Below are 110,678 nucleotides of genomic sequence, written 5' to 3'. Positions count from 1 at the left end.
TGGCGGGGACTTCGCGGACGTCCAGGCCGGTGCGGGGCGCCTCGATGATGTAGCCAGGGCGGCTGGCCAAGACGACGTGGCCCATGTGGGGGAAGCCGAGCGCGCCGGGCCGCGGACCGGAGATGGGCCGCGAGTTCGGGAACTGGGTGTAGGTGGTGCGGGTGATCTCTTTCCCGGCGCCGTGCCGCCACGCCCCCTGCGTGAGCCCTGAGCAGTCCAGGCCGCGGCCCCAGCTCGTGCCGCCCCACACATACGGGACGCCGAGCTGGGTGCGGGCTGCGGCGACGACCGGGCCGCCGCCCCCGGCGAGCTTCTTCCACGCCTCCGCCAGCGCCGCCGCCTGGTCATAGGTCGCGCGGTGCTCGCGCCAAACCACGACGTGCTGGTCGCGCGCCCACCGGGACCGCTGCGCGCCTGCCGCGCGGTTGCCGGTGACGCCGATCTGCACGGCGCCGCCGGTCGCATACCCGGCCAGCTCACCGCGCAGCGCCGCCGCACGCAGCCGCTGCACGGCGTCGTGGCCGCCCGCGCGGCGCACCTCGGCGGTGGTCCACACGTGCTCATCCGGGGTCAGCATCGCCGGGACGCTGTCGCGTTCGGGCGCGGCGCCGGCGAGCCAGGGGACGGGGCCGCCGCGGTTCAGCCCGGCGGTGGTGGAGCGGCGGAACGTGCCGCGCGCGCTGACGTTGACGCTGACGCGAGGGTTGGAGTTCCCGATCTCCTTGAGCGCCTTGAGCGTCGTGACCTTGAACGACTGCATGCCGCCTGCGGCGTTGCGGGTCGCAGCCGGGAGCTTGTTGTATTCGCGCCACAGGTTTTCGGCGCGGCCCCGCGCGACACCCATCGCGGCGGCGGCGTTGAGGAACTCGGTGCGGCTGGTGCGGGTGCGTGCGCTGGCGTTGCCGGTGGCGCGGGCCAGCGCGTCGACCTGCGCGCGGGCGAAGGAGTTCCGCCCGGCCAGGGAGTACAGGACCGGCAGGGCGTCGCGGACACGGGCGTTGTACGCCTGCTGGGAAGTGGCGCCCTGCCCGGTGCGGATCTGCATCTGCCGGGCGGCCTCCGCCGAGGTGCGGACACGGCTGATGTAGCCGCCGAGGGACGCGGTGCCGGTGTTCTGCGCGGTGGTGAGCCGCTGGTACTGCGTCCACAACGCGATCGCCTGCGTGCGGGAACCGAGCATCGCGGTGGCCTGCCGCACGAACGCGTCGCGGTTCGTCCGCGTCTGCGCGGTGGACGTCCCGAGGATGATCGCGAGGCGCTCAACGGCATCCCGCGCATCGCGGTTCCGGCCGGCCATCGCCATCAAGATCGGGATGTACTGGGAAGCGGCGGCGTTGGCCTGCGCCATGTTTCCCGTCTTCGCTGCCATGGCGTCGCGGAGCTGCTGCACGGTCGTGATCTGCTGCGTAAACGCCGAGCGCAGCGCGTTGCTGGACTCGGTGTTCCCCGACATGTCGCCCTTGGCTTTGCCGAGTTCACCCGCGAGGTCGCGGAACCCGCGCCGGAGTTGGGTGGTGGCGTTGAACGCGTTGAGCGCGGGCGTGAGGTAGCTGTCGGCGGCGGTGGCGAGCGCCGTCATCCGGTCCTTCATGGACAGCGCGGAGTTCGAAGCGTCGTCGAGGGCGAGCGAGACGGCGCGGGTTGGGTCCTTCGCGGCCTCGACGTTGATCCGGTAGTTGCCGATCTTCGCGGCTGCTTGGGCCGTCAGCTTCCCGTTCTTGTCCAGCGCGTTCGTGAGATCCACCCCGGCAGCGGTCGCCAAGCTGAGGGCCTGCTGCTGTGTGACCCCGTACTTGCGGGCGAGGAGGTCGGCGCCGGTCTCGACGGTCTTGATGATCTCCCGCTGATCTTTCAAGGCCGATTCGGTCTCGCGGTACTCCTTGCGCAGCACGCCGATCGCGCGCGAGTGCTCGGTCGTCGAGAACTGGCTGTCGCGGACGGCCTGCGACATGTTGTTCTGCGTGTGGATCAGCCGCGCCATCGCGCCACGCGCATTGGCGTCGAGCTGCGCCGCGAACTTGCGGTGACCTTCCAGGTTGTTGCCCGTCGCGCGGGCCTCGATCCGCATGGCGCCGATCAGTTTCTCGGTGCTGCTGGACGCCTGGGACGCGCGGACCGCCCAGAACGCGAGCCCGACACCGGCCGCGACGAACAGCGCGGGCCCGGCCTTTGTTGCCAGGTTCAAGGCGCGCGTCGACCGCGACATCCCAGCCGCCGCGCCGGCGCCTTGCCCCATGCGGCCGACCATCGTCCCGACGCCGGCGGCGGCAGAGGTCAGCGGGCGCCGCAGCATCAGCGTCAGCAGCCCGAGCTGTGCGAATGCGGGGTTCACTTGGGCGAGCGCGTTCACGGCTGCGAGTCCGCCGTTGACGATGCCGAGCATCGACATCCCGACGGGCTCGATGTCCTGCACCAGCCGGAGCGCCAAGCTGCCGGTGGTGGTCGCGGCCGTGCCCAGCTCGTCGAGCGCAGCGGGTGCCGCGCGCCCCGACCAGTCGAGGAACGAACTCACCTCCGGGCCGGATGCCCACGTCCCGATTCGATCCACGAACCGGCCGACGTCATCGCCGGTCTCGTCAACGAGCTTGCCGACCTTGGGCAGTAGTACCCCACCGACCGCGAGCACCGAGTTGAACGCCGACATGGCCTGCGGCTCGTAGCTGCGCGCGAGGGCCTTGTACTCGTCGCCGAGGTTGTTCACGCCGAGCGCGACGACCTGCTGCTGCCGCGACAACCCCGACCATTCGGCCGCGAGATCTTGACTGGCCGTGATCACCTTGCCGATGGACGGGGCCGCGACCAACCCGAACGCTCCGACGGCGACACCGGCCGACGCGATCGCGGCGCCCGCTGCTCCGCCAGCCGAAGCGATCTCCATCATCCCGGCGGCGGCGCGTTCGGACGATTCGGCGGCTTCCTCGTTGGCGTCGGCCTGCCGCTCGGTCTCGTCGGCGGCGTCGCGCTGCGCGTCTCCGGCTCGGCGGGCTGCGCGCTCGACTTCGCCACCCGAGTGGCGGGCGGTGTCGCCCTGCTCGTTGTAGGCGCGGTTGCTTCGCTCGACCTCCTGGCGCATCTGCTGCTGGGCACGCGTTGCGCGGGGTCCGAGCCGTTCAGCTTCCTCGGCGAGGCGGCGGGTCTCAGCCTGCGCGCGTCGGGTGTTGCGGATGTACTCGTCGACGTCCAGGCGAAGGCGCGCGGTGACGGTCCTGTCAGCCATCGCAGACCGCCAGTCGGGCCAGTGCTGCGCTCAGGTCGCGCAGCACTGCGTCGGCGTTCTCGGCGGCGTCCGCGACCGCGTGGGCCGCCGCTCGGATCTCCGCCGTGTTCGCGCCGAGGTCGAGGTGTTCGCCGTCGCTCTGCCGGATCGTCTGAGCCAGCCGCGGAAGTTGAGCCCGGAATCCCTCGGTTGCCTCGCGCAGCATCTCAGCGTTCACCGCGACGGTTGAGATTTCACCCACGCTCACGCGTGCCACCTCCTCCGCGCTTGGGTTCGGTGTTCGTCTCGGCGTCGGCCGGGTCGCGTTGCCAGTCGACCCGCGCCGCCGCCGGCGGGAACCCGAGCCGGTGCATGAGGTCGTCGGCTGCTGCGGCGCGTGCGGGGACGGATCGCAGGCTGCGGCGCGTGGGCGGGCGGCCCGTCATGCTGCCCGCCTCGCGGCGCCGTGCAGCTCGACGCTGGTCCGGTCGATCAGCCACGAACGGCCGACCGTGCGGCCGGTGAGCCGCCCCTCGGAGAGGAGCTGACGCACCCGCCGGGTTGTGAGTCGCAGCATGTCCGCGGCCTCCTTCACGGTGATCTCTGAGGAGGAGGCTGCCGGGCCTTCCGCTGGGACCGCTTCCGCGCTTCCGTCGACGGAAGCGCGCCACGCCAGCCACTCCGCTTCGGCTTGCTCGATCGACGCCCACAACTGCCGCACCTCGGCGAGGTAGGCGGGATGGAACCGCATCGACCGCTCAAGGCTCCGCAGATACTCGGTGCCGTGGGAGCGCAGCAGCGCGCTCAAGAACACCGCCGAGAAGCCCTGTACCGGCGCGACCATAACCGGGCGGCGCGGGGGCGGGGGCGTCTGCTCCATGGCCTCTCAGCGCCGTGCGTGCCGCGCGTAGGCGGCGCCGATCAGGTCACGGGCCGTGCGGCCGGTGCGCAGGTCGTTGCGCCAGCGGGTGGCGCGGAACTGGGGGAATCGGCCGGTCGCGACGGCCCATGCGACGAGGTCTTCGCCGGTGCGGCGGGGGCGGTCCATGTTGAGAGGTCCTTCCTGTGGCTGGAGTCAGGGCAGGTCAAGCCGCCGGGCCTGTGCCGTTCTCGATCGTCGAGAACTCGCGGACCATGACGATGCGACCGGCCGCGAGCTGCTGCTCGGTGAGCGCGAGTTCGGGCGAGGACATGACGCGCTCGAACGCGGCGATGAACACCTGCGCCTGCCGTTCGTGGATGGTGGCAACGCGGTCCTCGATGTTGAGGCGGGCGATGTCGGCGAGGACCTTCCCGGCCCGGTCGAGCGCGCGTTCGTAGGTGCTGATCAGTGCGCGGTTCTGCTCGCCGTCCTCGTCTCCGGTCCACTGCTCGGCGCGCAGCGCGGCGACGCGGTCGGCGAGGAAGCTCTTGAACCCTCGCATCTCACCGGCGAGCTTGAGCAGTTCGGCGAACGGGTCTTCGACGGGCTCGGCGGTGGGGGAGTACTGGGCGGCCATGGCGTGGATCTCCTGTTCGGCGTGGCGCTGCTTGGCTTTGCGGGCGACCTGGGGGGCCTTGCCGCCGTGGAGCGAACAGACCAGGGCGCCGGGGGCGGGGGTGCGTCCGCAGCGGTTCCCCGCGCGGTTGCGGGCGGTGCAGCGACGGTGGCCGGAGCCGGCGTTCATGGGGTCACCTCGGCGTCAGCTCGTTCATGGGGTCGGGATCGTTCCTCGGCGACGAGGCGTCCACCGTTCGGTGGTGCGTCGGCGCGGATGTCGGTCATCGGGGGCGTTCTGCTGTGCTGTATGCGTGCGAGCTTGCGGGCGTGGCGGGCACGAAGTCCGGCGGCGCGGTGGGCGTTCTTGGCGGCGCGGTCGGCGCGCTGCTGCTCCCCTCGTTCGCGAGCGGCTTGGACACGCTGGGCGACGCGGGCGGCGAGGGTGTCGGCCAGCTCGGCGGCGGCTTGGTCGTCGATCATGAGGCTGCCTCTTCGCCTGCCGGGCCGCCGGGACGTCCGGCGGCGGCCCACTCGCCGGGGCCGTAGACGCCGGGAATGCCGGACTGCGGGAGGGGTGCGGCGTTCGCGGCGCGGCAGTCGGTGCACCAGGCGTTGCCGCCGGGGCCGTAGCGGTGGGTGGGCTGTCCGCACTTGGCGCACGGGCCGGTGCTGGCCGGAGAGAGAAGGTGCGTTTTACCGTCACCAGCGTCACCAGCGTCACCGCTTCCGCGTTTTCCCAGGTCGGGGCGCATCTCGGTGGGTGACGCTGGCGGGGCGTCAGCGTCACCCGGGCCGTCCGTCCCGGGGAGGGGTGACGCTACGGCGATGGGGCTAGCGTCACCCCTGTTTGCGCTGGTCACGCCGCCTGCCGGGGGGTGCTGGTGACGCTGGTGACGCTGAATCGCACCTTCTCTCTCGGGACTACCTCCGTCGCTGCTCTCGCGGTTCGCGGCGATCCGCTCGGGCGTGGCGGCCAGGGAGTAGAAGCGGCCCCTCTTGGTGCGCGACTCGGCGAACGCGATGCCGATCGCGCGCAGGGCGGGAGCGAGCCGCTTGAGCTGTCCGCCGGCGCGGGTGGGGTCGCGCGGCCACTTCTTGGGCAGCCGGTCGGGCGCGTCCACCTGGTCGAGGAGCTGCTGAGCGGAGACCGTGATCCCGCTGTCTCCGGCGGCGTCGACGAGCTTGACGACGGCTTGGGCGAACGGCTCGCCTTCCAGGACGTCGGCGACGGCGTTGCGTGCTCCGGCGGTGTAGGCGTCGAGGGTGCTCCAGCCCTTGACCTTGTCGACGGCGGCGAGGATGCGGGCGAAGTCGGCCATACGGGGCCGCTCGGTCAGGTGGACGTCGGGCAGGGCGCGCAGGACGTCGGCCAGGAGGTCGAACAGGGACGCCAGGATCGCGGCGTGCGCGTCGGCGTAGGCGCGGTCAAGTTCGGCTTCCTCGCGCCGCTTGTGGTCGGGGATCAGGCTCAGCTCGATGGTGAGGAGCCGCTCGGCGAGGTCGCCAGCAAGCGCTCCGGCGTCGATTGTGGTGAGGGCCAGGACGCGCCGGAACTCCAGCACGACGACGTCGTCGTCGGTGTACAGGGCGCGGTCGACGATGCCGTCCCCGGTGACCGCACGGCACAGTGCATCGCTCAGCCAGTCGGGGATGTAGGACACGTTGTCGATGCACAACCCCCAGCTGTTGAACGCCTGCGTGGCCCAGGACTTCACGTCGCGGGGAGCGGTGCGCTTGGGGGCGCCGGACGGGTCGATGATCCCGATGACCGCCTGCGCGGCCTTGGACTTGCCGGTGCCCTGCTCGCCCCGGAACGTCAGGATCGGATGCGGCAGGTCGGGGATGAACGCGGCGACGAGCCATCCGACCAGGAGCCGGAACGCGTCCTGGTCCATGTTGAGCAGGGCGGCGAGGCGGGCGAGGCCGTCACCATCGCGGACCGGTGAGGGCAGCGCCTTCATCGCGCCGGACCGGCGGAACAGCACCGGCGACCGTGGCTCACGCGACCACCCGTCCGGGCCGACGATGACGCACCGCCCGTCCGGCGTGCCGAGGTCGATCACGATCTGCTTGCCGTGCCGCGCGGTGCGCAGGTGCGGCACCCGTGGTTCAGACGACTGCGCGATGCCCTCCAGCACCGTCATGGCGTCCGTGAGTGCCGCTTGGGACGGCACTCCGCCGCCCTGCTCGTCGCCGAACAGCTTGGCCAGCAGAGACCGAAGTCCTGCCTTGCCGCGCAGGGGCAGAGCCAGGTTCGCCCCGTCCCGCCGCACGGCGTAGGGGCGGCCGTCGTCGGACATGAAGATGTCGAACCGCCCGCGGGCCAGCTTCACCAGGATCGCCGACTGAGACGGGCCACGGCCCTTGCCGTCCTCGCTGCCACTGCCGCCCTGGGCGGCCGGGTCAGCCTCGACCGTCAGGGGCGGAGAGTGCGCGGGACGGGACTCGGGGTCGGCGGACTGCTGGTCGAGGTCGACCGGCACCAGCTCGTCGAGCGCGTGCCCGGCGGCCAGGTGGTCGGACACGTCGGCCTTGTCGCGCTCGATCGCCGCCTGCACGGTGCGCACGCTGCGGGCGACGGGCGCCAGGACGTCGCGGATGCGGCGGGCGTGCTTGCGGCCGGCCTCGTCGCGGTCGGCCACGATCACCACCTCGGCGCCCTTGAACCACTCGGCGAACGAGGTGGGCCACGGGTTGCCGGTGCCGCCGCTGTTGCAGGTGGCGGCCTCACCGAGCGCGGCGAGCCGGTCGGCGTCCTTCTCGCCCTCCACCACGAACACCGTGCGCCCGGCGTCGACCGCGGCGAGCACTTCGGGCAGGCGGTACACCAGGCGCCGCACCCCCTTGATGCCCTTGCTCCCGTCCGGCCGGTACTGCACGAACGACTTGGCCTTGCCGTCCCTGCCCGGCTCGATGCGCTTCACCAGGTACTCAGGCGAGCCGTCCTCGTTGCGATAGACGTACTCGGCGACGACCCGGGGACGGCTGCGCGGGACGTCGCGGGGCGCGCAGACGTCGGCCCACGTGAGGTCGACGGCGGCGAGGATGTCGGCGGGTTCGCACTGTGCGGAACGGCAGCGCAGGACGAATGGCTGTTCCCGTCCGGGGTCGATGCTGAGCGACGGGTCGTGGTCGTCGTGCGCAGGGCACAGCGCCACGTGCCCGGCACCGACGCGTCGCACCCGCTCCAGCCGGGACAGCAGCACGTCCATGGGCTCCTGGGTCACTTGACGCCCCCCGGGTAGACGCGGGCGACGACGACGTACACGCGGCGACCACATCCCGTCCGCCGGACGCCCCGCACGGCCTCACGCGACCGCGCACGCCCGAAGTGTCCGTTCCCGCAGTGCGGACAGCGCAGGGCGTACCACCACTGCGTGCGGCGGCCAGCAGGTGCGTAAAGGCTTGCATGTGCGACGGGCGAACGGTCTTGCTCGGGTAGCTCACCCTCGTCCGTGCGGTGGTGGGGTGCCTGCGGGGAGGTCATTCCCACCACCCCCGGCGGCGGAGCGCCCGTTCGACGTCGTCCGGCACGATCGGCCAGAGCCCGGCGGCGAGAAGGTGCGCGCGCGCCTCACGCCACGCGAGAAGTTCACGCGGCCGGTGGTCGTCGAGGCGAATCAGCGGGGTCGCGGAACCGCTTTGGTACTGCGATTCCGTGTCGATGACCAGCGGAGACACGGTGTGATGGTGCCGTGATGGCACATTCGCCAGCGGGGTGTCAGGCGCGCAGCGGCGGCGTGCGGACCGGCGTTCAGCCTTCGGTGGCGCGGAGCCATCCGGTACGCTCGTGTGCATGTGAACCTTCCTGGGCGGGAGGGTTGGTATTGGTGGCGGCGGCCGGGCTTGCGGAGGGTCCGGCCGCGCTGTGTCCGGAGGGATAGAGCAGCGTCACGAGATCGTGCGTCGGGATCTTGATCTTGCGACCGAGGCGGAGGACGCGGGTGAGGTCCCAGGTGCCGCGGCGAATCTGCTCGTAGACCGTCCAGGGGTCCACGTCGAGGACGTCGGCTGTCGTGGGGACGTCGGTGACCGGTCCCAGATCTTCAAGGGCGGCGCGCGTCCACTGCGCGGTCATGATCGGTCCGCGTCCTTCATCCAGGCATCGACCTCCGCCTTGCGGTAGCGGACGAGCCGGGGGCCAACGCGATGTGCTCGGGGCCCAATGCCGAGCCTTGACCAGCGGCGAAGGGTCGCAACCGAAACCCGCGCACACTGGGCGAACTCGGGTCGGGTGATCCACTCTCCCGCGATCTGTGTCTGTTGAGCAACGGTTCCCCGTTCTCCTTGATGCATGAGCACAACCGTACAGGAGTGCTCGACAGGAGTCACGCCGGTCGGTACTTTGCTTGTGTGACACAACCCGACTGGCCTGCTCTAGTGGCCAAGACGATCAGTGATCAGGTCCGGCACTTGCGCGCACAGCGGGGACTGAGCGCGCGCGAACTGTCTGAGCGTTGCTCTGAGCTGGGAATGTCGATCCATCGGAACGTCATCGCGAACCTTGAAAGCGGCCGACGCCCCTCCGTCACCGTGGCCGAAGTGCTCGTACTCGCGGAGGCGCTGAAGGTCCCGCCGATCCGCCTCGTTTATCCAGTCGGTTTAGCCGCCACAGTCGAGGCGCTGCCGCAGTGCACGGCCGATACATGGCGCGCGGTCAGGTGGTTCACCGGTGAGGTACCCCTGCGGGAATCCGACCGAGTTGACTTCGAGTGGGAGAGCGGAGCGGAACCCGTCGAGAAGTTCCGCTTCCACGAGCGCATGGTTGACGCCTGGCGAACTGACCGTCAGAGAGTCGAGAACCTCGTGCGCACCTACGGTCCCCCGGCGGGTGGGGAATCTGCCGATAGCGGCTGGCAGGCCCGGGATCTGGAATACCTGCGTCTCGCCGAGCAGGCCGTGAACGCTGATGAGGCTGCGCTTCGGGACGTCCGAGAGCAGATGCGAAGCGTGGGGCTGACCCCTCCCGCACTTCCCGACGCTCTCATCCACCTTGATGATCCGGCTCGCTGACGACCAACCGAGGAAGCGACATGAAGCCGTATAAGGCGTGTTCGTGCCGGGACGAGTTCGGGAAGCTGCTCGGGAAGCACTGCCCCGACCTCACCAAGCGGCGCCACGGGAAGTGGTACGCCCGGTACGAGGCGCCCAAGACCGCGGACGGGAAGCGCCGGCAGCCGCGCATCGGGCCGTTCGACACCGAGAAGGAGTGCAAGGCCGAGCTGGGGAAGGTCGTCGGACAGGCCGGGAAGACGGGCCGCGAGTACGACCGGAAGATCACGTTCGGGCAGTACCTGGAGAAGCGGCACGCGTGGCGCGTGTCCGCGGCCGAGACCGGCGAAGGGCTCAAGCCGTCCACGCTGCGCACCGACCGCGAGATCATCGACCTGTACCTGAAGCCCGGCCTCGGGCACCTCAAGCTCGTCGGCCAGCTCGGGCAGGACCAGATCCGCGACCTGTACGCGGCCATGCGGCAGCTCAACCGGCCCGCCGAGCGCCAGCGGCCCACCGAGATGCTGCGGCGCCTGGCCGAGGCGCGCGCCTCGCTGGAGGGCGCCCGGTACTCCAATCGGCCGATCTCCGAAGCCCGGATCAAGCGCGCGCACATCGTCCTGAACGCCGCCCTGAACGACGCGGTGAAGGTGTCGAAGATCCTCGACGAGAACCCCGCCGACGGCGTGTTCCGCAGCAAGGGCGGCGCCGGGCACAAGGGCCGCGCCAAGCCGCTGCTGTGGACCGACGAGCGCGTCGAGGCGTGGGAGAAGACCGGGAAGATCCCCGCGAAGGTGATGGTCTGGACGAACGAGCAGTACGGCGCGTTCCTCGACTTCGCCGAGCACGACCGTCTGTACCCGGTGTGGCACTTCGCCGGGCACTGGGGGATGCGGCGCGGTGAGCTGGTCGGGCTGGACAAGCAGGACGTCGGCCTGAAGCGGCGGGAGCTGCACGTCCGCGATGACGTGAAGACCGAGGACTCCGACCGGCTGATCAAGTTCGAAGACGCGACCGCCGACATCGGGCGCCGCTGGGTCACCCGGCAGACCGAGGAGCGTCTTGCCTGGGGCGAGGGGTGGACGGACTCGGGCCGGTTCTTCACGCGCGAGGACGGGACGCCGCTGCGCCCCGAAGCGGTCTCGCAGCACTTCGCGCGCCTCGTCCGCCGGTACAACGCGATCCGCCAGCATCACGCGAAGGGCTGGACGGTCGAGATGATCGTCAAGCGGACGCGGGTCACCGAGTACGAGGTGAGGATGGCGCTGGCCGGGCCGCCGCTCCCGCCCGTCCGGCTGCACGACCTGCGGCACGGGTCGGCGACGATGCTGCTCGCGGCCGGCGTCCCGATGAAGGTCGTGTCGGAGATCTTGGGGCACGCGTCGGAGTCGTTCACCTCGGACGTGTACGCCGTCGTCGCGACGGCGCTGGCCGAGGACGCCGCCACGCGCATCGCGGCGTTCGTGCCGCGCCGGAACCGCGCGTAGGCCGCTTGTGCCATCACGGTGCCATCCGGGGTCGGTTTCCACCCCCGAGAACGCGAACGCCCCCGGATGATCCGGGGGCGTTTCTGCTGCTCAGAGTGTGTTTCGGTGGTGTGCGCCCCCGGCAGGATTCGAACCTGCGGCACCCGCTTTAGGAGAGCGGTGCTCTATCCCCTGAGCTACGGAGGCTGGTGTCTTGGTGAGCCTAGCGGACGGGTGGCTCCAGGGTAGGGGAGAGGGGTGGGTGGTTGGCTCGGGGTTTTCGGTGGGATGGCGGGGGTGGTTGGGGGTCTGTACGCTTTTTGGCGTGGCTGGGCGGCATCGGGAGCGGGGAGAGGCGGCGGCGGGCGTGGGCGCCCGGGGGTCGCTGGTGTGGCGTGCGCTCCTGGTGGTCGGGGGTGTGGTCGCCGGTGTCGGTGTCGTTGTCGGGTTGTTCGTCGGGCTTCGTGGGGGCGAGGCAGACGATGGGCGGCAGCGGTCTGAGGCTTCGGTCGCGCAGGCTCGGCGGGCGCCCGAGGTGCATCCCACGGTCGGGGAGGCCGTACCGCCGAAGAAGGTGACGTCGCCTCCCGTCGCGCGGCCGCGGCGGGTCGTGCCGCCGCCCGTCTCGTCGGTTCCAGCGGAGAGGCCACGACGGAAGCCTGCGCCGCAGCCTTCGCGCCCGCGTCTCGACCGGTGCCCGCCCGGGTGGGAGGACCATCCGGTGCTGCGGCGCTGGTGCGGGCGAGACGGACGTCGCGGACATTGATAAAGACGTTGATAAAACGGTGCGCGCCGTGGTGTAGCGTTCCTGGCGCTGTTCTGCTTTGGCCCCAGGAGGAAAGACCCCGTGCCAACCCCCCGGGCGGCGGTACTGACCGTCGCTTTCCTGGTGCTGGCCTCCCTCGGCGCTCCGGCCGGGTCGGCCGCGCAACGTGATGACCCGCTCGACGCGCTGCGCCGTCAGGCCGTGCAGGCCCGGGACGAGCTGGAGAAGGCCACGCGCACGATGGAGAAGCGCCGCAAGACGCTCGCCGAGTCCGAGGAGAAGCTGCGCACCACGCTGAAGGATCTCGGCGCCGCTGAAGCGGACCTGAACCGTATCCGGGGGCCGCTCGCGCGGCTCGCCAATGCGGCCTACCAGCAGCAGGACGCTGCGGGTTCCATGACGGTCTTCGGCCGGGGCGATCCCACGCTGGCGCTGCGGTCGGGCGCGGACGTCGGCCACATCGCGCGCACGCAGCAGCGGCTCGTCGAGCAGGCCGACCGGTTCCAGAAGCGGCGTGAGACGCTCGCGTCGACCGCGCAGACGCTTCAGTCGCGCAACGCCGTCGACAAGACCCGCGTGCAGCAGGACATCGACGGGCTCAAGGCGAAGTCGGCTTCGCTCACCCGCGAGCTGACGGCGATGCTCGACAAGATGAACGCCGGCCGCGACCGGCGGCTCGAACTCGCCTGCGACAAGGATCTCGCCGGGGACGCCCGGCGGTTCCCCAACGGGCTGATCCCGCAGCGGTTCCTGTGCGCGCTCCCGCAGCGGGGCGAGCAGCTCCGCGCGGACGCCGCCCTCGCCTTCTACAAGCTCAACGCCGCGTACAAGCGGCGCTTCGGGCGGGACATGTGCGTCACCGACTCCTACCGGAGTCTCGCGGCGCAGCACCGCGTCTACGCGCAGCGGCCCGGGTTCGCGGCCGTCCCCGGCACGAGCAACCACGGCAAGGGACAGGCCGTCGATCTGTGCGGCGGGGTGCAGAACGCGGGGTCGGTGCAGTTCCGCTGGGTCGAGGCGAACGCGCGCCGCTACGGCTGGTTTCATCCCGCGTGGGCGTACAGCAACCCGTTCGAGCCGTGGCACTGGGAGTTCGGCGAGGAAGAGCGCTGACCGGACGACGTGGCGGCGGGCCGAGCCGGAACGTGGTGGCGTCGGCTGCACGCCCGCCGGGCGCGCGTGGACCCGGGCGGCCGCGCGGAGCGTCAGACGCCGGGTGCCTTCGTCTCGGGCAGCGGGCTGGTGCAGTAGCGGCAGCGCCGGGCGCGCAGCGGGACCTCGCTCAGGCACTCGGGGCATTCCTGGTCGGTCGGGTCGCGGCGGTCGAGACGCTCCAGCAGCTTGGCGGTCGGCAGGACGACGAGGAAGTAGACGATCGCCGCGGTGATGAGGAAGCTCAGCGCCGAGGTGATGAAGTTGCCGTACGGGAACGTCGTCCCGTTGATGGTGAAGGCCAGGTCGGTGTAGTCGGGCTTGCCGCCGAACAAGGCGATGAGCGGCGTGATGAAGGACCCCGAGAAGTCCTTGACGAGCGAGGCGAACGCGGTGCCGATGACCACGGCCACCGCGAGGTCCACGAGGTTGCCGCGGATGACGAAACTCTTGAAGCCGCCCATGGCGAGGGTCTCCAACGTGCGTAGGGGGAACTGCCGCACGCTTTTTACCCGGGCCGGGCCCGTTCATGAGCGATCTTGCCGGATTCAGGCGGGCGCGATCTCTGACGTGCAGTACTTGCAGCGTGCCGCCTTGAGCGGGATGTCGCTGAGGCACTGCGGGCACTCGCGCTCGGTGGCCTCGTCGTGCCGGGCGAGCCGTTCGACGAGCTTGCCCATCGGCAGCACGACGAGGAAGTACACGACCGCCGCGATGATCAGGAACGAGATCAGCGCGGTGAGGAACACGCCGTAGGGGAACCGCGTCCCGCTCACGGTGAACGCGAGCTCGCTGAAGTCGGGCTGACCACCGACGAGCGCGATGAGCGGCCCCACGAACGAGTTCACGAACGACGTGACCAACGCGCCGAACGCAGCCCCGATGACCACCGCCACCGCGAGTTCGACCATGTTCCCCCGCATGAGGAACTTCTTGAACCCGCCCAAACCCCTCGCCCCCGATCACGCAACGTGCCCTTATCGCTACGCGAACACTACCCGTCTTGATCATCTCGACCCCCGATCTCTGTTGCCTGCACGTCGCGGATGACCTAGGGCTTTGTCCAATGGACCTCTGTTCGGCTGCGCGGCGTACAGGGCGCGCATCGCCGCGTTCCCACCGGTGAGCGGCCGCCACCCGGGCCGCCCCCCTCCTCTGCCTTGCGATCCTGGCGGCGGCGACCTTGGCTGCGAGCGCGCCGGACGGGCGGCTGACCTCGACCTCCTCCGGGTTCTGCGGTCGCGCGGACAGATCCCTCCGGGCACGCCTAGCCGGTGTCGTTGATGGTGATGGAGAGGTGCGGGCCCGCCGCGGCGATGGTGGTGGCCTGGGCGCGGTCGGTGGCGATGACGATCAGCGCGCCCTGCGGTGATGTCGTGTCGGGCTCGGGGCGCGGGACGGCTATGACCGGGACGCTCGTCACGACGAGCCGAGCCCGGGAAGGAACGCCGGGTAAGGCGCGCGGCAGGTCTGCTCTCGTGTCCGGAGGCGGCCCCAGGTCGGAGTCGTCCGCGGTCGGTGCGGTGGGAACGGCGAGGATGTCCACGCGGTCGCCGGGGCGGACGAGGCGCGCCGCGTCCGCGTCGGTGATGCGGACGGGGGCCGCTACCGTGCCGTCCGGCAGGCCGCGGAGCAGGTTGCCGTCCACGACGCGGGCGTCGGTCAGTGGTTCGCCTCGGCGCACCGGCCCCGCCAAGGTGCGTCCGGTGGCGTCGTCGAGCGTGCCGGCCGGGACGACGGACGTCGGCAGGGTGCGGCGCTGGACGTCGGACCGCGTGAGCGCCGTGCCGGAGGGCAGGTCGCGCGCGGCGGTCAGGACCTCGCGGGTCGGCGGGCCGGACGGGCGCAGCGCGAGCAGCGCCGAACCGGCGCCGATCGCCGCGCAGGCCGTCGCGAGCAACCGCCGGTGCCGCGCGACCCGTAAGGCGAGTCCACGGGAGATCACGGCAGCTCCAGCGGGAGCTTGATGCCGTCGAGGACGTCCGGGCACGGGCAGGGCCGCGCCTCGGGTAGGGCTCCGACGATCTCGCCGACGAGCGAGCGCAGCTGGCCGATGTTCTCCCCGAACACCCGCAGCACCTCCTGCATGGTGACGCCCTCGCCCGTCTCGATGCCCGCGTCGAGATCGGTGACCAGGCACAGAGGCGTGTAGCAGAGCGCCAGCTCGCGGGCCAGGACGGCCTCGGGATGGCCCGTCATGCCGACGAGCGACCAGCCCTGCCCGGCGAACCAGCGGGACTCGGCGCGGGTGGAGAACCGCGGCCCCTCGATGACGACGAGGGTGCCGCCGTCGACCGTGGGCCAGGACGCGCCGGACGCCGCCCGCACTGCCGCGCGTCTCCCCTCGGGGCAGTACGGATCGGAGAAGGAGACGTGGACGGCGGCGCCGGAGTCGTAGTACGTCTGGGCGCGCCCGGACGTACGGTCGACGAGCTGGTCGGGCACGATCAGCGTGCCCGGCCCGTACTCGGCGCGCAGCGAACCCACCGCGCTCGGTGCGAGCACCTGCCGGACGCCCAGCGACCGGAGCGCCCACAGGTTCGCGCGGTAGGGGATGGCGTGCGGCGGGAACCGGTGGTCGCGCCCGTGCCGGGGCACGAACGCGACCCGCCGCCCGTGCAGGGTGCCGACGGCGAGCGGATCGCTCGGCGGCCCGTAGGGAGTGTCGAGGCGGATCTCTTCGACGTCGTCGAGGAAGGAGTAGAAGCCGGAGCCGCCGATGACGCCGATCTCGGCGGCGGGCTGGTGACGCTGCGTCGTTGCCATGCGGCGACATTAACCAGGTGCGGAGCACCCCCGCAGCGATCACCCGAGCCCTGTGGATAACTTTCTCGGGGATGTTCGACGGCGCGGCGGCCGGGGTGCCCGCAACCTCTCTGGGGACCCCCTTGATTCAAGTCTTCCGCACCTGACGCGGCCGCCGCAGCCGAGCGCCCCGCCTGTGGACAACGTCCGGCGGGGAACGCCTTCAGCCGACCGGATCGAGGACTTGCGACCGCCGCTGAACCGGCTCCGAGGGCGCCTTCCCGGGCCGCCAGATCCGGTCTCCGAGGTCATGGGCCAGCGCCGGGAGCAGCAGTGTCCGCACGACGAGCGTGTCCAGCAGGACGCCGAACGCGACCGCGAACCCGATCGCCGCGAACGGCACCAGCGGCAGCGTCGCCAGCGCGGCGAACGTGGCCGCCAGCACGAGCCCGGCGGACGTGATCACCCCGCCGGTCATCGACAGCCCCCGCAGAATCCCGGTCCGGGTACCGTGCGACGCGGCCTCCTCACGCACCCGGTGCATGAGGAAGATGTTGTAGTCGACGCCGAGCGACACCAGGAAGATGAACGTCATCAGCGGGAACGCGTCGTCGGTCCCCGCGAAGCCGAAGACGTGGTCGAAGACGAGCGCCGAGACGCCCAGCGTCGCAGCGTACGACAACACCACGGTGGCGATCATGAGCAGCGGCGCGACGAGCGAGCGGAGCAGCAGCAGGATCAGCAGCACGAGCGCCAGCGCCATCGGCATGATGACCCGGTTGTCGCGGGCGGTCGCGGTGGCCATGTCGAGGTCGACGGCCCGCTGGCCGCCGACCTTCGCACCGAGATCGCCCACCGACGCGCGCAACCGCTCGATCGTGCGTCCGGCCGCGTCGTCGTCGCCCGGCCCGTGGAGCGTCACCTCGTACCGGACGAGTCCGCCGCGGCCCTGCTCGGGCGGGCTCACGGCCTGCACACCCGGCGTCCGTCCGGCGGCGCCGGCGATCTGCGCGGACTGCGCGGCCGGACCGATGATCACAGCGGGGTTGCCCTGGGCAGCGGGGAAATGCCGGTCGGCGATCTCGGCGCCGACGACCGAGTCGGGTCGCCCGGTGAACTGCCGCATCTCGGGCAGCGTGCCGGGGTCGAGCGAGGCGATGCCGGGGGTCAGCGCGACCAGGACGAGCGCGGACCCGCCCCACAGCAGCCGCGCCCGGCGGCCGGTCAGCCGCGCGAGGCGCGCCCAGACACCGCGCTGGGGACGCTGCTCGTAGGCCGGGTCGTACCGGGGGACGAGCGGCCAGAAGACCCACCGGCCGAGGATGAGCAGCAGCGCGGGCAGCAGCGTGCCCATGGCGGCGAGCGCGGTGAGGACCCCGGCGGCGGCGACGGGCCCGAGCCCGGCGGTGGAGTTCACCTCGGCGGCGAGCAGGCACAGCAGACCCGCCGCGACGGTCCCGGCGGAGGCGAGGAGAGCCGGTCCGGCGCGCCGCACGGCGGCGGCCATCGCGTCGTGCCGGTCGGGGTGCCGCCGCAGTTCCTCGCGGTAGCGGGCGACGAGCAGCAGCGCGTAGTCGGTGGCGACGCCGAAGACCAGCACGGTCAGGATGCCCGCGCTCTGCTCGTTGACGGTGACGTCCGCATGGCGGGCGAGCAGGTAGACCATGGCCTGCGAGAGACCCAGGGCGATGAGGGCGGAGAGGACGGGCACGAACCACAGCACCGGACTGCGGTAGATCAGAAGTAGCAGGACGATCACGACGAGACCGGCCGCCATCAGCAGGAACCCGTCGATTCCCTCCAGCGCGGCGTCGAAGTCGGCCTCGCCGCCGGCCGGGCCGGTGATGTGCGCCGTCAGGCCGGGCGGTCCCCGCTCGGCGATCTTGCGCGCCTCCTCGACCGACGCGGTCACGTGGTCGTCGTGGATCGGCACGACGAGCCGGAGCGCGGCGCCGTCGGGCGCGGCCTCGGGGCCGATCGGCGTGGCGGCGCCGGGCAGTGCGGCGAACGCGGCGGCGTCGGCGCGGACCTTGGCGTGGTCGGCGGGGGACAGGCCGCCCTCGCGGGCGTAGACGACGATCGCCGGGGCGGTGTCGTCCGTGCGGAAGGAGTCCTGTAGCTCGATGACGCGCGTGGACTCGGCGCCGCCGGGCAGCCAGGCGGCGGCGCCATCCTCCTTGACGTCGCCGAGCCGTCCGGCGAGCGGCCCGAGGACGACGACGAGCACGATCCACAGGGCGAGGACGACCCACTTGCCACGCCGGCCGAAGACGGCGTTGAGGAGGGACGAACGTGTCGGGGTGTTCATGCCCGACATCGTCGGCCGCACCCGGGCGAACGCGCGTCGAGCGGACGGGCCGGTTCGGGGCTCACCCGAGAGGGTGAGGCGCGCGTCCCGTCTTCAGACCGCAGACGGGGTGCGGGCCCGGCACCCGGGCCCGCGCGCCCGTGTCAGGCCACCTTCTCCGACGAAGACGAAGAGGACGACGACGTCGAAGACGACGAACTGTCACTCGACGTGGACTTCGTGCCGGACGACTCGGACGACGAGCCCGAGTCGGACTTGGCCGTGTCCGTCGAGGACGCCGTGGACGACGCGCCCGTCGTGGACGCGGTCTTCGACCCCGAGCCGCGGCTGTCGGTGCGGTAGAAGCCCGACCCCTTGAAGATGATCCCCGCGGCGGAGAACACCTTGCGGAGCTTGCCCTCGCAGGCCGGGCACTCGGTCAGCGCGTCGTCGCTGAACTTCTGCACGACCTCGAGAGGCTCGCCGCACTCGGTGCAAACGTACTGATACGTCGGCACGGTTCCTCCTCGCTGACACAGCCCGGCACCGGGCTGGCACTCAGTTGAAACGACTGCTAATGGTACCGATGTTGGGAACGGGATTCGTCCCGCCCCTGTTCCCGTCCGTCACGTGCCCTGCTCGCCGAACCATCCGGCGAGCTTGCCGCGACGGCTGACGGCCCGCAGCCGCCGCTCGGTGACGTCCCGCACCTCGGCGGTGGCGACGACGAGCAGCGTGTCGCCCGCCCGCAGCGCCGTCGTGGGGCCGGGGACGAAGCTCGACCCGTCCCGGACGACGAGGGTGATCGACGCGCCCTTCGGCAGCCGCAGCTCGAAGATCTCCACGCCGTTGAGCCGGGAGTCGGGCGGGATCGAGACTTCGAGCAGCTCGGCGTGCAGTTGTTCGAGCGGGGCGGCCTCGACGCCGAGTTCGCGGGTCGTCTCGTCGCTCTTCAACCGGCAGAGCCGGGCGGCCAGCGGCAGCGTCGGGCCTTGGAGAAGCGTGAAGATGACGACGATCGTGAAGACGATCGCGAACAGCCGGTCCGCGCCCTCGACCTCGTTCACCATCGGGATCGTGGCCAGGATGATCGGCACGGCGCCGCGCAGCCCGGCCCAGGAGGCGAACAGCTTCTCGCCCCAGCTCAGGCCGAAGCCGAGCGTAGACAGATAGACCGACACCGGACGCGCCACCAGCAGCAGGACGAAGCCGATGACCAGGGCGGGCACGATCTGGGCGGGCAGCTCGTCCGGCGAGGCGAGCAGGCCGAGCATGACGAACAGCCCGATCTGGGCGAGCCAGCCGATGCCCTCGGCGAAGCCGCGCGTCGCGGGGCGGTGCGGCAGCCGCGAGTTGCCGAGGACGACGGCGGAGACGTAGACGGCGAGGAATCCGCTGGCGTGCAGCTCGGCGGCGGCGCCGTACGCCCCGACCGCCAGCGACAGCACGGCGATCGGGTAGAGGCCGGACGCGGGCAATGCGATCCGGCGCAGCCCGGCCGCGCCCAGCCAGCCGACGAGGACGCCGATGACGGCACCGGCGACCAGCTCGTACAGCATGATGCCGAACAGCTCGGGGATGTTCGGCGCCGTCGCGTGGCTGGTGCTGAGCGTGAGGACGATGATGACGACCGGCGCGTCGTTGAACCCCGACTCGGCCTCCAGCAGGCCGCTGAGCCGGGACGGCAGCGGAAGCCGCCGCAGGACGGAGAAGACCGCCGCCGCGTCGGTCGGGGCGAGGACGGCGGCGAGCAGGAACGCGAGTTGCCAGTCCATGTCGAGCAGCCACATCGCCGCGCCGGCGACGAGGCCGATGCTGATGAGGGTGCCGAGGGTGGACACCGAGATCGCCGCGGGCACCGATGGGCGCACATGCCGCCAATCGGTCGTGACGCCGCCTTCGGCGAGGATCAGGACGAGGGCCGCGAGCCCCAGGATCTCGGCGAGCTCCACGTTGTCGAAGTCGATGCCGAAGCCCGACTCGCCGATGAGCAGCCCGATCGCCATGTAGGCGAGGAGGCTGGGCAGTCCCACCCCGTGGGAGAGCCGGACGGCGACGATGGCGCAGAGTACGAGTGTGGACCCGAGGAGTAGCCAGGCTTCGAGATGCACGTCCCTCCCGGGGGGCTTCGAGGGCGAAGATCGTTTAGGAATCCTACTGATTCATGTGCAGATCGCATACATCCGCTGATCCCATCGAGTGTCGCGCCCTGATCATCGCCGTCTGATCTGCGGGTCCACGCCGTTCACGACGTTCGTCACCGGACGTCCCGAGATCGCCGCCTCGATGTTCTCCCGCATCATCGTGACCATGTTGAGCTGCGATTGACCGGTTCCGCCCGCCGCGTGCGGTGAGAGCAGGACGTGTTCGTGCGACCGGAGCGGATGGGCGGCGTCGAGCGGCTCGGTCTCGAAGACGTCCAGCGCCGCGCCCGCCAGGCGTCCGGACTCCAGCGCGGCCAGGACGTCGGCGTCCGGGGCGATGCCGCCGCGTGCGACGTTCACCAGCAGCGCTCCCTGCGGCAGCAGGGCGAGGCGGCGGGCGTCGATGAGGCCGCGGGTCTCGTCGGTGAGCGGGATCGCGAGGACCAGGAGGTCCGAGCCGGCCAGCAGGTCGTCCAGGTCGCGGTAGGTCGCGGCGGCGTCCGGACGACGGCGGCGCGACCAGTACGACACCGGAGCGCCGAGCGCCGCGAACAGCCGGGCCGCCTCCGCGCCGATCGCGCCGTGTCCGACGATGCCGACGCGTTGCAGGTGCAGTTCCCGGGTGCCGAGGGCCAGCAGGTCGAGCTGGGGCCAGCCGCCCGCGCGGACGGCGCGGTCGCTCCAGGCCAGGTGGCGGCAGAGCGCGAAGGCCGCGCCGACGGCCCATTCGGCGACGGCGCGGGCGTTCGACCCGGCCGTGTTGGCCGCCGGGACGTCGCGGGCGGCCAGCGCGTCCAGGTCGATCGCGTCGGTGCCGACGCCGGGTGTCTGGACGAACGCGAGCCTTGGCGCCGCGGCGACCGCGTCGGCGTCCAGGGCCAGATCGCCGGTGAAGTCGCTGATGACCAGTTCGGCGTCGGCGAGGGCGGCGTGCAGGCCCGCGCGATCACGGGTGCCGGGAAGGACGAGATCGAGCGCGTCGGCGTAGGGCGCGAGCAGGCCGCGGATGAGGTCTTCACCGAGCGGGGGCAGGGCGAGAATCCGCCAGGGTTCGGTCATCGTTCTTCCTTTCCTCGGGCCGCGCCAGAGCCCCATCCTGGCCGCCGACGCGGCCGCGCCGACGGGCGGGGGCGGTCTCCGCAGGGTGCTCCGGCGACGCACCGGCCGGGTGGGCGTGAGACCCGGGCCGCGAAAATGTCAGACCCCCTCCACATGATGAGAACCCTCAGTCACCGGTTCGATGCGGAGGGTCGTCATGGGAGGCGTAGCAGGCCGCCGGTGGGCGTCGCGACTGCTCGCACGCGTTCGTCGTGCGGTTCGGCGGGCAGCGAGTCCACCAGCTCGTCGTCGTACACCACGGCGATGGTCAGGATGGCCGGGCCGACGCGCGCGAGGGCCCGGTCGTACGATCCTCCGCCGCGTCCGAGCCGTGTTCCCGAGCGGTCCACGGCGACGGCCGGAGCCAGCACCACGTCCGCGCTCGCGATCGCTGCCGGTCCGCGCGGCGGCTCGGTGGGCTCCCACGTGCCGCGCGCGCCCGGGGCGAGCGAATCCGGGCCCTCGTACGACGCCCAGTCCAGGTCGCCGTCGGGCAGCAGCCGGGGCAGCAGGACGTACGTGCCGCGCTTCCACAACGCGAACAGCAGGCCGCGCGTCTCCGGCTCGGTGCCCACCGAGGCGTAGGCGGCGACCGTCCCGGCCATCTCCAGCTCGGGCACCACCAGCAGCGTGTCACGCAGGGACCTCGCCGCCGCATGGCGCTCGGCGGGCTCCATTGTCGCGCGTGCGGAAATATGCGTCCTCCGGACGTGACGTTTTGCATCGATGTCGCGCACGTGGTTGTCCTCGCGGGTGACTAGGGTCTCTCTATGGCCGACACTGCACCTGTACTCAAGGCCGTCGTTCCGGCGGCGGGGCTCGGTACCCGATTCCTTCCCGCCACTAAGGCGACGCCCAAGGAGATGCTGCCGATCGTCGACAAACCGGCGATCCAGTATGTCGTCGAAGAGGCGGTCGACGCGGGTCTCACCGACGTTCTGATGATCACGGGGCGTAACAAGCGTTCCATCGAGGATCATTTCGACCGCGCCTACGAGCTGGAGGAGGCACTCGAAGCCAAGGGCGACGACGACCGGCTGGCCTCCGTGCGCGAGTCGGCCGACCTGGCGATCATGCACTACGTCCGCCAGGGCGAGCCGAAGGGCCTCGGCCACGCGGTGTTCTGCGCGCGGCAGCACGTGGGGAACGAGCCGTTCGCCATCCTGCTCGGTGACGACATGATCGACGCCCGCGACCCGTTGCTCCGCCGCATGATCGAGGTGCGGCAGCGGCACGGCGGCAGCGTCGTCGCGCTGATGGAGGTGGAGCCCGACCAGGTGTCGGCCTACGGCAGCGCCGCCATCGAGGCCACCGACGAGGACGACGTCGTCCGCATCACCGACCTCGTGGAGAAGCCGCCGGAGGGCGAGGCGCCGAGCAACTGGATCATCATCGGCCGCTACGTGTGCGACCCCGAGGTGTTCAACGTCCTGGAGAACACCCCGCCCGGCCGCGGCGGCGAGATCCAGCTGACCGACGCGCTCCGCACGCTCGCCGACATGCCCTCCGAAAAGGGCGGCGGCGTCTACGGCGTCAAGTTCCGGGGCCGCCGCTACGACACCGGCAACAAGCTGGAGTACCTGCGCACCGTCGTGCAGTTCGCGTCCGAGCGCGACGACCTCGCCGAGGACTTCCTCGCCTGGCTCCACGACTTCGTCCGCGACCACCCGGTCCCCAGCGCCCGGCCCTGACGCGGCCGCGCACGCCACTCGCCGCACGCCCCGGCACCGGGAAGCGCACACGACCCGGCGCCGGGCGCCGACCTCGGCGGGGAATCGGGGGTGCGCGGCGTGGGCCGTTCCGAGGGAGAGGCCGGGCGGGGAGACTGGGGGATCGTGGGGATGAGAACGGTCGAGGAGCATCTGGCGGGGATACTGGCGAGCGTGCCGGTGCTCGCGCCGCTGGATCTGGCGTTGCTGGAGGCCGAGGGGGCGGTGCTCGCCGAGGCGGTCGCGGCGCCGGTGCCGTTGCCGCCGTTCGACAACTCCGCGATGGACGGGTACGCCGTCGTCGCGGCGGACGTCGCCGGGGCCAGCGAGCGCGACCCCGTCGTCCTGCCCGTCGTGGGCGACATCTCGGCGGGCGACGAGGGCGTGTCCGCGCTGCGTCCCGGCCTCACCGCGCGGATCATGACGGGCGCGCCGATGCCCGCGGGTTCCGACGCCGTCATCCCCGTCGAGTGGACCGATGGCGGCACCGCCACCGTCCGCGTCGACCGTCCGGCGCCGCCCGGCCACTACATCCGCCGGGCCGGTGAGGACGTCGTCGCCGGGCAGACGGTCGCCGAACCCGGCACCCGGCTCGGCGCCGCCCAGATCGGGATGCTCGCCGCCGTCGGCCGCTCCCGTGTGTCGGTGCGGCCGAAGCCGCGCGTCGTCGTCCTGTCCACGGGCAGCGAACTGCGCGAACCGGGCACTCCGCTGGCCCCCGGCCAGATCTGGGACTCCAACAGCTTCATGCTGACCGCCGCCGTCATCGAGGCGGGCGGCGTCGGCTACCGGCAGGCCACGGTCGGTGACGACCCCCGCACCGTCCGGGAGACCCTCGAAGACCAGCTCATGCGCGCGGACGCGATCATCACGTCCGGCGGTGTGTCGATGGGCGCCCGCGATGTCGTGAAAGAGGTGCTGACCGGCGTCGGCACCGTCGAGTTCCACAAGGTCGGGATGCGTCCGGGCAAACCACAGGGCTTCGGACTCCTGGAGGACACGCCGATCTTCACATTGCCGGGCAACCCGGTCAGCGCGTACGTGTCCTTCCAGGTCTTCGTGCGCCCCGCGCTGCGCGCCATGCAGGGCCTGCCGCCCGAACCGCCGCAAACGGTCAGTGCTGTACTCGGCGCGGACGTCCGTTCACCCGCGGGCATCCGCCACTACCTGCGGGGACGCCTGGCGCTCCATCGCGGCCGCTACACCGTCACCCCCGCCGAAGGACAGGGCTCCCACCAGCTCGGCTCGCTGTCGGGCGCGAACGCGCTCATCGTGGTCGAGGAGGAGGCCGAGGCCCTGCCCGCCGGTACCCACGTCGAGGTCATGAGGTTGCCGACATGAGCGCCATGGGTTCGGAATTCACCGGATTCAGCCATCTGGACGACAAGGGCGCCGCCCGCATGGTGGACGTCTCCGCCAAGAGCGTCACCGCCCGCACCGCCACCGCCACCGGCTTCGTCGCGCTGTCCGACAGATGCGTGGCGGCGCTGCGCGCGGGCGACGTGCCCAAGGGCGACGCGCTGTCCGTCGCGCGGATCGCGGGGATCATGGGCGCCAAGCGCACCCCCGACCTCGTGCCGCTGTGTCATCCGATCGCGCTGCACGGCGTCACCGTCGACCTCACCGTGCAGGACGGCGGTGTCGCGATCACGGCGACGACGCGGACGGCCGACCGCACCGGCGTCGAGATGGAGGCGCTCACGTCCGTGACCGTCGCCGCGCTGGCCCTCATCGACATGGTGAAGGCGATCGACCCTGCCGCGACCCTGCGGGACGTGCGCGTCGAAGAGAAGACCGGAGGCAAGACCGGGACGTGGCGCCGGTGATCCGGGCGATGGCCGTCACGGTGTCCAACCGGGCGGCGGCGGGCGTCTATGCCGACAAGTCCGGTCCGCTGCTCGTGGACCTCCTGGAGGATCTCGGCTGTCAGGTGGACGGGCCGGTCGTCATTCCGGACGGTGAGCCGGTCGCGGGGGTGCTCGCGGACGCGGTGACGTCCGGGTACGACGTCGTCGTGACGTCCGGCGGCACAGGGCTGACGCCCACCGACGAGACGCCCGAGATGACGCGCCGCGTCCTCGACCGGGAGATCCCCGGCCTGGCCGAGGCCATCCGGCAGGAGGGACGCGACGCCGTCCCCGCCGCGATGCTGTCGCGGGGCCTCGCGGGCGTGGCGGGCCGGACCCTCGTCGTCAATCTGCCCGGTTCCACCGGGGGAGTACGTGATGGGATGGCCGTGTTGGGGAAGGTGCTGCATCACGCCATCGACCAGATCGGCGGGGGTGATCATCCCCGCCCCGACGCGTCCGGCTGAGGAGCCTCATGACCGACTCCGTCGCGATCCTGCGCACCTACGACGAGGCATGGAACCGCCTGCGCGGCCGCCTTGACGGTCTGGAAGACCACGAATTCTTCTGGGAGCCGGTGCCGGACGGATGGTCCCTGCGGCCGGGCCCCGGCGGAACCTGGACGATCGACGGCGAGGGCGGCGGCGGGCCCACGCCCGACCCGGTCCCGTTCACCACGATCGCCTGGCGTCTGGCCCACGTCGGCCTCACCCTGGTCGACTTCCGCGAGCGCTACTTCGCCGACCGGGTGATCGACCTGGACGACGTGACGCTGCCCGGCTCGGCGCAGGCGTCGATCACGTTCGTCACCGAGGCGTACAGCCAGTGGCGCGACGACATCGACGCGCTGCCCCCGGAGGCGTGGACGAGCACGATCGGCGAGCACTTCGGCCCGTACCAGGACGACAGCACCACCGACCTCGTCCTGCACGTCCTCGACGAGTTCGTGCACCACTCGGCCGAAGTCGGTGTTCTACGCGACCTGTACCTGTACCGCCACGCATTCAAGGCCGACTGACCCGGGCGGAGACCGGCTCGGCGTCCTCTCTCTCCCTGCGTGCCGTTCGCGACGTTCCAGCGTTGTGCACCGGCGGACTTCCGGCGTTGCGTACAGGCGGATCGAGTTATCCACAGGTCACGGCGACGGCCACGCGGAACCCCCTCAACGCGGGAGAATTAATCAAGGGGGTCCCCAGACGGGTTGCAGACCCCCTGGTCGAGCTGCCCTAAGACCCCACCGAATAGAGTTATCCACAGGCTACGGAGCGTGTTTGCCTTGGTGCTCGCGGGGGCGGACGCTCGTGTCATGCAGACAACGTCAGCGAGTGAAGAAGTCCTCCAGCAGGGGAGCCAGCACCGTCGGATCGACCGAGTGCGGCTGGCCCTCCAGCGTGTGCCGCTCCGCGTGTGGAAGGCGTTGCGCGATCGCCGCCGCCGCGGCGTCGATGTAGGCCCCGCCGCCGGTCACGATGAGCGCGGGCACCGCGACGTCCGTCAGTCCGGCAGGCGGCCGCCCGTCGCCCAGCATGGCCGCGTCGTAGGCCAGGGTGTGCGCGATCGCGGTGAGTTCCGGCCACGTCGGCACGCTGCGGGCCGCCGCGATGTCCTCCTCGGTCGACTCCGCCTCGCGCAGGAACGCGACGAAGGCGTCGTCCCGGCGCCCTTCGGCCAGCAGTGCGTCCAGTCGGTCCGCGTATGCGCGGTACCGCTCCGGCGCGCCGTCCGTCATGTCGTAGGGCACCTCGTAGACGGCCAGCCGCTCCATCGGCACCCCGGCCACGGCTGCCGCCAGCACAAGCGCCCCACCCGAGGAAATGCCGTACACGCACGCCGACCCTCCGGCATGCGCGATGAGCGCGGCGAGATCCTCGAACTCCCGCTCCACGGAGTAGGGGAGCGTGTCACCGCTGCCGCCCCGCCCACGCCGGTCGTAGTTGTAGACGGTGAACTGGGCGGCCAGCTCGGCCGCGAGCGGTTCGTTGTCGGTGTGGTCGGCGGCCGTCCCGCCCACGAGGACGACGGCCGGCCCCACCCCGCCCTGCCGGAAGGCGATCTCGGTCCCGTCCGCGGAGGTCACGCGCTCCATGGCCACTCCTGCCGTCAGCGATGCCGGTCCTCATCAGGTGCTCCCTCGCAGAGTGACACGCGGGAGCACCTCGGCGCCAAGCCTGCGGATATTGGCCAGCGTCGCCTCCTCCGAGCCCGCACCCTCCACCAGAAAGATCAGATTGCGCACACCCGTGGCGGCGACGGTCGCCTCGATCCGGACGGCACACTCGGCGGTGCTTCCCACTGGGTGCATCGAGCACAACTCACGGACGTAATCCAGCGCGTCACGCGGCGAACGAGCCCGACCGTCCACCGGGACGTATCCCTCCAACGCGGGCCCGAGCCACTGCGGCATCTCCCGCGCCAGCAGTTCCTCCGCCGCCTCACGCGACGCCCCGACCTGCGCCAGATGCACCGACACATGCCCCCGCGCACCCTCCAGCCCCCGACCCACCCGCCCACGATCAGGACCGGGGTCGTAGGCAGAGCCAGGGGCGCCGGAGCCGTGAGCCGGGCCGTATCCGTGCGGATCGGCCGACGTGCCGTGTTCGTTGAGGACGGCGTCGTGCCGCCGGATCGCGGCGGCCTTTTCGGCGTCACCGACGTGCATGCCCAGAAGCATCGGCAATCCGCGCGACGCGGCCAACGTCTCCGTCGCGGGAGAGGTGCACGCGACCGCGACCGGCGGTGGCTGCGCGGCACGCGGCACCACGGGCACCTCACGGAAGGAGAAGTGGTCGCCCGACCAGCCGAGCCGGTCGGCGCGCAACCAGGCCAGCAGCAGGTCCAGCGATTCACCGAACCCTTCCTCGTAGCGGCGCAGCCCCGTCCCGAGAACCTCCAGTTCCCGCCACGGGCCGCCCCGCCCGACGCCGAGCCGCAACCGCCCGTCCGACGCCAGCGCCAGCAGCGCCGCCTGCTCCGCCAACGCCACCGGATGCGTCGCCGACAGCACGCTCACCGCCGTCCCGACCGCAATCCGCCGTGTACGCCCGAGCAGATGCCCGGCCAGCGTGATCGCGGACGGCACGACGCCGTAGCTCATGAAGTGATGCTCGGCCAGCCAGACCTCGTCGAACCCGACCTCCTCGGCGAGCAGCGCCGCACGCACCGTGCGCCGGACGGCGGCGGCGTCGTCCTCGCCGGGGAACCGAGCCGACAGCAAGAAGACTCCAAAGCGCACGAACGCGTTCTACCCCACCCACCGCTGCTGCGGGGAGGGGCTCTGGGAGACTGCGGGTATGAGCAGCGTTTCGTTCAGCAAGGTCGGAGTGGTCGGGCTCGGCACGATGGGCGCCGGGATCGCGGAGGTTCTGGCGCGTGGAGAGCTGCCCGTCGTCGGGATCGAGATCGACGCGGCGGCGCTGGAGCGCGGCCGCGGGCACCTGGAGAAGTCGACGGGACGGGCGGTGAAGCGCGGCCGGCTCACCGAGGACGCGCAGCGCGAGATCCTCGGCCGCGTCACCCTGTCGACCGACTTCGGCGACCTCGCCGACTGCGACCTGGTGATCGAGGCCGTGCCGGAGCGGCTGGACCTCAAGCGCCGCGTGTTCGCAGAACTGGACCGTGTCTGCCGTCCCGACGCGGTGCTGGCCACCAACACGTCGTCCCTGTCGGTCACGGAGATCGCCGTCGCGACCGAACGCCCGACGAAGATCGTTGGCGTGCACTTCTTCAACCCGGCCCCGGTGATGAAGCTCGTCGAGGTCATCGGCACGGTGCTCACCGAGGACGGCGCGGTCGGCCGCGTCGCCGGGCTGGTCGAGGCGCTGGGCAAGATCCCGGTGACCGTCGGGGACCGGGCCGGTTTCGTCGCCAACCGGCTGCTGTTCGGCTATCTCGGGCAGGCGGTGACGATGCTGGAGTCGGGCCACGCCACCCGCGACGACATCGACACCGCGATGACCAAGGGCGGCGGGCTGCCGATGGGCCCGTTCACCCTCATGGACCTGATCGGCCTCGACACCTGCCTCGGCGTGCTCGACGCGATCTACGAGGAGTCCCGCGACCGCCGCCACGCCCCCTCGCCGCTGCTGCGCGAACTGGTCACCGCCGGACTGCTCGGCCGCAAGACCGGCCGCGGCTTCTACGACTACGCCGGTGCCGAGGCGGCGATCCCGCACCAGGCCGGTCCGGTGCCGTCCGTCGCCGTCGTGGGTGACGGCCCGCTGCCGGCACTCGTCACCGACGCGGCGGGCGACGAGCCCGGCGCCGCCGACCTCGTCGTCGTCACGGGCGACGCCGCCGTCCCGGGCGGGCTGAAGCCCGGCACGATCATCGCGATCACCGGCCCCGTGCTGGAACGCGCGGTCGCCTCGGACCGCGCCGCCGACGTCGTCGGCCTGCGCTTCGCCGAGCTGGACGCCCCGCTCGCGGAGATCACCACGACGGCCGTCACCGCCGACGCCACCGCCGCCCGCGCCGCCGAACTCCTCGCGGGCCTCGGCCTGACGCCGGTGCGCTGCCGCGACCGCGCGGGCGCGATCGTCGACGCCCTCCGCTTCCCCTACCTGAACGACGCGGCCGCGATGCTCGGCGCCGCCTACGCCGACGCCGACGCCATCGACGCCGCCATGAAGTACGGCTGCGGCTACCCCACCGGCCCCATCGCCGACCTCGACCGCCTCGGCCTCTCCCGAGCCGTGACGACCCTCCGCGCCCTCCACACCGAAACCCGCGACCCTTCCCTGGCCCCCACCCCCCTCCTAGAGGAATACGCCACCGCGAACCGCCCCCTACGCTGACAAACCCAACGCCGCCGGACCCGGCCCCGGCCCCGGCCTTGGCCCCGCCCCGTGCCCGTGCACTGGCCCCGCCCCGCCCCGCCCCGTGCCCTGGCCCTGGCCCGTGTCCTGGCCCGTGTCCTGGCCCTGGCCCGTGTCCTGGCCCTGGCCCGTGTCCTGGCCCTGGCCCGTGTCCTGGCCCTGGCCCGTGGCCGGGCCCTGGCCCCGGCCCCGGTCCGTGGCCGGGCCCTGGCCCCGGCCCCGGTCCGTGATCCGGCCCCGGCCCGTGTCTTGGCCCCGGCCCGTGTCTTGGCCTCGGCCCGTGTCTTGGCCCCGGCCCGTGTGCTGGCCCCGGACTCGGGGACGAGTCTGGGGCCAGGGTGCCGCTTCGGATCGCTTCTCGGCTGTGGCCTGGGCTCGGATCGTGGGCCCCTGCTTCGTGCCCGGTACTTGCCTGATCCCAGTTCAGTCCCAGTCCTTGGCACAAGCACTCGGCTTCGGGTCTCCGGTCCAGTTTTTTTCCTGGGCGTAGGCGCCTGGGACTAGATCCTCGTATCCCGGCTCCCGACTGGCCCCAGATGTCGGACCGGCCCCTGGCTTCGGCTCGGCCTCGGTGTCGGACCGGTTCCGGTATTGCCCTCGCCCTCTGCCTCGGTTCCGGCGTCTGCCTTAGATCTGGCGCCCGCTCGTGCTGGGCTTTGGCCTCGCCGTCACCGCTTCCGGTCCTCGGTCCATGGGTTCCGGTGTTGTTGGTCGGGGGTCGTGGTTGGTGGGTTTTGGAGGGTGTTGGTTTCCGTAGGCTTGGGTTATGAGTCCTCGGAAGAACCGTCGTCATGTGGCCGACCGTCCCGCGCCGGGGGCGGCTTGGGTGCGGGAGACGGAGGAGGGGCCGGACGGTGAGTGGGTCGTCGCGGCCGTTCCGGGGGTCAAGGCCGTAAAGGCGTATCGGTGTCCTGGATGCGACCAGGAAATTCGGCCCGGGGTGCCGCACGTTGTCGCGTGGCGTGCCGATGAACGGCAGGGGGCTGAGGATCGCCGCCATTGGCACCGTCCTTGCTGGGCCGCGCGGGGGCGTAGGGCGCCGCGCCGCCGCTGATCTGGAGCGGGGCATCCGGCGCCATTGTGGCTTGTGCGCGCCGGTCGTCTTCGTGCTGGGCAGGGTGGCGTGTGACGTGGGGGTCTCACCGTTCGCATTTGCGCTGAGTCTGTGGTGGTTCTGTGGGGATCGCTTGCTTTGGGGGTGCGGGGGGTTGGGGCTGGGCGGGAGACTGAGGTGAGGTTGAGGGGAGGACGTTATGGGTGAGATTCGTGCTGCTTCGGTGTTGCCTGCGCGTAGGGAGGAGATCGTCCTGCACACGGGGGACGGGCTGGAGCTGGTCGGGGAGCTGGCGTTGCCCGTCGAGCGGGAGCCCGTCGCGACGCTGGTGTGCCTGCATCCGCTGCCGACGGCCGAGGGCATGATGGACAGTCACGTGCTGCGCAAGGCGTCGTACCGGCTGCCCGCGCTCGCCGACGTCGCCGTGCTGCGGTTCAACACGCGGGGCACCGCGTCCGCGCGCGGGACGAGTCAGGGCGAGTTCGGCGAGGGCGAGACCGAGCGGCTGGACGTCGCCGCCGCGCTGGAGTACGCCGAGTTCCACGATCTGCCGCATCCGTGGCTGTTGGGCTGGTCGTTCGGCACGGAACTGGCCCTCAAATGGGGCCGCGACCCCCTCACCGAGGGGATCGTCCTGCTGTCGCCGCCGCTGCACCGCGCCACCGACGCCGACCTCGACGCGTGGGGCGAGGACGGCCGACCCGTCGTCGCGCTCGTCCCCGAGCACGACGACTACCTGCGTCCGGCCGAGGCGCGCGAGCGGTTCAAGCGGATTCCGCAGGCCGAGGTGATCGGTGTCGAGGGCGCGAAACACCTGTGGGTGGGCGAACCGTACGTCCGCATCGTGCTGGACGAGATCGTCAAGCGCGTCGCACCGGCCGCGCATCCGCTCCCCACGGCGTGGGACGGTCCGGCCGGAGAACCGGCTCCGCAAGATCGGACAAACGGGGCTTAAACCCTCCCGGCCGATCGCGGCCAGCCGTTCGCCGAACGCGGGGACGCGGGGTGACGATTGGCGGGCCGCCCCCCGAACGGCGGGGGGCCGAGCGGAGAACGGGAAGGATGATCCCCGCGCCATGACAGCGCAGTTGTTCGCCCGGGATGTCGGAACCGGCCCACCCCTGCTCCTGCTGCACGCGTTCCCGCTGTCGTCGGCCATGTGGCTGGCGCAGCGGGAGGGCCTGGCGGCGAGGTTCCGCGTCGTCACGCCCGACTTGCGCGGGTTCGGCGGTAGCCGGCTCGGCGACGACGAACCGTCCGTCGACCTCATGGCGGACGACGTCGCCCTCCTGCTGCGCCGCCTCGGCATCGCCCGCGCGGTGATCGGCGGCGTCTCGATGGGGGGATATGTCGCGATGGCGCTGTGCCGTCGTCACCCGGACGTCGTGAAGGGGCTGCTGCTCGCCGCGACGCGCGCGACCGCCGACACCGACGCGGTGCGCGACGTCCGGCTCCGGCATGCCGAGACGTTGGAGCGGGACGAGAACGTGGCCGTCCTGGTGGACGAGGTGCTGCCGGGACTCGTCGGCTCGACGACGATGCGCCAGCGCGCCCTCGTCTACGGTCGCGTCCGCGGTCTCGTCCAGGCGACCCCGCCGGCGGCGGCGGCCTGGGCGCAGCGCGCGATGGCCGTCCGATCCGACGCGTTCGCGACCCTGCGCGACGTGAAGGTGCCCGCCCTGATCCTGCACGGCGACGAGGACGCCCTCGCGACCGAGGACGAGGCCCGCGCCATCGCCGACGCCCTCCCGAACGCCGAACTCCAGACCATCCCGCGCTCGGGCCACCTCACCCCGGTCGAACAGCCCGACCTCTTCAACCAGACCGTCGCCGAGTTCACCGCCGCCCTGGGCCCTTAGCCGCCGAATCGTCCGGACCGTCCCACGCTCCGGTCACTTCGTCCCGGTCGAACAGCGCGACCATTTCAACCAGGCCGTTGTCGAGTTCACCGCCGCCCTGGTCCCTGGACGCCGGATCGGCCGCGCGCGACGCTCATCGACGTCGTCGTCTCGGTCTCGGGCTGCCTACGTCGGCCTGTTCGCGCCCGACGTCCGTCGGTGTCGTGGTCTCGGTCTCGGGTCGCCTGCGTTGGCTTGTTCGGGCCCGAGGGTCCATCGTCGTTGTGAGCTCGGTCCACGGGCCGCCTGCGTTGGCCTGTTCGCTTTCGAGGTCCATCGTCGTCGTGGTCTCGGTTCGCTGGCCGCCTGCGTTGGCCTGTTCGGGCCCGGCTCCCATGGACGTCGTGGTCGCGGCCCACCGGCCGCCTGCGTTGGTTCGTCTGCTCGCATGTGCGGTCACCGGGTGCGCGCTCGCAGGTTCGTGTCGTCGTGCGGGTGTCGGTCACATGGTTTCTTGGCGGGGGAGGACGACCTCTCGGATGATCAGGGCGATGGCCGCGGCCGTGGGGATGGCCAGGAGGGCGCCGACGACGCCCAGGAGGGTGCCGCCCACCAGGGCCGCGACGATGGTCACGGCCGGGGCCACGTCCACCGTGCGCTTCATGACGCGGGGGTAGAGGAGGTAGTTCTCGACCTGCTGGTAGACGACGTAGAAGATGATGGCCGCGATGCCCTCGTAGAGGGAGCCGGACAGGAAGACGACGAGGCAGACGAGGGCCGCGCCGATCGTCGCGCCGACGAGCGGGATCAGGGCCGTGACGGCGACGATGAGGGACAGCGCCAGGGCGTAGGGGACGTCGAGGATCGTCAGGAAGACGTACGACGCGACGCCCGCGATGAACGCGATCGTGGACTGGCCCGCGACGTAGCCGCCGATGCGCTCCAGGATCTCGTCGCCGAGCAGCGCGACGCGGGCGCGGCGGGAGCGCGGCGCGAGCTGGTAGGCGAACGTCTTGATCTGCGGCAGCGAGCTGAGGAAGTACAGCGTGAGGATGAGGACGGTCAGCGTCTGGAACGTCCCGCTGAGGGCCTGTTTGGTGACGTCCAGCGCCGTGCTGGCGACACGTTCCTGGACCTTGGGGTCGCTCCACATCTTCTGCGCCTGGTCCAGGAGCTGGTAGCGCCGGTCCCAGTCGGCGATGCGCTGGTTGCTCTGAAGTTGTGACAGGTAGTTCGGGATGTTCTCGGTGAGCTGGGTGGCCTGCTCGACGAGCGGCGGGATCAGCGACGCGACGAACCCGGCGAAGAACAGGAGCAGCGCGAAGAACACGACCGCGACGGCCCATCCCCGCGACAGCCCGACCCGGCGCAACCGTTCGACGGCCGGGTTGAGGCCGATCGCCAGGAACAGCGCGACGACGAGCATGACGATGACGGACTTGGCGCTCGTCGCGGCCCGCACCAGCAGCCAGGCGGTGATGACGCCGAGCGCCGCCGTGAACCCGAAGACGAACGGGTGCGCGCGGCCGAGCGGGTTCCCGGGCCGCCCGAACGGGAACATCGGGTTGACGCCCGCCTCCAGCCGACGCTGTTCGAGGTCGTGCGCGGGGTCGGGCGCGTCCGGGTCGGGCATGGCGCGGGGCGGCGCCGCGACCGTTCCGGACATCCGCGCCGGGACGCCGCCCGCCGCCGCGCCGGGGACGTCACCGGGCGGCACGCCGCCGCCCGCACCGCCGCCGCCGTCCTCGTCGCGGGTGAGCGCGCCGCTGGGCGCGCCGACCTCCTGCGCCGGTGTCGTCGGCTCCCAGGACGACTGCCGCGCGGCCCGCGTCTCGCGCGCCCGCCGCGCCGCCGACCGGACGCCGCCCGCCGCGCGCCGCGCCGTCTTCCCGGCCGCCGCACCCGCCCGCGCGAACACCCCCGGAGACGCGGAGTCCCCCGGCGGCTCGCCGGCCGGGGAGGATTCGGACGTCTCCCCGGAGGGGTCGCCGGTCCCGGCCGCCTCGGCGCCGGACGGACGGTCGTCGTCCCCCGCGGGCGCGGGAGAGGGAACCTTGGGCGCGTCGCCGGACGCGGATGCGGACGTGTCGTCGTCGTCGCGACGGGGGGTCTCGTCGGGCACGCGTACTCCTCAGATGCTGCCGACCCGGGGGGCCGAGGCGGGGGACCCGTGTCTACCCGGGTGAGATGACGAAAAGCCTAGAGGCGTTCCCGCCTCCAGGCTTTTCGTCGGTGGTACCGGCGGAGACCGGCGGCACGGAGCCGCCGTCCTTCACCGTGGTGCGGTGGAACGTCCCCGCGAGGGGGGTCGCGTCACTCCTGCCACCAGTCCTCGTCGTCCTCGTCGGCGGGCTTGGCCTGCGGCTTGGGCGCGGGCTTGGGGGCCGGCTTGGGGGCGGACGCGGCGGCGGGGGCGGGGGCGGGCTTGGCCTCGGCGGCCGGGATCTCGGCCCGGGGGGCGGGCGGGGCGGCCAGTTCCTCGCCACCGCCGCCGCCCATGGCCGGCGCGACGCCGCCGATGAGCTGCCGGAGCTGGTTGAGGTGGGAGGTGATGCTGTCGCGCTGGCGGGTCAGCTCGTCGACCTGGCGCTGCGCGGCGGTGCGGACGCGGTCGGCCTCGGCCTTGGTCTCGGCGAGGAGCTGCTCGGCCTGCGACTTGGCCTCGGCGATGACGTTGTCGGAGTTCTTGCGCGCGTTGGCCATGAGCTGCTTGGCGTGCGAGTCGGCCTCGCGGCGGGTCTGCTCGGCCTGCTGGGTGGCCTTGGCGGCCCGCTGCTCGGCGGACGCGGCGCGCTGCTCGGCCTCGGCGACGAGCTTCTGCGTGGCGGCCTGGGCGTTGGCGTGCCGCTCGGCGTCCTGCCGGTCGGCCTCTTCGCGGCGGGCGGCGAGCTGGATCTCGAACTCGGCCTCGGCCTGGGCGCGCTGGGCCTCGCTCTCCTCCAGGATGCGCTGGGCCTGCGCGCGCATCTCGTCGGCCTGCCGCTTGGCCGTGGTGAGGATCTCGTCGCGCTCGCGCTTGGTGGACGCGCGGAGCTGCGCGACCTCGCGCTCGGTGGTGGTCCGCAGCTTGGCGATCTCGCGCTCGGCGGCGGCGCGCTTCTCGGCGACCTCGTGGTCGGCGGTGGCGCGGAGCTTGGCGACCTCGCGCTCGGTCGTGGAGGTCAGCTCGTCGGCCTCGCGGCGGGCGGAGGTGCGCACCTCCTCGGCCTCGCGTTCGGCGGCGCCGCGCATGTCGTCGCCCTCGCGCTGCGCGGTGGCGCGCAGTTCGCTGGCGTCGCTCTCGGCGGTGGCGCGCTGCTCGGCGGCGTCGACCTTGGCGGCGGCCTTGATCTCGTTGGCCTCGCTGCGGGCGGCCTGGACGAGTTCGGTGGCCTGTTCCTCGGCGAGCCGCAGGAGCTGCTCGATGCGGGCGCCGAGGCCGGAGTAGGTCGGGCGTTCCTGCTCCTGGAGCTGGCGGTGCGCGTCCGACAGCTCGCGCTGGAGGGTCCCGGTCTGCTCGCGCGCGGTCCGGACCTCGCGGTCGAGTTGCTTGATGTGGTCGTCGACCTGGTGCCGGTCGTAGCCGCGGAGCACCACGTCGAACTCGCGTGGAGACGGGTCTTCGAAGATGTTGCTGAGCTGGGCGTCGATGTCGGACTGCATTGGCTCAATCCTGAGGTGACGGGGCTGCGGGTGGTTCCGGGGACCGGGTGAACGCCTGGCTGGACGGCTCTTGGCCCCAGACCTCTCCTCCGGCGAAAGCAGCGTACTCCGAGCGCTGCCGTGTTGGGGGCTCAACTGGACGCGCTGCGTGGTTTGTCCCTTTTCGTTACCACGTGGGGAGCGGTCCATGCCTCTCGCCGGTCCGCGATCCCCGTCGACCAAAAGCACCAGAGGCACCGGAACGGTCACAGAGCGGTGCTGTGACGGCACATGATCATGTTTGTGATATCGAACACATCACGATCTGCCGCCGTCCGGTTTCGGCGGCGGCTTACGGCTTCTGCACCAGTTCGGTCAGCACGCCGTGCGCGTCCTTCGGGTGCAGGAAGGTGATCCGCGAACCCATCGACCCCCGGCGCGGGGCGTCGTACAGGACCCGGACGCCCTTGGCGGCGATGCCGTCCGCCTCGTCCTGGACGTCCCCGTCGGTGCCGAACGCGATGTGGTGCACGCCCTCGCCGTTCTTGGCGAGCCACTTGGCGACGGGGGAGTCGTCGCGGATCGGCTCCAGGAGCTGGATGTAGCTGGCGGCGCCGTCCCCCGTCTCGTTGATCTTCAGCATGGCCTCGCGGACGCCCTGCTCCTCGTTCACCTCCACGTGCGCGTCGGTGAAGCCGTAGGTGTCGCGGTAGAAGGCGACGGTGGCGTCGAGGTCGTGGCAGGCGATGCCGATGTGGTCGATGCGGGTGAGCACGGGTGCCTCCAGGTAGATCGGGACGAAGCGGACGAAAGGCCGGTGGGCGGGGTCGGACGACCTCGTGGGTATGGTGGCAAACGTCGCCGCCGAACCCTTGTGGAGGCCCCCTCATGTCTGCGAACTCCGTGATCGTCGCGGGAGCGCGTACCCCCATCGGGCGCCTGCTCGGCTCCCTCAAGGACTTCACCGCCGCCGATCTCGGCGGGCACGCGATCAAGGCCGCGCTGGAGCGCGCCGGGATCACCGGCGAGCAGGTGCAGTACGTCATCCTGGGCCAGGTCCTCCAGGCGGGCGCGGGCCAGATCCCGTCCCGGCAGGCGGCGGTCAAGGCGGGCATCCCGATGACGGTCCCGTCGATCACCGTCAACAAGGTGTGCCTGTCCGGCCTGGACGCCATCGCCCTGGCCGACCAGCTCATCCGCGCCGGAGAGTTCGACATCGTCGTGGCGGGCGGCATGGAGTCGATGACGCAGGCGCCGCACGTGCTGCCCAAGTCGCGCGGCGGCTACAAGTACGGCTCGATCGAGGTCCTGGACCACATGGCCCACGACGCGCTCACCGACGCGTTCGACGGCCTGTCCATGGGCGAGTCGACCGAGGGTCACAACGCCCGCCTCGGCATCACCCGCGAGGAACAGGACGCGTTCTCCGCCCGGTCGCACCAGCGCGCCGCCGAGGCCGCCAAGAACGGCCTGTTCGACGCGGAGATCGCGCCGGTGGAGATCCCGCAGCGGCGCGGCGAGCCCGTCGTGTTCGCCGCCGACGAGGGCGTCCGCCCCGACACCACGGCCGAGTCGCTGGGCCGCCTGCGTCCCTCGTTCCGCAAGGACGGCACGATCACCGCCGGTTCGGCGTCGCAGATCTCCGACGGGGCCGCCGCCGTCGTCGTCATGTCCAAGGCCAAGGCGCAGGAGCTGGGACTGAGCTGGATCGCCGAGATCGGCGCGCACGGCAACGTCGCGGGGCCGGACAACTCGCTGCACTCGCAGCCCAGCAACGCGATCCGGCAGGCGCTCGGCAAGGAGGGCCTGACCGTCGACGACCTCGACCTGGTGGAGATCAACGAGGCGTTCGCGGCGGTCGGCATCCAGTCCGTGCGCGACCTCGGCATCGACGAGGACAAGGTCAACGTCAACGGCGGGGCGATCGCCCTCGGCCACCCGGTCGGCATGTCCGGCGCCCGCATCGTGCTGCACCTGGTGCACGAGCTGGCCCGGCGCGGCGGCGGCGTCGGCGCCGCCGGCCTGTGCGGCGGAGGCGGGCAGGGCGACGCGCTCATCCTGCGGGTGCCCGCCTCCTGACGCGTTCTCGGCGGGGGTCCTACTGGCCCCCGCCGATCTCCACCTTGACCGTGGTGAAGCCGAGGGCCTTGAGGAAGTTCTCCAGCATCAGCTTGGTGTTCTGGTCGGCGCGGGCCTGGAGGCCGCTCTCCTTGGCGGCGTCCTGGATCTTCTGCGCGGCCAGGACGTGGAGCTGCTGCTGGTTGCCGGGGTTGGCGGCGAACGCGTCGCCGATGCGGTTGGTCAGGCCGCGCGAGGTCGAGACCGGGTAGCTGCCCTTGGGATCGAGGTTGGCCCGGTCGAGCTGGGCGTGCGGGAGCCGCACGGTGACGGTGGTGCGTTCCTCGTTGATGGTGATCGCGCCGTCGGCGATCTTGGAGAAGTCGACGTAGGCGTCGACGGTGCCCTTGCCGACGAACAGCGTCCGGGTGCCGCGGATCGCGTCCGGCAGGTACTTGCTGTCCTTCTCCAGGTCGACGATCACCTGGAAGTTGCCGCTCGCGGCGTCGTAGCGGGACAGGTCGCGGATGGACTCCAGCAGCGCGGGGCCGCTGCGGTCCTTGGTCTCCTCGGCGAACGGATTGAGCCAGCGCGGCAGCGAGTCCAGCGTCTGCTGGGCGACGAGCAGCGCGGCGACGGTCGCGACGACGAGCAGCAGCGCGGTGAGCGCGCCTCGGCGCCGGGCCGCCGGGGGCGGATTCTGACGGGCGGACTCGTGGGGGGAGTCGTCGTGCGTGTCCGACGTTGCCATGTACCGGTGCATTCCCGATGAGAACGCGTCCTCACCTGTCGGCGGGAACGGGTCTGCGGATGGGTGTGACGGGCGGCACAGCCGGGGCGGAAACCGCGCCGGGCGTCCGGTACGTTCTCCGGTCGTGAACATCGTGCGCATCCTGCGGTACGTCTCCATCGCCGAGGCGACCTCCTTCCTGCTCCTGCTGCTCGTGGCGATGCCGCTGAAGTACTGGGCGGAGTTCCCGATCGCCGTGTCGCTGACGGGAGCCGCGCACGGCGGCCTGTTCATCGCCTACGTCGGCCTCGTCGTGATCGCGCGCGGCGAGCTGGGCTGGACGTGGGGCCGCACGCTGCTCGCCCTCGTCGCCGCCGTCCTGCCGGTCGCTCCGTACCTCGTCGAGCGCCGCTGGATCAAGCCGGTCGAGGAGGCCCGCGCGAGCCGGGAGGTGCCCGCGGGCGCCTGACCCGGCCGGGAACGGCGTGAGCACGGCGGGCCCGGGGGGACTCGCCGTGCTCACGCGGCGTCGTGCGGGGTGTGGCGGAAGGTGCGGGCGCCGAGCGCGCACCGCTCGTAGGACGTGTAGTGCCCGCGCAGCCAGGCGCGGCGCGTCTCCTCGGGCCAGGCGCCGAAGCGGCGGGCGGTGGCGGGGTCGTCCAGGGCGGGCGCGGCCGTGCCGAGCAGCCAGGAGTCGACCAGGGCCCGGTACTGCGCCGTCCGCGCCGACGGGCAAGGGTAGTGGCTGACGAGCCCCGCGATGATCTGGCGGGCCGCGCGTTCGCCGTGCCCCGGCGACAGGTCGTCGTCCAGGTGGACGACGGCGACGCCCGCCCGCACCCCCGCCGGACGGCGCACCGGGCCCTGCTCGACGCGGGTGAACGCGGCGGGCGTGCCGGTGAGCCGCGCGGCCAGCGGCGTCGCGGACGCGGTCACCGCCGGGAGCGCCGCCCGCAGCGCGGGATGCACGCACACGGTCAGCGGCCAGTCGCGGCAGATGAGCGCCGCCGGAGCGGGCTGGACGGGCCGCGCCCCCGCCAGCCCCACCGCGGCGGCGGCCGACGCGGCGAGGGCCAGCGCCAGCGGCGCGACGAGCGCCCGCCGCCGGTCGAGCCAGGCGGTGTAGCCGAGGACGAGCGCCGCCGTCAGCCCCAGCGACCACAGCGTCTGCGCGGCGAGGACGGCCGGGCGCAGCGTGCTGAACAGGTCGACGCGGTCGTAGGCGGCGGGCGGCAGCAGGCTCCACAGGCCCGTCCCGGCCGGGCGCAGCAGCGCCCACGGCAGCGCGACCGCCGCCACGGCGAGCGGGGTGGGCGCGCGGGGGACGACGCGTCCGGTCAGGTATCCGGCGACGACGTGCAGCACGAGCGCCGCCGCCCCCGGCAGCAGCCCGAGGGGCGCCGGGGCGCCCGCGTCCTGGCGGGACAGCGTCTCGGCGGCGAGGGCCAGCGCGACGAGCGCGTAGGCGGTGAGCGCGGCGACGGCGAGCAGCAGCAGGTCGAGCAGCGCCGCCGTGGCGGGGGAGCGGGCGGTGAGGTCGTGCAGGAAGTCGAGGCGGCGTTCCCGCACCCCGGCCCAGGCGGCGAGCCCGGCCGCGAGCGGCGCCATGACGCGGGTGGCGTCGAGCAGCGCGACGACCGAGTTGTCCCAGTAGCCGACGCCGGGCACCAGCGACGGCCACCCGGCCAGGCAGCCGGTGACGGCCAGCAGCGGCACCGCGATGATCAGCGCGGCGCGCCGGGCGTCCTGCCGGAGCGCCCGGCCGAGTTCAGACACCGGTTCCCGCGAAGCGCGCGGCGCGCGCGAACGGCCCGGCCAGGGAGCGGCGCAGCGAGCGGCGCGGCGGCAGGGGGGAGCCGAAGGGCGGGGTGGCCGCGCCGGGCGCGTCCGACAGGCGGCCCCGCGTGAGCGTGAACACGCGGTCGCACCAGACGTCGAGCGCGGCCGGGGCGGTGCCGGTGACGAGCACGACCGGGGCGAGCGAGCGGATCAGCGGGACGAGGTCGGCGGCGGCGGTGTCGTCGCCGGGACGTCCGGCGGCGAGCCGGGACAGCGGCTCGTCGAGCAGGACGATGTCGGGTTCGTGCACGCAGGTGGCGGCGAGCCCGGCGCGCAGCCGCACCTCGGGCGGGAGGTGGGCGAGCTGGGTGCCCGCGGCGTCGGTGAGGTCGGCGCGGTGCAGCGCGGCGCGGGCCGCGCCCGACCGCATTCCCTTGTAGTAGGCGGCGTACGCGACGAATTCACCGGCGGTCATCTGCGGCGCCCAGGCGAAGCGGGCGGGCAGATAGCCGATGCGCGCGCGAATGGCGCGCAGCCCGGCGGAATTCCCGGTATCGTGCCCGAGAATTTCCAGCGCGCCCGTCGTCGGCCGGCGCAGGGTCGCGAACGTGGCCAGCAGCGTGGTCTTGCCCGTGCCGGGCTGACCGGCCAGGCCGGCGACGCCGCCGGTGACGCCGAGGTCGGACGGACGCAGCAGCCACCGGCCACCGCGGCGGACTCCCAGCCCCGTGGCCACGATCGCGGAACGATCCGCGATCATGAAAGTCAATTCTCCTGAAATGTCTATTGCCCGGTGGCGGCTGCGCACCGCCCTCCGGGCCTCGGTCCTGCGACTATAGCCATTCATGGTGCTGGCTGTCAGCTCACTTGGGTCCGCATTCGGTGGTCTGTTGAATTTCGTATTTCGCCGGAATTGCACGCCATTGCGACCCTGTGCGTCCGCGCGGCCGGGACCACCGCGTTCGGCTCGCAGCGGACGGCGGCACCGACGGCGCCGGTCATGGGGCAGGATGGACCCATGCCTTCTCGGGACTTTTCGTTGCACGGGGCCGTGGATCTCGGGGCGCGGCAGGCCGCCGCCAAGAAGCAGCAGGAGCGGCGCGCCCAGGCCGCGAACGCCCCGGCCGGCGCCGCTCCGCCCGCCGGCGCCGTCGCCGCCGTCGTGGACGTCACCGACCAGACCTTCAACGCCGAGGTCGTCGAACGCTCGCAGACCGTGCCCGTCCTGGTCGACTTCTGGGCCGAGTGGTGCGGGCCGTGCAAGCAGCTCGGGCCGATCCTGGAGAAGCTGGCCGCCGAGGCCGCCGGGTCCTGGGTCCTGGCCAAGGTCGACATCGACGCCAACCCCCAGCTCGCCCAGTACATGCAGCAGATGGGCGTGCGCGGCATCCCGTTCGTCGCGGCCGTCGTCGGCGGGCAGCTCCTGCCGTTCCTCAACGGCGCCGCCCCCGAGCCGCAGGTCCGCCAGGCGATCGACCAGCTCTTCGACGCGCTGCGCAAGGAGGGGCTGCTGCCCGACGGCCCGCCGCCCGGCCCCGGCGCCGACCCGGCCGCCGGGCCCGCGCAGCCGCCCGTCGACCCGCTGCTGCTGGAGGCCGAGGACGCCCTGCAGAACGGCGACCTCGACCTGGCCGCCGAGAAGTTCCAGGCGCTGCTGGCCGCGAACCCGCGCGACGAGGACGCCGCCGGGGGCCTCGCGCTGGTCGAGCTGAGCCGCCGCGTGCGCCACCTGGACGCGAACCAGGCCGTCGCCGCCGCCGAGGCGGCCCCGGCCGACGCCGCCAAGCAGACGGCCGCCGCCGACGTCGAGATGGTCACCGGCCAGGTCGACGCCGCGTTCGCCCGGCTGATCGCCGCCGTCCGCCGCACCGCCGGGGACGACCGCGAGGCCGTCCGCAAGCACCTGCTCGACCTGTTCGCGATCCTGCCCCCCGACGACCCGCGCGTCGGCAAGGCCCGCCGCGCGCTCCAGTCGGCCCTGTTCTGACCGCGCCGCCGCTCCCGGCCTGATCGGGCCACCGCGCGGGCCGGGGCGGCGTATGCTCGACGGCGCCGACGGCGTCCGCGTGGCCTGCGCGGACGCCGCGCCCGCGGGCGCAGGCGTCCGTCCGGGGACCAGCTTAGGGAGCAGTGTCGTGGCCAGCGTGCCCAGCGTTTCGTACTCCATCACCGTCCGGCTGGAGGTGCCCGCCGGGGGCAAGGCCGTCAGCCAGATCACGCACGTGGTCGAGAACGCGGGCGGCATCGTCACCGCGCTCGACGTCAACACGGCGGGCCACGAGACGCTGCGGATCGACGTCACGATCGCCACCCGCGACACCGACCACGCCGAGGCCATCGCCGCCGCGCTGGAGAAGCTGTCCAGCATCCGCATCCACAAGGTCAGCGACCGCACGTTCCTCATGCACCTCGGCGGCAAGATCGAGATGCAGTCGAAGGTGCCGCTGCGCACCCGCGACGAGCTGTCCATGGCGTACACGCCGGGCGTCGCGCGGGTCTCGCTGGCCATCGCCCGCAACCCCGAGGACGTCCGCCGCCTGACGATCAAACGCAACAGCGTCGCGGTCGTCACCGACGGCTCGGCCGTGCTCGGCCTCGGCAACATCGGGCCGGAGGCGGCGCTGCCGGTGATGGAGGGCAAGGCGGCGCTGTTCAAGCGGTTCGCGGGCATCGACGCCTGGCCGATCTGCCTCGACACCCAGGACACCGACGAGATCGTCCGCACCGTGCAGATCCTCGCCCCGGCGTTCGGCGGCATCAACCTGGAGGACATCTCCGCGCCGCGCTGCTTCGAGGTGGAGCGGCGGCTGCGCGAGCTGCTGGACATCCCGGTCTTCCACGACGACCAGCACGGCACCGCGATCTGCGTGCTCGCGGCGCTGACGAACGCGCTGCGCGTCGTCGGCAAGGACATCGCGGACGTGCGGATCACGATGGCGGGCGCGGGCGCGGCCGGGACCGCGATCCTGCGGCTGCTGCTGCACGCGGGCGCCCGCGACGTCATCGTGTGCGACTTCAAGGGCGCCGTGCACCTGGGCCGCGACGACCTGGACGACTCGCTGCGCTGGATCGCGGAGAACACCAACGCCGACGGCTACGCGGGCGACCTGCGCGGCGCGGTCAAGGGCGCGGACGTGTTCGTCGGCGTCTCGGCCCCCGGCATCCTGTCCGCTTCGGACGTCGCGACGATGAACGACGACGCGATCGTGTTCGCGCTCGCCAACCCCGAGCCGGAGATCTCCCCGGACGAGGCGCGCGAGCACGCCGCCGTGGTCGCGACGGGCCGCAGCGACTACCCGAACCAGATCAACAACGTGCTGGCGTTCCCGGGCGTGTTCCGGGGCCTGCTGGACGCGCAGGCGGGCGAGGTCGAGCAGGAGATGCTGCTGGCCGCCGCGACGGCGCTGGCCGAGGTCGTCACCGACGACGAACTCGGCCCGAACTACATCATTCCGAGCGTCTTCCACCCGGACGTGAGCAACCGCGTCGCGGGCGCCGTCCGGGAGGCCGCCGGAGGCCGCCCGCGCACGGAGGCGTAGCGGCTCAGGCGGAGTCGCGGCGGAAGATCTGCTCGCGGCGGCGCGGCCACAGCCCGCCGTACCAGAGGATGATCGCGCCGGTCACGACGATGCCGCCGCCGGTCGCGGCCCGCGCCCACAGCACGGCCGACTCCGGGCCGGTCTCGGGGAGTTCGCCGGGGGGCGTGGGCGCGGCGCCCGTCTTGCAGTTGGCCGTCAGCGTCCGCGCGCGGACCGGGCTGTTCTCCCACGTGACCCGGACGACGGTGCGCCGGTCCTCGCGGAGCTTGACGGTCGTCGTGCGGGACGCGCCGCCGGTGAGGGTGCCGGGCACGGACGCCGAGTCGTCGTCGCGCTCGATGCCGTAGTTCTGCGTCTGCGACCCGGTGTTGCGGACCGTCACCTCGACCTCGCGGGCGGGGCAGTCCACGTTGCCGATCGTGGCCTCCAGCGGCACGACGGTGCGGGTCCGGGTGGGGCTGGGCGTCGGCGGGACGGACGTCCGGGTGGGCGTCACGGTCGGCGTCGGCGTGGGCGCCGTGCGGGTCGGCGTCGGGGTGGGCGTCGTCGGGGTGGGGCGCGGCGACGCGGTGGCCGTCCCGGTGGGGGAGTCCTCGGGGGTGGGCGTCGTCTGGTTCCCGGCCGGGGCCGCCTCGCGGGAGTCGGTCGCCCAGCTCACCAGCGGTGGAACGGCGATCAGTGCCCCGATGACGAAGAAGACGGCGGCGATGATCACCCTGGGCAACTGCATCTCGCGTCCTCCCCGGCCCTCGCGCCAAGCGCGCGCCAGCAGATCGTCAAACGCTCTCCATGTTCATCCTCAGTGTGCCGATATCCCCACGCAAGGGGGAAGCTAACGGCGCAACCCGCACGGGAACGTGCCCGGGGACTCCCCGGACGGCGCATCATGGGGGACATGGACGACGGCATCAGGGTGGGCCTTCTGCTGGTGGCGACCCCGCAGCTCGACGACCCCAACTTCCGGCGGACGGTCGTCCTGGTCGTGGAGCACGACCGGGAGGGCGGCACGCTCGGGGTTGTCCTCAACCGGCCGACCGAGGTCCCGGTCGACCGCATCCTGGAACCCTGGGCCGAACTGGTGACGGGCCCGCCGCTGGTCTTCCAGGGCGGGCCGGTCGCACTGGACAGCGCGCTCGCCCTCGCCCGGCTCCCCGGCGACGACGAACCGCTCGGCTGGCGCGGCCTGGAGGCCGCCGAGGTGGCCCGCGTCGGCCTGGTCGACCTGGACGCGCCGCCGTCGCTGCTCGCCGGCGACCTGCTCCAGCTCCGCGTCTTCGCGGGGTACGCGGGCTGGTCGGCGGGCCAGTTGCGCACCGAGGTCGAGGAGGGCGCGTGGTACCTCGTCCCGGCCGAGCCCGGTGACGTGTTCGCCGCCGACCCCGAGCGCCTCTGGCCGGAGGTGCTGCGCCGGCAGGGCGGCGACCTGGCGTTCGTCTCGACCTTCCCGGACGACCCGACCCTCAACTGAACCTCGAATAAGGTGACTGACGTGAGTACGAAGATCCTTCCCGAGAGCGACACCCGGCCGGACCTCTCCCACGGTGACGGCGACCACGAGCGGTTCGCCCACTACGTGAAGAAGCAGAAGATCACCGAGAGCGCGGTGTCCGGCTCCCCGGTGATCGCGCTGTGCGGCAAGGTCTGGGTGCCCAACCGCGACCCCAAGAAGTTCCCCGTGTGCCCGGAGTGCAAGGAGATCTACGAGTCCATGCAGTCCGGCGGCGACGGCGGCGGCGACAAGTAACCCGCCGCCGAACGGCGATGCGTCCGGTGTTCCCGGGCCCGAGCAGGAATGATCGGGTCCGGGAACACGGCTCTTTTCGCATCGGGGGATGGGCATGGCGCGAGGTCTCGTCGTTTCAGCGTGCGCGTTGGCGGTCACGTTCTGTGCGGTCCCGGCCGCGTCGGGTGTGCAGCCGCGCACCGAGCCCGACCCGTGCGCCCCGGCGGCGGCCCGCGTCGCCGGCGGCCCCGCGTCCGCCCTGTTCGACCGGCTCGGCCGCGACCGCAGCGACCTGGAGCCGGACGAGGTCGTCCGGCTGCTGGACGACCTGCGCGCCGCCCTGCGCGACCGGTACGGCACCGACGACGAGACCCGCCTGGACGGCAGGCTGCGCCGTGCGGCGCCGATCACCGTGCCGGTGCGCTTCCACGTCCTGCACAGCGGGGCGGACGGGCGGCTGACGCGCGCCGAGGTCGACCGGCAGATCGCGACGCTCACCACCGCCTACCGCAGCACCGACGTCACGTTCCGCCTCGATTCGGTCGACTACACCGACAACGACGCCTGGTACCGCGACCCCGAACGCTACGAGCGGACGCTGAAGCGGCGCCTGCGCCAGGGCGGCGCCGAGACGCTGAACCTGTACACGGCGGCGGTCGGCGCGGACGTCCTCGGGTTCTCCTCGTTCCCGCAGCAGTACCGCCAGGACCCGGTGCTGGACGGCGTCGTCGTCGACCACCGCAGCCTCCCCGGCGGCGCCTACCAGAACTTCGACCTCGGCTACACCGCCGTGCACGAGACCGGGCACTGGCTCGGCCTGTTCCACACGTTCGAGAACGGCTGCACCGCGCCGGGCGACGGCATCGACGACACCCCGTACGAGGCGGGCCCCGCGCAGGGCTGCCCGGAGGGCCGCGACACGTGCCCGCAGCCGGGCGCCGACCCCGTCCACAACTTCATGGACTACAGCCACGACGCCTGCATGCGCGAGTTCACGGCCGGTCAGGGACTGCGCGTCCGCGCCGCGTGGGCGGCCTATCGCGCCCCGGCCGCCGAGGGGAGGCGCACCACACTTGCGGCGGTCGCCGCGCATTCTGTCGTCCCCAGTCGGTAGCCTTCGATGACCGTGAGCACTTTCGCCGCACCCGACATGCCCCCCGCGTTCCCCGAACGGGCCGCCTGGGGGACGGCGTCGTCCCTGCGCGCCTGGCAGCAGCAGGCCCTGGAGCGCTACTTCGGCCCGGACGGCACCGCCCCGGGCCCGCGCGACTTCCTGGCCGTCGCCACGCCAGGCGCGGGCAAGACGACGTTCGCGCTGCGGCTGGCCCGCGAACTGCTCGACCGCCGCCTCATCGCGGCGATCACGGTGGTGTGCCCCACCGAGCACCTCAAGCGGCAGTGGGCGGAGTCGGCGGGCCGCGTCGGCATCAAGATCGACCCCGAGTACCAGAACGGGCAGGGCAAGGTCGGCAAGGAGTTCCACGGCATCGCGGTCACCTACGCGACGGTCGCGGCCCGCCCGGCGCTGCACCGCAACCGCACCGAGAGCCAGAACACGCTCGTCATCTTCGACGAGGTGCACCACGCGGGCGACGGCCTGTCGTGGGGCGACGCCGTCCGCGAGGCGTTCGAGCCCGCCAAGCGGCGGCTGGCGCTGTCGGGCACGCCGTTCCGCACCGACATCAACCCGATCCCGTTCGTGGAGTACGAGGAGGGCGGCGACGGCATCCGCCGCAGCCGCGCCGACTACACCTACGGGTACGGGCCCGCCCTGGCCGACGGCGTCGTCCGCCCGGTGATCTTCCTTGCGTACGCGGGCGAGATGCGCTGGCGCACCCGCGCGGGCGACGAGATCACCGCGACCCTGGGCGAACCCCTCACCCAGGACCAGACCTCCCAGGCGTGGCGGGCCGCGCTCGACCCCAAGGGCGACTGGATCAAGCAGGTCCTGGCCGCCGCCGACCGCCGCCTCACCGAGCTGCGCCGCGCCATCCCGGACGCGGGCGGCCTCGTCATCGCCACCGACCACGAGACGGCCCGCGCCTACGCCAAGATGCTGCGCGAGGTGTGCGGGCAGGGCGCGACGATCGTCCTGTCCGACGATCCGGGCGCGTCCAAGAAGATCAAGCAGTTCGCCGACACCGACGACCGCTGGATGGTCGCGGTCCGGATGGTGTCCGAGGGCGTCGACATCCCGCGTCTGGCGGTCGGGGTGTACGCGACGTCCACGAGCACGCCGCTGTTCTTCGCGCAGGCGGTCGGGCGTTTCGTCCGGGCCCGGCGGCGGGGCGAGACGGCGTCGGTGTTCCTGCCGTCGGTGCCGACGCTGATGGGGCACGCGGCCGAGATGGAGACCGAGCGCGACCACGTCCTCGACCGGCCCGTCCGCGAGGACGGCCTCGACGACGACCTGCTCGCGGAGGCCAACCGCGAGCGCAACACCCCCGACGACCTCGGGGAGGAGTTCGCGTTCGAGACCGTCGAGGCGTCGGCCACGTTCGACCGCGTCCTGTACGACGGCGGCGAGTTCGGCATGCAGGCGGCGCCCGGCTCGGCCGAGGAGGAGGAGTTCCTCGGCATTCCGGGCCTGCTGGAGCCCGACCAGGTCAGCCAGTTGCTGCGCAAGCGCCAGGCCGACCAGATCGCGGGGGAGCGGAAGCGCAAGACGGGCGACCCCCGCGAGGACCGCACCGCCGCCGAAGACCTGCACGCCCTGCGCAAGGAGCTGAACGGCCTCGTCGGCGCCTGGAGCCACCGCACCGGCCAGCCGCACGGCGTCATCCACAACGAACTGCGCCGCACCTGCGGCGGCCCGCCGCTGGCCCAGGCCAGCGGCGAGGAGGTCCGCAAGCGCATCACCAAGATCCGCGACTGGGCGAACAAGCGCCGGTCCTAGAAGAATCCGCGTGCGTAGGGGTCGTCGGAGGCGGCCAGCGTGGCGAGGTCGCCGGTGGCGACGATCCGTCCGGCGCGCATGAGGACGGCGCGGTCTGCGGCCTTGGTCGCGGTGAGCATCGGCACGTCGTGGGTGATGACCAGGACGGCGGCGCCCGCGTCGGCGTAGCGGCGCAGCGTGACCCAGACGCCGTAGGCGGCCGCGGCGTCCAGTGAGGCGGTCGGCTCGTCCGCGACGAGGACGCGGGGCTCGGGCAGCAGCGCTGCGGCGAGCGCGGCGCGCTGGATCTGGCCGCCCGAGTGCTGGGCCGGGAGCAGTTCGGCCGATTCGTCCGGGTATCCGGCGGCGGCGCAGGCGCGGGCGACGCTCCAGCGGCCGTACCGCTCCTCCAGCGCGCGGAGCTGCGCGCCCACGGTGTCCTCGGTGTGGAAGGCCGTGACGCCCGCCTGCGGCAGCAGCCCGACGGTGCCGCGCCGCAGCCGCCGCCACTGGCGCTCGCCGCGCACCGGCTCGCCGTCGATGCGCACCTCGCCGGTGCTGCGGGCGGTGTCGGGGAGGACGCCGGCGAGCGCGGCGGCGGCGATGGACTTGCCGCAGCCGGACTCACCGAGCAGCACGGTGATCTTCCCGTCCGGCACGGCGAGATCGACGGCGTCGAGCACCGTCTCCTTCCACCGGCCGGTGTCGATGTGGACGGTGAGTTCGCGCAGTTCGGCGGGCATCGGGCCGTTCAGTCCTCGCCCAGGTAGTCCATGACGCGTTCGACGATGGCGTCCGGGGGGTCGGTGACCGGGACGTACAGGGCGTTCTCGTCGTCGGCGGGGGGTTCCAGGTCGCGGAACTGGCTGGCGATCAGGTCGGCGCGGAAGAAGTGGCCGCTGCGCTCGACCAGGCGGCGGGTGATGGTGGCGCGGTCGCCGTCGAGGTAGACGATGAGGACGCGCGGGTCCTCGGCGTGCAGGGCCTCGCGGTACTTGCGCTTGAGGGCCGAGCAGGCGACGACGGCGGGGCGGCCGTCGTCCAGCCGGTCACCGATGAACGCCGCCAGGGACCGCAGCCACGGCTCGCGGTCCGCCTCGGTGAGCGGCTTGCCCTCGCGCATCTTCGCGACGTTGGCGGGGGTGTGGTAGTCGTCGCCCTCGGTGTACTCGTAGCCGAGGGCACCGGCCAGGAGCTTGCCGATCGTCGACTTGCCGCTGCCCGCGACGCCCATCACGAGGACGATGTGCGGCTTCTGCTCGCTCTCCACGTCAGCCGCGCACGACCGGGGCGCCGGTGAGTTCCACGCCCTCGCCCGCCAGTTCTGCGAGCGCGCGGTCGGTCGTCTCCCGGGCGACGCCCGCCGTCAGGTCGAGCAGGACGCGGGTGCCGAGGCCCGTGCGGACGGCGTCCACGGCGGTCGCGCGGACGCAGTGGTCGGTGGCGATGCCGACGAGGTCGACGTCGGTGACGCCGCGCTCGAACAGCCAGGTGGCCAGCGGCGTGCCCGCGTCGTCGGCGCCCTCGAAGCCGCTGTAGGCGGCGGTGTCGTGGCCCTTGCTGAACACGGCCTCGACGCGGCCGAGCCCGAGCGCCGGGTGGAACTCGGCGCCGGGGGTGCCGATCACGCAGTGCGGCGGCCAGGAGTCGCGGAAGTCGGGCGCGTCGGAGAAGTGGGCGCCGGGGTCGTGGTGGTAGTCGCGGGTGGCGACGATGTGGTCGTACTCGGCGGCGTGCTCGTCCGCGTAGCGCGTCACGGCGGCGGCGACGTCCGCGCCGCCGCCCACGGCCAGCGACCCGCCCTCGCAGAAGTCGTTCTGCACGTCGATGATGATCAACGCCTTGCCCATGTCCGCTCCTCTGCCCGCCTTATCCCTATATAACCTGCCACCCTCGCACGGTATGCGTCACCGCCGGGGCCCGGCGTCGATGATCTCGGTCGGCAGGGCCGGTTCGCCCCGGGAGAGCTGCGTCGCGGTGGCGGGAAGCTCGGCGAGGGCGGCGCGGTGACGGTCGCGGGCGGCGGTGAGGGGTTCCCGGCCGACGATCTCGCCGCCGCGCACCAGCGGGACCTGGAGCAGGCGGTCGCGGCGGCCCGGGTCGGGCGTGCCCGTGGTGACGACCTCGGCGGACGCGATGCCGCGCGCGTCCACGCGGCGGAACGCCGACTTGCGCCCGCCCCGGCTCGGCTTGCCCGTCGAGCGCTTGGCGACCGGGCGCAGCGCCGTGTCCGGGTCGTCGCCGTCGGCGCGGGCGACCAGCTTGTAGACCAGCGACGCCGTCGGCGCGCCCGAGCCCGTCACCACCGACGTGCCGACGCCGTAGCCGTCCACCGGCGCGGCGGCCAGCGCGGCGATGCCGTACTCGTCCAGGTCGCCGGTGACCGTGACGCGGGTGCCGTGCGCGCCGAGCGCGTCGAGCTGCGCACGGACGCGCCGCGCGACCTCGCCCAGATCGCCGCTGTCGATCCGCACCGCGCCCAGGCCCGGCCCGGCCAGCTCCACCGCCGTGCGGACCGCGCGCTCCACGTCGTAGGTGTCCACGAGCAGCGTCGTCGCCGCGCCCAGCGAGTCGAGCTGCGCCTGGAACGCGTGCCGCTCGCTGTCGTGCAGCAGCGTGAACGCGTGCGCGGACGTGCCCGCCGTCGGCACCCCGTAGCGGCGGCCCGCCTCCAGGTTCGACGTCGTCGTGAACCCCGCGATGTGCGCCGCCCGCGCCGCCGCCACCGCCGCGCCCTCGTGCGTCCGCCGCGACCCCATCTCGATCAGCGGCCGGTCCCCGGCGGCGTACGCCATCCGCGACGCCGCCGACGCGATCGCGCAGTCGTGGTTGAGGATCGACAGCACCAGCGTCTCCAGCACGACGGCCTCCGCGAACGGGCCCTCCACCGTCAGGATCGGCGACTCGGGGAAGTAGCAGTCGCCCTCGGCGTAGCCGGTGATCTCGCCGGAGAAGCGGTATCCGGCCAGCCACTCGGCCGTCGGCCCGTCCACGATGCCGGCGTCGGTGAGGTAGCCCAGCTCGGCGGTGCCGAACGTGAACGTCTCCAGCGCGTCCAGGACGCGGCCCACCCCGGCGACCACGCCGTACCGGCGCCCGGCGGGCAGGCTGCGCGCGAACACCTCGAACACCGACCGCCGATGCGCGGTCCCCGAGCGCAGCGCGGCCTGCACCATGGTCAGCTCGTACCGGTCGGTCAGCAGGGCGGTGCTGTCGTTCATGGTCACCGTGGCAGCCTACGACCCGGCGGTCCGCGCGTCCGGAGGCGGCCCGGCGCGTAGCATCGGGTACAGGCCAGCGGGTACACGCCCGGCTCCGGCGAGCGAGAAGGGAACACCCGGCGAGGCGATGAGCAACGCACCTGCACCGGTCGAACTCGACCGTCCCGACGCCGCCCAGGAGCAGGACCCGGACCGGCCCTGGCTGGCGATCGTCTGGAACGACCCGATCAACCTCATGTCGTACGTGACGTACGTGTTCCAGACGGTGTTCGGGTACTCCAAGTCCAAGTCCGAGAAACTGATGCTCGACGTCCACCACAAGGGCCGCGCCGTCGTCGCCAGCGGCGCCCGCGAGGAGATGGAGCGCGACGTCGAGATCCTGCACTCCTACGGCCTGTGGGCGACCGTCAAGCGCGACGACTGAAAGGGCAGGTGAACGCGTGACCCGCATCCGCAAGTCCCGCCAGGGCGTCGTGGTCGAACTCGACGACCAGGAGGCCGCCGCCGTCCGCGCCCTCATGGAACAGCTCCTCGGCCTGCTGGGCGACCCGCCCGCCCCCGACGACGAGCTGGCCGCGCTCGGCATCAGCGACTCGGCCGAGACCCCGGACGACCCGGTGCTGGCCCGTCTCTTCCCGGACGCCTACCAGGGCGACGGCGAGGCGGCCGACGAGTTCCGCCGCTACACCGAGATGGGCCTGCGCGACGGCAAACGCGAAGCCGCCCGCACGGTGCTGTCCGCCCTGGACGACCACACCGACGCCCGAGGCCACGTCCGCACCGTCCTGGACGAAAAACAGTCCCGGGCCTGGCTCACCAGCCTCAACGACCTCCGCCTGACCCTGGGCACCCGCCTGAACATCACCGAAGACCGTCCCCTCCCCCCACCGGGCGACCCACTACTCCCGCTCTACGCGGCCTACGACTGGCTAACAATGCTCCAAGACGACCTGGTCAACGCCGTCCACTAGCCACCCCGGCGCCCGCGAGCGCCCCCGGTCAACCGCCGCACGCCCGCCGGTGGCCGCACCAGCACCCGGGCGACCTCGAACGTTCAGCCAGGCCGCTGTTGCGACCCCCCGTAGGCGCGATTGGGAGCTGCTCTGCGTGGTCCCACACGCGCTCCTGCTGTGCGGTTGCGACCCCTCGTAGGGGCGATGGGGACGCCGGGCCGCCATCGTGGCGCACCTGCTGCGTCACGGGTTGCGACCCCTCGTAGGGGCGATGGGGACACCTCAGCCGCCGCGACCCCCGCCAGATCTCCATGTTGCGACCCCTCGTAGGGGCGATGGGGCACCCGAACCGGCCGCCGACGCGCGGCACGTGCTCGTGTTGCGACCCCTCGTAGGGGCGATGGGGACACCTCAGCCGCCGCGACCCCCGCCAGATCTCCATGTTGCGACCCCTCGTAGGGGCGATGGGGCTGCCATGTCTGCTCTGATGACGAATTTCGTCACGTGTTGCGACCCCTCGTAGGGGCGATGGGGCCCCACGGTAAAGCTGCAGCTCATCCGCTCATGCAGGTCCAGATTCTTCGCGAGGATTTCAGCGGGCCTCCGGTCGTGTTGCAGAGCCCGGCGTGTCGCTGAAATCCAGGCTTGGATCAGTGCTCAGGTTACGCCGGTGGGGTCCGTTCCGCAGTGTCCTCGCGTGAGGAGTTGGGGTGACGCCGAGCGGGAGGCTCTGGGGAACGGCGCCCGGCCGAACACCGGGCGAGCGCGGCACCGTGTGCTTCTCTGCCCGGTGGGGTGATCGGATGGGTGAGATCGGACTCCGGCGGGAGGTCAACTCCGGGGCGGGTGGTCCAGCCAGAGGCGGGTTTCGTGCTCGGTGATGAGGAGGCCGAAGCGGTCGAGGCCGGGTGAGCCGGTGTCGGTCCACTGCGTGAAGGCGGATTCGACCTCGTCCCAGAGGCGGCGGTCGCCGTACTGGGTGACGGTGTGGAGGCCGGACGGGCCGGAGGTGACCGACGCCCAGGAGCCGTTCGGGTCGCCGGTCTCGGCCAGGTGGTAGGTGAGGTGGCCGTCCTCGCTCATCGTGCGCGTCGTGAACAGGCGGGGAACGTGCAGGTGGAGGGCGAGTTCGGCGCCGTCGTCGGCCTCGGCGATCACGCGGGGGTCCAGGCGGGTCGTGGTCACGTCGGCGTCGTCGCGGTGGTGGGCGAACCAGACGGATTCCGGACGCTGCGCACGCAACAGCATGTATCCGGCGGTGCCGTGGAACGTACCGAGTCCGTAGCCGCCGGTGGTCGTGGTCATCCGGACGCGGAACCCGCCGATGCCCTCGGGCATCCACGGCAGGACCGCGCGTCCGCCGGGCTTGAGCTGCCGCACCCAGGCGTACGGGATGTCGCGTACGCCGACTGTGACGTGCACGGCGTCGTAGGGCGCGCGCGGCGGCCAGCCCTCGGCGCCGTCGCCGACGACGAGTTCCGGGGCGTAGCCCGCCGCCGCGACGTTCTCGGCGGCCTGGACGGACAGCCCGGCATCGACCTCGATGCTCACGACGTTCTCGGAGCCCACCCGGTCGGAGAGCAGCGAGGCGGTCCATCCGGTTCCGGTGCCGATGTCGAGAACGCGTTCGCCCGCGACCGGCGCGAGCAGTTCAAGGAAGGGAAAGACGATGCCGGGCGCCGAGTTCGAGGACGACGCCGACCCGTCCGGCGAGGCCGGGTCGGACGCGCCGTCGTCACGCTGTGTGATGATCGAGGTGTCCGCGTAGACCGCCGACCACCAGCCCTCCGGGTCGGCGCCGCGGTCGATGGCGCGCGGCGGCGGTCCCTCACCCCACCGGCACGGCTGCGCGTAGCCACGCGCCGGCACGAAGAGGTGCCGGGGAACGGCGTGCAGAGACCGTCGCCATTCGGGGTCGGTGAGATCCCCCGCCCGCTGGAGTGCGTCGGCCAATCGGTCGATACGCTCGGTCGTCTTCACAGTCCTCCTTCGAGTAGTCCGGCGAAGGCCGCCGTGATCGGCGCTCCCGTCGCTTCCTCCAGCCAGGCCCACTGCCCGTTCGGGTTGCACTCGAAGAAGACCGCCGCGCCGTCTTCGGTGACGCCGAAGTCGAAGCAGCCGAAGGCAAGGCCGAAATGCCGCAGATAGCGCACGGTGAATTCGGCCAGTCCGTCCGTCGGCTCGCACCAGGTGTGCGTGAGCCGGCCGTACGCTCGGCGCCAGTCGAGTTGCGGTGGATCTGCCGTGATCCGTACGCAGAACACCTGGTCGCCCACCACGGTGACGCGGAGGTCGGCGGACTTGTGGACGAGCCGTTGGAACAGATGCGCGGTTCCCGCGATGGATTCGTTGATCTCGTGCGCCTCGACCGGTTGGGTCCAGATCGTTCGTGGCCCGTCCGGGCTGATCTGCCGGACGAAGGCGAGCGGCTTGTAGATGATCTGATCGTGTTCCTCGGCGAAGGCCTGCGCCGCTTCGGGGTCGTTGGTGACGAGCGACGGTGGAATGCAAAATCCCAGTTCGGCCGCCAGGGCCAATTGCCGGACTTTCACAGCGGCGGCACGATTGGCGTCAGGATGGTTGACGTACAGGCAGCCCGGCAGATTGGCCAGGACGCCGCTCAGTCCTTCACGTGCCTCACGGGCGGCGAACTCCGCCGTCGGCGGCGCTAGGCCGGGCATGGGGGTGTGCCGGGTCGGCCGCCGCCGGTAGACCGCCCTGACGGCCGACAGATCGAGCCGCCGCGTCGTGGTCGCCAGGGCACCCGCCCACCCCCGCTGTTCTATGCGGGCTGTGAAGGAGACGTCGGCGGGAAAATCCGCGCCGGGGTCCATCCGGACCACCGGCACGCCACGCCGCGCGAGTTCCAGCGTCACGCCGTCGGCCGTCACGTCGTCCAGCTCGCTGAGCACGAGTACCGGTCGCTCGTCGCGCGCCACGCTAGTCCTCGTCGCCGCTCTGGTCGTTGTCGGTGTCGTACTGCTTGTGGTCTCGCCCGTCGCCCTTGCTCGCCGAGGTCTTGGTCTCGCCGCTCGTCCCGCTCTTGCGGTGTCCGGCGGTGATGACGGAGCCGTCGGCGAGCACGGCACGGCCGGTCTGGGTCGCCGGGTCGAGTTCCATGACGTACGCGGGAATCGCGCTGACCGTCGGGAAGGGCGCGAGCCGCGACAGGCCCCAGGGAACAAGCGTGCTCATGGCGTCTCCTTTCGCGGGTCGATCATCCGAATTGTGACGGTATGCGGGATGATTGGTCGCTGCCGTCGCGGAACAGCGTCACTTGACCGACCCCCTTGACGCCAGTGGATTCACAGAAATTCACACCCGGTGACCTCGAAGGTTGACGTCACTTCCTTCCATCCACGATTGTCGGCTTCGACATGCCCGGTACCGAGTAAGGAGCGTCAATGGCCGACAGTCGACCCCCGGTGAGCCCGTCCAACGACGACAGCGGACGAGCAGGTTCTCCGCCGTTCCACGCGGAGAACATCGACTTCGTCGGGATCGACGACAACTCGCCGCGCAGCCGTTGTCCTGCGGTCATGGCCGTCCCGGAGACGGGAGACCTGCTCCAGGTCGGCCGTAAGGTGACCGACCCGGGCACGCTCGCGCTGATCGCGGGACACACGCACATCGCGGACGATGAGGTGGCGATCTGGACGCCAGCGAACCTCAAGCCGAGCCTCCTGGACGCTCTCCAGGGCACGTACGAGGAAGGACGCGAAGGCCCAGGTGAGCCGTCGTTCGCGGATCTCCTGAACAGCACCACGCGGTCGGTCGTGCACTTGGAGGCGCGGGACACCTACGACCCGAACGACCCCGCCTTCGTGAAGTGGCAGAACGACGGCGACACGTCCTTTGACTGGGACGGCTGGATCGAGCTGGTCGGCGGTGCGGTCAAGCGCGGTGTGCGGTTCCGGCGGCTGCGGATCGTGTCGGAGCCGGTGAGCGACTACATCCGGTGGGAGCACGCCATCAGTTACGGCAATGTCGCCGCTGGGGAAGAGCTGCGGTGGCTGCCGCGTCACCTGGCCTTCGACCTGCCGCATCCGGTCGCGGACTACTTCATGTACGACCAGCGCCTCGTCGCGTACAACTTCACGGCCGGAGACGGTGTGGACACCGGCCGCATGAAGTACGTGGCGGATCCCCGGCAGATCGTGCCCGTCGTGGGGATGTTCGAGATGCTCTGGGAGCGCGGCATCCCGCACGCCGACTACACGCCGGTCTAGGTCTCGTCCAGGCGGGTGAGCGCCGCGTGGAGCATGTCGGTTGCGGCGGAGCCGACTTCCGCTAGCGCCCACAGGCGCTTCCAGGTCGCGGTGTAGAGGGCTACTTCTTCCGGACGGGTTACAGAGAGGTAGCCCGATACGAGTTCAACCGTCACCAGATGGTGGTCGGTGATGTCGAACGCCTCTTCGGGATGCACGGTGCGGCGATCGGCGGCGGCGGGAATGATGCCCACGAGCACATTCGGCCGCCGCCGTATCGCGAGCAGGTGGTGCAGTTGCTCAATGTGTAACGCCCGGGAGTAGGGGCGGTACCAGAGCAGGGTTTCCTCCAGCAGGTAGAACCAGCGGGCGTCGGGTCGGCCCAGGAGGCGCTGGCGGTCCATGCGTTCGGCGACCGCCGCCGCCACTTCGGCTTCGGGATCGTCGGTGACGACCGCTTGCTCCACGAGTACACCGGTCAGCGCAGCGCGGGTGTACGCCTCCGTCTGCAACATGCCGGGAATGACCTTCGGCTGATACGACCGTTCCATCGTCAGCTCCTCATAGAGCTGACGGACGGACTTCTGTGCTGCTTCCAGGCCACCTCGGTTCAGGTCTTCGTAGGGAATCCACATGCCTGCTACGGCTGCTTGTTCGGCTATGAGGCGGGTTCTCTGGGATTCGGGGGCGGCGCAGATCGTGCACCAGGTCTCGATGTGCTGGGCGCTGATGGGGCGTTGGCCCTTTTCGATCATTGAGACGAGGGAGGGGACTTCCAGCCGGCCGCTTCGGCGAAGTCGCGGCCGGACAGCCCGCGAGCTTCACGGAGGGCTCGTAGCTTGGCTCCCAAAAGTTCGCGGGCGGCCTGTGCGGAGGACGACGGTGACGAGGGCATGGCTCAGCCCATCATGCTCGGGCGGGCGGTGAGAGAGTCGGCGGCCGTCCGGGTTCATCGAGTCGCGGGCGCCCATCGTGTCGCCAGCGATTCCGCGGTCACTGGACGCCTACGCATTCGGTGACGAAGGCCAAACACTTCTCCAGGTGGGTGCGTGCCTGGCCCGGGTCGCCGCCCGCCACGAAGATCATGGCGATGAACGACGACGGCGAGCCGCGACCCCTCGTAGGGGCGATGGGGACGCGGGCCTCCTGGCCGGATCGCGCCACCGTCTGCACATGTTGCGACCCCTCGTAGGGGCGATGGGGACCCTACGCCGCGGTGAGGCGTGCGGGCTCGGGTGGGAGTTGCGACCCCTCGTAGGGGCGATGGGGACCCGGTCGAGGTCCGCGAGACGCCGCGCTGGGTCCGCGTTGCGACCCCTCGTAGGGGCGATGGGGACTCCAGGCGCTGGCCTCGGCCAGGAACCTCAGCTCGGCGTTGCGACCCCTCGTCGGGGCGATGGGGACCCGTCCCCGTGACGGCGAGCGGACGGGGCGGGCTCGGTTGCGGCCCCTCGTAGGGGCTATGGGGACCCCGGGTGCCGCAGCACCCACGTCACCACCGCGACGTTGCGACCCCTCGTAGGGGCTATGGGGACACCAGGGTAAAGCCGCAGCTCATCCGCCCTTGTAGGCCCAGATTTCTGGTGAGGTTTTCAGCGGGTCTCCGGTTGTGTTGTGGAACCCGGCGTGTCGCTGAAATCTCGGGCTTCGGTCAGTGCTCAGAGTACGCCGGTTGGGTTGGGTTTTGTAGCGGCCACGGGTGACGGGGTCGGGGTGACGGTGGGTGGGAGTCCTAGCGGGGAAACCCCGGCTGGCGTTGGCGACCGTGTCTGGTGAGCGCATTGCGTTCCGTGGTGACGACGAGTGCGGCCGGGCGTCGGCTGGCTGGACGAGGTCTTGGGTCTCGCGGTGGGTTTGTAGTCGGGCATCCAGGTGTTCGTGGGTGGGGTGGTGGCGCGGTGTTCGGGTTAGGGGAGGTCTAAGGCGCCTGTCTTGACGGTGGCTAGAAGGTTGGCGAAGGACGGGCGGGTGAAGGTGAGGTGGCCGGCGTCCGGGTTCTTTGAGTCGCGGGTTCCGAGCGTGGTGCCGGTGAGGTTGGCGACTTCGACGCAGTCGCTCTGGTTGCCGCTGCTGCCGCTGTGGGTGGACTTGCGCCAGGTTGGCATGGGTCTCCTTTCGGGGGCGAGGTGGTGGTACCCGGGGGTGGGAATGCGGAACCCCCGCTCGCTTTGGGCGGCGGGGGTTCTTTGGGTGGTGGTCAGGGCAGGTCGAGGGTGCCTGTCTTGACCGACGTGATGAGGTGGGCGAAGGTCGAGCGGGTGAGGGTGAGGTGACCGGCGTCCGGGTTCTTCGAGTCGCGGGTTCCCAGCGTGGTGCCGGTGAGGTTGGCGACTTCGACGCAGGTGCTCTCATTGCCGCTGGTGCCGCTGCGGCTGGACTTGCGCCAAACGGGAGTCATCGAAAACCCTCCAGGACTTGCTCGATCAAGGTGGCCGACGCGCTGACGGGAAGCGCGATGTCGCCGATGCGGTCGAACTTCCGCCGGAAGGAGCCTACCTCAGCCGCGTCTTCTACCAGGCGACCTTCCTCGCTCGCCTCGATGTAGGCCGATTCCCGTGAAGAGACGGTGATGAGCTGGAAGGAGCCGTCGCGGCCGACGTGCGCGCCCTCAGCCGTGGGAATGACGCGGATCGACACGTGTGGGAGCTTTCCCACCTCAAGCAGGCGAGCCATCTGGCCGCGCATGACACTCGGCCCGCCGACCGGCTGTCGAAGGACGCCTTCGTCCAGCAGGATCCAGAGATGCGGCGGATCGGGATCTGTCAACCGCTTCTGACGCCGCATCCGGTCGGCCACGCGCTTGTCGATGTCATCGGCGTGCGCGGAGATCACCTGCGCACGAACGTACTCCTCCGTCTGAAGCAGCCCGGGAATCGTCAGCGACTCCCAGATGCGGATTTCCGTCGCTTCGGCCTCCAAGCCGAGGTAGGCGGCGAACCAGGCGCGGTCATGGCCTTCGCGTGCGAAACGGGCAAGGCTCACAAAGAGCCCATCCGTGTTCCACCAGTCGTCGATCTTCTTGGCGTACTTCTCCTGGAGGTTGATGATGCCGTGCTCAATGCGCGAAACAGTTGATCTATCGATCTCCAGATAGTCCGCCAGCGCAGTGGCTGAGATGTTGCGCTCGGACCGGTGTCTGACCACTTGGATGGCGACGAGCTGCCACAACGATGCAGCGGGGATCGGTGGGTTGTTGTGGTCGATGCGCATCGTCCCGATGATCCTTTCATGCTGTTGTGTTGCGAACGTAGCGAACATAACCCGTCACGCTCCAGAGTGGAAGTGTAAATCCGAAACGAGTTCCGATGAATTCTGGACCCGGGCTGCGTGCCGTGGATTCGGAAACGGACAGGTCGGGAGGAGGTAGGGCGGTGGCAACAATCGTCAACGCGTCCGATCTCGAAAGTGGAGTCGAGAGGGCGCAACTTCGGTGCACGGCCTTTCGTGAGCGGCCGTCGGCGGGGGAGCGGTGATGGTGGGGGCGGCTCCGGGGGCGGCCGGTGGGGTGGCCGCGCTCGTGGTCGTGAGCGACTTCGCCTCGGTGCGGCGGGCGCGGGAGTTCGTCGGTGCCTGGTGCGTGCTGCACGAGTGCGGGGAGCTGGCACATCTGGCGATGCTCGCGGTCAGTGAGCTCGTCACCAACGCCGTCAAGCACGCGGCCGGCGTCCGGGTGACGGTGCGGGTGTACCTCGCCGACGCCGGGCTGGTCGTGGAGGTGTGGGACGACGGGGCCGAAGGGCCCGTCGTCCGGACCCTGGACGACCTCGCGGCCGAGGACGGCCGGGGCCTGGCGATGCTCGCGGAACTGTGCGACGGCGTCGGATGGGACGCCGTGAGCGGCGGCGGCAAGGCGGTGTGGGCCCTCGTCGGGGCACCGCAGTGGAACACGAGCGGAAAGGTGCGGACATGACCACGGAGGAAACGATGAAGACCAGCGAAGTGGCCCGCCTGTTCGGCGTCACCCCCTACACCGTCATCCGGTGGACGAGGCGGGGCCTGCTCAGTCCCGGGCAGACGCCGGGCGGGCAGCTCCGGTTCGACCGCGCGAAGGTCCTGGAGCTGTGGCGGCGTTGTCAGGACGACGAGACGTGAAAACAGCGCGGTGTTAGCGTGATTCGAGGCCCAGGGAGGGTGGCGGATCATGGCGGCTGCGCGGCGGGGCGACCGGCCGGTCGGTGCGGTGCGGCTGGGCGAGCATCTGTGCCTGGGGTTCGGGAGTGAGGAAGAGCGGCGGGCCGTCGTCGGACGGTTCGTGGCCGACGGGCTGGACGCCGGGCACAAGGTCGTCTACCTCGCGCAGGACGACGAGCCCGGGGCCGTGCTCGACGCGCTCGGCGGCGACGCGCTGCGGCGGGCCGAGGAGAACGGGCAGTTCGTCGTGCGGCCGATCGTCCGGGCGTACGTCGCGACCGACCGGTTCGACCCGGCGGAGACCGCCGCGCTGCTCGGCACCGAGGTCGATCTGGCGACGCTCCAGGGCTACGGCGGCGTCCGGCTCACCGGCGACACCGCGTTCTCGCTGCTGGGCTGGCCCAACGAGCAGGACGGGCCGGGCGGCGTGTGCCGGACGGCGTTCGCCGCGCCCGGGGAGCGCGCCGTCGTCCTGTGCCCCTATGACCGGCGCTGGTTCACCGACGAGCAGATGACGATCCTGCGCGCCGGGCACGACGCGGCCGTCCGCGCCGACGACCTCTACGCCGACCGGGTGCTGCGCATCTCCCCGACGTTCACCCCGCCGGGCCTCGCGCTCACCGGCGCCGTGGACGAGAGCACGCTCCCGGCCGTCCTGGACGCGCTGGCCCGGTACGCGGGCCGCCCCGGGCACTTCTGCCTGGACCTGTCCGGCCTGGAGTTCTGCGATCTGGACGGCCTGCGCGCCCTGCTCGGCGCGGGCGAGGCGGGCACCCGCCCGGACCGGCAGGTCGTGCTGCGGGGCCTGCCCGAACCGCTGCGGGCGATGGCGCGGCTCGCCGGATGGGACACGATCGGCACGGCGCTGAGGGAGGAACCGGCACGATGATGTCGGAACGCACCACCACCGACCTGCGCACCCTGCACCACTCCGCGCTGCTGTACGCGACGCCCGGCGAGTTCGCGGACGTCGCCGGGCAGTACGTGGAGCGGGCCCGCGGCGCCGGGGAGGTCCCGGTCGTCATCGCGGGCGGCGAGGCGACGGAGGCCCTGTTCGACCGGCTCGGCACGGCGGGCACCGAGGGCGTCGAGTTCATCGACGCCGCCGCGTGGTTCACCGGGCCGATCGAGGCGCTGGGCGCGTTCCACGAGCACGCCCGCAACGACTGGTGGCCGCGCGGCCCGGTGCGGCTGCTGGCCGAGCCGGTGTGGACGGGTCGCGCCGACCGCGACGTCCGCGAGTGGCTGCGCCACGAGGCCGTCCTCAACGTGGTGCTGGCGGGCACGCCGACCCGGCTGCTGTGCGCGTACGCGACGAGCACGCTGCCGACCACGCTGCTGCGCGACGCGGCGCGCACCCATCCGCTGCTCACCGACGCCGGCGGCACCCGCGACAGCCCCGGCTACGTCGAGCCCGCCCGGTTCTCCGCCGAGTGCGACGCCGAACCGCTCGTCCCGCCGCCGCTGACGGCCGCCCGGAAGGTGTTCGCGTCCGGTTCGCTGCCCATGCTGCGGGAGTTCCTGGCGTATCAGGCCCTCCGGCACGGGTTGCGTGACTCCTACGGGTTCGTGCTGGCCGTCAATGAGGTCGCGACGCACGTCATCCGCGAGGGCGGCGGGCACGGTGCCGTGTGGCTGTGGCGCGAGGGCGCCGAGTTGGTCTGCGACGTCACCGATCCCAACGCGTCCCCGCGCGACCCGTTCCTCGGCTACTTCCCGCCGCACGCCCACCGGCACGCCGAGAGCCGGATGTGGGCGGTGCGGCGGCTGTGCACGCTCGTGGAGATCCGCGCCACGCGCCCCGGCACCCGGACGAGGCTGCGCGTCCGCGTCCCGTGACCGGGCGGTACCCTGCCGACCATGCTGACGATCGAACGAGCCATGGTCGACCGGATCGTCGCGCACGCGCGCGCCGACCACCCCGACGAGGCGTGCGGCGTCATCGCCGGGGCGCTCGGCTCGGACCGGCCCACCCGGTTCATCCCGATGGTCAACGCCGAGCGGTCCCCGACGTTCTACCGGTTCGACTCGCACGAACAGCTCAAGGTGTGGCGCGAGATGGACGACCGCGACGAGGAGCCCGTCGTCATCTACCACTCGCACACGGCCACCGAGGCGTACCCGTCGCGCACCGACATCTCCTACGCCGCCGAGCCGAACGCGCACTACGTGCTGGTGTCCACCCGCGACGACGACAGTACCGAGTTCCGGTCGTACCGCATCCTGGACGGCGAGGTGACCGAGGAAGAGGTCACGGTCGTCGAGTCCTACGTCTAGGCCGCCGCCCGGACCGGCATCGGTAAACTGACCGCCATGGAGACGAGCGAGGGACCGGTCGCGCGACGACGCGCGCCCGTCCGCCTCGCCCCCGTGCAGAGCTTCCTGTTCGCGCACACGCGCCTCGACGTCGTCTACGACTGTCGCCGCCAGCGCTGAATCACCCGGAATTCCCCCGTAGCCCGTCCCGTTGTGCCTGGGGACGGGCTGCCCGTACGACACCAAGGAGAGCTTCGCGATGGCGATCGAGGTCCGTATCCCGACGATCCTGCGCAACCTCACGGGCGGCGACAAGGCCGTCGAAGGCAAGGGCGGGACGCTCGACGAGCTGTTCGGCGACCTGGACACCCGCCACCCCGGTCTGCGCGACCGGCTGGTGGACGACAAGGGGCTGCGCAAGTTCGTCAACGTGTACCTGAACGACGAGGACGTCCGGTTCCTCGGCGGCCTGGAGACGAGCGTCGCCGACGGGGACAGCGTGACGATCCTGCCCGCCGTCGCCGGCGGCTGAGTTCGGCGCCCGTGCCATGCGCTTCGACTCACTGCTGGACTCCCTCGGCCGCACCCCGCTCGTCGGCCTGCCCCGGCTCTCGCCGAGCGCCGACGTGCGGCTGTGGGCCAAGCTGGAGGACCGCAACCCGACCGGTTCGGTGAAGGACCGCCCCGCCTTCTACATGATCTCCAAGGCGGAGAAGGAGGGGCTGCTGACGCCCGGCTGCACCATCCTGGAGCCGACGTCCGGCAACACCGGCATCTCGCTGGCGATGGTCGCCAAGCTGCGCGGCTACCGGATGATCTGCGTGATGCCGGAGAACACGTCGGCGGAGCGGCGGCAGCTCCTGGAGATGTGGGGCGCGGAGATCGTCTCCTCACCGGCGGCGGGCGGCTCGAACGAGGCCGTGCGCGTCGCGAAGGGGCTGGCGGCGCAGAACCCGGACTGGGTGATGCTCTACCAGTACGGCAACGAGGCCAACGCGCTCGCCCACTACGAGACGACCGGCCCCGAGCTGCTGGACGATCTGCCCACGCTGACGCATTTCGTGGCGGGTCTCGGCACCACCGGCACCCTGATGGGCGTCGGCCGGTACCTGCGCGAGCAGCGCCCGGACGTGAAGATCGTCGCGGCGGAGCCCCGCTACGGCGAGCTGGTCTACGGGCTGCGCAACATCGATGAGGGGTTCATCCCGGAGCTGTACGACGACTCGGTCCTGACGACCCGCTTCTCGGTGGGCTCCAAGGACGCGCTGCGCCGCACCCGCGAGCTGCTGGAGCAGGAGGGCATCTTCGCGGGCATCTCCACCGGCGGCGCGCTGCACGCGGCGCTCGGCATGGCGGCCAAGGCCGTCAAGGCGGGAGAGCGGGCCGATATCGCGTTCGTCGTGGCCGACGGCGGCTGGAAGTACCTGTCCACGGGCGCCTACGGCGGCACCCTGGAGGAGGCCGAGGCCGCGCTGGAGGGCCAGCTCTGGGCGTGACGCGATCGACGGGTCCGCGGCGTGCCCGCACGTCGCGGACCCGGCTACAGTCTTACCCGAACTGGATTCTAGAACGGGGTACGGGATGAGTAGGTTCGGGGACGCCACCACCGTCAAGCGCGTGGACGACGGCCGGTACGAGATCGACCTCGACGGCGCCTTCGGCATGGCCGAGGCCGTCAACGGCGGCTACCTCATGGCCGTCCTCGGCCGCGCCGCCGTGGACGTCTCGCCGCACGCGCACCCCCTGTCCACCGCGACGACGTTCCTGCGCACGGCCCGTCCCGGCCGCGCCGAGATCGTCGTCGACCAGCGCCGCGCGGGCCGCACCACCGCGACCGCGCTCGTCACGCTGCGCCAGGACGACAAGGTCCTCACCGAGGCGCTGATCACCACCGCGACGCTCGACGGCGCCGCCGTCCCCGGCTACCTCGGCGACCGGCCCGTCCCCGGCCTCCCGCCGATCGAGAAGTGCCTGGACTTCTCGCAGGGCACGCCGGAGGCGCAGGAGGGCTTCGCGTCCTGCGTCGACATGCACTTCGACCCGGCCACGATGGGCTGGCTGAGCGGCGAGCCGTCCGGCCGCCCCGAACTGCGCGCCTGGTTCCGGCTCCGCGACGAGCACGCCCCCGACCCGTTCGTCCTCGCGCTCGCCGTGGACGCCCTGCCGCCCGTCGCGCTCAACGCGGGCGCGCGCGGCTGGTCCCCGACCGTCGAGCTGACCTGGACGCTGCGCGCCCTGCCCGCCCCCGGGTGGCTCGCCGTCTACGGCACCGGCCGCATGGTCTCCGACGGCTGGTTCGACGAGGAGGTCGAGGTCTGGGACGAGACCGGCCGCCTGGTGGCCCAGAGCCGCCAGATCGCTCGCCTCGGACGCGGCTGAAAGGTCAAAGCGACGCCGTTTTCCCGCATGTGACCGTGTGATGTCGGACGCATGACGCCCGTGAAACGGCCCGCGTCGCTTAGGCTCGTGCACCATGTCAGAAGCGCCGATCGGGATTTTCGACAGCGGGTTCGGCGGGCTCACGGTGGCCCGCGCCATCCTCGACCAGCTGCCGAACGAGCCGATCCTGTACCTCGGTGACTCGGCGCGCCAGCCTTACGGCCCGCGCCCGATCGCGCAGGTCCGGGCGTTCGCGCTGGAGATGCTCGACCAGCTCGTGGACGAGGGCGTGAAGATGCTCGTCATCGCGTGCAACAGCGCCAGCTCGGCGATGCTGCGCGACGCCCGCGAGCGGTACGCGATCCCGGTCGTCGAGGTGATCAACCCGGCGGTGCGGCGCGCCGCGCGGGCCACGTCCAACGGGCGGGTCGGGCTGATCGCCACCCGCGCGTCGGTCACGAGCCGCGCCTACGACGACGCGTTCGCGGCGGCACCGCACATCGAGCTGACGAGCGCGGCGTGCCCGCGCTTCGTCGAGTTCGTGGAGAAGGGCGTCACGGCCGGGGACGATCTCCTCGCCGCCGCCCGCTCCTATCTGCGGCCGATTCTGGACGCGGACTGCGACACCCTGATCCTCGGCTGCACGCACTACCCCTTGCTCACCGGCGTCATCTCGTATGTGGCCGGGGACGGGGTCACACTGGTCTCAAGTGCCGACGAGACCGCCAAGGACGTGTACCGGGTGCTCCAGGACCGGGGACTCGCGCGGAGTGAGACCGCGCCCGCTCCGGGGCACCGCTTTCGTACGACCGGTGACCCCGCCGTGTTCGCCTCGCTCGGCCGCAGGTTCCTCGGCCCCGAGATCGACGCGGTGGAGACCACCACCAGCAAGGCTCTGACGACCTGATTCGCCGGGGGACGGCAAGAGGAGGAGTGAGCGTGCGGGTCACTGTGATCGGCTGCGCCGGCAGCTTCCCGGGGCCGGACAGCCCCGCGTCGAGTTACCTGGTCCAGGCGGAGGGCTTCAACCTCCTCCTGGACATCGGCAACGGCGCGATCGGTTCGCTCCAGCGGTTCCACCCCCTGTACGACATCGACGCCATCTGCATCTCGCATCTGCACGCCGACCACTGCCTGGACCTGTGCGGGTACTGGGTGGCGCGCACGTACCGTCCGGGCGGCCCGGCGCCGGTCATCCCGGTGTACGGCCCCGACGACACGGCGCGGCGGATGGCCAAGGCGTACGACCTGCCGGAGGAGCCGGGCATGACCGGCACGTTCGACTTCCGGCCGCTGGAGCGGGGCCCGATGACCGTCGGCCCGTTCCAGATCACGACGGCGCTGATGCCCCACCCCATCGAGGCGTTCGCGTTCCGCATCGAGCACGGCGGCAAGGTCCTCGCCTACTCCGGCGACACCGGCGTCTCCGACGCGCTCGTCGAGCACGCCCGCGACGCCGACCTGTTCCTGTGCGAGGCGTCGTTCCTGGAGGGCGACAACCCGCCCGCCCTCCACCTCACCGCCCGCGAGGCCGCCGACCACGCGGCCCGCGCGCGGGCGCGGCGGCTCGTCCTCACCCACCTGGTGCCGTGGAACGACGCGGACGCCTCGCTGGCCGAGGCCAAGGGCGGCACCTACGACGGGCCGATCGAGCTGGCGCACGTGGGGGCCGTCTACGAGCTGTAGCCCACTAGGGTTGGGCCATGGCACGTCCTGATGATCGCGCGTTCGACCAGCTCCGTCCCGTCACCGTCCAGCGGGGGTGGCTCGACCACGCCGAGGGGTCGGTGCTCATCGAGTTCGGCGGGACGCGCGTGCTGTGCGCGGCGTCGGTGCAGGCGTCGGTGCCGCGCTGGCGGCGCGACAGCGGGCTCGGCTGGGTGACCGCCGAGTACGCGATGCTGCCGCGCGCCACCAACACCCGCAACGACCGCGAGTCCGTCCGGGGCAAGATCGGCGGGCGGACGCACGAGATCTCCCGGCTCATCGGGCGGTCGCTGCGCGCCTGCATCGACCCCAAGAAGCTCGGGGAGAACACGATCCAGCTCGACTGCGACGTCCTCCAGGCCGACGGCGGCACCCGCACCGCCGCGATCACCGGCGCCTACATCGCCCTCGCCGACGCCGTCACCTGGATGCGCGGCAAGGGCCTGGTCAGGAAGGACCCGTTCACCGGCACGGTGTCGGCCGTCAGCGTCGGCGTCGTCGAGGGCGAGCCCCGGCTCGACCTGTGCTACGTCGAGGACGCCGCCGCCGAGACCGACATGAACGTCGTCTGCACCGGCGACGGACGGTTCGTCGAGGTCCAGGGCACCGCCGAGGGCGCCCCGTTCGACCGCGCCGAGCTGGACGCCCTGCTCGACCTGGCCGCCGCCGGCTGCGCCGAGCTGACCCGGCTCCAGCAGGAGGCGCTGGCCCGGTGAACGCCGTCGTCCTCGCCACCCGCAACCAGGGCAAGATCGCTGAGTTGTACCGCATCCTCGGCGGCATCGACGTCGTCGGCCTCGACGCCCACCCGGACGCGCCCGACGTCCCCGAGACCGAGCTGACGTTCGAGGGCAACGCGCTGCTCAAGGCCCGCGCCATCGCCGCGCACACCGGGCTGCCCGCCGTCGCGGACGACTCCGGCCTGTGCGTCGACGCCCTCAACGGCATGCCCGGCGTGCTGTCGGCCCGCTGGTCGGGCCGGTTCGGCACCGCCACCGGCGACCGCGACCGCGCCAACGTCGACCTGCTGCTCGACCAGATCGCCGACGTCGCAGACCCGCACCGCGCCGCCCACTTCGTGTGCGCCGCCGTCCTGGTCGTGCCCGGCGGCCCCGAGCACGTGGTCGAGGGCCGCATGCACGGCCGCGTCATCGACGCGCCGCGCGGCGACGGCGGCTTCGGCTACGACCCGGTGTTCGTCCCCGACGAGCACACCCGCACCGCCGCCGAACTCGCCCCGCAGGAGAAGGACGCGATCAGCCACCGGGGCCGCGCGTTCCGCGCGCTGGCCGCCATCATCCCCAGCGCTCTGGCCGCCCAGCCGGACTGAACGCCGCGCCGAGCCGCAGGCCCGGCAGCATGTTCCAGCCCACGGTCATGATGACCTCCTGGAGCTGCGCGGGCATCCGGTCGAGGATCAGCGGCCCGTGGTGCGCCCGCCGCGCCGCGACCTCGGCGAGCATGTTGAGGGCGCCGAGGTCGATGAACCGCAGTTCCGCGACGTCCAGGTGGACGTCGGCGCCGTCCGCGCCCGACAGCACCAGCGCGAGAGCCTGGTCCAGGACGAGGTGCCGGGACGCGTCCAGTTCGCCCGCGAGCGCCAGCCCGCGCGGCTCGAACGTCCGGACGATCCGCAGCACGGTGTCCTCGAAGTCGGGATCGGGCCCGGCGAGCACCGCGTGCTCGGCGCCCAGTTCCTCCAGCGGCCCGGCGGGCAGCCGCGACCGGTCGAGCTGGCACAGCGCCACGACGGACGTGCTCGGTGCCACCAGCCGGTCGAGCGTCCGCTCGCAGCCGAGTAACGACTCGGGATCGGCGCCGGTGAGGTCGGTGGCGACGCGGATGGCCCGGAACCCGGCGCGTTCGGCGGCGGAGATCTCGGCGGCGAGACGGCCCAGCGCGGCGCGCGGGTCGCCGTCGAGGGTGATGACGCTCAGCAGCCGCCGCGACGGCAGGCTCACGACGCCCGGCACCCGGGGCGCGGCGACGGCGGACAGGTAGACGACCTTCTCGCGGGCGAGCAGCCCGTCGCGCACGAACGCGCCGACGACGTGCCGCCGCTCCTCCTCGCACCGGTAGGCGAGGCAGGCGTGGTCACCGGGACGCAGGTCGCCCACGGGGCGCCGCACCGACCAGAGGGTGTCCGTCATGGGAGGTCCTAACGGCAGATCCGCAGCCGGACGAAGGTGCCGTCCCAGCCGCCCCGCATCTCGACGTAGTCGACGAGCAGGCGGACCGTCCACAGGCCGAAGCCGGTGTCGAGCGCGGACTTGGGCGGGACGAAACCGGTGAGCGGGTCGGGCCGCCAGTGGCCGTTGTCACCGATCTCGCAGTTGATCTCGCCGTCGTCGTTCCACACCCAGGCGCCCATCGGCGGGCTGCCGTGCGCGAGCGCGTTCGCGGCGACCTCGTTGGCGGCCGTCACCAGGTTCCGCACGGCCGTCTCGGGGAGGCCGCCCGCGCGGGCGCGCGCGGCGACGAACGACCGCAGCGGGCGCAGGTCGTCGGAGACGATCGGCAGGTACTCGGCGCCGGGCGGGCGCTCGACGCGGCGGGCCCGCTCGCGGCGCTCACCGAAGGCGCGCGGCGCCACGTAGTCGGGGCTGCGCCGCTCGGCGCCGTCGATAACGACGGGATGCGTGACGCGGGTCGACGCCAGCACCTCGGCGGGCAGCGTCCGGCGGTCGTAGGGGCACAGCGCCGACGCGCCGGTGTCCGCGAAGACCTCGTTGATCAGCGACTCGTAGCGAATCCACTCGGCGCGCCGCTCGGCGTCGTGGCCGTCCCAGACGGGTTCGGCGACGGCGTGCACGCGCTGCGGGGCGAGCCGCTCGACGAGGTCCAGGTAGGACTTCAGCGTCCGCACCGGATGCCGGTAGAACTCGGTGGCGTCGTAGAACTCGACGGCGCCGTCGTGCTCGGCCAGTGCGGCCCGCAGCGCCGCGACGTTCTCCGGGCGGGCCACGGCCACCGCCGCCGCGCCGCGTTCCAGCCCGTCCCGCAGGAACGCGGTGGTGCCCGCCAGGAACTCCTCCCGGCCGGTGTAGAGGAACGCGCGGTGGGTCAGGGTCATGGCAGAACCTCCCCGGCCTGGTCGAGAGGGACGCGGACGCGTCCGCGCCGGAGTCCGGGCAGCCGGTGCCAGCCCACCATGTCGATCACGTTCTCCACACTCGGGGGAAGGTCGTCGAGGATCAGCGCCTCGCCGGGACGCAGCGCCTCCGCGTGCCGGATCAGCAGGTTGAACCCGGCCAGGTCGAGGAAGTCCAGCCGGGCGCAGTCGAGGCGGACGCCGTGCCCGGCGGCGACCGCGCGGGCGAGATGGTCGCCGAGCAGCGCGTGCCGCGCCGCGTCCACCTCGCCCTCGACGCGCAGGCCGCGCGGCGCGAACGTCGGCACGATGCGCAGGGTGCCGTCGTCGTACAGGGCGTCGGGTTCGACCCGCAGGTCGTGGGTGCCGGCCAGCGCGGCGAGGTCGGCGGGCGGGCAGGCCCGCCGGTCGATCTGGCAGACCGCCATCGACATCGTGCTCGGCGCCACCGTGTGCTCGACCTCGTCCTCGCAGCCGAGCAGGCCCGGCAGGCCGCCCTCGCGGAGCATCGGCGTGTAGTCGAGGGTGATGCGCACGGCGCGGAAGTCGGCCGCGACGCCCGCCGCGACCTCGCGTTCGATGGTGGCGGCGAGCCGGGCCGGGTCGAACGCGCCGTAGCCGTCGAGGCAGGCGTGCGCGCGGGGAAGCACGCTGAGCTGGCCGGACGCCAGGTGGGCGCCCGGGTCGGCGCCGACGCCGGGCAGCGCGTCCGGATCGGCGTCGGTGATGTAGACGAGCTTCTCGCGCGTGGCCAGGGCGGCGGCGACGAACCGGCCGACGATGTGGTCGCGTTCGTCGGCGCCGGAGTACGGGAGCCAGGCGTGGTCGCCCGGCCGGACGTCTCCGACGCAGCGGGTGTCGAACCAGCTCCTCATGGCCTGCCCATCGAGGTCGGTGCGGATCGCTTCAGCGTACGCCGCCGGAGCGGGATGGGAAGCCCAACGCATAGAACTCCTCACCCTGTGTTCCCATGAGCCGGGACGTCGACGTGCATCCGGACGACCGTCCCGGTGTCGCCGGTGCGGATGCGGACGTCGGAGCAGAGCAGCCGCACCGCCCACAGGCCGAGCAGGCCGGGGCGTCCGGGCGGCGGCGGGAGCTGCCCGAACCAGGACCCGTCCGGCCAGCGGCCCCCGTCGGTGACCTCGCAGACGACCTCGCCGGGCTGCGGCCACAGGCTCAGCGTGATCGGCGGGGCGCCGTGCCGCAGGGCGTTGGTGATGACCTCGGTGGCGGCGACGAGCAGGCGCTGCGTGGCGTCCTCGGGGAGCCGCGCGCCGCGCGCGCCGTCGGCGATCCAGGCGCGGATCCAGAACAGGTCGGGGCTGTGGAGCTGGAGCACGCGGGTGCCCTCCGGGCGCGGCGGCAGCGGTTCGCGGTCGCGGCGGACGCAGTAGGCGCGGGGTTCGACGAAGCCGGGGTTGACCTTGGTGCAGGGGCCGCGCGCGGTGCCGGGGTGGGTGCGGCGCGCGTCCGCGACGACCCCGGCGGGCAGCCGCTTCACCGCGTACGGGCACATGATCGACGCGCCGGTGCGGGCGAACGCCGCGTTCGCGAGCGCCTCCACCCGCTGCCATTCACCGACCTCGCGCGGCGCGCGGCGGGTCCAGGCGGGTTCGGTGAGCAGCCGCAGGCGGCGGCCGTGCGCGCCGAGCTCGTCGGCGTCCGCGACGGCGCGGGCCAGCGTCCGGGCGGGGTGGTCGTACCAGGTGGCGGCGTCGGCGAACTCGACGCGGCCGGCGTCGCCGCCGAGTTCGCCCGCCAGCAGTGTGCGGGTCGCCAGGCCGGTGACGACGACGATGCGGTCCCCGGCGGCCAGGCCGTCACGCAGGAACGGCAGGGTGGCGCCGACGAACTCGTCGACGCCCTCGTACGGCAGCAGGAGATGGGTGAATGCGTCGCTCACGGTGCCTGCTCGCATCGGATCGGGGGGACGGCGATCCGGCCAGCCTAGGCGGCCCCGCGCGCACCGAGAAGGCGCGGTTTTCCGTCATTTGAACATCGGGTGCGGGCGGGGGGACTCGAACCCCCACGGTGTCTCCACCAACAGGACCTAAACCTGCCGCGTATGCCATTTCGCCACGCCCGCGCGGCGCCGATCTCAGACGCCGAGGTCGCGGCGCAGCCGCTCGACGTGGCCGGTGGCCTTCACGTTGTAGTACGCCTTGTCGATCGTGCCGTCGGCCGCGATGACGAACGTGGAGCGGATGACGCCGACGACGACCTTGCCGTACAGCTTCTTCTCCCCGTACGCGCCGTACGCCTCCAGGACCTTGTGGTCAGGGTCGGACAGCAGCGGGAAGGTCAGCCCCTCCTTCTCCCGGAACTTCGCCAGCTTGGCGGGCTTGTCGGGGGAGACGCCGAGGACGGTCACCCCGGCGGCGTCCAGCTCGGCGACACCGCTCTGGAAGTCGACGGACTCCTTGGTGCAGCCGGGCGTCATCGCGGCGGGGTAGAAGTAGACGATCACGCGGCGGCCCGCCAGCGACGACAGCGCGACGGGCTCGCCGTCGGCGTCGGGCAGGGTGAAGTCGGGAGCCGGGTCGCCGGGCTGGAGTCGGTCGGTCACCGGGATGTGCCTTTCCCCGTTGTCGATACGTGCGGGGTCCAACCTACCGCCCGGGGCGGGGCGGGCGTTCCCGCTCCGGACCTGCCAGACTGGGCGGATCATGCGTCGCGCAGGCTTGCGAACGAGTGGAGAACAGCGAGATGGCTGACAGGTCCCGCGATCCGGAGGCGCTGGAGCGGGAGATCGAGCGCACCCGCCAGGAGCTGGCGCGCACGATCGACGCACTGGCGGACCGGGTCAATCCGCGCAACGTCGCGCACCGCGGCGCCGAACGGGTCAGGGCGGAGGCCGGGCAGGTCGCGCGGACCGTCCAGTCGCTCGTCGCCCCTCCCGGCGACGACGGCGAGCCCGGCCCGGTCGACCGCCGGGTGATCTACGCGGCGGCCGGTGTCGCCGTGGCCGTGACGGTCCTGGTGGTGTGGCGCAAGCGCCGTTGATCGAAGCACGCGGGGCGGCGGCCGGGGGTTCCGGCCGCCGCTCCGGCGTCTGTCAGCGGAACTGCGGCAGGTGGTCGCGGTGGGCGGCCAGGCCCTCGGTGAGGAGGGATTCGGCGGTGGCCTTGTCGCGGACGAACGGGTGCGCGAGCAGGGCCTGCAACGCCAGGCGCCGGTCGCCGGTGACGGCGGCGTCGGCGGCCAGCCGCTCGTAGGACTGGATCGCCTGGGTGAGGCCGCGCACGGGACGCGGCAGCGGGCCCATCGTCAGCGGCACCGGGCCGGAGCGGCCGACGATCGCGGGCACCTCGACGGTGGCGTCGTCGTCCAGGGAGGAGATCGCGCCGTCGTTGCGGACGTTGACGACGACGCGGCGGCCCTCGTCGCGGTGCAGCGCGCAGATCGTGTCGACGGCGAACTCGCCGTGCTCGCCGCCGCCGCGCTCCCGGCTGGGGTCGGGGTCGTCGCGGCGGGCCTGCTCGGCCACGCCGTCGTAGTAGGCGGGCATCGTCGCCAGGATCTCCTGGGCGCGGGTGACGCCCTTCTCGCGGAGCTGCGCGACCACCGCGTCGTGGAAGAAGTAGTACTTGGCGTAGGAGTTCGGCAGGAACCCCAGCGTCTTGCCCAGCTCGACCATGCGGACGGGGTCGCGCCACGGCGTCGCCCCGCCGCCGGGGACCTCCAGGCCGTCCAGCAGGGCGGGCAGGTCGAGCGGGACGCCGTCCAGCCGCAGCCGCTCGGCCCAGGTGGCGTGGTTCAGCCCGATCCAGTCGGCCTCCAGCCGGTCGGCGGGCAGCCCGAGCAGCCCGGCCCACATCTCGGTGTCACCGACGTGCTGGTCGCACAGGCCGATGATGCGGGCGCCGGTGTGCCGGGCGACGGCGTCGGTGACGATGCTCGTCGGGTTGGTGTAGTTGACGATCCACGCGTCGGGCGGGGCGAGCCGGGCGATCTCCAGCAGCACCGGCACCGAGCGCAGCGCCATCAGGAACCCGCCCGGCCCGGCGGTCTCCTGGCCGACCAGGCCGTGCGCGAGCGGGATCGACTCGTCCAGGTGGCGGGCCGCCAGGCCGCCGGGCCGGAACGTGGTGAACACGTAGGAGGCGCCGTCGAGCGCGGCCGCAAGGTCGGTGTGCGCGGAGACGGTGAGGTCGGCGCCGCGCGCGGCGAACATGCGGCGGGCCAGCCGCGTCATGAGGTCGAGGTGGTCGGCGTCGGTGTCGTGGCAGGACAGCTCGGTGCCGGCCAGATCGGCGGCGCGGTGCAGCAGGCCCCGGACGACGCCGGGCATGTAACCGCTGCCCGCCCCGATGATGGCGATCTTCACGGGTGGCGGGGTCCTCTCAGCGCAGGGTCGGTTCGGCGCGGGTGACGTTGACGGCGTCGCCGCCGATCTCGGCGGCCGGGATGTGCTCGACGACGAAGGCGTACTCGGCCATCGCGTCGGCGGAAACCTCGCCGGACTCACCGAACGCGGCGATCTCCGCCCAGCACGGCGCGCCCAGCGACCCGCTGTGGTGCCGGACCGACAGGCCCGCGCACAGGTTGGCGAAGCGGAGCCGGTGCGCCAGCGGCATCCCGGCGAGCGTCCCGTACACGAACCCGGCGGCGAACACGTCGCCCGCGCCGGTCGGGTCGAGGGCGCGGACGGGCAGCGCGGGCGCGGCGGCGCGCTCGCCGGTGCGGGCGTCGAGCGCGATGGCGCCGTCGGCGCCGAGCTTGACGACGACGACCGGCACCCGCTCGGCCAGCGCCGCCAGCGCGTCCTCGGCGGTGGTGGTGCGGGTGTAGGCCATGGCCTCGACGGCGTTGGGCAGGAACACGTCGACGTGGGCGAGGCGGTCGAGGACGTCGGTGGACCACGTCTCGGTGGGGTCCCAGCCGAGGTCGGCGAAGACGAGCGCGCCCGCCTCCCGCAGCGTGCGCGCCCAGCCGGGGACGGACCGGTCGATGTCGACGAAGCACGTCGCGGCGGCGGGCGGCGCCGCCGGGTGGCCCGCGTCCCCGGCGGGCAGCGGCGGCGCGTAGGTGACCATGCTGCGGTCGGCGGCGTGCGCCAGCGACACCGTCACCGGCGTGGACCACGACGGGACGCGCCGCGACCAGCGCAGGTCGACGTTCTCCTGCTCGGCGAGCGTGCGCCACAGGTAGGAGCCGAACAGGTCGTCACCGAACGCCGACGACAGCCCGGTGCGCAGCCCGAGCCGGCTCATCGCGACGGCGATGTTGGCGATGCCGCCGGGCGCCGAGCCGAGCCCGTCGGTGACCAGCTCGGTGCCCGGCGGCGGCAGCCCCGGCAGCCCCGTGAAGATCATGTCCATGAAGACCTGGCCGGTGAGGAACACGTCGAGCGCGTCCGGCAGCGGCCGGGGGCCGGGAACGGGGCGGCGTCCGGCGCAGGGGTCGGCGGGCGCGTCCACGGTGGTCACAGCTCGGGGGAGGACGCGGCGAACCGGGCGATGACGGACGCGCGGACGGTCTGCGTCTCGGGTTCGACGGTGATCGGCGCGGGCGCCCCGCCCGCCGCGCCGCCGGGGGCGGGCGCGGCCATCAGCGCCATCGGCCGTTCGGGGACGCCGCCGGTGTTCTCGTCGCGCAGTTCCAGCAGCGCGGTGAGCCGCGCCCCGAGCGCCCCGGCGTAGCCCCGGGCGCGGGCGACGGCCTCGTGCACGGCCTGCCGGGCGGCGTCGTCGAAGACGGGGCTGTCGGGCCGCAGCGCCCAGTACGGGCCGTGGACGTAACTGCGCTCGCCGTCGCCCAGCCGGGTGAGCAGTTCGCCCAGCAGGCTGAAGTCGACCACGGCCAGTTTGATCTGGGCGGTGCCCCGGTAGCCGCGGATCTCGCCGTCGTCGTGCTTGCCGTAGCGGATGACGGGGGAGATGGCCAGGCCGCCGCTCTCCACCCGTTCCACGGCCTCGCCGTAGGAGCGGACGAGGTCGAGGCAGGCGCGGTTGCGTTCGGTGAGCCGGTCGAGCGCGAGCCGCCGGTCCTTCTCCTGCGCTTGGACGTGGACGGTCACGTGGGCGACCTCGGGCTGGGCCTCCACGACGGCCTCGCCACGCACGGTGATCACGGGGGCGTCGGTCATACGGTCAACCTAGCCGCTGGCACCGACATCCGGTCAGAGGAACGTCTGCCGTTCACCCCGGTAGGTCGGCACGGTGGCGGTCACGCGGTCGCCGTCCAGGAGGTGCAGGGCGTCGAAGCGCTCGCACAGCTCACCGGCCTTGGTGTGCCGGAACCAGACGCGGTCACCGACCTCCAGCAGGTCGGCGGTGTCCCCGAGCAGCGGCGTCTGCACCTCGCCCGCGCCCTCCTTGGCGTCGTAGCGCAGACCGGTCGGCAGGTAGGGCTGGGGGAGCCGGATCGCGTCGGCGGGGCCGGACGCGAGGTAGCCGCCGCCCAGGCACGTCGCGACGCCGGGCGCGGGCCGCCGCACGACGGGCAGCGCGAACAGCGCGGCGGGACGGCCCCGGAAGTTGGAGTAGTAGTCGAACAGGTGCGGCTGGTAGAGCCCGGACCCGGCGGCGACCTCGGTGACGGCGCGTTCCGCGACGGTCTTCTCGATGCTGCCGGTGCCGCCGCCGTTGACGAACTCCAGCTCGGTCAGCGCGGTGACGGCCTTGACGATCGCGGCGCGACGGCGGGCCAGCTCCAGCCGGGACCGCTGCTGCATCCCGGCGATGACGCGGCTCATCGCGGGCTTGCCGGGCGGGCGGTCACCGACGCCCGCGATCTGCGACTCGTAGGCCATGAGGCCGACCAGGCGCAGTCCGGGCCGGGTCAGGATCTCCTCCGCGAGTTCGCGGACCTGCGCGGCCGTGCGCAGCGGGGAGCGCAGCGCGCCGATGCGGACGCGCCCGCCGAGCGGCCGGTAGGAGGCGTCGATGTCGACGCAGACGCGGATCGGGGTGCCGCCCGCCGCCTTCTCGATGAGGTCGAGGTGGGCCAGGGAGTCGACCATGAGCGTGACCGTCGCGGCGGCGTGCTCGTCGGCGGCCAGCGCCGCGACGGCGGTGCGGTCGACGGTGGGGTAGGCGACGAGGATGTCGCCGGACACCCCGTGCCCGGCGAGCCACAGCGCCTCGGGGAGCGTGAACGCCATGACGCCCGCGAAGCCGTCCATCGCCAGGACCTCTTCCAGCAGCGCGCGGCAGCGCACCGACTTGCTGGCGACGCGGATCGGCTTGCCCGCCGCGCGCCGGACGAGGTCGGCGGCGTTGGCGCGGAACGCGGCCAGGTCGACGACGGCGAACGGCGCCTCCAGCGTGGCGGTGGCGGCGTCGTAGCGCTCCCGGAGGTTCATACCGCCACAGTGCCACACTTTCGGGGAACGTGAATAGTCTTCACATAACTAGGGGCGCTTCGGATGCGTCTTGAAGAACCCCCACAGCGTCGCCGCGGCGCCCGACGGCCAGGCGTGCCGTCCGCCGTCGATGCGGCAGAACGTGACCTGCACGCCCGCGTCGCCCTTGCCCGTCGCCTGGCACGTGGTGTTCTTGGTCTGGGCGTCCATCCCGCGCTTCGCCTCGGGCAGCCCGGCGACGCGGCGCCAGAAGTCCACGGCGTCCTTGACGGGCGGATAGCCGCGATCGTCGTTGATGTCGCGGCGCCCGCCGCCGCCGATCGGCACGTTGCCGTCCGCCGTCCCGTGGAAGATCATCGCCGACACCGGCTGGCCCGGATCGCACTTGGTCACCAGCGCGCCCTCCACGACGCCGATCGCCGCGACCTTCTCCGGCGCCTCGCACGCCATCCGGTACGCCATCCCCGCGCCGTTGGAGAACCCGGTGACGTACACGCGGTTCTTGTCGACCAGGCCGGAGTCGGTCAGCTTGTCGATCACCTTGGAGAGGAAGTCGACGTCCTTGATGTTGCCGATCTTGGCGGCGCCGCAGCAGTCGCCCGCGTTCCACGTCGTCATGAACCCGTCGGGGTAGACGACCAGGAAGCCCTCCTCGTCGGCGACCTTGTCGAAGCCGCTGATCTGCTGCATCTTGCCCATGTTCGCCAGGCCGCCGTGCAGGGCGAGGACGACCGGCAGCTTCTTCTCCGGTTTGCCGTTCTTCCAGTCGCCCTTGGCGAGCTGCGGCGGGACGTGCGCCAGGAACTCCCGGTGGCCGACCGTCCCGACGTCGATCTTCTGCTTGTGGGTACCGGCGGCGGTCGGGATGCCGGCGATCTTGGCGGGGGCCTTCTCGTCGGGCTTGCCGCCGCCGCCCTCGTCCACGTCGGTGCACGCGGACAGGGCGAGGACGAGGCCGAACAGGACCAGCAGGAGGCGGCGCATGCGCGAAATGTAACCGGTCATTACCCGAACAAACCAGTCAGTAGCCCGGAAGGCCGCCCGCACTGACGGTCCGCGCGAGGCCGTGCCGCGGCATAACCTTGGGGCGTGACCGACTACGTGCTGACCCTCTCCTGCGAAGACCGGCCCGGCATCGTCGCCGCCGTCTCCGGGCTGCTCGCCGAGCGGGGCTGCAACATCCTGGAGAGCCAGCAGTTCAGCGACCGCGAGGCCGTGCGGTTCTTCATGCGGGTCCACTTCGACGGGCCCGCCGGCCTGTCGGACGAGGAACTGCGCGGGGCGTTCGCGGCGCTCGGCACCGACCTCGGGCTCGACTGGCGCCTGGACGCCACCGCCGCCCGGCAGCGAGTGCTGATCATGGTCTCCAAGGACGGGCACTGCCTCAACGACCTGCTCTACCGGCAGCGGTCCGGGCTGCTCGACGTCGACATCGTCGCCGTCGTGTCCAACCACCCCGACCTGCGCCCGCTCACCCAGTCGTACGGCATCGACTACCACCACCTGCCCGTCGCCAAGGGGCAGAAGGCCGCGCAGGAGGCCGAGGTGCTGACGCTCGTCGAGCACTACGGCGCCGACCTCGTCGTCCTGGCCCGCTACATGCAGATCCTCTCCGACGACTTCTGCGGCAAGCTCCCCGGCAAGGTCATCAACATCCACCACTCGTTCCTGCCGAGCTTCAAGGGCGCCCGCCCCTACCACCAGGCGCACGCGCGCGGCGTCAAGCTCATCGGCGCCACCGCCCACTACGTCACCGCCGACCTCGACGAGGGCCCGATCATCGAGCAGGAGGTCGCCCGCGTCGACCACACGCACAGCGCCGCCGAACTCGTCGCGGTCGGCCGCGACGTGGAGTGCCTGGCGCTGGCGCGGGCCGTCCGCTGGCACGCCGAGCACCGCGTCTTCCTCAACGGCGACCGCACCATCGTCTTCCGCTAGCCGCCGTGGACGGCACGCTCGTCTCCGAACTGCTCGCCCCCGCGCAGGCGCGGCAGCAGGCCCGGCGCCTGGCCCGCGCCGAGTTCGCGCCGCGCCGCACCGCGCTCACGCTGGTGACGCTCGCGGTGATCGCGGTGCTCGGGTCGGCCGTCGCGGTCGCGGTGCTGGCGGCCGTCGCCGGACGGCCCCTGGCGTTCGTCCCCGCCGCCGAGCTGGCCGCCGCCGCGCGCCGGACGGCGTGGGACGCCCCGGCCGTCCGCGCGACCGGCGCCGCCCTCGCCGTTCTCGGCGCCGCGCTGGTGGCGGCGGGCCTGCCCCGGCACGCCCGCGTGCTCGTCCTGGCCTCCGACGACCCGTGCCGCGTCGCCGCGCTGCGCCGCCGGGACGTCCGCCGCCTCGTCTCCGCCGCCGTCCGCGACGTGCCCGGCGTGACCCGGGTTCGCGTGCGCGTCCGTGGCCGCCGCCGTCCGCGCGTCACCGTCCGCGCCCGCACCGCCTACCGCAATCCCGGCACTCTGCCCGCGCGGGTCGCGGACGCCGCCGAAACGCGCCTGCGCTCGCTCGGCCTGCGCCGCACGCCCCGCGTCACCGTCCGGTTCCGGGAGCGCACCCGACCGTAAAGCCCCGGCCGATCTCCGGCGCGCCGGGACGCCCCGCCCCTAGGGTGACTCGGATGCGGTGGGGGCTGACGGTGCCGGGATCGGCGCTGCTGGGGCTGGGTGCGGCGGTGCTGCTCGCCGGGGACGGGCCGCTGCTGCCGACCGCCCTGGAGCGGACGGCCCGGTACGCGTGGTTCTGGCCCGTCGTGGCGCTGCTCGCGGAGTCGGTCGCGCTCGCGGCGTTCGTCGCGCTCGTCCGCGCCGCGCGGGACGCGTACCTGCGCCGCCGCGCCGTCCGCCCGTCCGGCGGCCGGGCCCGCGAGCGCGCGGCGGCGACGGCCCTGCGCGCCGCGCTCACCGACGTCGAGGGCGTCGTGTCCGGCACCGCCCGCCGCACCGGGACGCCCGGGCGGCCCCGGCTCGTCCTGACCGTCCGCACGGTCCCCGGCGCGCCGCTCGCGGACCTGCCCGGCGCGCTGACCAGGACGGCCGTCGAGCCCTACCGCGCCGCCACCGGAGATCCCGAGCTGGTCACCGTCGTCCGGATGCGTGTTATGTCCGTTCCGCAACATCGGGTTTCGGACGGCCCCGCCGGGTAGGAAGCACGCGACACGAAACCGCCGGAACTTCGGGGGGAACGCTGTGAGCGACCTGGGCAACAAGGCCGATGAAGCCAAGGGCAAGGTCAAGGAGGGCACCGGCAAGGTGACCGACGACGCCCGGCTCGAAGGCGAGGGCAAGGGCGAGAAGAACCGCGCCAAGGCCGAGGGTGCCATCGACGACGCCAAGAAGAAGGCGGGCGACGCCGCCGAGAAGATCAAGGGAATGTTCGGGGGCGGCGACAAGAAGTAGCCGCCCGTACCGAAACGACCGTGACTTGCCAGGGGGCCGGTCGGCGCGCGAGCGCCACCGGCCCTCCGTCATGCCCGCCCCGCCCTGAATAAGGCTTGACCTGCATATTGTCCCCGACTGTGGTTTTGTCATCACCCCCCGCGAGCATCAACCGAGCATCACCGACTCAGCAGGGGGAGATGTCGTGAGTCAGGAGAATGGACAGGCGAACAAGGGTTCGGGCGTCGGTACGCTGCCGAACCAGGCGTCGCGCCCGGGGTCGGAGCGCTCCAAGGACGAGTCCGGCAAGAGCGGCTCGGGCCTCCAGAAGGCGTCCGACAGCGAGAGCGTCCTCGTCACCGACCAGGGCAAGACCCGCATCGCGGACGGCGTCGTCGCCAAGGTCGCCGGCATGGCGACCCGCGAGATCGGCGGCGTGCACAAGATGGGCTCGGGCATGTCCCGCACCTTCGGCTCGATGAAGGAGCGCCTGCCCGGTCAGGGCAAGAACGTCTCGCAGGGCGTCTCGGTGCAGGTCGGTGAGCGGCAGGCCGCGATCGACATCGACGTCGTCACCGAGTACGGCGCCGCCATCCCCGACCTCGCGTCGGCGATCCGCGACAACGTCATCGCGCAGGTCGAGCACATGACCGGGCTGGAGGTCGTCGAGGTGAACATCTCCGTGGACGACATCCACCTGCCCGACGAGGACAACGGCGACGACGACGGCACCGGCAAGGACCGGCAGCAGGAGCCCGAGTCCAAGCCACGCGTCCAGTGACCGGCACGGCGCTCGCGGAGCGGATCGGCGCGGCCGTCACCGGGCTGCCGGACGTGGCCGGCCTGACCGCCGGTCCCGCCGGACGCGTCGTGACGTTCCGCGTCGGTGAACCGTTCGCGGGCGTCGCCGTCCGCGACGACGTGGTCGAGATCGCGGTCGTGGCGCGCGCCGGCCGCCCGCTTCCGGACGTCGCCGCCGCGGTGCGCCGCGCGGCGGCGCCCCTCGCGGGCGACCGCACGGTCGACGTCCTCATCGACGACATCCGGGAACCGGACGAGGACGCGGGTGACGCGCGAAGCTGACCGCGAGGCGTTCCGCCGCTGGGTGCGCGAGCACCATCCGGACGCCGGCGGCGACCCGGCCGAGTTCGCGGCGGGCCTGGCCCGCTGGCGCGGCGCCGAGCTTGAGGGCGCACGCGACGGCGCGCGGGCCAGGGCCCGCGCGGGCGTCGTCGGCGTCCGGCGCAGGAGCTGGCCCATCGAGGCCGGCCGCCGCTTCTTCGAGCGGCGGCGGCGGGCCCGCCGGCTGCGGTGATCCGCGGCCGACGCGGGAACCAAGGAGGAAGAATGAACACCAAGATCTGGCCCATCGTGGGCCTCTCGTTCGGGAGCGCGGTCGGGTTCGCCGGTGCGTTCGGCGGCTTCGGCGCGTTCCTCGTCGTCCTGCTGCTGGGCGTCCTCGGGTTCCTGGTCGGCCGCATCGTCGCCGGTGAACTGGACGTCGGCGAGGTCTTCAGCTCGCTCGGCGGCCGGAAGTCGTCGTCGTCATGACCGGCGGGCAGCGCGGCACGACGACCATCGCGGACCGGGTCGTCGAGAAGCTCGTGACCTACGCGGTCCGCGACAACGACGCCACCGGCGACATCGAGCGGACCGTGCTCGGGCTGCCGCTGGGCGGGCGCCGCCCCGCCAACGTCGACGTCAGCATCCACGGCGAGAGCGTGGCCGTGCGGGTGGAGATGTCGGTGTCGTATCCGGAGCCGGTGCGCGACACCGCCCGGACGGTGCGCGAGCGCGTCCGGCACGAGGTCGAGCGCACGACGGGGCTGCGGGTCAGCCAGGTCGACGTCGAGGTGTCGTCGTTCGACCGGTCGGTGCCCGCGCAGCGCCGCGAACTGGCGGGGGTGCGCTGATGACGTCCACCACCGGGCGGCTGCCGCAGTCGGCCACCGGGCGGCAGACCGCCGCCAAGACCGGGGGCAAGGCCGACCGGCGCGCGCGGCACACGTTCCGCACCCGGCGCGTCTGGCCGGCGGTGGTCGTCGCCGCGCTGCTGACGGCCGCCGCGGTCCTCACCGCGATCGAGGTGATCTCGGCGCTCGCCGGGAGCCCGCTGCGGCTCGTCCCGTACGACGATGTCACGTCGTGGGCGCGGTCGAACGCGTGGAGTTCGACGTGGGCGCTGGTCGCGTCCGGCGTCGTCGCGCTGCTGGGCCTGCTCGTGCTGCTGATCGGCCTGGTGCCGGGGCGCACCCGGCTCATCCCGCTGCACGGCACCGACCCCGACCTGCTCGTCGGCGTCACGCGCGGCGGTCTCAAAAGCGCCGCCGAGGCCGCCGCGCGGTCGGTCGACGGCGTCACCGGAGTGGGCGACGTCAAGATCAAGAAGCGGCGGATGCTGCTGACGGCCCGCACGCCGCTGCGCAACGACGACGGGCTCGCCGGCAAGACCCGCGCCGCCGTCCAGGAACGCCTGGACGAGCTGGGCCCCGTCCCGCGCCGCAAGGTCAAGGTACGGATCGAGCGAAGGACCTGAACCCATGGACCGCCACGCCGCACGCCTCAACCGGACCGCGCTGACGCTGCTCGGTCTCGTCCTGCTCCTGGCGGGCCTCGCCGGGCTCGCCCTCGGCCTCGGCCTGTTCGGCGCGGGCCGCGCGGACGAGGCCGTCCTGAGCGACGCCACGAGGCGGTTCGCGTCCGGCAACGCCTGGTACTGGTACGCCGTCGCGGCCGGGGCGGTCGTGCTCGCGCTGCTCGGGCTCGGCTGGCTGATCGCGCAGGGCCGCCGCGACAAGGTGTCCGACCTCGCGCTGGAGCCCGATCCCGGCAACGGCACGACGAAACTGTCGGCCAAGGCCGTGACGAACGCCCTGGAGGACGAGATCGAGGAGTACCCCGGCGTCCGGGGCGCGGGGGCCCGGCTGGGCGGCTCGTCGGCCCGGCCGAAGCTGTTCATCAACGTCGCCTACGCCCGCGACGCCGACCTGGCCGGGCTGCGGCGCCGCGTCACCGGCGACGCGCTCGCGCACGTCCGCACCGCGCTCGACCGCGACTCGCTGCCCGCCGTCGTCCGCCTCAAGCTTGTGACGGGCGCGGAGGAGCCGCGCACGGTGCACTGAGCCTTGGCGCAGGTTTGGCGCTGGATCGACCCACCGGGCGTCCCCGCCGCATAACGTCGGAAGTGTCTGTTCCTGACGGCGCTCCCACTTCGGGAGCACGGCGCAGAGGAGGCGATCATCACTGATCCTCTCCCGGGCCTCTTCCGCTGACAGGCCCGATTTCGCGCGAGGCTGCGGTCCGCACCGGCCGCGGCCTCGTCCGCTGTCAGGAAACGTTCAGACTGCTTACACGCTCCCTGAAGCCTCGCCGGGCACGCTGGTCATGATCGCTATCGGGAGGGAAGGGAGCTGAGCCGGAGTGCGACGGCGCTGGCTGCGTTACGTCCTGCTGTGGCTCGCGCTCGCCGCGCTCGTCGCGGCGTCCGTCGTCCCGTTCGCGACCGGCGCCCGCCGGGCCGCCGCGCCCGCCACGTCCGAGGGCGGCCCCACCACCGGCGGCGGACGCGGCCACGACTGGCCCGCCTGGGGCGTCTCGCACCGGCGCGGCGCCGAACCCGTCACCCGCGCCGTCCCGCAGAACCTCACCGTCACGCCCGGCGAGCCCGCCGCCGCCCTCGACCGCAGGCTCCGCGCCGTGCGCGCCGCCGGCGGCACCCCGGTCGTCACCGTCTGCTGCGGCGGCGACGCCGCCCTCGCCGCCGGGATCGCCCGGCGGCACCCGGAGCTGCGGCACTTCGTCGTCGGCAACGACCTGCGCTCCTTCACCCGCGCCCGCTGGGACGCCGCCGCCTACACCGGCCGCTACAACGCCGTCTACGCCGCGCTCAAGGACGTCAACCCCGCCATCCGCGTCGGCGGACCGTCCACGCCCATGCCGAGCGTCGCGCCCGCCCCCGCCGGCGGCCTTTCCGGCGCCTGGGGCGGCGTCGAGCCGCGCGCCCTGGAGGCCGTCCGGTACTGGCTCACCCACAAGATCGGCGCCGACTTCGTCGCCGTGGACGGCGCCGCCCCGCCCGAACACGACCCCGGTCTCGACCCGTTCACCGCCGTCGAGAAGTTCGGCGCCGTCACCCAGTGGCTCACCGCCCACAGCGACGGCGACCTCCCCGTCTGGTGGGACGGCTGGACCGCCGGTCCCGCCGCGGACCCCGGCGACCCGCGCCGCGACGCGCTGCACGCCGCCGCCCTCATCCAGTTCGCCCGCGGCGGCGCCACCGCCGCCCTCCACGCACCCGCCGCCGACCCGCCGTCCGCGCCGCTGCTCGGCCGCTTCGGCCGCTGGTTCCCGCCCGGCACCACGCTGCTGCGCGCCGACGCCGCCGACCCGCGCGTCCACGTCCTCGCCCAGCCCGCGCAGACGGTCGCCGTCAACACCGCCGCCGAACCCGTCACCACCCGCGTCGGCCGCCACGACCTGCGACTCGCCCGGTACGAGGTGCGCTGGATTGACGGGTGAGACGGGCGGAATCCTTGGGTAGGTCCGATCACGACTCGCCGAAGGAGACTCCATGGTGGACGCACACGCCGGCCGGCCCGCCCGGCAGGCCGACCTGGTCGACGTGCCGCGCCTCGTCACCGCCTACTACGCGCTGCGCCCCGACCCGGCCGAACCCGCGCAGCGCGTGGCGTTCGGCACGTCCGGGCACCGCGGCTCCGCGCTCGACGCCGCCTTCAACGAAGACCACATCCTCGCCACGAGCCAGGCCATCTGCGAGTACCGGACGCTGCACGGCACCGACGGGCCGCTGTTCCTCGGCGCCGACACGCACGCGCTGTCGGCGCCCGCGCAGGCGACGGCGCTGGAGGTGTTCACCGCCAACGACGTCGCCGTCGTGATCGACCAGCGGGAGGGCTTCACCCCGACGCCCGCCGTGTCGCACGCGATCCTCGCGCACAACCGGGGCGGCGGCACCGGCCGCGCCGACGGCGTCGTCGTCACCCCGTCGCACAACCCGCCGCGCGACGGCGGGTTCAAGTACAACCCGCCGCACGGCGGGCCCGCCGGCACCGACGTCACGTCCTGGATCCAGGACCGCGCCAACGCGATCATCCGCGAGGGGCTGCGCGACGTGCGGCGCCTCCCGTACCGGGCGGCGCTCCAGAAGGCGGGACGCCACGACTTCCTCGCCGCGTACGTGGACGATCTGCCGTCCGTGGTCGATCTCGACGCGATCCGGCGGGCCGGGGTGCGCATCGGCGCCGACCCGCTCGGCGGCGCGTCCGTCGCCTACTGGGCCGAGATCGCCGACCGGCACAAGCTGGACCTGACCGTCGTGAACCCCGACGTCGATCCGGCGTGGCGGTTCATGACGCTCGACTGGGACGGCAAGATCCGGATGGACTGCTCGTCCCCGTACGCGATGGCCTCGCTCATCGAGCGCCGCGACGCCTACGACGTCGCCACCGGCAACGACGCCGACGCCGACCGGCACGGCATCGTCACGCCCGACGCGGGCCTGCTGAACCCGAACCACTTCCTGGCCACCGCCATCGCCTACCTGTACGAGCACCGGCCCGAATGGCCCGCCGACGCCGGGGTCGGCAAGACGCTCGTCAGCAGCGGCATGATCGACCGCGTCGCCGCGAGCCTGGGCCGCCGCCTGCTGGAGGTTCCCGTCGGGTTCAAGTGGTTCGTCCCCGGCCTGCTGGAGGGCTCGCTCGGCTTCGGCGGCGAGGAGAGCGCCGGGGCGTCGTTTCTGCGCCGCGACGGCGCGGTGTGGACCACTGACAAGGACGGCATCATCATGGCGCTGCTCGCCGCCGAGATCACCGCCGTCACGGGGGAGTCGCCCAGCACCCGCTACGCGGCGCTGACGGCCGAGCACGGCGACCCCGCCTACGCCCGCGTCGACGCGCCCGCCACGCCGGACGAGAAGGAGGTGCTCAAGCACCTGTCGGCCGAGCAGGTCACCGTCGACACCCTCGCCGGTGAGGACATCACGGCCGTCCTGACCCGCGCGCCCGGCAACGACGCGCCGATCGGCGGCCTCAAGGTCGTGACCGAGAGCGCCTGGTTCGCGGCGCGCCCGTCCGGCACCGAGGACGTCTACAAGATCTACGCCGAGTCGTTCCAGGGGCCCGGCCACCTGGAGGCCGTGCAGGAGCAGGCCCGCGAACTCGTCGCGGAGGTGCTCAACACCACGGGCTGACGGGCGTGCACGCCAACTCCGGGTAGGTCGTCGGGCCGCGCAGGGCAAAGCTTGCGCGGAACGGCCACCGCCCGGGGTTCGTCACGTCTAGCGTTCTCTCCGTCACCGTACGAATCCCGGGGGAACTCATGATCCGGCCCATGGCCATGCTGCTGCTACCCGCCGTCCTCTTCGGCGCCACCGCCTGCGGCGGCGCGAGCGCCTCCGGCGAAACGGTCATCGCCGTCCGCAAGGACGGCCACAAGATCACCCGCGCCGAGTTCCTCAAGGCCAGCGCCGACTCCAAGAAGCGCCCGAAGGCCACCGCCGAGAAGGACTGCGGCAACATCAAGACCGCCCTCACCAAGGCCGGCGGCAAGATCGCCGACGACAAGGCCTGGACCGACACCTGCACCGAGGCCCTCTCCAACGAGAAGTAACACCCCGACCGGCGCCGCCCCGACCCGCAGCGGGGCGGCGCCTACTCGTCGGCCCGGTCAGCCGGTGAAGGACTCGGGGCCGAAGCGGCCCCAGGCCAGGAAGGCGGCCAGGGCCAGGTAGGCGATGTTCGCCGTGATCGCGATGTTCTCGTGGCGGCGCAGGTGCGTCACGATCGCGCCGCCCATCAGGAGCACCCAGCAGACGGCGGTGACCGGCACCATGATCGGCGCGACGCCGGTCACGGCGGGCAGGACGACGCCCGCGGCCGCCGCGACCTCGACGGCTCCGAGGGTCTTGACGAAGCCGGTGCTCGCGTCGCCCGTCCACCCGCCGCCGGGGGCTGCGGCCAGCCTCTCCTTCGGCACGAACAGCTTCGTCAGTCCACCGGCCAGCATGACGGCGGCCAGCAGCCCGGCGACGATCCACAGTGCGAGGTTCACGGGTTCTCCCTTTCCGCGGCTTCGGTTCTCGACGTGAAGACACCGCAGGCCCGGGCTCCGTGACGTGCGGGCTCCGTGACCGACGTCACGGGACCGGCGGTGTCACACCGCGGCGGCGGCCGGTGTCCCGATGTGTGACACGCTCGGGAGCGAACGAGGCGGGAGCCGGTCATAGACGCGCACGACGACACGAAGGCCGACGCCGCCACCGAGGCGTTCGTCGCCCACCGCAACCTGCTCTTCACGGTCGCCTACGAGATGCTCGGCTCGGCCGCCGACGCCGAGGACGTCCTCCAAGAGACCTGGCTGCGCTGGACGAACGTCGATCTCGACGCGGTGCGCGACCACCGCGCCTACCTGGTCCGCGTCACGTCCCGGCAGGCGCTCAACCGGCTGCGCACCCTGTCCCGCCGCAAGGAGACCTACGTCGGCCCCTGGCTCCCCGAGCCGCTGCTGACCACCCCCGACGTCGCCGACGACGTCGAACTCGCCGAGAGCGTCTCCATGGCGATGCTCCTCGTGCTGGAGACCCTGACGCCGACCGAACGCGCCGTCTTCGTCCTCCGCGAGGTCTTCGCCTTCGACCACGACGAGATCGCCCGATCCGTCGACAAGACCCCCGCCGCCGTCCGGCAGATCGCCCACCGCGCCCGCGCCCACGTCGCCGCCCGCCGCCCGCACGCGCCTGCCTCCCCGGCCGCGGCGCGCGGCGCGCTCGCGGCGTTCCAGCGCGCGATCGAGACCGGCGACGTGCGGCACCTCCTCGACGTCCTCGCCCCGGACGTCGTCCTGCTCAGCGACGGCGGCGGCGTCAGGCACGCCGCTCTCCGCCCCGTCGTCGGCGCCGCGAAGGCCGCCCGCCTGCTCTCCGCCGGCCTCGGCCCCGACCTGACCGCCGAACCCACCCACGTCAACGGCGCCCCGGCCCTCCTCGTCCGCCTGGCCGGTGAACTCGACGGCATCCTCACCGTCGGCGTCGACGGCGGCCTGGTCACCCACCTCTACTACGTCCGCAACCCCGCCAAGCTCTCCCGCCTCGCACACGAGACCCCGCTGCGCCGCTGACGTCAGCACTCGATGACGTTGACGGCCAGGCCGCCGCGCGACGTCTCCTTGTACTTGTCGAGCATGTCGCGGCCGGTGTCGCGCATCGTCTTGATGGCGCGGTCGAGGGAGACGAAGTGCCGCCCGTCGCCGCGCAGCGCCAGCCGCGACGCGGTGATCGACTTCACCGCGCCGACGCCGTTGCGCTCGATGCACGGCACCTGGACGAGCCCGCCCACCGGGTCGCACGTCAGGCCCAGATTGTGCTCGATGCCGATCTCGGCGGCGTTCTCCACCTGCTCGGGCGTCCCGCCCAGCACCTCGGTCAGGCCCGCCGCCGCCATCGAGCACGCCGACCCGACCTCGCCCTGGCAGCCGACCTCGGCGCCGGAGATGCTCGCGTTCTGCTTGAACAGGACGCCGATCGCGCCCGCTGCCAGCAGGAACCGGACCACCGCGTCCTCCGACGCGCCCGGCACGAACCGGTCGTAGTAGTGCAGGACGGCCGGGACGATGCCCGCCGCGCCGTTCGTCGGCGCCGTCACGATCCGTCCGCCGGCCGCGTTCTCCTCGTTGACGGCCAGCGCGAACAGCGTCACCCAGTCCATCGCGTGCAGCGGGTCGGTGGCGTCCTCGCAGGTCAGCGTCCGGTACAGGCGCGGCGCCCGGCGCGGAACCTTCAGCCCGCCCGGCAGCAGCCCCTCGCTCTCGCAGCCGCGCTCCACGCACGCCCGCATGACCCGCCACAGCTCCAGCAGCTCCGCGCGGATCTCCGCGTCGGTCCGCCCGAAGGCGCGCTCGTTCGCGAGCATCACGCCGGAGATCGACAGGCCCGTCTCGGCGCAGCGCTCCAGCAGCTCGGCGCCCGTGTCGAACGGGTGGGGCAGCTCGGTGTCGTCGGCCTTGACGCGGTCGGCGCCGGTGGCCGACTCGTCCACGACGAACCCGCCGCCCACCGAGTAGAACACCTTGCTGCGCAGCATTCCGCCGTCCGCGTCGAACGCGGTGAACCGCATCCCGTTCGGATGGCCGGGCAGGCTCTTCTTGCGCTCGAACACCAGGTGCTCGCCGGTCACGAACGGCACCGACGGGCCCCCGAACAGCGTCAGCCGCCCCGCCGCGCGGATCGCCGCCAGCCGCTCGTCCACCGTGTCGACATCGACCGACTCGGGCTTGTCGCCCTCCAGGCCCAGAATGACGGCCTTGTCGGACCCGTGCCCCTTGCCGGTCAGCCCCAGCGACCCGTACAGGATCGCCTCCACCGACGCGACCGACGCCAGCAGCCCGTCGTCGCGCAACCCGCGCGCGAACCGGTGCGCCGCCGCCATCGGCCCGCCCGTGTGCGACGACGACGGCCCGATGCCGATCTTGAAGAGGTCGAACACGCTGATCGCCATCGCACACCACTCCGTCGTGGGGGACCGGCGCCCCCGCGCGCCGGAGCGCGCGGGGGACGAACCGGGTCTTACAGGTCCGGATACAGCGGGTGCCTGTCGGCCAGCGCCCGCACCCGCGCCGCCAGCGCGTCCTTGTCGAACGACGGCTGAAGCGCCAGCGCGATCACGTCCGCGACCTCGGCGAAGTCCTCGGCCTGGAACCCGCGCGTCGCCAGCGCCGGCGTGCCGATCCGCAGCCCCGACGTCACCATCGGCGGACGCGGGTCGTTCGGGACCGCGTTGCGGTTCACCGTGATGCCGACCTCGTGCAGGCGGTCCTCGGCGTCGCGGCCCGTCAGCTCCGAGTCGACCAGGTCGACCAGGACGAGATGCACGTCCGTGCCGCCCGTCAGCACCTTCACGCCCGCCTTCGCCGAGTCGTCGGCGAGCAGCCGCTCGGCCAGCGCCCGCGCGCCCTCGATCGTCCGGCGCTGCCGGTCCTTGAAGGCGTCGGTCGCGGCGAACTTCAGCGCGACCGCCTTCGCCGCGATCACGTGCTCCAGCGGGCCGCCCTGCATCCCGGGGAACACGGCCGAGTTGATCTTCTTGCCGTACTCCTCCTTCGCCAGGATCAGGCCGCCGCGCGGGCCGCCGAGCGTCTTGTGCGTCGTCGTCGTGACGATGTCGGCGTGCGGCACCGGCGACGGGTGCAGCCCCGCCGCCACCAGCCCGGCGAAGTGCGCCATGTCGACCATGAGCAGCGCGTCCACCGAGTCCGCGATCTCGCGGAACCGCGCGAAGTCGAGCTGCCGGGGGTACGCCGACCAGCCCGCCACGATCATCTTCGGGCGGTGCTCGGCCGCCAGCGCCGCGACCTCGTCCATGTCGACCAGGCCGTCCCCGGCGCGCACGTGGTAGGGCACCACGTTCAGAGTCTTGCCCGAGTAGTTCAGCCGCATCCCGTGCGTCAGGTGCCCGCCGTGCGCCAGGTCGAGGCCGAGGATCGTGTCACCGTGCTGGAGCAGCGCGAAGTACACCGCCGTGTTCGCCTGCGCGCCCGAGTGCGGCTGCACGTTCGCGTGCTCGGCGCCGAACAGCGCCTTGGCGCGGTCGATCGCGAGCTGCTCGGTGACGTCCACGAACTCGCAGCCGCCGTAGTACCGCTTGCCCGGGTAGCCCTCGGCGTACTTGTTCGTGAGGACCGACCCCTGGGCCTCCAGCACCGCGCTCGGCGCGAAGTTCTCCGACGCGATCATCTCCAGCGTCGTCTGCTGGCGCTTCAGCTCGTCGGCGACGGCCGCCGCGACCTCCGGGTCGGCCTCGGCCAGCGAGTCGTAGAGACGCACGTTGTCAGTTCCCCTCGATCAGCTTGGCGTACGCGGTCGAGTCGAGCAGGTCGCCCGGCTCGTCGGTGATGCGGACCTTGAAGATCCAGCCTTCGCCGTACGGATCGTCGTTGATCACCTTCGGCTCGTCGATGACGGCGTGGTTGATCGCCGTGACCTCGCCGCTGACGGGGGAGAACAGCTCGCTCACGGACTTGGTCGACTCGACCTCGCCGCACGGCTCCCCGGCCTCGGCCTGGTCGCCCTCGCCGAACTGGAGTTCAAGGAAGACGATCTCGCCCAGGGCGTCGGCGGCGTGCGCGGTGATGCCGACGGTGACGACGCCGTCCTCACCGTCCAGGCCCGCGACCCACTCGTGTTCTTCGCTGTAGCGGAGCTGCTCCGGAACGCTCACGATCGTGATCTCTCTCTGCTTTAGGAACGCTGGTAGAACGGCAGGCCGACCAGGTCGACCGGCTCACGGCGGCCACGGACGTCCACGGCCAGGTCCGTCTCGGCGGCGCCGCTGTCCAGGTAGGCCATCGCGATCGGCTTGCCCAGTGTCGGCGACGGGGCGCCGCTGGTCACGACGCCGCACGGAGTGCCGTCGGCGTCGACGACCTCGTACCCCTTGCGGGGCGCGCGCCGGCCACGGGCGACCAGTCCCACGAGCCTACGGCCTGCGGGAGTCTGCGCCTGCGCCGCGAGTGCGGACTTGCCGACGAAGTCGACGGACTTGTCCAGTTTGACGACCCGGCCGAGGCCCGCCTCGAACGGGGTGGTCTCCAGCGTCAGCTCGTTGCCGTACAGCGGCATGCCCGCCTCCAGGCGGAGCGAGTCGCGGGCGGCCAGGCCCGCCGGGGTCACGCCCTCGACGGCGGCGAGGCGGCGCCACAGCGCGACCGCGTCGTCGGCGGCGACGAACAGCTCGAAGCCGTCCTCGCCGGTGTAGCCGGTGCGGGCGACGAGCGCGTCCACGTCCGCGACGCGGGCGGCGAGGATCGCGTAGTACTTGAGGTCGGCCAGGGGCGCGTCGGTGAACCGTTCGAGGATGCCCTGCGCCAGCGGGCCCTGGAGCGCGATCAGGCCGTACTCGGCGGAACGGTCGTCCACCGAGACGCCGAACCCCTCGGCGCGCTCGACCAGCGCCTCGCGCACCACCGCGACGTTCGCGGCGTTCGCCACCACCAGGAACGTGTCGGCGGCGAGCCGGTAGACGATCAGGTCGTCCAGGACGCCGCCGTCCGGCGCGCAGATCATCGTGTACCGGGCTTTACCGACCGCCATCGGCGACAGGTTGCCGACCAGGGCGAAGTCGACGGCCTCGCCCGCCCGCTCACCGGTGACGAAGATCTCGCCCATGTGGGACAGGTCGAACAGCCCGGCCTCGGTGCGGACGGCGCGGTGCTCGGCCGTCTCGCTCCGGTACCGCAGCGGCATCAGATAACCGGCGAAATCGACCAGGTTCGCGTCCAGCTCGACGTGCACGTCGTGCAGGGGCGTCTTCTTCGCGGTGGTCTCGGCGGGCATGGGGGCGGCTCCTTCGTCGCGGGCGCACGTGGGAACCATGATCCCACCCGCGCACGTGGCGTGTCGGTGCCTCCCCCTCTGTCATCGGCGCCTGAGAGTTTCGCCCGCGCTGCGGACTTTCACCTTCGGCGGGGGACATGCGGTCCCCGCTTTCCAGAGGTCGCCTCCCCCGTGCGGTCCGTGGGCCTGAGAGGTTCCGGGGAGGAGTTGCTCCTTCGGCGGCCCCGGCTGGCGGCCGGGGCGCTCTCCCGCACGGGGTGATCGGCTGCCCGAAAGGGTAGCAGCGGCCGTCAGTTCGCCGGAGCCGGCGACTTGGACATCTCGACGACGCACTCGCGGAGCGCCTTCTCGACCTTCTCCGTCGCGGGCCGCGCGCTGTTGGTGGCGCCGGGCGTGGGCAGCACGATGCCCTTGTCGCGCATGCACGCGTTGAAGCGCTCCGAGGCGCGCTGGCCACCGGCCGTCGCCGTACCCGTCGGCTGCGACGGGGCGGCGCCCGGGGCGGACGGCGGCGCCTTGGTGGCGCCGTCGTCGCCACCGCCACAGGCCGTGAGGGCGAGGGCGAGGGTCAGCACGGCCAGAGCCGGTGTGATGCGCATCATGATGGCCTCTCCGAGGGGCGGGAAGCGACATGATGCGGCTTGGGCGGGGTTCGGCGGTATTGCTCTGTCCGCACAAGACGGGCACCGTCCTTAGCACTCGACCGCACATCCGGCCCGTCCGTGACGGGACCGTTCCGTCCCGATGCGGTGTTCCGGCGCCCTGTAGCGTGGGCCCGAGCAGTCCCGCCCGGCCCCTGCAACGAGGACGGACATGCGCACCGACGGCCCAGTCCCGCTGCCCGGTCCCGCCGGGGTGACGGCGGCGGCGGTGTTCCGGCCCGTCCGGTCCGGCAACGCGTTCGAGGAGACCGTCGAACGGCTGCTCCAGGCGATCAAGCTCGGGGTGCTCGACCACGGCGACCGGCTGCCCCCCGAACGCGAACTCGCGCCGCTGCTCGGCATCGGGCGCGTCACACTGCGCGAGGCGATCCACGCCCTCCAGGAGGAGGGGTACGTGGAGTCGCGGCGGGGCCGCGCCGGGGGGACGTTCGTGACGTACCGGCGCCCGCGCCCCCGTCCGGCCGACCTGCGCCGCGCCGTCGAGGACATGGGCGACCGCCTCGCCGACACGCTCACCTACCGGATGGCGGTCGAGACGGGCGCCGCGCAGGTGCTCGCGGGCCTGAGCCTCACGTCCGACCAGCGCACCCTGCTGCGCACGCGCCTAGCGGAGTTGAACGCGGCGGGCCCCGACGACTACCGCCGCCTCGACACCGTCTTCCACCTGACGATCGCCGAACTGACGGGCTCCCGCCTCCTGGCCGAGACCTGCGCCGACGCCCGCCTCCGCGTCACCGACCTCCTCAACGCCATCCCCCTCTTCCGCGCCAACATCGCCCACGCCGCCACCCAGCACGCCGCCATCCTCGACGCCATCCTCCTGGGCGACCCAGAAGCCGCCCGCAAAGCCGTAACAGAACACCTGGAAGCCACAGCATCCCTACTAAGAGGCTTCCTCACCTGACCCACCCCAGCGAACCACCAACACACCCCCAGCCCCAGCCATCGCCCACCGAACACAACAACCCTCCCGCCGAGCACAACGACCCTCCGCCGAGCACAACGCCCCCCGCCGAACGCAAAAACCGCCCGCCGTACGCGACGACCCCACCGGACACGGCGAGAAGAGTTGTCCACAGGCCACGGCCACCGCCCACCCGCGAGACACCAACACGAGAAAATCGAATCAAGGGGGTCCCCAGAGAGCTTGCGAACCCCGCAGCGGCGCACGCCCCCGTCACCTATCGCGGGCAGCGCAGGCATCGCGACCCCTCGTAGGGGCGATGGGGACGGGTGCGCGCCGCGCCAGCGCGGCCCCCGCCCAAGCTGTTGCGACCCCTTGTAGGGGCGATGGGGACATCGACCCGCACGCCATGCGCCCTGCCCACGGCGGTTGCGACCCCTCGTAGGGGCGATGGGGACCGCTGGGTCGCGCGGCCGGTCCGCCCGATCCCCGCGTTGCGACCCCTCGTAGGGGCGATGGGGACGGAGACGCACGCGATCCTGGGCGAACACCTCACGAGGTTGCGACCCCTCGTAGGGGCGATGGGGACAGGTTGCGCCTCGCGGGCGCATTCCGGCGGTAACGTAGTTGCGACCCCTCGTAGGGGCGATGGGGACCCCACAGTAAAGCCGCAGGTCGGCCAACCGTGAACCCCCGGGTTTTCGAAGAGATCTTCAGCGAGCCTCCGGTCGTGTTGCCAACCCCGGCGTGTCGCTGAAACCAAGGCTTAAATCCGTGCTCATCCTACGCCGGTTACAGCGCGTTCCGCAGCGCCCCAGACACCTCGGACCGAGCTGACTCCCGGCGAAAGAACACAGCGACACGGCCTGGTCCAGCGCCGGTGAAACGCGCGCCCGGCCACCACAACACGACCCGGCGAGAACGTAGAGAACACCCCATCGCCGCCCAGAAGACCACCAGCCGCATCGCGCGACCCACAGCCCGATCGAGACTCACGCCCGCACCGCGCCCGCCCGGCGTGACACGGCCCGACCCCCCAGGGGCGGTCGGGCGACCGAGACCGGTGGCGAGCCGGGCGAGCGTGCCTAGGCGCGACCCCCTTGTTCAGGCTGTCTCTGAGCCTGGTGAGAAAGTTGTCCACAGGTTCGTGGAGTGGTTCGCGTCCGGGGGCGTGGGGGCGCATGATGTTGGTCGTTCGTCGTGGGCGGCGGGTCGGATCGGGCGTGGGGTCACGGTCGGGGCGGCGTGTCGGGCATGACGTACGCTGAGACGGTTTCGTCGGGGATCACGGAGGGCGGGCGACATGGGGTGGCTGGCGGGGGTCCTCATCCTGTTCTTCGGGTTGATGGCGTCGATCGCGCTGCACGAGCTGGGGCACCTGGCGTTCGCCAAGCGTTTCGGCGTGCGCGTCACGCAGTACATGGTCGGGTTCGGGCCGACGCTGTGGTCGCGGCACCGGGGCGAGACCGAGTACGGCGTCAAGTGGATTCCGCTCGGCGGCTACATCCGCATGATCGGGATGCTGCCGCCGCGCCGCACCGACGCGCCCGGTCAGGTCCGGCGGCTCAGCACCGGGCCGTGGCAGGGGCTCATCGAGTCGGCGCGCGGCGCCGCGCTGGAGGAGGTCCGTCCCGGTGACGAGAACCGCGTATTCTACAACCGGGCGTGGTGGCAGAAACTGCTGATCATGTTCGCGGGCCCGGCGATGAACCTCGTCCTCGCCGTCGTCTTCTTCGCGATCGCCCTGATGGCGATCGGGACGCCGACGTCGGCGCCCGTCCCGACCATCGCGACCGTCTCCAAGTGCGTCGTCACCGGTGACACCGATGTGAAGACGTGCCCCGCCGACGCTCCGCCGACCCCCGCCGCGAAGGCCGGTCTGCTCCCGGGCGACACGATCGTCGCGTTCAACGGGCAGCCGGTCACCGAGTACGCCGCGCTCCAGCGCCTCATCCGCGACTCCGCCGACAAGACGGCGACGCTCACGCTGCGCCGTTCCGGGCAGGAGTTCACCGTCCAGGCGCCGATCATCAAGTCCCGGATGCCCGACCTGAAGGACCCCGGCAAGACCGTCGAGACGGGCTTCCTCGGCATCTCCCCGGTGGCGCCGGTCGTCAACGACCGGCAGTCGCCCGGCGAGGTCGCCGGCTTCGTCGGCGACGTGACGGTCCGTTCGGCGACGGCGCTGCTGCGGCTCCCCGAGAAGATGGTCGGCGTGTGGAACGCGGCGTTCATGGGCGCCGAACGCGATCTTGAGGGCCCGGTCGGCGTCGTCGGCGTCGGCCGCATCGGCGGCGACATCGCGACGTCCGAGCAGCCCGCCAAGCAGAAGATCTACTTCTTCCTGATGATGGTCGCCTCGGTGAACCTGGCCATCGGCCTGTTCAACCTGGTGCCCCTGCTGCCGCTCGACGGCGGCCACATGGCGGGCGCCATCCTCGAAGCGATCAAGAAGTTCCTCGCCCGCCTCCGCGGCCGCCCCGACCCCGGCCCCGTGGACGTCGCGAAGGCCCTCCCCGTCACCTACGTCATGGCGATGTTCCTCATCGTCATGGGCGGCCTCCTCATCTACGCCGACATCATCAACCCCATCCGCCTCTCCGGCTAACCCCGCACACACGCGAACGCCCCCGGTGAGGGGTCGGCGGACGTCGTCGATGAGCACCCCGCACGCAAACACCCCGACCCCGACCCCGGCCCTGTCGACGTCGAACACCGAGCACCCCGCACGTACGCGAACGCCCCTTCACGGGGATGGCGACGTCGAGATCAAACACCGAGCGCCCCGCACGCACGCGAACGCCCCGCGACGGTCGCACCCGCGCCCGGAACCACCCGACCAGCCGGAGCGGCGACGTGTGTGGGCTCGTTGCCGCGTGGGGGAGGGGCGGGTCAGAGGGCCAGGGGCATGGTGCCGGATTGCAGGAAGGTGTCGAGGGTCTTGCGGTGGGGCTCGATGTCCAGGTTGCGGGCTGTCAGCCAGGTGTCGGAGTTGTACGTCTGGGCGTAGCGGTCGGCGCCGTCGCAGATGAGGGTGACGACGCTGCCCTGTTCGCCGCGGGCGAGCATGTCGGAGATCAGGAGCGCGGCGCCCCACAGGTTGGTGCCGGTGGAGCCGCCGACGGCCAGGCCCGTGATGTCGGCGGCCCAGCGCATGGCGGCGACCGACGCCGCGTCGGGCACCTGGATCATCCGGTCGATGACGGCCGGGAGGAAGGACGGCTCCACGCGGGGACGGCCGATGCCCTCGATGCGGGAGCCGGGGGCGGTGCCGTCGCGGTCGTCGCGGGCGAAGGCGTCGAAGAACGCGGAGCCCTCCGGGTCGACGACGGCGACGCGGGTGCCGAAGCGGCGGTAGCGGACGTAGCGGCCGATCGTCGCGGACGTGCCGCCGGTGCCCGCGCCGACGACGATCCAGGACGGTTCCGGGAACCGCTCCAGCGCCATCTGCTCGAAGATCGACTCGGCGATGTTGTTGTTGCCGCGCCAGTCCGTCGCGCGCTCGGCGTAGGTGAACTGGTCCATGAAGTGGCCGCCGCACTCGGCGGCGAGCCGGTGCGACTCGGCGTAGATCGACGCCGGGTCGGACACGAGGTGGCAGCGGCCCCCGTAGAACTCGATCAGCGCGATCTTCTCCGGGCTGGTCGACGCGGGCATCACGGCGACGAACGGCAGCCCGAGCAGCCGCGCGAAGTACGCCTCGCTGACGGCGGTCGACCCGCTGGACGCCTCGATGATCGCGGTGTCGGCCCGGACCCACCCGTTCGCGAGCCCGTAGAGGAACAGTGACCGCGCCAGCCGGTGCTTCAACGACCCGGTGGGATGCACCGACTCGTCCTTGAGGTACAGGTCGATGCCCCAGTCGGCCGGCAGCGGGAAGACGTGCAGGTGCGTGTCGGCGCTGCGGTTGGCGTCGGCCTCGACCTTCCGGATGGCCTCGATGGCCCACGCCCGCCGCGCCGGGTCACCACGATCGACGATTCGGGTCATCCCCGCACGATATCCCCGCACTTCACCTCGCCGGAGCCACCCCCGTCCTGCTTTTCGGCAGCGGGCCACGCCAGCCACCCGCCCCCGCCATGCGGCTCCGCCCGCACCAGCACATCGGGATCGGCCAACGGCATGGTCCGCACGCACCACCCCGCCCGCACCCACCCCCGGGCCACCCCCCGGCCGCCCCCGCCACGGGAGACTCAGTGTCGCGCGCCCCCACGTCGGGCGTCGCCGCGTCGGGTGTAACCACGCCCGATGCCCCGTCGCCGGAAGCGCCCGCGCCGAGCGTTCCTGCACCGGGGCCCCGCACGCCAGGCGCCCCCGCACTGAGTTCGTCCGCTCCGAAGGTTCCTGCGCTGGGCGCTCCGCCGCCGAAAGCTCTCGCACCGGACTTCACGGCGCCGCGCGCTCGTCCGTCGACGGCTCCGACGCGGCGAATCCCTGCGCTGTGCGTTCCCGCGTTGATGGTTCCCGCTCCGGGACTCGACGCGTCGCGCGTTCCCGCGTCGACGGTTGCCGCGCCGAGTCTCGCGGCGCCGCGCGCGCTTGCGTCTGCGCTTTCTGCGCCGGGACGCGCCGCGCCGCGCGTTCCCGCGTTGACGGTTGCCAGGTCGGGAATCCCTGCGCCGCGCGTTGTCGGGACGGTTTTTGTGCCGGGACTTGCTGTGTTGGGCGTTGTCGCGTCTTGGGTGGGTTTCTCCTGGTGGAGAAGGCCCGCTTTTCGTGGGGTTGTGCGGGGGTTGTTGGGTGGGTTGTCGTTCTGTGACGTGTGTTTGGTTGGGAGGGCTGTGGCGGGTGGGGGGTGTGGGGCGGGTGCCAGGGTGCGGCTCGACGCTGACGCTGTCGGGAGCGCCGGGGCGAGGAGAGCGAGGGGCAGGGTCGCGATGATCCAGGGCTGTACCGTGCGCATCGTCACCTCCGTGATACGGACGGTGACTATCTTTGCGTCTTCGGTGGTGCCACGCTGGCGCGCACCGCAAAGCCTCGGTCAAACTCCACCGAGGCCCCGCCCGTGCCGTTACCGGCGGGCCTCGCCGGGCCGCCCCGGGGCGGTTAGTCGAGGACGGGGGCCACTGCGCGGACGGTGTCGATGGTGTCGGCTTCGGTGGGTGACTTGTCGGGGCGGTAGCGGAGGACGCGGGCGAAACGCAGGGCGATGCCGCCCGGATAGCGGGTGCTGTGCTGGACGCCGTCGAAGGCGATCTCGACGACGAGTTCGGGACGGACGTGGACGGTCCAGTCGTCCTCGGAGACGGCGAGGGCGCGCAGGTGCTCGGTCTGCCAGGCGAGGAGTTCGTCGGTGAGGCCCTTGAACGTCTTGCCGAGCATGACGAAGCCGCCGGTGCTCGGGTCGCGGGCGCCCAGGTGCAGGTTCGACAGGGAGCCGCTGCGGCGGCCATGGCCCCATTCGGCGGCGAGCACGACCAGGTCGAGCGTGTGCCGGGGCTTGACCTTGATCCATCCGGCGCCGCGCCGCCCGGCCGTGTAGGGACTGTCGGGCGCCTTGACCAGGACGCCCTCGTGCCCCCGCCGGACGGCCTCGGTGAACACCTCGGCCGCCTCGTCGGCGGAGGCGGTGACGCGGCGCGGCATCCGCTGCGCGGCCGGGACGACCCGCTCCAGCGCGGCGTGCCGCTCGGCGCCCGGACGGTCGAGCAGGTCGTCGCCGTCGAGGTGGAGCACGTCGAACAGCAGCACCGACAGCGCGACCTGCTCGGTGCCGCGCGGCACCCGCGTCGCGGTGCGCGCGGACGTCACCTGGAACGGGTGGGGCGTGCCGTCGGGCCGCAGCGCGATCAGCTCGCCGTCGAACACGGCGTCGCGGACGGGCAGCGACGCCAGCGCGGACACGACCTCCGGCAGCCGCTCGGTGATCTCGTCGAGCGTGCGGGTGAAGACGCGGACGGCGCCGCCGGTGATGTGGATCTGTGCGCGGATGCCGTCGAGCTTCCACTCGACGGCGGCGGGCCCGTCGACGCGTTCGAGCGCGGCGGCGACGTCGGGCGCGGACGCGGCCAGCATCGGCCGCACCGGACGCCCGACCTCCAGCCCGAACTCCGCGAGCGCGCCCGCGCCGCCCGCCAGCGCCGCCGTCGCCACGGGACCGAGCGCCCCGCGCAGCATCACGGCCCGCCGCACGGCCGCGACGGGCACGTCAGCGGCCTTCGCGACGGCCTCGGTCATGACCCCGTCGAGCGCGCCCTGCCGTAGCTCGCCCGACAGCAGCCGCACCAGGAACCGCTGCTCCTGCGCGGTGGCCCGCGCGAACAGGGCGTGCAGCAGCTCGCGCCGCCGCGCCACCGACCCCTTCCCGGCGACGCCGCCGATCGCGCCGAACGCGGCGTCCACCTCCAGGACGGTCAGCGCGGCCTCGGCGGCGGGCGGCGGGACGTCGCGCAGCGCCGCGTACCCGACGCCGATCTGCCGCTGCGGCAGGTCGCCGGAGAGGTAGCCGACGGCGATGGCGGCCTCCGCCGGGGCGGCGTCGCGGAGGCAGCCGGCGATGGCCGCCGCCTTGGCCTTGCGGGACGAGGTCGCGGTGACCTCGGCGGACGTTCGCGCTAGAGCGGAGAGCAGCACGCTTCCATTCTGCCGAGCGGGTCCGACAGGATGTGCGGCCGGGGGATCTCCCGGACCGTTCCCCTTTTCGTCGGGTGAAGCGGGGGAAAAGATGCGATCAAGGAGAGGAGGCGGAGATGGGGCTGTCACCGGCGCCGCCGGAGTTCGAGCGCGGCTATTCGAGCCCGCAACCGCCGCGGGCCTCGCGCCGCCCCCGGCTGCTGGCGCTCGTCGCCGTCGTCGTGGTGGCCGGGCTCGCGGCGGGCGGGGCGTTCCTGTTCCTGCCGGACGACGACGAACGTGCCGCCCCGCCTCCGCCGACGACGGCGCCGACGCGGCCTCCGTCGCCGTCCGCGACCCCGTCCACGCCGCCGCCCGCGCCGACGTCCCGTCCCCCCGCGCCGCCTCCCGCCCAGGGCCCGATCGCCGCGCTGACCCCGCCGTGCGCGGGGGTCACCGAGGCCACCGCGCGCCGCCTCGTTCCGGGCGCGCGCAGCCAGGCGGCGGGCAACACCTCCCTCACGACCTGCACGTTCAGCTCACCGCACGGTGACGCGAAGGTGGTCCGGGTGGAGAAGAGACTGTTCCCCTCCGGTGAGGGCGGCGACGTGTCGGCGTTCGCCCGGGAGATGCTCGCGTCGGCGATCCGGCAGGCGCAGACCTCGCCCGACCAGGTGATCACGGTTCAGCGCCGCGACGACCTCGGCGACGACGCCTTCCACCGCTTCAAGGTCGACAAGCCGCTGCGTCCCGGGGGCCGCCCGGAGACGGTCGTCGCGGAGGTGACGGTCCGCGTCCGCAATGCTCTGGTGACGGTGGGCTACAGCGAGGCCGCCCCCAAGACCGGCGACCCCGCACGCAACGAGAAGACCTGCGTGGCGAACGCGATTCTGGTTCTGGAGGAAGTGCTGCCGGGTTTGCGGTAATCATTCTTGACCTCTTTCGGTCGATCGGCGGATATTCACCGTCATGGCCTTCTAGGCTGTTTCGCAAAGGGGAGGGAGCGCCGGTCCACCTCCGCCCGGCGGGCGGCGGGCCGGCGCACAGCGCGCAGAGGAGGAGGACGGCGTCGTGACCGCACAGCGGGCCGGAGTGTCCTGGATCTAGTGAGCACGGCCGCCGGGCCCGTCCCGGCGGCCCCTTCGATCGGGACGCCCCGCACCGGCTACGCTGGCGCGGCGACGAGAGGGGAACGCGGGTGGAACCGGTCACCGTGCACTGGGCGGCGCTCGACACCGTCCGTCCGCACCACGTCGCGCTGCTCGACGCCGCCGAACGCGCCCGTCGCGACCGCTACGTCCGCCCCGCCGACCGCGACCGCTTCACGCTCGGCGTCACGCTCACCCGCCTCGCCCTCGCCCGCCGGCTCGCGCTGCCGCCCGAACGCGTCCCGCTGACCCGCGCCTGCCCCGACTGCGACGCCCCGCACGGCCCGCCCCGCATCGCCGGGGGACCGTTCCTGTCCGTGTCGCACTCCGGCGACCGCGTCGCCGTCGCGATCTCCGGGCACGGGCCCGTCGGCGTGGACGTCGAGGAGGCCGCGGGCCGCATCGGCGACGACGTCGCCGCGCACCTGCTCGCCCCCGGCGAGTCCGCCACCGGCGAGGACGCGCTGCTCGCCTACTGGACGCGCAAGGAGGCCCTGCTGAAGGCCACCGGCGAGGGGCTGCGCGAGCCGATGACGCACCTGCGCGTCAGCGCCCCCGACGCCCCGCCCGCCCTGCTGGACTGGACGGGCCGCCCCGGCCTCGCCGCCCGCTTCACCCTGCGGACGCTCGACCCGGGCCCCGGCCACGCCGCCTGCCTGGCGCTCCTCGACCACCCGGCGGACGTCGCGGTCGAGGAGCGCACGTTCACTCCAGCAGCCCGGCCTTGAGCCAGACCGAGCGCGCCCGCCCGTCCAGGAAGCCGATCTCCTCGAAGAACGCGGTGCACTTGCGGAACGACCAGGCCATCGTGGCGCGCCGGTGCGGGCTCGCCGCCGCCGCGCGGCGGGCGGCGCGAGGGTCCAGGCCGACCGCCGCGTAGCCGGACGGGTGGAGGAAGTGCCCGGCCATCAGCGCCGTCGAGCGCGCGAGCGAGTACGCGGCCGTCCGCCGCTGCCACGCGGGCACGGCCGCCACCAGCCGCTTCAGCTCCTCGCGCGCGTAGCGGATGTGCCGGGCCTCCTCGATGACGTGGATGCGCGTCACCTGCCGGATGATCGGCTGGACGTCCTCGTCGGGGAAGGTGATCCGCTGGAACGCGTCGGTGAACTCCTCCACGACGAGCGTCCCGGCGAACTTCACGAGCGGGTCGTTGACGGCCGACGCGACCTTGCCGAGCTGGTACATCAGCGGATTGGGGCGGGTCGTCCGGAGCCCGCACGTCTTCACCATCCGCCCGAACATGACCGAGTGGCGGCACTCGTCGGCGATCTCGGTGAGGGCGTAGGCGACGTGGGCGCTGTCGTAGCTGCGCCGGTAGGCGTGCTGGACGAGCGCCTGCATCAGCATCATCTCCGACCAGATGCCGAACGACGCGATGCTGCACATCTCCCGCCTGCTCAGCTCGACGCGCTCGCGGTGCGACAGCGCGTCCCACAGCGGCGTCTCGTAGAGCGAGACGAGCGTGGGCGGCAGGTAGAAGACGTCGGGGTCCTGGGGGACGTCCCAGTCGACGTCCACGTCCGGGTCGAACGAGTGCCTGCGGGACGCGTCCAGCAGCCGCCCGGCGGTCGCCTCGCGGTCGGACAGGACGAGCGTGTGGTCGCCGTCGCGGCAGCGGATGCGGGCGGTGCGGGGCTCGGTCAGCGTGGGCATGGTGCGTCCTCTCCGGTCAGGACGTGGCGGCCTCGGCCGCGATGACGTCGTCCACCTCGGCCTTGCGCTCGGCCTCCTCGGCCGCGAACCGCTCGGCGTCCAGCCGCTCGGCCTGCTCCTCGTCGCCGCGCATGAGCGCGTCCAGGTCGGCGCGGGACGCCTCCAGGACGCCCATCTCCTCGAACGTCGCGCGGATGCGCGGGCTCCACAGCCCGATGTCCTTGACGCACGGGACGATCCGGCTGAACAGCAGGCTCTGGAACATCCGCATGTAGGGGGAGTTGGTGACGAGTTCGTCCACCTCGGCGGGGTTGATGCCGAAGTTCTCCCAGATCTCCCGGCCCCGGATGCGGTCGCGCATCAGGTGGCAGCCCTCGATGACGAACTCCTCGCGCTCGCGCAGCTCGGGCGCGGACAGCTCGCGGTAGTGGTCGCGCAGCGCCAGCCGGCCGAACGCGACGTGCCGCGCCTCGTCCTGCATGACGTAGGTGAGGATCTGCTTGGGCAGCGGTTTGGTCGTGATGTCGCGGATGACGCCGAACGCCGCGAGGGCCAGCCCCTCGATGAGGACCTGCATGCCGAGGTAGGGCATGTCCCAGCGGGAGTCGTCCAGGGTCTCGGCGAGCAGGTCCTGGAGCTTGGTGTTGATGGGGTAGACGAGGCCGACCTTGTCCTGGAGGAACCGGGAGAAGATCTCGACGTGCCGCGCCTCGTCCATCGTCTGCGTGGCCGAGTAGAACTTGGCGTCCAGGTCGGGGACGGACTCCACGATCCGGGCGGCGGTGATCATCGCGCCCTGCTCGCCGTGCATGAACTGGCTGAACTGCCAGGACGAGGAGTGCCGCCGCAGCTCGCCGCGGTCGCGCTCGCTCATCTTGTCCCAGTGCGGCGTGCCGTAGATCGCGAGCGACTGGTCGGGGACGCCGAGGACGTTCTGCGGATCGACCTCCAGGTCCCAGTCGATGCGCTTGACGGAGTCCCACTGCTTGTCCTTGCCCTTCTGGTACAGGGCGAGGAGCTTGTCGCGGCCGTCGTCGTACTCCCAGGTGAAGCGGGCGTCGCCGGCGAGGGGCACGTCCCAGGTGGACGCGGCGACGGGTGAGGTGTAGAGGTCATGGGTCGACACGTGACGCCTCCCGGCGGACGATCGTACGTACAACGTACGTTTGGCGTACGTTGTACGTACCGTGTCACGGAGCACTTACCCTGTCAACGGCGGTAAAGGACGGTTCGATGGCCAAGAGTGTGACCTCCGGCACGGCGGAGGCCCGGCCCGTCCTCACCCGTGCCCGCATCGTCGCCGCCGCCGTCCGCCTGATCGAACGCGACGGCGCCAAGGCCCTGTCCATGCGCGCGGTCGCCGCCGAACTCGGCGTCGCCGTCATGTCGCTGTACAACCACGTGCCCGGCAAGGACGCGCTGCTGCGCGGCGTCGCCGAGCACGTCGTCGCCGGGATGGACTTCGACGGCGCGGCCGAGGCGTCCTGGGCCGACCGCGCGCGGGCGCTCGTCCGCGCCTTCCGGACCGTCGCGCACGACTACCCGCGCTGCATGACGATCGTCCTCACCCACCGCGCCGACGGCTCCATCGCGCTGCGCCCCGCCGAACGCGCCCTCGCCATCGCCGCCGAGGCGGGGTTCGACTCGGTGACGGCGGTGCGCGTCACCCGCGTCCTCATGGCGTACGCGCTCGGCACGCAGCTCCGCGAGGTGGGCATGACCAAGGCGCTCGACCGGCTCACCGACTTCACCGCGCTCGACCCGGCCGAGTTCCCGCACGTCCTGGCGAGCGCCGACGAGCTGGCGCGCAACGACTCCGAGGCCGACTTCGAGTTCGGCCTGGACCTGCTGCTCGCCGCCGTGGAGGCGCTGCCGCGCCGTCCCGGCTTCGATCAGGCGTCCGCCAGGTAGGGCGACAGGCCGTGCCAGCAGAAGTCGGACATGTACGTCGCGGCCTGCTCGGCGGTGACGTCGGCGTGCCGGACCTGCCACAGCGCCAGCCGCTCGCTGGCACCCATGATGATCTCGGTGAACGCGGCGACGTGGTCGTCGGGCGCGCCGGAGGCGAACGTGCGCAGGACGTCCCGGATCAGCGCGCTCTGCTGGAGCCGGATCTCCTCGACGGCCGCCGCCGCCTCGGGCGTCGCGGCCAGCTCGGCGAGCGCCATCGCGAACGAGCGGCGGTTGGAGCCGACGAACTCGAAGTAGGCGAGCATTCCGCGCGTCAGGATGTCGCGCGGGGTCGTGGCGCCCGCGATGCCCTTCTGCGTCACCTCGTACAGTTCGGCCTGCGAGAGGCGCAGGCACGCCAGCATCAGGCCCTCCTTGGACCCGAAGTACTCGTAGATCATCGGCTTGGAGACGCCGCAGCGGCGGGCGATCTCGTCCATCGAGGCGGCGTGGTAGCCGTGCTCGCCGAAGAGCTCCTTGGCGACGTCGAGCATCTGCCGCTCCCGCTCGGCGCGGGACATCCGGCGGCGGCGCGGGCGCGGCGGCACGTCGGGTGTGGCAGCACTCACAGGAGAATCCCCTCTGTTGGACCTACCGTCAGTAACCTACCCGGGGTAACTTACCGGTAGTAGGTTACCGCGAGAGTTTGGAACAACATGAGCGAGCGCGCCCCGGCCATCGTCATCATCGGGTCCGGCTTCGCCGGGCTCGGCATGGCGATCCAGCTCAAGAAGTCCGGCTTCCACGACTTCGTCATCCTGGAGAAGAGCAACGCCCTCGGCGGCACCTGGTACGACAACACCTACCCGGGCTGCGCGTGCGACGTGCCGTCGCACATGTACTCCTTCTCCTTCGACCTCAATCCCGGCTGGACGCGCATGTTCGCCCCGCAGCCGGAGATCCGCGCCTACATGGAGCGCGTCGCCGACAAGCACGCGATCCGCCCGCACCTGCGGTTCGGCTCGCACGTCGAGGCCATGGAGTACGACGACGCCGCCAAGCGCTGGAACGTCTCGCTCGCCGACGGCACCGTCTTCACCCCCAAGGCCGTCGTGTCCGGCATCGGCGCGCTGCACATCCCGTCCTACCCCGACCTTCCCGGCATCGAGAAGTTCCAGGGGACGGTCTTCCACTCCGCCGAGTGGAACCACGACTACGACCTGACCGGCAAGCGCGTCGCCGTCATCGGCACCGGCGCGTCCGCCATCCAGTTCGTGCCGAAGATCGCCAAGCAGGTCGACCACCTGGCGCTGTTCCAGCGGACGCCGCCGTGGATCCAGCCCAAGCCGGACGTCTCCATCCCGGCGCCGGTGCGCTCGGCCTTCCAGCGCGTCCCCGGCGCCGCCCGCGCCTTCCGCGCCGGGATCTACTGGGGGCTGGAGGCCCGCGCCGTCGGCTTCACCATCGACCCCCGGCTGTCCGGTCCGATGGAGAGCCTCGCCCGCCGCCACATCAAGCGGCAGATCGCCGACCCCGAGCTGCGCGCCAAGGTCACGCCCGACTACACGATCGGGTGCAAGCGCGTCCTGCTGTCCAACGACTACTACCCGGCGCTGACGCGCGACAACGTGGACGTCCAGACGTCCGGCGTCCGCGAGGTCCGAGAGAACTCGGTCATCGCCGCCGACGGCACCGAGTACGAAGTCGACGCGATCATCTACGGCACCGGCTTCAAGGTGACCGACGCGCTCGCCGAGCAGCGCATCGTCGGCCGCGACGGCCGCAAGATCCAGGAGGCGTGGGCCAACGGGATCGAGGCGTACCGGGGCACGTCCGTCCCCGGCTTCCCCAACCTGTTCCTGCTGCTCGGGCCGAACACCGGCCTCGGCCACAACTCCGTCGTCTTCATGATCGAGGTGCAGATCCAGCACGTGCTGAGCTGCCTGCGCCTCGTCCAGGAGAGCGGCGCCGACGCCATCGAGCCCAAGCCCGAAGCCCTGCGCGCCTTCAACGACAAGCTGCACAAGCGGCTTCGCAAGGCCGTCTGGAGCGAGGGCGGCTGCCAGAGCTGGTACCTGGACGACTCCGGCGTCAACCGCACCCTGTGGCCCGGACACACCTTCGAGTTCTGGGCGGGCACCCGCAAGGCCAGGGAAGAGGACTACACCCTCACCTACTGACAGACTCCGCAACGCCCCCGCACGGCGCCTCGCAGGACGCGGCGCGGGGGCGTTGCGGCCCTCACGGCTCCGGATACGGCGCGAACAGCGGGCGGAAACCGTCGATGAGACGGCGGATGATGGGGCGCTGCTCGGACGGGCCGCGCCCGCGCAGGTCCAGCACCGGGTCCAGGCCGTCGTAGTACGGCGCCAGCGCCAGGTGGGGGAGCATCATGAGCAGCAGGGTCGCCAGGACGTCCACGTCGGCGTCGGGACGGATGTCGCCGCGCTCCTGCCAGAGCTTCAGCGACGGGTGCACCACCTGGAGGTAGTGCTGGTTCGCGGTGTCGCGCACCACCGAGCGCACCGCGTTGTCCAGCTCGAAGTTCGTCGCCGCCGTCACCGCGCGTTCCAGCGGGTTCTCGCTCATGTACTCGGTCCACTCGCACAGGACGTCGAACAGCCAGCCGTCGAACGGCTGGTCGAAGTCGAGCCGGGCGATGCGGCGTTCCATCTCCTCGCGGATCGAGCGGGACGTCTCGTCGCAGACGAACGCGAAGAACTCCAGCTTGTCGGTGAAGTACTGGAACAGCGAGCCCTTGGCGATGCCCGCCTCGCGCGCGATCGTGTTCAGGCTGCCCGTGGAGTAGCCGTTGTCGCCGAACTCGCGCATGGCGACCTTGAGAACGCGGTCGCGCTTGGCCACGTTCAGCCGGAACCAGGTGGAGGTCGGCATGTACCCCTTCGACTTTCGTCCGCGGATGGTCGGGTGTGTCGGAAGAATAACGGGCTGGATACGGAAACGCCTACGTTGTGCCGCATCGCGGGCATCCGGCGCGGTGTCAGTCCGTCAGCCGGACGAGGATGCGCAGCACCTCGTCCAGGATCTCCCGCGCCTCCGCGCCGTCGTCGGCCAGCGCGATCTCCCGGCCCGCCTCGCCGATCACCGTCGTCAGGACCAGGCTCAGCACCTGCGTCGCCCGGCCGCCGTCGTCACCGCCGCGCAGCAGCTTGGTGTTCTGCCCGACCCAGTGCTGGGACCGCTTGCGCCGCATCAGCGAGAACCCCGCCGGGCCCTCGCCGCCGTGGAACAGCCGCGCCGCCTCCCGCCGCTCCCAGCACACCTCCAGGTACGCGCGCGCACCCGCGATGAACTGCGTGATGGGCAGCGCGTCCCCGGCGGCCCGGGACGCCGCGACGGCCCGCGCCGCGCTGCCCTCCTGCTCGGCCGACAGCTCCTCGAACAGCGCCAGGTACAGGCCCGCCTTGCCGCCGTAGTGGTGGTAGAGGCTGCCGACGCTCACCCCGGACCGCTCGACGATCTCCGCGATGCCCGCGCCCGCGTACCCGCGATCGGCGAACACCTGCTGCGCGGCCGTCAGCAACGCCTGCCGCGTCGCGTCCGCCCGCGCCCACTGCCGGCCGCCCTCACCGCTGGTCCTCGTGGTCATCGGTCCATCGTGCCCGCACCGAACACCCGGTCACCAGCCCCCGCCGGGCTCAGCGCTCCTTCGCCTCGTCCCAGCGGACGGGGTCGGCGTTCTCCTCCTCGTGGAACAGCCGCAGGCCCGCCAGCCGCTCGCGCAACTCGCGGATCTGCGCGAACAGCCCGCGCGGGACGCTGATCGCGACCGTGAGGACCGTCCCGAGCAGCAGCCACGGCGCCGTGCCCGCCAGCGACGCCAGCAGGCCCACCGCGACCGCGCGCGGCAGCGACGGCTCGCCGAGGCCCAGCAGGATCGCCGCGAGCAGCGTCCCGGCGAGGAACACCAGCGGCGGGCTCACCACCAGCAGCGGCAGATCCGTCGGGCGCGTCAGCAGCGCCGCC

The 110,678-nt window shown here is 72.3% G+C and carries 121 protein-coding genes, 2 tRNA genes, 3 CRISPR repeat arrays and 2 riboswitches (2 of these 128 cut by a window edge); of the genes, 57 read left to right on the top strand and 66 right to left on the bottom strand.

What is annotated here, in order from left to right; genetic code table 11:
* The 10 genes from C229_RS32930 to C229_RS33645 all read right to left on the bottom strand — a co-directional run.
* Positions 1–3,217, bottom strand: partial view of a C40 family peptidase gene (locus C229_RS32930; RefSeq protein ID WP_018655914.1) — the 5' portion only. Its footprint begins 509 nt before the window's first position; 3,217 of the gene's 3,726 nt are visible here — the first part of the coding sequence; the start codon lies at positions 3,215–3,217; its stop codon lies off the left edge, out of view.
* Positions 3,210–3,464 (bottom strand): hypothetical protein, encoded by a 255-nt coding sequence (locus C229_RS0115080; protein ID WP_018655912.1) that lies wholly within the window; start codon positions 3,462–3,464, stop codon positions 3,210–3,212. The genes C229_RS32930 and C229_RS0115080 overlap by 8 nt, the downstream gene beginning before the upstream one ends.
* A gap of 174 nt (positions 3,465–3,638) precedes the next feature.
* Entirely contained in the window at positions 3,639–4,076 is a 438-nt protein-coding gene (locus tag C229_RS30690) for a helix-turn-helix domain-containing protein (RefSeq protein ID WP_081639883.1), read from the bottom strand.
* 6 nt (positions 4,077–4,082) lie between these two features.
* Entirely contained in the window at positions 4,083–4,244 is a 162-nt protein-coding gene (locus tag C229_RS34300; protein WP_018655909.1) for a hypothetical protein, read from the bottom strand.
* A 37-nt stretch (positions 4,245–4,281) separates the two neighbouring features.
* Positions 4,282–4,863 (bottom strand): hypothetical protein, encoded by a 582-nt coding sequence (locus C229_RS32925; RefSeq protein WP_018655908.1) that lies wholly within the window; start codon positions 4,861–4,863, stop codon positions 4,282–4,284.
* Entirely contained in the window at positions 4,860–5,156 is a 297-nt protein-coding gene (locus tag C229_RS34295) for a hypothetical protein (RefSeq protein WP_155884843.1), read from the bottom strand. The genes C229_RS32925 and C229_RS34295 overlap by 4 nt, the downstream gene beginning before the upstream one ends.
* Positions 5,153–7,903 (bottom strand): hypothetical protein, encoded by a 2,751-nt coding sequence (locus C229_RS35000; protein WP_205624488.1) that lies wholly within the window; start codon positions 7,901–7,903, stop codon positions 5,153–5,155. Before C229_RS35000 ends, C229_RS34295 begins: the two co-directional genes overlap by 4 nt.
* A gap of 256 nt (positions 7,904–8,159) precedes the next feature.
* Positions 8,160–8,357: a hypothetical protein gene (locus C229_RS0115055; protein ID WP_018655906.1), complete on the bottom strand. Its 198-nt coding sequence runs from the start codon at positions 8,355–8,357 to the stop codon at positions 8,160–8,162.
* Between the two features lie 73 nt (positions 8,358–8,430).
* Entirely contained in the window at positions 8,431–8,754 is a 324-nt protein-coding gene (locus C229_RS34285) for a hypothetical protein (protein WP_018655905.1), read from the bottom strand.
* Positions 8,751–8,972 (bottom strand): helix-turn-helix transcriptional regulator, encoded by a 222-nt coding sequence (locus C229_RS33645; RefSeq protein ID WP_081639907.1) that lies wholly within the window; start codon positions 8,970–8,972, stop codon positions 8,751–8,753. The genes C229_RS34285 and C229_RS33645 overlap by 4 nt, the downstream gene beginning before the upstream one ends.
* An 84-nt stretch (positions 8,973–9,056) precedes the next feature.
* Between C229_RS33645 and C229_RS0115040 the strand changes: the two genes are divergently transcribed.
* Both C229_RS0115040 and C229_RS0115035 read left to right on the top strand, forming a co-directional pair.
* The gene (locus C229_RS0115040) at positions 9,057–9,689 is read left to right on the top strand and encodes a helix-turn-helix transcriptional regulator (RefSeq protein WP_169513841.1); all 633 of its coding nucleotides are present in this window, start codon (positions 9,057–9,059) and stop codon (positions 9,687–9,689) included.
* Between the two features lie 20 nt (positions 9,690–9,709).
* On the top strand, positions 9,710–11,155 hold the full coding sequence (locus C229_RS0115035; protein WP_018655903.1) for a site-specific integrase: 1,446 nt from the start codon (positions 9,710–9,712) through the stop codon (positions 11,153–11,155).
* A 113-nt stretch (positions 11,156–11,268) separates the two neighbouring features.
* Here the strand turns inward: C229_RS0115035 and C229_RS0115030 are convergent.
* Positions 11,269–11,341, bottom strand: a tRNA-Arg gene (locus C229_RS0115030).
* Positions 11,342–11,981: 640 nt separating this feature from the next.
* On the opposite strand from C229_RS0115030, the gene C229_RS0115025 reads away from it, so the two are divergent.
* On the top strand, positions 11,982–13,013 hold the full coding sequence (locus C229_RS0115025) for a D-alanyl-D-alanine carboxypeptidase family protein (RefSeq protein WP_018655902.1): 1,032 nt from the start codon (positions 11,982–11,984) through the stop codon (positions 13,011–13,013).
* A gap of 92 nt (positions 13,014–13,105) precedes the next feature.
* Here the strand turns inward: C229_RS0115025 and mscL (C229_RS0115020) are convergent, their stop codons facing one another.
* The 9 genes from mscL (C229_RS0115020) to C229_RS0114980 all read right to left on the bottom strand — a co-directional run bounded on the left by mscL (C229_RS0115020) (position 13,106) and on the right by C229_RS0114980 (position 22,063).
* Positions 13,106–13,516, bottom strand: a complete 411-nt coding sequence (gene mscL / locus C229_RS0115020; RefSeq protein ID WP_018655901.1) for a large conductance mechanosensitive channel protein MscL — start codon at positions 13,514–13,516, stop codon at positions 13,106–13,108.
* Between the two features lie 84 nt (positions 13,517–13,600).
* Positions 13,601–13,999: a large conductance mechanosensitive channel protein MscL gene (gene mscL, locus C229_RS0115015; protein ID WP_018655900.1), complete on the bottom strand. Its 399-nt coding sequence runs from the start codon at positions 13,997–13,999 to the stop codon at positions 13,601–13,603.
* A gap of 320 nt (positions 14,000–14,319) precedes the next feature.
* A complete protein-coding gene (locus C229_RS0115010; RefSeq protein WP_026313815.1) occupies positions 14,320–14,997 on the bottom strand; it encodes an RcpC/CpaB family pilus assembly protein in 678 nt (225 codons plus the stop codon).
* Positions 14,994–15,818, bottom strand: a complete 825-nt coding sequence (locus C229_RS0115005; protein WP_018655898.1) for an S-methyl-5'-thioadenosine phosphorylase — start codon at positions 15,816–15,818, stop codon at positions 14,994–14,996. Before C229_RS0115005 ends, C229_RS0115010 begins: the two co-directional genes overlap by 4 nt.
* A gap of 202 nt (positions 15,819–16,020) precedes the next feature.
* Positions 16,021–18,105, bottom strand: a complete 2,085-nt coding sequence (locus C229_RS30660) for an MMPL family transporter (RefSeq protein WP_018655897.1) — start codon at positions 18,103–18,105, stop codon at positions 16,021–16,023.
* Positions 18,106–18,248: 143 nt separating this feature from the next.
* Positions 18,249–18,602, bottom strand: a complete 354-nt coding sequence (locus tag C229_RS0114995; RefSeq protein WP_018655896.1) for an FmdB family zinc ribbon protein — start codon at positions 18,600–18,602, stop codon at positions 18,249–18,251.
* Positions 18,603–18,710: 108 nt separating this feature from the next.
* Positions 18,711–20,195, bottom strand: coding sequence for a potassium/proton antiporter (locus tag C229_RS0114990; protein WP_018655895.1), 1,485 nt, complete (start codon positions 20,193–20,195; stop codon positions 18,711–18,713).
* Positions 20,196–20,297: 102 nt separating this feature from the next.
* The gene (locus C229_RS0114985) at positions 20,298–21,287 is read right to left on the bottom strand and encodes an NAD(P)-dependent oxidoreductase (RefSeq protein WP_018655894.1); all 990 of its coding nucleotides are present in this window, start codon (positions 21,285–21,287) and stop codon (positions 20,298–20,300) included.
* A gap of 194 nt (positions 21,288–21,481) precedes the next feature.
* Positions 21,482–22,063, bottom strand: a complete 582-nt coding sequence (locus tag C229_RS0114980; RefSeq protein ID WP_026313814.1) for a 5-formyltetrahydrofolate cyclo-ligase — start codon at positions 22,061–22,063, stop codon at positions 21,482–21,484.
* Between the two features lie 33 nt (positions 22,064–22,096).
* Here C229_RS0114980 and galU point away from each other — a divergent pair, with 33 nt between their 5' ends.
* The 5 genes from galU (at position 22,097) to C229_RS0114955 (ending at position 25,900) form a co-directional block, all read left to right on the top strand.
* Positions 22,097–23,017 (top strand): UTP--glucose-1-phosphate uridylyltransferase GalU, encoded by a 921-nt coding sequence (gene galU / locus C229_RS0114975; protein ID WP_026313813.1) that lies wholly within the window; start codon positions 22,097–22,099, stop codon positions 23,015–23,017.
* Positions 23,018–23,167: 150 nt separating this feature from the next.
* Positions 23,168–24,376 carry a molybdotransferase-like divisome protein Glp gene (gene glp / locus C229_RS0114970; protein WP_026313812.1) on the top strand — a complete coding sequence of 403 codons (1,209 nt, stop codon included), beginning with the start codon at positions 23,168–23,170 and terminating at the stop codon, positions 24,374–24,376.
* A 5-nt stretch (positions 24,377–24,381) separates the two neighbouring features.
* The gene (gene moaC, locus C229_RS0114965) at positions 24,382–24,861 is read left to right on the top strand and encodes a cyclic pyranopterin monophosphate synthase MoaC (protein WP_018655890.1); all 480 of its coding nucleotides are present in this window, start codon (positions 24,382–24,384) and stop codon (positions 24,859–24,861) included.
* 8 nt (positions 24,862–24,869) lie between these two features.
* Positions 24,870–25,349, top strand: a complete 480-nt coding sequence (locus C229_RS0114960) for a MogA/MoaB family molybdenum cofactor biosynthesis protein (RefSeq protein WP_033424423.1) — start codon at positions 24,870–24,872, stop codon at positions 25,347–25,349.
* A gap of 8 nt (positions 25,350–25,357) precedes the next feature.
* The gene (locus C229_RS0114955; protein WP_018655888.1) at positions 25,358–25,900 is read left to right on the top strand and encodes a DinB family protein; all 543 of its coding nucleotides are present in this window, start codon (positions 25,358–25,360) and stop codon (positions 25,898–25,900) included.
* 300 nt (positions 25,901–26,200) lie between these two features.
* On the opposite strand, the gene C229_RS0114950 is transcribed toward C229_RS0114955, so the two are convergent.
* Both C229_RS0114950 and C229_RS0114945 read right to left on the bottom strand, forming a co-directional pair.
* Entirely contained in the window at positions 26,201–26,968 is a 768-nt protein-coding gene (locus C229_RS0114950; RefSeq protein ID WP_018655887.1) for an alpha/beta fold hydrolase, read from the bottom strand.
* A gap of 33 nt (positions 26,969–27,001) precedes the next feature.
* Complete coding sequence (locus C229_RS0114945) at positions 27,002–28,114, bottom strand: LLM class flavin-dependent oxidoreductase (RefSeq protein WP_018655886.1); 1,113 nt, start codon at positions 28,112–28,114, stop codon at positions 27,002–27,004.
* Positions 28,115–28,172: 58 nt separating this feature from the next.
* Between C229_RS0114945 and C229_RS0114940 the strand changes: the two genes are divergently transcribed.
* From C229_RS0114940 to C229_RS0114930, 3 genes are all read left to right on the top strand, one after another.
* A complete protein-coding gene (locus C229_RS0114940) occupies positions 28,173–29,675 on the top strand; it encodes a 3-hydroxybutyryl-CoA dehydrogenase (protein WP_018655885.1) in 1,503 nt (500 codons plus the stop codon).
* A 1,274-nt stretch (positions 29,676–30,949) separates the two neighbouring features.
* Entirely contained in the window at positions 30,950–31,705 is a 756-nt protein-coding gene (locus C229_RS0114935; protein ID WP_033424362.1) for an alpha/beta hydrolase, read from the top strand.
* A gap of 121 nt (positions 31,706–31,826) precedes the next feature.
* Positions 31,827–32,609 (top strand): alpha/beta fold hydrolase, encoded by a 783-nt coding sequence (locus C229_RS0114930; protein WP_033424361.1) that lies wholly within the window; start codon positions 31,827–31,829, stop codon positions 32,607–32,609.
* A gap of 481 nt (positions 32,610–33,090) precedes the next feature.
* On the opposite strand, the gene C229_RS0114925 is transcribed toward C229_RS0114930, so the two are convergent.
* The 3 genes from C229_RS0114925 to mce all read right to left on the bottom strand — a co-directional run bounded on the left by C229_RS0114925 (position 33,091) and on the right by mce (position 36,984).
* On the bottom strand, positions 33,091–34,710 hold the full coding sequence (locus tag C229_RS0114925) for an AI-2E family transporter (RefSeq protein WP_018655882.1): 1,620 nt from the start codon (positions 34,708–34,710) through the stop codon (positions 33,091–33,093).
* Between the two features lie 191 nt (positions 34,711–34,901).
* On the bottom strand, positions 34,902–36,230 hold the full coding sequence (locus C229_RS0114920) for a DivIVA domain-containing protein (RefSeq protein ID WP_018655881.1): 1,329 nt from the start codon (positions 36,228–36,230) through the stop codon (positions 34,902–34,904).
* A 331-nt stretch (positions 36,231–36,561) separates the two neighbouring features.
* A complete protein-coding gene (mce, locus tag C229_RS0114915) occupies positions 36,562–36,984 on the bottom strand; it encodes a methylmalonyl-CoA epimerase (protein ID WP_018655880.1) in 423 nt (140 codons plus the stop codon).
* 113 nt (positions 36,985–37,097) lie between these two features.
* On the opposite strand from mce, the gene C229_RS0114910 reads away from it, so the two are divergent.
* Positions 37,098–38,288: an acetyl-CoA C-acetyltransferase gene (locus C229_RS0114910; RefSeq protein WP_026313810.1), complete on the top strand. Its 1,191-nt coding sequence runs from the start codon at positions 37,098–37,100 to the stop codon at positions 38,286–38,288.
* A gap of 19 nt (positions 38,289–38,307) precedes the next feature.
* Here C229_RS0114910 and C229_RS0114905 read toward each other — a convergent pair whose 3' ends face one another.
* Positions 38,308–39,018, bottom strand: a complete 711-nt coding sequence (locus C229_RS0114905; protein WP_155884842.1) for a DUF4230 domain-containing protein — start codon at positions 39,016–39,018, stop codon at positions 38,308–38,310.
* 124 nt (positions 39,019–39,142) lie between these two features.
* On the opposite strand from C229_RS0114905, the gene C229_RS0114900 reads away from it, so the two are divergent.
* Positions 39,143–39,466 carry a DUF3817 domain-containing protein gene (locus C229_RS0114900; protein ID WP_018655877.1) on the top strand — a complete coding sequence of 108 codons (324 nt, stop codon included), beginning with the start codon at positions 39,143–39,145 and terminating at the stop codon, positions 39,464–39,466.
* Between the two features lie 50 nt (positions 39,467–39,516).
* On the opposite strand, the gene C229_RS0114895 is transcribed toward C229_RS0114900, so the two are convergent.
* Positions 39,517–40,773: a hypothetical protein gene (locus tag C229_RS0114895; protein WP_018655876.1), complete on the bottom strand. Its 1,257-nt coding sequence runs from the start codon at positions 40,771–40,773 to the stop codon at positions 39,517–39,519.
* Positions 40,766–41,536: an ATP-binding cassette domain-containing protein gene (locus C229_RS32915; protein WP_018655875.1), complete on the bottom strand. Its 771-nt coding sequence runs from the start codon at positions 41,534–41,536 to the stop codon at positions 40,766–40,768. The genes C229_RS0114895 and C229_RS32915 overlap by 8 nt, the downstream gene beginning before the upstream one ends.
* Before the next feature lie 291 nt (positions 41,537–41,827).
* Between C229_RS32915 and C229_RS0114885 the strand changes: the two genes are divergently transcribed.
* Entirely contained in the window at positions 41,828–42,763 is a 936-nt protein-coding gene (locus tag C229_RS0114885; RefSeq protein WP_240487266.1) for a tetratricopeptide repeat protein, read from the top strand.
* A 148-nt stretch (positions 42,764–42,911) separates the two neighbouring features.
* The gene (locus tag C229_RS0114880) at positions 42,912–44,315 is read left to right on the top strand and encodes an NAD-dependent malic enzyme (protein ID WP_018655873.1); all 1,404 of its coding nucleotides are present in this window, start codon (positions 42,912–42,914) and stop codon (positions 44,313–44,315) included.
* A gap of 4 nt (positions 44,316–44,319) precedes the next feature.
* On the opposite strand, the gene C229_RS34995 is transcribed toward C229_RS0114880, so the two are convergent.
* The gene (locus tag C229_RS34995; protein WP_205624485.1) at positions 44,320–45,045 is read right to left on the bottom strand and encodes a hypothetical protein; all 726 of its coding nucleotides are present in this window, start codon (positions 45,043–45,045) and stop codon (positions 44,320–44,322) included.
* 165 nt (positions 45,046–45,210) lie between these two features.
* On the opposite strand from C229_RS34995, the gene C229_RS0114870 reads away from it, so the two are divergent.
* The 4 genes from C229_RS0114870 (at position 45,211) to C229_RS0114855 (ending at position 48,934) form a co-directional block, all read left to right on the top strand.
* On the top strand, positions 45,211–45,783 hold the full coding sequence (locus tag C229_RS0114870; protein ID WP_026313806.1) for a YqgE/AlgH family protein: 573 nt from the start codon (positions 45,211–45,213) through the stop codon (positions 45,781–45,783).
* 21 nt (positions 45,784–45,804) lie between these two features.
* Positions 45,805–46,059: a DUF3039 domain-containing protein gene (locus tag C229_RS0114865; RefSeq protein WP_018655871.1), complete on the top strand. Its 255-nt coding sequence runs from the start codon at positions 45,805–45,807 to the stop codon at positions 46,057–46,059.
* 127 nt (positions 46,060–46,186) lie between these two features.
* Positions 46,187–47,152 carry a zinc metalloprotease gene (locus C229_RS0114860; RefSeq protein WP_018655870.1) on the top strand — a complete coding sequence of 322 codons (966 nt, stop codon included), beginning with the start codon at positions 46,187–46,189 and terminating at the stop codon, positions 47,150–47,152.
* Between the two features lie 36 nt (positions 47,153–47,188).
* Positions 47,189–48,934 carry a DEAD/DEAH box helicase gene (locus C229_RS0114855; RefSeq protein ID WP_018655869.1) on the top strand — a complete coding sequence of 582 codons (1,746 nt, stop codon included), beginning with the start codon at positions 47,189–47,191 and terminating at the stop codon, positions 48,932–48,934.
* Here the strand turns inward: C229_RS0114855 and C229_RS0114850 are convergent.
* The 4 genes from C229_RS0114850 to C229_RS0114835 are packed head-to-tail and all read right to left on the bottom strand — an operon-like array spanning position 48,931 to position 52,134.
* On the bottom strand, positions 48,931–49,656 hold the full coding sequence (locus C229_RS0114850) for an ATP-binding cassette domain-containing protein (RefSeq protein ID WP_018655868.1): 726 nt from the start codon (positions 49,654–49,656) through the stop codon (positions 48,931–48,933). The genes C229_RS0114855 and C229_RS0114850 overlap by 4 nt on opposite strands.
* Before the next feature lie 8 nt (positions 49,657–49,664).
* Positions 49,665–50,183, bottom strand: a complete 519-nt coding sequence (locus C229_RS0114845) for a gluconokinase (protein WP_018655867.1) — start codon at positions 50,181–50,183, stop codon at positions 49,665–49,667.
* A gap of 1 nt (position 50,184) precedes the next feature.
* Complete coding sequence (locus tag C229_RS0114840) at positions 50,185–50,763, bottom strand: isochorismatase family protein (protein WP_018655866.1); 579 nt, start codon at positions 50,761–50,763, stop codon at positions 50,185–50,187.
* Between the two features lie 57 nt (positions 50,764–50,820).
* Positions 50,821–52,134 (bottom strand): nicotinate phosphoribosyltransferase, encoded by a 1,314-nt coding sequence (locus C229_RS0114835; protein WP_018655865.1) that lies wholly within the window; start codon positions 52,132–52,134, stop codon positions 50,821–50,823.
* A gap of 127 nt (positions 52,135–52,261) precedes the next feature.
* Here C229_RS0114835 and clpS point away from each other — a divergent pair, with 127 nt between their 5' ends.
* Complete coding sequence (clpS, locus tag C229_RS0114830) at positions 52,262–52,558, top strand: ATP-dependent Clp protease adapter ClpS (protein ID WP_018655864.1); 297 nt, start codon at positions 52,262–52,264, stop codon at positions 52,556–52,558.
* A gap of 16 nt (positions 52,559–52,574) precedes the next feature.
* Positions 52,575–53,105: a DUF2017 domain-containing protein gene (locus C229_RS0114825; RefSeq protein WP_018655863.1), complete on the top strand. Its 531-nt coding sequence runs from the start codon at positions 52,575–52,577 to the stop codon at positions 53,103–53,105.
* Between the two features lie 96 nt (positions 53,106–53,201).
* A CRISPR array of direct repeats spans positions 53,202–53,621; the repeat unit is 29 nt; unit sequence TGTTGCGACCCCTCGTAGGGGCGATGGGG.
* Between the two features lie 297 nt (positions 53,622–53,918).
* On the opposite strand, the gene C229_RS0114820 is transcribed toward C229_RS0114825, so the two are convergent.
* The 3 genes from C229_RS0114820 to tgmA are packed head-to-tail and all read right to left on the bottom strand — an operon-like array spanning position 53,919 to position 56,282.
* Entirely contained in the window at positions 53,919–55,067 is a 1,149-nt protein-coding gene (locus tag C229_RS0114820; RefSeq protein WP_018655862.1) for a methyltransferase domain-containing protein, read from the bottom strand.
* Positions 55,064–56,026 carry an ATP-grasp ribosomal peptide maturase gene (gene tgmB, locus C229_RS0114815; RefSeq protein WP_026313804.1) on the bottom strand — a complete coding sequence of 321 codons (963 nt, stop codon included), beginning with the start codon at positions 56,024–56,026 and terminating at the stop codon, positions 55,064–55,066. Before tgmB ends, C229_RS0114820 begins: the two co-directional genes overlap by 4 nt.
* Position 56,027: 1 nt before the next feature.
* On the bottom strand, positions 56,028–56,282 hold the full coding sequence (gene tgmA / locus C229_RS0114810; protein WP_018655860.1) for a putative ATP-grasp-modified RiPP: 255 nt from the start codon (positions 56,280–56,282) through the stop codon (positions 56,028–56,030).
* A 209-nt stretch (positions 56,283–56,491) separates the two neighbouring features.
* On the opposite strand from tgmA, the gene C229_RS35390 reads away from it, so the two are divergent.
* Positions 56,492–57,316 (top strand): DUF6879 family protein, encoded by an 825-nt coding sequence (locus C229_RS35390; protein ID WP_240487264.1) that lies wholly within the window; start codon positions 56,492–56,494, stop codon positions 57,314–57,316.
* On the opposite strand, the gene C229_RS32335 is transcribed toward C229_RS35390, so the two are convergent.
* The 5 genes from C229_RS32335 to C229_RS0114780 all read right to left on the bottom strand — a co-directional run bounded on the left by C229_RS32335 (position 57,313) and on the right by C229_RS0114780 (position 60,505).
* Positions 57,313–58,050, bottom strand: coding sequence for a Scr1 family TA system antitoxin-like transcriptional regulator (locus C229_RS32335; protein WP_018655858.1), 738 nt, complete (start codon positions 58,048–58,050; stop codon positions 57,313–57,315). The genes C229_RS35390 and C229_RS32335 overlap by 4 nt on opposite strands.
* A complete protein-coding gene (locus C229_RS36080; RefSeq protein WP_155884840.1) occupies positions 58,047–58,190 on the bottom strand; it encodes a helix-turn-helix domain-containing protein in 144 nt (47 codons plus the stop codon). The genes C229_RS32335 and C229_RS36080 overlap by 4 nt, the downstream gene beginning before the upstream one ends.
* Before the next feature lie 212 nt (positions 58,191–58,402).
* A CRISPR array of direct repeats spans positions 58,403–58,830; the repeat unit is 30 nt; unit sequence GTTGCGACCCCTCGTAGGGGCGATGGGGAC.
* A gap of 372 nt (positions 58,831–59,202) precedes the next feature.
* Complete coding sequence (locus C229_RS0114790; protein ID WP_018655857.1) at positions 59,203–59,400, bottom strand: DUF397 domain-containing protein; 198 nt, start codon at positions 59,398–59,400, stop codon at positions 59,203–59,205.
* A 92-nt stretch (positions 59,401–59,492) separates the two neighbouring features.
* Entirely contained in the window at positions 59,493–59,693 is a 201-nt protein-coding gene (locus tag C229_RS0114785) for a DUF397 domain-containing protein (protein WP_018655856.1), read from the bottom strand.
* Positions 59,690–60,505 carry a helix-turn-helix domain-containing protein gene (locus tag C229_RS0114780; protein ID WP_169513840.1) on the bottom strand — a complete coding sequence of 272 codons (816 nt, stop codon included), beginning with the start codon at positions 60,503–60,505 and terminating at the stop codon, positions 59,690–59,692. The genes C229_RS0114785 and C229_RS0114780 overlap by 4 nt, the downstream gene beginning before the upstream one ends.
* 313 nt (positions 60,506–60,818) lie before the next feature.
* On the opposite strand from C229_RS0114780, the gene C229_RS30645 reads away from it, so the two are divergent.
* The 13 genes from C229_RS30645 to rdgB all read left to right on the top strand — a co-directional run bounded on the left by C229_RS30645 (position 60,819) and on the right by rdgB (position 69,098).
* Positions 60,819–61,205 (top strand): ATP-binding protein, encoded by a 387-nt coding sequence (locus tag C229_RS30645; protein WP_169513839.1) that lies wholly within the window; start codon positions 60,819–60,821, stop codon positions 61,203–61,205.
* Complete coding sequence (locus C229_RS0114770; RefSeq protein ID WP_018655853.1) at positions 61,202–61,387, top strand: helix-turn-helix domain-containing protein; 186 nt, start codon at positions 61,202–61,204, stop codon at positions 61,385–61,387. Before C229_RS30645 ends, C229_RS0114770 begins: the two co-directional genes overlap by 4 nt.
* Before the next feature lie 49 nt (positions 61,388–61,436).
* The gene (locus tag C229_RS32910; RefSeq protein WP_018655852.1) at positions 61,437–62,315 is read left to right on the top strand and encodes an MEDS domain-containing protein; all 879 of its coding nucleotides are present in this window, start codon (positions 61,437–61,439) and stop codon (positions 62,313–62,315) included.
* On the top strand, positions 62,312–63,265 hold the full coding sequence (locus tag C229_RS0114760) for an MEDS domain-containing protein (RefSeq protein ID WP_018655851.1): 954 nt from the start codon (positions 62,312–62,314) through the stop codon (positions 63,263–63,265). The genes C229_RS32910 and C229_RS0114760 overlap by 4 nt, the downstream gene beginning before the upstream one ends.
* Before the next feature lie 21 nt (positions 63,266–63,286).
* Positions 63,287–63,703: a M67 family metallopeptidase gene (locus tag C229_RS0114755; protein WP_026313800.1), complete on the top strand. Its 417-nt coding sequence runs from the start codon at positions 63,287–63,289 to the stop codon at positions 63,701–63,703.
* A 36-nt stretch (positions 63,704–63,739) separates the two neighbouring features.
* Complete coding sequence (locus C229_RS35790) at positions 63,740–63,862, top strand: hypothetical protein (protein WP_018655849.1); 123 nt, start codon at positions 63,740–63,742, stop codon at positions 63,860–63,862.
* 79 nt (positions 63,863–63,941) lie between these two features.
* Complete coding sequence (locus tag C229_RS0114745; RefSeq protein WP_018655848.1) at positions 63,942–64,214, top strand: MoaD/ThiS family protein; 273 nt, start codon at positions 63,942–63,944, stop codon at positions 64,212–64,214.
* Positions 64,215–64,230: 16 nt separating this feature from the next.
* Positions 64,231–65,178, top strand: a complete 948-nt coding sequence (locus tag C229_RS0114740; RefSeq protein WP_018655847.1) for a PLP-dependent cysteine synthase family protein — start codon at positions 64,231–64,233, stop codon at positions 65,176–65,178.
* 85 nt (positions 65,179–65,263) lie between these two features.
* Positions 65,264–66,061, top strand: a complete 798-nt coding sequence (locus tag C229_RS0114735) for a thioesterase family protein (protein WP_018655846.1) — start codon at positions 65,264–65,266, stop codon at positions 66,059–66,061.
* A gap of 94 nt (positions 66,062–66,155) precedes the next feature.
* Complete coding sequence (murI, locus tag C229_RS0114730) at positions 66,156–66,968, top strand: glutamate racemase (RefSeq protein ID WP_018655845.1); 813 nt, start codon at positions 66,156–66,158, stop codon at positions 66,966–66,968.
* 32 nt (positions 66,969–67,000) lie between these two features.
* Entirely contained in the window at positions 67,001–67,747 is a 747-nt protein-coding gene (locus C229_RS0114725; RefSeq protein WP_026313799.1) for an MBL fold metallo-hydrolase, read from the top strand.
* Between the two features lie 17 nt (positions 67,748–67,764).
* A complete protein-coding gene (rph, locus tag C229_RS0114720; RefSeq protein WP_018655843.1) occupies positions 67,765–68,484 on the top strand; it encodes a ribonuclease PH in 720 nt (239 codons plus the stop codon).
* Positions 68,481–69,098: an RdgB/HAM1 family non-canonical purine NTP pyrophosphatase gene (gene rdgB, locus C229_RS0114715; RefSeq protein WP_018655842.1), complete on the top strand. Its 618-nt coding sequence runs from the start codon at positions 68,481–68,483 to the stop codon at positions 69,096–69,098. Before rph ends, rdgB begins: the two co-directional genes overlap by 4 nt.
* Here the strand turns inward: rdgB and C229_RS0114710 are convergent.
* From C229_RS0114710 to bcp, 6 genes are all read right to left on the bottom strand, one after another.
* Positions 69,064–69,918 carry an MEDS domain-containing protein gene (locus C229_RS0114710; protein ID WP_018655841.1) on the bottom strand — a complete coding sequence of 285 codons (855 nt, stop codon included), beginning with the start codon at positions 69,916–69,918 and terminating at the stop codon, positions 69,064–69,066. The genes rdgB and C229_RS0114710 overlap by 35 nt on opposite strands.
* An 8-nt stretch (positions 69,919–69,926) precedes the next feature.
* The gene (locus C229_RS0114705) at positions 69,927–70,841 is read right to left on the bottom strand and encodes a sensor histidine kinase (protein ID WP_018655840.1); all 915 of its coding nucleotides are present in this window, start codon (positions 70,839–70,841) and stop codon (positions 69,927–69,929) included.
* The gene (locus tag C229_RS30635) at positions 70,838–71,734 is read right to left on the bottom strand and encodes an MEDS domain-containing protein (RefSeq protein ID WP_018655839.1); all 897 of its coding nucleotides are present in this window, start codon (positions 71,732–71,734) and stop codon (positions 70,838–70,840) included. The genes C229_RS0114705 and C229_RS30635 overlap by 4 nt, the downstream gene beginning before the upstream one ends.
* 80 nt (positions 71,735–71,814) lie before the next feature.
* The gene (locus tag C229_RS0114695; RefSeq protein WP_018655838.1) at positions 71,815–72,765 is read right to left on the bottom strand and encodes a sensor histidine kinase; all 951 of its coding nucleotides are present in this window, start codon (positions 72,763–72,765) and stop codon (positions 71,815–71,817) included.
* Positions 72,766–72,865: 100 nt separating this feature from the next.
* A tRNA-Leu gene (locus C229_RS0114690) sits at positions 72,866–72,948 on the bottom strand.
* Between the two features lie 12 nt (positions 72,949–72,960).
* On the bottom strand, positions 72,961–73,428 hold the full coding sequence (gene bcp / locus C229_RS0114685) for a thioredoxin-dependent thiol peroxidase (protein WP_018655837.1): 468 nt from the start codon (positions 73,426–73,428) through the stop codon (positions 72,961–72,963).
* A gap of 140 nt (positions 73,429–73,568) precedes the next feature.
* Here bcp and C229_RS0114680 point away from each other — a divergent pair, with 140 nt between their 5' ends.
* Entirely contained in the window at positions 73,569–73,865 is a 297-nt protein-coding gene (locus C229_RS0114680; protein WP_033424416.1) for a DUF3618 domain-containing protein, read from the top strand.
* A gap of 52 nt (positions 73,866–73,917) precedes the next feature.
* Here C229_RS0114680 and C229_RS0114675 read toward each other — a convergent pair whose 3' ends face one another.
* The 5 genes from C229_RS0114675 to C229_RS0114655 are packed head-to-tail and all read right to left on the bottom strand — an operon-like array spanning position 73,918 to position 79,152.
* Complete coding sequence (locus C229_RS0114675) at positions 73,918–75,189, bottom strand: family 4 glycosyl hydrolase (RefSeq protein ID WP_018655835.1); 1,272 nt, start codon at positions 75,187–75,189, stop codon at positions 73,918–73,920.
* A 16-nt stretch (positions 75,190–75,205) separates the two neighbouring features.
* Positions 75,206–76,291 carry a carbohydrate kinase family protein gene (locus C229_RS0114670; protein ID WP_018655834.1) on the bottom strand — a complete coding sequence of 362 codons (1,086 nt, stop codon included), beginning with the start codon at positions 76,289–76,291 and terminating at the stop codon, positions 75,206–75,208.
* The gene (locus tag C229_RS0114665) at positions 76,288–76,950 is read right to left on the bottom strand and encodes an SIMPL domain-containing protein (protein ID WP_018655833.1); all 663 of its coding nucleotides are present in this window, start codon (positions 76,948–76,950) and stop codon (positions 76,288–76,290) included. The genes C229_RS0114670 and C229_RS0114665 overlap by 4 nt, the downstream gene beginning before the upstream one ends.
* A 33-nt stretch (positions 76,951–76,983) precedes the next feature.
* On the bottom strand, positions 76,984–78,168 hold the full coding sequence (locus C229_RS0114660) for an amino acid deaminase/aldolase (protein ID WP_018655832.1): 1,185 nt from the start codon (positions 78,166–78,168) through the stop codon (positions 76,984–76,986).
* A 48-nt stretch (positions 78,169–78,216) separates the two neighbouring features.
* Positions 78,217–79,152 carry a CE1 family esterase gene (locus C229_RS0114655; protein WP_018655831.1) on the bottom strand — a complete coding sequence of 312 codons (936 nt, stop codon included), beginning with the start codon at positions 79,150–79,152 and terminating at the stop codon, positions 78,217–78,219.
* A gap of 105 nt (positions 79,153–79,257) precedes the next feature.
* On the opposite strand from C229_RS0114655, the gene purU reads away from it, so the two are divergent.
* From purU to C229_RS0114585, 14 genes are all read left to right on the top strand, one after another.
* Complete coding sequence (gene purU, locus C229_RS0114650) at positions 79,258–80,106, top strand: formyltetrahydrofolate deformylase (protein WP_018655830.1); 849 nt, start codon at positions 79,258–79,260, stop codon at positions 80,104–80,106.
* Positions 80,107–80,111: 5 nt separating this feature from the next.
* Complete coding sequence (locus tag C229_RS32905; protein WP_018655829.1) at positions 80,112–80,726, top strand: DUF6286 domain-containing protein; 615 nt, start codon at positions 80,112–80,114, stop codon at positions 80,724–80,726.
* 53 nt (positions 80,727–80,779) lie between these two features.
* On the top strand, positions 80,780–81,304 hold the full coding sequence (locus tag C229_RS30625; protein ID WP_018655828.1) for a hypothetical protein: 525 nt from the start codon (positions 80,780–80,782) through the stop codon (positions 81,302–81,304).
* Positions 81,305–81,347: 43 nt separating this feature from the next.
* Entirely contained in the window at positions 81,348–81,557 is a 210-nt protein-coding gene (locus C229_RS0114635) for a CsbD family protein (protein WP_018655827.1), read from the top strand.
* Positions 81,558–81,741: 184 nt separating this feature from the next.
* Positions 81,742–82,317: an Asp23/Gls24 family envelope stress response protein gene (locus C229_RS0114630; protein ID WP_018655826.1), complete on the top strand. Its 576-nt coding sequence runs from the start codon at positions 81,742–81,744 to the stop codon at positions 82,315–82,317.
* The gene (locus C229_RS30620; protein WP_018655825.1) at positions 82,314–82,619 is read left to right on the top strand and encodes a hypothetical protein; all 306 of its coding nucleotides are present in this window, start codon (positions 82,314–82,316) and stop codon (positions 82,617–82,619) included. The genes C229_RS0114630 and C229_RS30620 overlap by 4 nt, the downstream gene beginning before the upstream one ends.
* Complete coding sequence (locus tag C229_RS30615; RefSeq protein WP_018655824.1) at positions 82,603–82,851, top strand: hypothetical protein; 249 nt, start codon at positions 82,603–82,605, stop codon at positions 82,849–82,851. Before C229_RS30620 ends, C229_RS30615 begins: the two co-directional genes overlap by 17 nt.
* Positions 82,852–82,883: 32 nt before the next feature.
* Complete coding sequence (locus C229_RS0114615) at positions 82,884–83,087, top strand: hypothetical protein (RefSeq protein ID WP_018655823.1); 204 nt, start codon at positions 82,884–82,886, stop codon at positions 83,085–83,087.
* Complete coding sequence (locus C229_RS0114610; RefSeq protein ID WP_018655822.1) at positions 83,084–83,449, top strand: Asp23/Gls24 family envelope stress response protein; 366 nt, start codon at positions 83,084–83,086, stop codon at positions 83,447–83,449. Before C229_RS0114615 ends, C229_RS0114610 begins: the two co-directional genes overlap by 4 nt.
* Positions 83,449–84,072: a DUF6286 domain-containing protein gene (locus C229_RS0114605; RefSeq protein WP_018655821.1), complete on the top strand. Its 624-nt coding sequence runs from the start codon at positions 83,449–83,451 to the stop codon at positions 84,070–84,072. The genes C229_RS0114610 and C229_RS0114605 overlap by 1 nt, the downstream gene beginning before the upstream one ends.
* Before the next feature lie 4 nt (positions 84,073–84,076).
* Positions 84,077–84,658 (top strand): alkaline shock response membrane anchor protein AmaP, encoded by a 582-nt coding sequence (gene amaP / locus C229_RS0114600; RefSeq protein WP_018655820.1) that lies wholly within the window; start codon positions 84,077–84,079, stop codon positions 84,656–84,658.
* Positions 84,659–84,956: 298 nt separating this feature from the next.
* A complete protein-coding gene (locus C229_RS30610; protein ID WP_018655819.1) occupies positions 84,957–86,054 on the top strand; it encodes a hypothetical protein in 1,098 nt (365 codons plus the stop codon).
* Between the two features lie 52 nt (positions 86,055–86,106).
* Positions 86,107–87,747, top strand: a complete 1,641-nt coding sequence (gene pgm, locus C229_RS0114590) for a phosphoglucomutase (alpha-D-glucose-1,6-bisphosphate-dependent) (protein ID WP_018655818.1) — start codon at positions 86,107–86,109, stop codon at positions 87,745–87,747.
* Positions 87,748–87,887: 140 nt separating this feature from the next.
* Positions 87,888–88,166: a hypothetical protein gene (locus tag C229_RS0114585; protein WP_033424358.1), complete on the top strand. Its 279-nt coding sequence runs from the start codon at positions 87,888–87,890 to the stop codon at positions 88,164–88,166.
* A 57-nt stretch (positions 88,167–88,223) separates the two neighbouring features.
* Here C229_RS0114585 and C229_RS0114580 read toward each other — a convergent pair whose 3' ends face one another.
* Complete coding sequence (locus tag C229_RS0114580; protein ID WP_018655816.1) at positions 88,224–88,607, bottom strand: DoxX family protein; 384 nt, start codon at positions 88,605–88,607, stop codon at positions 88,224–88,226.
* 171 nt (positions 88,608–88,778) lie between these two features.
* On the opposite strand from C229_RS0114580, the gene C229_RS32330 reads away from it, so the two are divergent.
* Positions 88,779–89,672, top strand: coding sequence for an RNA polymerase sigma-70 factor (locus C229_RS32330; protein WP_026313797.1), 894 nt, complete (start codon positions 88,779–88,781; stop codon positions 89,670–89,672).
* Between the two features lie 2 nt (positions 89,673–89,674).
* Here the strand turns inward: C229_RS32330 and C229_RS0114570 are convergent, their stop codons facing one another.
* The 5 genes from C229_RS0114570 to C229_RS0114550 all read right to left on the bottom strand — a co-directional run bounded on the left by C229_RS0114570 (position 89,675) and on the right by C229_RS0114550 (position 94,484).
* A complete protein-coding gene (locus C229_RS0114570; protein ID WP_018655814.1) occupies positions 89,675–91,048 on the bottom strand; it encodes an L-serine ammonia-lyase in 1,374 nt (457 codons plus the stop codon).
* Positions 91,049–91,116: 68 nt separating this feature from the next.
* Positions 91,117–92,373, bottom strand: a complete 1,257-nt coding sequence (locus C229_RS0114565) for a serine hydroxymethyltransferase (protein WP_018655813.1) — start codon at positions 92,371–92,373, stop codon at positions 91,117–91,119.
* A gap of 4 nt (positions 92,374–92,377) precedes the next feature.
* Entirely contained in the window at positions 92,378–92,767 is a 390-nt protein-coding gene (gene gcvH, locus C229_RS0114560) for a glycine cleavage system protein GcvH (RefSeq protein ID WP_018655812.1), read from the bottom strand.
* Positions 92,768–92,787: 20 nt separating this feature from the next.
* Positions 92,788–93,882, bottom strand: coding sequence for a glycine cleavage system aminomethyltransferase GcvT (gcvT, locus tag C229_RS0114555; RefSeq protein WP_018655811.1), 1,095 nt, complete (start codon positions 93,880–93,882; stop codon positions 92,788–92,790).
* A gap of 68 nt (positions 93,883–93,950) precedes the next feature.
* A riboswitch (glycine riboswitch) is annotated at positions 93,951–94,045 on the bottom strand.
* A 1-nt stretch (position 94,046) separates the two neighbouring features.
* Positions 94,047–94,143: riboswitch (glycine riboswitch) on the bottom strand.
* 29 nt (positions 94,144–94,172) lie between these two features.
* Positions 94,173–94,484 (bottom strand): hypothetical protein, encoded by a 312-nt coding sequence (locus C229_RS0114550; RefSeq protein ID WP_018655810.1) that lies wholly within the window; start codon positions 94,482–94,484, stop codon positions 94,173–94,175.
* Between the two features lie 211 nt (positions 94,485–94,695).
* Here C229_RS0114550 and C229_RS0114545 point away from each other — a divergent pair, with 211 nt between their 5' ends.
* Together C229_RS0114545 and C229_RS0114540 are read left to right on the top strand one after the other, a co-directional pair.
* Positions 94,696–95,448, top strand: a complete 753-nt coding sequence (locus C229_RS0114545) for a FadR/GntR family transcriptional regulator (protein ID WP_018655809.1) — start codon at positions 94,696–94,698, stop codon at positions 95,446–95,448.
* Between the two features lie 297 nt (positions 95,449–95,745).
* Positions 95,746–96,104: direct repeats of the CRISPR family, unit length 30 nt; unit sequence GTTGCGACCCCTCGTAGGGGCGATGGGGAC.
* Between the two features lie 647 nt (positions 96,105–96,751).
* On the top strand, positions 96,752–98,056 hold the full coding sequence (locus C229_RS0114540) for a M50 family metallopeptidase (RefSeq protein ID WP_018655808.1): 1,305 nt from the start codon (positions 96,752–96,754) through the stop codon (positions 98,054–98,056).
* A gap of 284 nt (positions 98,057–98,340) precedes the next feature.
* Here C229_RS0114540 and cds1 read toward each other — a convergent pair whose 3' ends face one another.
* Together cds1 and C229_RS0114530 are read right to left on the bottom strand one after the other, a co-directional pair.
* Positions 98,341–99,438 (bottom strand): L-cysteine desulfhydrase Cds1, encoded by a 1,098-nt coding sequence (cds1, locus tag C229_RS0114535; protein WP_018655807.1) that lies wholly within the window; start codon positions 99,436–99,438, stop codon positions 98,341–98,343.
* A 1,056-nt stretch (positions 99,439–100,494) separates the two neighbouring features.
* Positions 100,495–102,021, bottom strand: a complete 1,527-nt coding sequence (locus tag C229_RS0114530; RefSeq protein ID WP_018655806.1) for an ATP-dependent DNA ligase — start codon at positions 102,019–102,021, stop codon at positions 100,495–100,497.
* 116 nt (positions 102,022–102,137) lie between these two features.
* Between C229_RS0114530 and C229_RS0114525 the strand changes: the two genes are divergently transcribed.
* A complete protein-coding gene (locus C229_RS0114525) occupies positions 102,138–102,926 on the top strand; it encodes a hypothetical protein (protein ID WP_026313795.1) in 789 nt (262 codons plus the stop codon).
* A gap of 272 nt (positions 102,927–103,198) precedes the next feature.
* Positions 103,199–103,876, top strand: coding sequence for a 4'-phosphopantetheinyl transferase family protein (locus C229_RS35785; protein WP_018655805.1), 678 nt, complete (start codon positions 103,199–103,201; stop codon positions 103,874–103,876).
* Here C229_RS35785 and C229_RS0114515 read toward each other — a convergent pair.
* Positions 103,854–104,801, bottom strand: a complete 948-nt coding sequence (locus C229_RS0114515; protein ID WP_018655804.1) for an AurF N-oxygenase family protein — start codon at positions 104,799–104,801, stop codon at positions 103,854–103,856. The two genes, C229_RS35785 and C229_RS0114515, sit on opposite strands and share 23 nt — an antisense overlap.
* Positions 104,802–104,817: 16 nt before the next feature.
* Positions 104,818–105,927, bottom strand: coding sequence for a ferritin-like domain-containing protein (locus C229_RS0114510; RefSeq protein WP_018655803.1), 1,110 nt, complete (start codon positions 105,925–105,927; stop codon positions 104,818–104,820).
* Positions 105,928–106,034: 107 nt separating this feature from the next.
* On the opposite strand from C229_RS0114510, the gene C229_RS0114505 reads away from it, so the two are divergent.
* Positions 106,035–106,712 (top strand): TetR/AcrR family transcriptional regulator, encoded by a 678-nt coding sequence (locus C229_RS0114505; protein ID WP_018655802.1) that lies wholly within the window; start codon positions 106,035–106,037, stop codon positions 106,710–106,712.
* Here C229_RS0114505 and C229_RS0114500 read toward each other — a convergent pair.
* Positions 106,694–107,320 (bottom strand): TetR/AcrR family transcriptional regulator, encoded by a 627-nt coding sequence (locus C229_RS0114500; RefSeq protein ID WP_240487263.1) that lies wholly within the window; start codon positions 107,318–107,320, stop codon positions 106,694–106,696. The two genes, C229_RS0114505 and C229_RS0114500, sit on opposite strands and share 19 nt — an antisense overlap.
* A gap of 87 nt (positions 107,321–107,407) precedes the next feature.
* Here C229_RS0114500 and C229_RS0114495 point away from each other — a divergent pair, with 87 nt between their 5' ends.
* Entirely contained in the window at positions 107,408–108,871 is a 1,464-nt protein-coding gene (locus C229_RS0114495; RefSeq protein WP_018655800.1) for a flavin-containing monooxygenase, read from the top strand.
* Positions 108,872–108,932: 61 nt separating this feature from the next.
* On the opposite strand, the gene C229_RS0114490 is transcribed toward C229_RS0114495, so the two are convergent.
* The 3 genes from C229_RS0114490 to C229_RS0114480 form a co-directional block, all read right to left on the bottom strand.
* Positions 108,933–109,586, bottom strand: a complete 654-nt coding sequence (locus C229_RS0114490) for a TetR/AcrR family transcriptional regulator (protein WP_018655799.1) — start codon at positions 109,584–109,586, stop codon at positions 108,933–108,935.
* Between the two features lie 106 nt (positions 109,587–109,692).
* Positions 109,693–110,301, bottom strand: coding sequence for a TetR/AcrR family transcriptional regulator (locus tag C229_RS0114485; protein ID WP_018655798.1), 609 nt, complete (start codon positions 110,299–110,301; stop codon positions 109,693–109,695).
* Between the two features lie 49 nt (positions 110,302–110,350).
* Positions 110,351–110,678 carry the 3' portion of a DUF6542 domain-containing protein gene (locus C229_RS0114480; protein ID WP_240487261.1) on the bottom strand. Its footprint extends 221 nt past the window's final position, so only the last 328 of its 549 coding nucleotides appear in the window; its start codon lies off the right edge, out of view; the stop codon is at positions 110,351–110,353.

It is taken from the genome of Actinomadura flavalba DSM 45200 (genome assembly GCF_000374305.1).
GTDB classification, from domain to species: domain Bacteria; phylum Actinomycetota; class Actinomycetes; order Streptosporangiales; family Streptosporangiaceae; genus Spirillospora; species Spirillospora flavalba.
Note: the sequence above shows the minus strand (reverse complement) of the source record. Positions and strands in the feature narration are given on the sequence as shown.

Coding starts and splice junctions, on each gene's coding strand:
- C229_RS30690 (WP_081639883.1), bottom strand. CDS start 4,076: ATGGAGCAGACGCCCCCGCCCCCGCGCCGCCCGGTTATGGTCGCGCCG.
- C229_RS34300 (WP_018655909.1), bottom strand. CDS start 4,244: ATGGACCGCCCCCGCCGCACCGGCGAAGACCTCGTCGCATGGGCCGTC.
- C229_RS32925 (WP_018655908.1), bottom strand. CDS start 4,863: ATGAACGCCGGCTCCGGCCACCGTCGCTGCACCGCCCGCAACCGCGCG.
- C229_RS34295 (WP_155884843.1), bottom strand. CDS start 5,156: ATGATCGACGACCAAGCCGCCGCCGAGCTGGCCGACACCCTCGCCGCC.
- C229_RS34285 (WP_018655905.1), bottom strand. CDS start 8,754: ATGACCGCGCAGTGGACGCGCGCCGCCCTTGAAGATCTGGGACCGGTC.
- C229_RS33645 (WP_081639907.1), bottom strand. CDS start 8,972: ATGCATCAAGGAGAACGGGGAACCGTTGCTCAACAGACACAGATCGCG.
- C229_RS0115035 (WP_018655903.1), top strand. CDS start 9,710: ATGAAGCCGTATAAGGCGTGTTCGTGCCGGGACGAGTTCGGGAAGCTG.
- mscL (WP_018655901.1), bottom strand. CDS start 13,516: ATGGGCGGCTTCAAGAGTTTCGTCATCCGCGGCAACCTCGTGGACCTC.
- C229_RS0115005 (WP_018655898.1), bottom strand. CDS start 15,818: ATGGCAACGACGCAGCGTCACCAGCCCGCCGCCGAGATCGGCGTCATC.
- C229_RS30660 (WP_018655897.1), bottom strand. CDS start 18,105: ATGAACACCCCGACACGTTCGTCCCTCCTCAACGCCGTCTTCGGCCGG.
- C229_RS0114985 (WP_018655894.1), bottom strand. CDS start 21,287: ATGACCGAACCCTGGCGGATTCTCGCCCTGCCCCCGCTCGGTGAAGAC.
- galU (WP_026313813.1), top strand. CDS start 22,097: ATGGCCGACACTGCACCTGTACTCAAGGCCGTCGTTCCGGCGGCGGGG.
- glp (WP_026313812.1), top strand. CDS start 23,168: ATGAGAACGGTCGAGGAGCATCTGGCGGGGATACTGGCGAGCGTGCCG.
- moaC (WP_018655890.1), top strand. CDS start 24,382: ATGGGTTCGGAATTCACCGGATTCAGCCATCTGGACGACAAGGGCGCC.
- C229_RS0114960 (WP_033424423.1), top strand. CDS start 24,870: ATGGCCGTCACGGTGTCCAACCGGGCGGCGGCGGGCGTCTATGCCGAC.
- C229_RS0114955 (WP_018655888.1), top strand. CDS start 25,358: ATGACCGACTCCGTCGCGATCCTGCGCACCTACGACGAGGCATGGAAC.
- C229_RS0114950 (WP_018655887.1), bottom strand. CDS start 26,968: ATGGAGCGCGTGACCTCCGCGGACGGGACCGAGATCGCCTTCCGGCAG.
- C229_RS0114940 (WP_018655885.1), top strand. CDS start 28,173: ATGAGCAGCGTTTCGTTCAGCAAGGTCGGAGTGGTCGGGCTCGGCACG.
- C229_RS0114935 (WP_033424362.1), top strand. CDS start 30,950: ATGGGTGAGATTCGTGCTGCTTCGGTGTTGCCTGCGCGTAGGGAGGAG.
- C229_RS0114930 (WP_033424361.1), top strand. CDS start 31,827: ATGACAGCGCAGTTGTTCGCCCGGGATGTCGGAACCGGCCCACCCCTG.
- C229_RS0114920 (WP_018655881.1), bottom strand. CDS start 36,230: ATGCAGTCCGACATCGACGCCCAGCTCAGCAACATCTTCGAAGACCCG.
- C229_RS0114910 (WP_026313810.1), top strand. CDS start 37,098: ATGTCTGCGAACTCCGTGATCGTCGCGGGAGCGCGTACCCCCATCGGG.
- C229_RS0114905 (WP_155884842.1), bottom strand. CDS start 39,018: ATGGCAACGTCGGACACGCACGACGACTCCCCCCACGAGTCCGCCCGT.
- C229_RS32915 (WP_018655875.1), bottom strand. CDS start 41,536: ATGATCGCGGATCGTTCCGCGATCGTGGCCACGGGGCTGGGAGTCCGC.
- C229_RS34995 (WP_205624485.1), bottom strand. CDS start 45,045: ATGCAGTTGCCCAGGGTGATCATCGCCGCCGTCTTCTTCGTCATCGGG.
- C229_RS0114870 (WP_026313806.1), top strand. CDS start 45,211: ATGGACGACGGCATCAGGGTGGGCCTTCTGCTGGTGGCGACCCCGCAG.
- C229_RS0114855 (WP_018655869.1), top strand. CDS start 47,189: ATGCCCCCCGCGTTCCCCGAACGGGCCGCCTGGGGGACGGCGTCGTCC.
- C229_RS0114850 (WP_018655868.1), bottom strand. CDS start 49,656: ATGCCCGCCGAACTGCGCGAACTCACCGTCCACATCGACACCGGCCGG.
- C229_RS0114840 (WP_018655866.1), bottom strand. CDS start 50,763: ATGGGCAAGGCGTTGATCATCATCGACGTGCAGAACGACTTCTGCGAG.
- C229_RS0114835 (WP_018655865.1), bottom strand. CDS start 52,134: ATGAACGACAGCACCGCCCTGCTGACCGACCGGTACGAGCTGACCATG.
- clpS (WP_018655864.1), top strand. CDS start 52,262: ATGAGCAACGCACCTGCACCGGTCGAACTCGACCGTCCCGACGCCGCC.
- tgmA (WP_018655860.1), bottom strand. CDS start 56,282: ATGAGCACGCTTGTTCCCTGGGGCCTGTCGCGGCTCGCGCCCTTCCCG.
- C229_RS35390 (WP_240487264.1), top strand. CDS start 56,492: ATGGCCGACAGTCGACCCCCGGTGAGCCCGTCCAACGACGACAGCGGA.
- C229_RS32335 (WP_018655858.1), bottom strand. CDS start 58,050: ATGATCGAAAAGGGCCAACGCCCCATCAGCGCCCAGCACATCGAGACC.
- C229_RS36080 (WP_155884840.1), bottom strand. CDS start 58,190: ATGCCCTCGTCACCGTCGTCCTCCGCACAGGCCGCCCGCGAACTTTTG.
- C229_RS0114790 (WP_018655857.1), bottom strand. CDS start 59,400: ATGCCAACCTGGCGCAAGTCCACCCACAGCGGCAGCAGCGGCAACCAG.
- C229_RS0114785 (WP_018655856.1), bottom strand. CDS start 59,693: ATGACTCCCGTTTGGCGCAAGTCCAGCCGCAGCGGCACCAGCGGCAAT.
- C229_RS0114780 (WP_169513840.1), bottom strand. CDS start 60,505: ATGCGCATCGACCACAACAACCCACCGATCCCCGCTGCATCGTTGTGG.
- C229_RS0114770 (WP_018655853.1), top strand. CDS start 61,202: ATGACCACGGAGGAAACGATGAAGACCAGCGAAGTGGCCCGCCTGTTC.
- C229_RS32910 (WP_018655852.1), top strand. CDS start 61,437: ATGGCGGCTGCGCGGCGGGGCGACCGGCCGGTCGGTGCGGTGCGGCTG.
- C229_RS0114760 (WP_018655851.1), top strand. CDS start 62,312: ATGATGTCGGAACGCACCACCACCGACCTGCGCACCCTGCACCACTCC.
- C229_RS0114755 (WP_026313800.1), top strand. CDS start 63,287: ATGCTGACGATCGAACGAGCCATGGTCGACCGGATCGTCGCGCACGCG.
- C229_RS35790 (WP_018655849.1), top strand. CDS start 63,740: ATGGAGACGAGCGAGGGACCGGTCGCGCGACGACGCGCGCCCGTCCGC.
- C229_RS0114745 (WP_018655848.1), top strand. CDS start 63,942: ATGGCGATCGAGGTCCGTATCCCGACGATCCTGCGCAACCTCACGGGC.
- C229_RS0114740 (WP_018655847.1), top strand. CDS start 64,231: ATGCGCTTCGACTCACTGCTGGACTCCCTCGGCCGCACCCCGCTCGTC.
- C229_RS0114735 (WP_018655846.1), top strand. CDS start 65,264: ATGAGTAGGTTCGGGGACGCCACCACCGTCAAGCGCGTGGACGACGGC.
- murI (WP_018655845.1), top strand. CDS start 66,156: ATGTCAGAAGCGCCGATCGGGATTTTCGACAGCGGGTTCGGCGGGCTC.
- rph (WP_018655843.1), top strand. CDS start 67,765: ATGGCACGTCCTGATGATCGCGCGTTCGACCAGCTCCGTCCCGTCACC.
- C229_RS0114710 (WP_018655841.1), bottom strand. CDS start 69,918: ATGACGGACACCCTCTGGTCGGTGCGGCGCCCCGTGGGCGACCTGCGT.
- C229_RS0114705 (WP_018655840.1), bottom strand. CDS start 70,841: ATGACCCTGACCCACCGCGCGTTCCTCTACACCGGCCGGGAGGAGTTC.
- C229_RS30635 (WP_018655839.1), bottom strand. CDS start 71,734: ATGAGGAGCTGGTTCGACACCCGCTGCGTCGGAGACGTCCGGCCGGGC.
- C229_RS0114680 (WP_033424416.1), top strand. CDS start 73,569: ATGGCTGACAGGTCCCGCGATCCGGAGGCGCTGGAGCGGGAGATCGAG.
- C229_RS0114665 (WP_018655833.1), bottom strand. CDS start 76,950: ATGACCGACGCCCCCGTGATCACCGTGCGTGGCGAGGCCGTCGTGGAG.
- C229_RS0114660 (WP_018655832.1), bottom strand. CDS start 78,168: ATGAACCTCCGGGAGCGCTACGACGCCGCCACCGCCACGCTGGAGGCG.
- C229_RS0114655 (WP_018655831.1), bottom strand. CDS start 79,152: ATGCGCCGCCTCCTGCTGGTCCTGTTCGGCCTCGTCCTCGCCCTGTCC.
- C229_RS30625 (WP_018655828.1), top strand. CDS start 80,780: ATGCGGTGGGGGCTGACGGTGCCGGGATCGGCGCTGCTGGGGCTGGGT.
- C229_RS0114615 (WP_018655823.1), top strand. CDS start 82,884: ATGAACACCAAGATCTGGCCCATCGTGGGCCTCTCGTTCGGGAGCGCG.
- C229_RS0114610 (WP_018655822.1), top strand. CDS start 83,084: ATGACCGGCGGGCAGCGCGGCACGACGACCATCGCGGACCGGGTCGTC.
- C229_RS0114605 (WP_018655821.1), top strand. CDS start 83,449: ATGACGTCCACCACCGGGCGGCTGCCGCAGTCGGCCACCGGGCGGCAG.
- amaP (WP_018655820.1), top strand. CDS start 84,077: ATGGACCGCCACGCCGCACGCCTCAACCGGACCGCGCTGACGCTGCTC.
- pgm (WP_018655818.1), top strand. CDS start 86,107: ATGGTGGACGCACACGCCGGCCGGCCCGCCCGGCAGGCCGACCTGGTC.
- C229_RS0114585 (WP_033424358.1), top strand. CDS start 87,888: ATGGCCATGCTGCTGCTACCCGCCGTCCTCTTCGGCGCCACCGCCTGC.
- C229_RS0114570 (WP_018655814.1), bottom strand. CDS start 91,048: ATGGCGATCAGCGTGTTCGACCTCTTCAAGATCGGCATCGGGCCGTCG.
- gcvT (WP_018655811.1), bottom strand. CDS start 93,882: ATGCCCGCCGAGACCACCGCGAAGAAGACGCCCCTGCACGACGTGCAC.
- C229_RS0114550 (WP_018655810.1), bottom strand. CDS start 94,484: ATGATGCGCATCACACCGGCTCTGGCCGTGCTGACCCTCGCCCTCGCC.
- C229_RS0114545 (WP_018655809.1), top strand. CDS start 94,696: ATGCGCACCGACGGCCCAGTCCCGCTGCCCGGTCCCGCCGGGGTGACG.
- C229_RS0114540 (WP_018655808.1), top strand. CDS start 96,752: ATGGGGTGGCTGGCGGGGGTCCTCATCCTGTTCTTCGGGTTGATGGCG.
- cds1 (WP_018655807.1), bottom strand. CDS start 99,438: ATGACCCGAATCGTCGATCGTGGTGACCCGGCGCGGCGGGCGTGGGCC.
- C229_RS0114525 (WP_026313795.1), top strand. CDS start 102,138: ATGGGGCTGTCACCGGCGCCGCCGGAGTTCGAGCGCGGCTATTCGAGC.
- C229_RS0114515 (WP_018655804.1), bottom strand. CDS start 104,801: ATGCCCACGCTGACCGAGCCCCGCACCGCCCGCATCCGCTGCCGCGAC.
- C229_RS0114505 (WP_018655802.1), top strand. CDS start 106,035: ATGGCCAAGAGTGTGACCTCCGGCACGGCGGAGGCCCGGCCCGTCCTC.
- C229_RS0114495 (WP_018655800.1), top strand. CDS start 107,408: ATGAGCGAGCGCGCCCCGGCCATCGTCATCATCGGGTCCGGCTTCGCC.
- C229_RS0114490 (WP_018655799.1), bottom strand. CDS start 109,586: ATGCCGACCTCCACCTGGTTCCGGCTGAACGTGGCCAAGCGCGACCGC.
- C229_RS0114485 (WP_018655798.1), bottom strand. CDS start 110,301: ATGACCACGAGGACCAGCGGTGAGGGCGGCCGGCAGTGGGCGCGGGCG.